Source organism: Streptomyces sp. NPDC097981 (assembly GCF_040302565.1).
Taxonomy (GTDB): Bacteria; Actinomycetota; Actinomycetes; order Streptomycetales; family Streptomycetaceae; genus Streptomyces.
Map to the genome: position 1 here is coordinate 1 of NZ_JBEORW010000010.1, position 109,453 is coordinate 109,453.

Consider the following 109,453-nt stretch of genomic DNA (forward strand, 5'->3'; position numbering starts at 1 on the left):
GCCGTTCCTCATGCCCGTCGAGGACGTCTTCACGATCACCGGTCGCGGTACGGTCGTCACCGGCCGTATCGAGCGTGGGGATCAGTGCACGACGCTGAAGCTGCGCCACGGCAGGCTGACGGGGGCCGTCACGTTCGAGAGCGTGGTGGCGACGTAGATGCCCTCGGCCCCCTCGGGCTTCTGACAGTCCGGCGTCCGGTACAGGATGATGTCGACGAGGGTGTTGTTGTAGACGTTCGTGGCGCCCCTCGGGAGGGCGATCCTGTGACAGCCCTGCACCGGGGTGTTCGAGTAGTTCAGCAGGACCGGTGAGTCCTTGTGGCGGAAGCTGAGCTGCCCGACGGTGCTCCGGCCCAGGCCCGAGCAGGCGGTGGCGGTGAGCAGGAGTGCTGCGGCCGCGATGATGACACCGATACGCCGGCTGTGCGACATGGCGCGGTCCTCGTCTGTGCGGTGATGGCTGTCCTTGCCGACAGCCTGCCCCGCAGGGAGGCGGGCGGCATCCCGTACTCGGCCGGGCGGATGAACGCGGCGGCGACGGGTAAGGAAGCCGACCATGACGGACCTTCGCATCGGCGTCCTCGGATACGGGCTGCGCGGCAGCCTCGCGCGCACGGCACACCGGCCCGGCCGCGGCTCGGCCGTCGTCGCGGTCGCGGACCCCGATCCACGGGCCCGCGCCGAGGCCGCCGAGGCGTTCCCGGGCGGGTTCGTCACCGCCGACCACCGGGCGGTGACCGGTCATCCCGAGGTCGACGCCGTCCTGGTGCTGACCCCCGACCACACCCACGCCGACCTCGCCTGCCAGACCCTCGTGGCCGGCAAACCCGTCTTCGTCGAGAAGCCGCTCGACATCTCCGTGGAACGCTGCGACGAGATCCTGCGCACCGCCCACGCGACGGGCACCCGCCTGTACGTCGGGCACAACATGCGGCACATGCCCGTGGTGCGGACGATGCGCGACCTGATCGCGGCCGGTGCGATCGGCCGGGTCAGGACGGTCTGGGTGCGGCATTTCGTGGGATACGGAGGCGACTGGTACTTCAAGGACTGGCACGCCGAGCGCCGGTACACCACGAGTCTGCTGCTCCAGAAGGCTGCACACGACATCGACGTCCTGCACTGGCTGGCCGGCGCCTACACCGACGACGTCCAGGCGATGGGCGACCTGATGGTCTACGGGGACAACCCCCACCGCCGCGCCCCCGGCGAACCCAAGGGCGACGACTGGTACACCCCGGACGGCCACTGGCCCCCGCACACCCAGCGCGGCCTCAACCCGGTCATCGACGTCGAGGACGTCTCGCTGCTCAACCTCCGCCTCGCCAACGGGGTGCTCGCCGCCTACCAGCAGTGCCACTTCACCCCCGACTACTGGCGCAACTACACCGTCATCGGGGACGCCGGCCGCCTGGAGAACTTCGGCGACGGCCCGGGCGCCGAAGTCAGGGTCTGGAACAGCCGGCGCTCCGGATACCGGGCCGGGCCGGACGCGACCCACACCGTGCCGGACGGGGCGGCCGAGGGCGGACACGGCGGCGCCGACCCGCTGCTGATCGACGAGTTCCTGCGCTTCGTACGCCACGGAGGAGCGACGGACACCTCCCCGGTCGCCGCCCGGATGGCGGTCGCGGTGGGCTGCATGGCGACGCAGTCCCTACGCGCCGGGGGCACGCCCCGCCGGGTACCGCCGCTGGATCCGGCCCTGGCGGCGTACTTCGACCGGGGCCAGACGTCCGCCGGGAACCGCTGAACGACGCCTCTGTCACAGGGCCTTGTCACCGATATGGACCGGCCCCTGCCGAAGGCCGCCCGGCTCGGCCGCCGCCTGCCGTACCGTGCGGCCCAGCTGCCGAGCCGGAACCCGCAGTGCCCGCCGGACACCGTAGTGGTGCTCCGCACCGGCCGGCCCGCCCGGGCGAGCCGCCCCGCTGCTCCGGGACTTCGACGGCTCGCTGCCGGAACTCCTCGGCTCGCTGCCCCACCCATCCGCCGGCCGCCGCGGACGAAGCTGCCGCCGAGGACTCCTGACGGCCCTGTGCGGCATATTCTTCATATTCGGCTGTCCAAGAATCTCCCAAGGGCGGGCATGCCTCCGGCTCCGCGCCCCGCAGGGCCCTACCTTGGGCCCGCATGAGCCTCCTTGCCGAGCGTCACCGGGCCGACCGGGCCGACGGAACCCCCGGGCGGCGCGGCCTGGTGCGGGGCGCCCTCACCGCCGGTGTGGCCCTGTGCGCCGGACTGGCGTCCGGAGCCGGCTCCGTCCCGGACGGCCCCCGGTCCGGCCCGTACGGCCCGCGGCCCAGCACGCCCGCGGCGGCGCTGCGGGAGCTGTCGGCCGGCAACGCCCGCTGGCGGACCTTCCACGAGCGGCATCCCGATGCCACCCGGACCGTACGGCAGGAGCTGGTCGGGGGACAGCACCCGTTCGCCGTCATCCTGGGCTGCGTCGACTCCCGCGTGCCTCCGGAGCTGGTCTTCGACCAGGGGCTCGGCGATCTGATGACCGTACGCTCGGCCGGCGAGGTGCTGGACGAGGCGGTGCTCGGAAGCATCGCGTTCGGGGTCGTGGAACTGGAGATCCCGCTGGTCGTGGTCCTGGGGCACCAGTCCTGCGGGGCCGTGACCGCTGCGGTCCGCGCCGCCGAGGGGCTGGACCGGCTGCCCGGACACCTGCGCTACCTGGCCCAGCAGATCCGTCCGGCCGTCGACCGCAGCCTGCGCAGGGACGCGCGCGTCGATGCGGCGGTCACCGAGAACGTACGGCTCGTCCGCTCCCGGCTGGCGGCCGAGCCCGATCTGGCCGCCCGGATCGCGGCCGGCAAGCTGGCCGTGATCGGCGCACGGTACGAACTCACCAGCCAGCGGGTGCGCCGGATCCGCTGAGCGGCACGGATCCGGCGGCTTCCGGCAGCGGCTTCCCCGGCCTCGCCCTCGCCCGCGTCCGGGACCTCGGGACGTCAGGACTCCTCGGGTTCCGGGAGCGGCTGCTCGGACCAGATGACCTTGCCCTCCGGCGTGTACCGGGCTCCCCAGCGGCGGCTGAGCTGGGCCACCAGGAAGAGGCCGCGGCCCCCTTCGTCTGTGGTGGTGGCGTAGTGCAGTCGCGGCGAGCTGCTGCTCCCGTCGAAGACCTCGCAGGTCAGCACGCGGTCGTGCAGGAGCCGTACGTGGACCGGTGCGGCACCGTGCCGGATCGCGTTGGTGATGAGCTCGCTCAGCACCAGCTCCGTGCCGAAGGCGAGCTCCCCGAGGCCCCACTCCTCCAGCTTCTCCACGGCGAGGGCCCGCATGGGGCCGACCGCGCTCGGTTCGAACGGGACCTCCCACTCGGCGATGCGGTCCGCGGGCAGCGCCGTCGTCCGCGCGATCAGCAGGGCCACGTCGTCGCGCGGGCGCACCGGCAGCAGCTCCGCGAGGACCGCCCGGCAGGTCTCCTCGGGCCTGCGGTCCGCGTGGGCCAGGGCCGAGCGGAGCAGTGCGAGCCCCTCGTCGATGTCGCGGGAGCGGTCCTCGATCAGCCCGTCGGTGTAGAGCACCAGCTGGCTGCCCTCGCTCAGTTCCAGCTCCGCCGATTCGAAGGGAAGCCCGCCGAGCCCCAGCGGTGCCCCTGCGGGCAGGTCGGGGATTTCCACCGTGCCGTCCGGGCGGACCAGCGCCGGCGGCATGTGGCCCGCCCGTGCCACCGTGCAGCGCTGGGCCACCGCGTCGTACACGGCGTACAGGCAGGTGGCTCCGATCAGGCCGCCTTCGCCGCCGCCGCCCTCCACGCTCTGGTCGATGTACTGGACGAGGTCGTCGAGACGGGCGAGGAGCTCGTCGGGGGGCAGGTCCAGGGACGAGAAGTTCAGTACGGCCGTACGCAGCCGGCCCATGGCGGCGGCGGCGTGCAGACCGTGCCCGACGACGTCGCCGACGACGAGGGCGACGCGGCTGCCCGGGAGCGGGATCACGTCGAACCAGTCGCCGCCCACCCCGGACTGCGCGGGCAGGTAGTAGTGCGCGACCTCCACGGCGCTCTGCTCGGGCAGATCGCGCGGCAGGAGGCTGCGCTGGAGGGTCACGGCCAGGGCGTGCTCGCGGGTGTAGCGGCGCGCGTTGTCGATGCTGACCCCGGCGCGGGCCACGAGTTCCTCCGCCAGCGACAGGTCCTCCTCGTCGAAGGGCTCCGGCTTCTCCGCGCGCCAGAAGTTGACCACGCCGAGGACCACGCCGCGGGCCTTGAGGGGCGCCGTGATCAGCGAGTGGACGCCGTAGTTGATGATGGCCTGCGCCCGGGGCGGGTCCTGGGCGTGCCAGCCCTGCGCGTTGGCGAGATCGGTCACCAGTTCGGCCCGGCCGCTGTTCAGGCCGCGCGCCTGCGGTGTGGAGGGCAGGAAGTCGATCACTTTGCCCAGGGGGTAGAGCGGGATGTCGTCCCGGATGCCGCTGATCCCGGTGCGGCGCAGGTCGGCGATGGCGGTGGGCTCGTCGCCCAGGAGTACGGGCTCGGCCAGGTCGACGGTGGCGAAGTCCGCGAACCGGGGTACGGCGACGTCCGCGAGCTCCTGGGCCGTCTGCTGGACGTCCAGTGTGGTGCCGACGCCGACGCCCGCGTCGTACAGCAGCCTGAGCCGTTTGCGGGCCGCCTCGGCCCGGGTGCTGAGCACCTGCATCTCGGTGGAGTCCCGGATGGTGACCGCCGTGCCTTCGGGCCTGCCGCGGGGCCGGGTCGGGCGCTGGTTGATGACCAGCAGCCGGTCCCCGGCCTCGTGCACCTCGTCGGTGGCCACCCGGCCGGACAGCAGGAGGTCGGCCATCTGGCGGTCGAGCCCGGACAGCTGCCGGATGTGCTGGCCCTCGGCGTCGGGCGGCAGTCTGAGGAGTCGTTTCGCCTCGTCGTTGGCGAGCAGGAGCCGGCCGCCTCCGTCGGTGATCAGCACCCCCTCGCGTACCGAATGCAGCACCGCGTCGTGGTGCTCGTACATCCGGGTCATCTCTTGGGGGCCGAGCCCGCGGGTCTGGCGGCGCAGGCGCTGGCTGATCAGCGCCGAGCCGGCGGTGGCCAGGGCGAGGGTCGCCGCGCTGGTGCCGAGGATGACGGGGAGCTGCCGTTCGAACGCACCGGTGACGTTCTTCACCGTGAGGCCGGCCGACACCAGTGCCACGACCTCCCCGCTGTCGGCGGTGGGGCTGGCGAAGACGGGCACCACGGCCTGGATCTCCTGGCCCAGTGGCCCCTTCACGCTCTCGGTGTAGACGTGGCCGGCCAGTGAGGGCTCGATGGTGCCGACGAACCGCTTGCCGATGCGGTCGGGGAGCGGATGGGTGTAGCGGATCCCGTGGGTGTCCATCACGACGATGAAGTCGACCCCTGCCGCCTTGCGCGTCGCCTCGGTGACGGGCTGGAGGATCTTGGAGGGATCGGGGGTCGCGAGGGCCGGGCGCAGTCCGAGCGAATGGGCGAAGGTCTGCGCGACCGCCACCGAGCGGGTGCGTGCTTGCCGGTCGACGTCGTGCCGGGACTGGAGTACGAGCGCCAGGACCGCCCCGGCGGTGAGCAGCACCACGATCGCCACCTGGAGGACGAATACCTGTCGGGCGACGCTGCGCGGGCGCTTTTTGCTCAGTGACCGCACCGACGTCCCCGGCACGGGTTGCAAGGATGGGCCACGAACCATTTGTAGCACTGTCGGTGGTCCGAAGCCGGGAGAGCCGCGACCGCCGGGCGGGCGCGCCGTCAGTCGGTGCGGCTCTCCCGCCAGGTCCTGAGCACGGCGTCGACGTCGAATTCGGTGAGGTGGAGGGGCGGACCCGGCGGCGGCATCCGCAGCGCCGCGCGGATCTTCTCGTTGATCTCGGTGAGGACGGTTCTCGCCTCGCGCTCCGAGCGGGCCGTACGGACCGCTTCGAGGGCGTCCTCGGCCTCCTTGCGCAGGGCGAGGGCCGGCGGCAGGGCGGCGAAGCCCTCGCGGTGCATCTTGTCCCTGATCCACCACAGCTCGTCGTACGGGGCGTCGATCGAGGCCAGCGGTTTGCCGTAGCCCGGCAGCTTCTCGAAGTCGCCGCGCTCGGCGGCCTCCCTGATCTGCCGGTCCACCCAGGACTCGAAGCTGACGCCCGGTGGCTTGCGCTCGGTCACGGCTCCTCCTCGACGGCCCCTGCGATCAGCGTATCGCCGGGTCCGCCACCGCAGAAATTATCTTGACGTCAAGATTAATCTCGTGCAGGCTACCGACAGGTATCTTGATATCGAGATACCTCGGCGGGGGAGCGGAGGCCCGGAATGATCTGGCGGCGCGGTGCGGGGAACGGGAGAGAACGGCGGGACGGAGCCGGACTGCTGGCGCAGTTGCGCCGTCCGCCGGGCGGCCGCGACGCCCGGATCATGCTGTTCGCCCAACTGCTGGACCGCACCGGCACCGGAGTGTGGGCCGCCTCGTGCGTCCTGTACTTCACCTTCGTGACCGGCCTCGACGCCCGACAGCTCGGCCTGCTGCTGGGCGCGGCCGGAGTGGCGGGCATCGCCGGCTCGCCGCTGGCAGGCCACCTGGCCCACCGCTTCCCCGTACGCACCCTGCTGATCGGCTGCCACCTGCTGCGCCTCGGCACGATCTGCGCACTGCTCGTGTTCACCCGGTTCGAGGCACTGCTGCCCCTGGTCGCCGTCACCCACCTCGGCGACCGCGCGGCCAAGACGCTGGAGATGCTCTTCGCCACGCGGGCCGCGGGCGAGCAGCGCGCCACGTACCAGGCGCTGTCGCGCAGCGCGGCGAACGCGGGCTACGCGCTCGGTGCGGGCATCGCCGCTCTCGGACTCGCCGTGGGCACCCGCGAGGCCTACCAGGTCCTGATCCTGGGCAACGCGCTGTCGTTCCTCGCAGCCGCCGCTCTGGTGTGGCGCACGCGCGAGCAGCCCGGACACGACCGCGGGCGCCGGAGCGCGCAGGTGCCCACGGAGGCCGCCGACCCGGCCGCGGCGAGCCGGCCGGCCGGCCCGAACCCGTGGCGGGACCGTGGCTACCTCCGTTTCGTCCTCCTGGACATCCCGATGTGCCTGGACGACTCGGTCCTGGGGGTCGGGCTGCCGCTGTGGCTGGTCGAGCACACCGATGCGCCGCACGCCGTGGTCCCGGCCTTCCTCTTCATCAACACCGTGCTCGTCGTGGCCCTGCAGTTGACCGTGTCGGCGAGGTTCGAGACGCCGCGCCGGGCAGCCGGGGCGGTCCGGCTGTACGGGCTGACGCTGCTCGCGTGCTGCGCGCTCCTGGCCCTGACCCCGGAACACGGGGCCTGGGCCGCCTCGATCACCCTGGTGGCCGCGGCCGTGCTGGTCACCGCGGCGGAGCTGATGCGTTCGGTGAGCTCCTGGGAGCTGGCCGTCTCCCTGGCACCCCGGGAGGCGAGGGCCTCGTACCTGGGGGTGGCGGGCATGTCCCAGTCCGTGCAGAAGTCCGCCGGGCCGCTGCTGCTGACCGGCGCGGTGATGGCGGCCGGGCCGGCGGGATGGCTGGCGCTCGGAGCGGCGGTCGCGGGACTGTCCGTCCTCCAACGGCGGGCCGGCCTGCGGCGGCTGGACGCGATGGAGGCCATGGACGCCGAGGCTGCCGTGGACGCCGATGCCGTTGTGCGGGCCGGCTCCCGGGCCGCGACGGGAAGCGACCCCGCGCCCGCGTCCTGACGGTCCGATTTCCGGTACGCCCCTTCATCGACCCGGACCTGCCGGACTGGCGCAGCCTCCGGCGGTCGCCCGTACCGGAGGTGGCCGGGCGCACCACGCGCATCTTCTCCCACGGCCTGGGTAGACGGCTCGCATGAGCGAGGAGACCCGCACGCTGGTCCTCGGCGGCGGGACGAGGGGAACCGTCACCCGCTGCCGGGACTTCACCCGCAGTGCACTCGACGACTGGGGCTGGACCGCCGGTGCGGCCGGCACGGAACACCCGTACGACCCGGAGCGGCAGGAGGCCGCCGAAGACGTCCTCCTGCTGGTCTCCGAACTGGTCGGCAACGCCTGCATCCACGCCGGCGGCCCCCGCGAACTGGTGCTGCGCCACGGCCCGGGGCGGCTGCGGATGGAGGTCGGCGACGGGAGCCCCGAGCACCCCCGTCGCCTGGAGGCCGCCGCCGCTCCCGCCCGTCCGGGCGGCAACGGCCTGCTCATACTGGACCGGCTGGCCCGGAGCTGGGGCTGGGAACCCTACGCCGACGGACGGACCGGCAAGACGGTGTGGGCGGAGGTCCCGGTCCCGGGATCCGCTCCGGAGCCGGACCCGGACCTGCTCAGGGCTCCGGCTGCGCATCGTCCAGAAGGCTCGACCTCAGCGCGGTCAGCGTCCGGTTGAGCAGCCGCGAGACGTGCATCTGCGACAGCCCCAGCCGCTCGCCGATCTCGGACTGCGTCAGCCCGTGGCCGAAGCGCAGCGAGAGCAGGGTGCGCTCCCGAGCGGGCAGTCCGGCCAGGACCGGCTTGAGCGACTCCAGACACTCGATCTTGTCGTACGCCGCCTCCTCTTCGCCGAGCGAGGGCTGTTCGGCGTACGCGTCCCGGTCGCCGTCCTCCTGCGCCGGTGCGTCCAGGGAGCGCGCGGAGTACGCGTGCGCCGCCTTCTGGCCCTCCACGAGCTCCTCGGGCGTGACCCGCAGGCGCCCCGCCAGCTCGGCGTCCGTGGGCTCGCGGCCGAGGTCCTGTTCCAGCGCGTCGTGCGCCTTGGCGGCGTCGATCCGCAGCTCCTGGAGCCGGCGCGGCACCTTGACGGCCCAGCTGGTGTCGCGGAAGAACCGCTTGACCTCGCCGACGATGGTCGGCATCGCGAAGGTCGTGAACTCCACCCCGCGCTCCGGGTCGAACCGGTTGATGGCCTTGATCAGGCCGATCGTGCCGACCTGGACGATGTCCTCCATCGGCTCGCTCCGGCCGCGGAACCGGCGGGCGGCGTATTTCACCAGGCTGAGGTTGAGCTCGACGAGGGTGTTGCGCACGTAGGAGTACTCGGCGCTCCCCTCGTCGAGGGACCGCAGCCGGTGGAACAGCGCCCCCGACAGCGTCCTGGCCTCGCCGGTGCTCACACTCAGCGTGTCCTGCGGAATGCCTTCGGTGACGTCCGGGTACAGCATCTCGGCTCCTCCGACGGGAGGTCGCGCAGCAGACCTTGCGGCACGGCCGTCTCGTGAGCTGTCCCGGGGGATATACCCCCGTCCGGGTGACATGAAGCGGCTCATGCGGGAAATCGCAGCTCAGAGGCCTGCTTCCAGGGACCGCAGGGACTGGCGGACCGCCCAGACGACCGAGACCAGCGGCACGGCGACCACCGCGCCGAGCACGCCCGCGGCGATGGCCCCCGCCACGACCGACAGGGCCACGACCACCGGATGCAGCTGCACCGCCCAGCTCATCAGCATCGGGTGCAGCACGTGCCCCTCGATCTGCCCGATGATCACGATCAGGGCGACCACGAGGGCCGCGACCAGCGGCCCCTTGGCGGCCAGCGCCACGACCACGGCCACGGCGAGGGCCACCGGAGAGCCGATCAGCGGGACGAACGCGGCGAAGAACTCCAGCAGGGCGAGCGGCACCGCCAGCGGGACGCCCAGGACGTACAGCGCGACACCCACCAGAACGGCGTTGGTCGCGGCGACGAGCACGATGCCGTGGGTGTACCCGGTGAACGTCCGCCACGCGGCGCGCCCGGCGACGGAGACGCGCCCCTGCACGGTCTGCGGGAACTGGGAGCACAGCCAGCGCCAGTGCCGGTCACCCGAATGGATGAAGAAGACCGAGCAGAACAGGGACAGCGCCACCACGGTCAGGGCCTCCACCAGCCGCCCGGCGCCGCTGACGGCCGTGCTGAGCAGGGTCGCGCGATGGCTGGAGAGGTACGAGCCGATCCGGTCCCGCAGGTCGGTCAGCGCATGCGGGCTCAGCCGCAGGGGCGGCCGCTCCAGCAGGGGTTCGAGCCGGTCCAGCCCCGCCCGGAACTCCGCCACCAGCGAGCTCCACTCCGCCGCCACCGTCTCGCCGACGAAGGCGAGGGCCCCCAGGCCGAGCACGATGCTGCCGACGAGGGCGCAGGCCACGGCGAGGGAGCGGGGGATCCACCGGGCGAGCAGATCGGCCACCGGGCGCAGCAGGGCCGTGGCGACCAGACCGAGGAAGACGGCCACGCCGACCTCGTGGAACCGGCCCAGCACCATGAACACCGTGTAGACGACCGCGCCCACCACCAGCAGCCGCCAGGCGTACTCGGAGGCCGTGCGCAGCACGGGCGACACCGAGGAGGTGTACGGCCGCAGGACCGGCCTCCCGCCCGGGTGGCGGCCGCGGGCGCGGGCCCGGCGGGCGGCCACCCGGGTGCGCGGGTCCCCCGTACCCGCCCCGGCCGGGCGGGACGCCGGCTGCCCTGCGGATCGCCTGGTCATGTACCGCCTCTGCCGGTGGCCCGATGGGTGGATTTCCCTGTGAACTGCCACGCTGGATCCGGTACCCCACGCACCCGGAGCCAGATTCGCCCGAAGGAACCGCCGAATGCCCGTGCTCCGGCAGGGCCGCCTCGCTTGCATGAGGCGTTCCCCGCCGGGCAGGCGCAGGGCCCGCGGGGCCCCCGGACGGACCGGCGCCGGCCGTGCGCCGAAGCCCCCCCGGACCGGAGGAGGTGGACCGGATGCGCATCGCCTTTCTGACGGCGCCCGAGGGCGTTGAGGAGATCGAGCTCACCGAGCCCTGGAAGGCCGTCGTCGAGGCCGGATGGAATCCGCAATTGGTCTCGACCAAGGCGGGACAGGTCCGCGCGTACCGCCATCTGGAGAAGGCGGGTCGTTTTACCGTCGACCACGTCCTCGCCGGTGACACGGCAGAGGCCTTCGACGCGCTCGTTCTGCCCGGCGGCGTCGCCAACCCGGACGCGCTCCGGATGAACAGCAGGGCCGTCGGGTTCGTCCGCAGCTTCTTCGACGCCGGCAAACCCGTCGCCGCGATCTGCCATGCCGCCTGGATGCTGGTCGAGGCCGACGTCGTACGGGGCCGGACGCTGACCTCGTGGCCGAGCGTGGCCACCGACGTCCGCAACGCGGGCGGCACCTGGGTGGACGAGGAGGTCCGGGTCTGCCACGCCGCGCCGGCCACCTTGGTCACCAGCCGCAAACCGGCCGATCTGGACGCGTTCTGCAGGGCCACCGTCAAGGAGTTCGGCGCGACATGATCACGGTCGGGGTAGAGGAAGAGTACGTGCTGCTGGACCCCGTCACCCACCTGCCCGTGGCCCGGGCGGAAGAGGTGCGGGCGGCCGCGGGCCACGTGTCGTGGGTGGACGCGGGAGAGGTGCAGAACGAGCTGCTGCAGGCCCAGGTGGAGGTCGCCACGCCCATCTGCACGGACCTGGAGGAGGTCGGAGGCCACCTCCTGCGGCTGAGGCACGCGCTCGGAACCGCGGCCGAGGAGAACGGCTGCCGCATCGCCACGACCGCCACGGCGCCGCTGCGCGACGCGGTGCCGGTTCCGGTCACCCAGAAACCGCGGTACGTCAAGATGCGCGAGGAAGCCCGCCGGCTGGTCGACGAGCAGCTGATCAACGGCATGCACGTGCACGTGGCGGTGCCCGACCGGGAAATGGGCGTGGCGGCCCTGAACCGGCTGCGTGTGTGGCTGCCCACCCTGCTCGCCATGTCCGTGAACTCGCCGCTCTGGGACGGGCGCGACACCGGGTTCGCCAGCTGGCGCACCATCGTCTTCAGCCGCTGGCCGGTCAGCGGCCCGCCGCCGCACTTCCGCACGCTCGCGGACTACGAACAGCGCGCCGACGCGCTCATGGAGGCCGGGCTGATCGCCGACCGGGGACAGCTGTACTGGCACGCACGGCTGTCCGAGCGCTACCCCACGATCGAGGTGCGGTGCCTGGACGTGCAGCTGGAGGCCACCGGCGCGGTACTGCTCACCGGGATCGTCCGTGCGCTGGTCAGCACCGCGATCGCCGAGGAGAAGGCGGGAGCCGCCCCGGTGGAGTGTGCCCAGGAGCTGCTGCAGGCCGCGATCTGGCATGCAGCCCGGCACGGCCTGGACGGCACGCTGATGGACCCGCAGGGGCGCAAGCGCAGCGCCGGCGACGTGCTGTGCCTGCTGATGCAGCACGTCTCACCCGCCCTGGAGGAGGCGGGGGACCTGCGCGAGGTGAGCGCCCTGCTGCACCGGCTCCTCCAGCAGGGCACGCCCTCGGACCGGCAGCGCCGGGCCCTCGCGGACGGGGGCATGGCGGGCCTCACCGATCTGATCACCGGGCAGGGCGCGGGGTCCGCCGACTGATCGGGCCGCGCAGGCGTGCGCCGAGGTGCGGGCGAGCGGTCCGGACGCGAGGATGGGCGGGACGAAGGACGGAGCGTGCGTGGTGGAGATTCCGGCGAGAGAGGTATTCGGCGCCCCGTGCTGGGTCAGCCTGATGGCCCGCGATCTCCAGGGAACCCAGCAGTTCTACGGCGAGGTCCTCGGCTGGAAGTTCCGGCCCGCCCGGCTGGGCGAAGGCTGGACGGTCGCCGAGCTGGACGGGGTGCCGGTGGCCGGCATCGGGGCACTGACCGCGGACCTGCCGGCCGCTGCTGCATGGACCCCGTACTTCGCCGTCGACGACGCCGACGTCGCGGCGGCCCGGATCCGCGAGCGGAGCGGAACCATCGCGGTCGGCCCGGTCTCCTTCCCCTCCGGCGGCCGCGGCGCGCTGGTCGCCGACCGGGACGGTGCGGTCTTCGGAATCTGGGCCGGCGGGGTGTCGGCCGACTGGCGGGTGGGCCACGGACCGGCGCCGGCCTGGCTGGAGCTGCGGACGAGGGACGCCTTCGAGGCGGCGATTTTCTACGGGGAAGTACTGGAGTGGGCCACCGGCCGCCCCGGATGCTGCGAGGTCTCCTACGAGAACGACCAGGTCGTGCTCCGGCAGGCGGGCGATCCCGTCGCCCGCCTGAGCGGCGGGATCGCCGGGGCAGCGGCCCAGGCCCCGCAGACCAGGCCCCGCTGGCACGTCTACTTCCGGGTCCCGGACCTCGACGAGGCCATCGCGGCGGCCACCGCCGCCGGCGGGACCACGCTGTCCACCATCGTGTCGAGCACCACCGACCGCTGGGTCACCCTGCACGACCCCGGGGGAGCCATGTTCACCCTCACGGCCGCCCGCCCGGACACCGCGGCTCCCTGACCACGCGGGCTCCCTGACCACGCGGGCTCCACGACCGCGCGGCTCCCCGACCACGCGGGTCAGACCTGGGCGACCCCGCCGTCCACGAACAGCTCGATGCCGGTGATGTAGCTGCTCTCCTCCGAGGCGAGGAACAGCGCCGCCGCGGCGACTTCCTCCGGGCGGCCGGTCCGCCCCAGCGGAATCCCCGAGGTGACCTCCTCCAGGAGGGCGGCGGGCGCACGCGCCAGCGCGGGGGTGTCGATCGGGCCGGGGCTGAGCGCGTTCACCCGGATCCCGCGCCCCGCGAGCTCCAGCGCCAGGCTGCGCGCCATCGACCGTACGGCCGCCTTCGTGGCGGCGTAGACCCCGAAACGGGTGGACCCCGCCGATCCTGCGGTCGAGCCGAGCAGGATGACCGAGCCGCCGCCCCCGAACAGGGGGAGCGCCCGCTGCACCGTGAAGAAGGTCCCGCGGAAGTTCAGGTCCGAGACGGTGTCGAACTGCTCCTCCGTGAACTCGGCGACGCCGCCCGCCTTGCCGCCGCCCGCGTTGGTCACCAGGACGTCGATCGCCCTGCCCTCGGCCGCGACCGCCGCGTACAGCCGGTCGAGGTCCGCCGCCTTGGTGACATCGCCCGGCACCCCGACGGCGCCGCTCCCCAACTCATGCACCGCCGAGGCGAGTTCGGCCTCGCGGCGCCCGGTGACGAACACCCGGGCGCCCTCCCGTACGAACCGGTGTGCCGTCGCCAGTCCGATGCCGGACGACCCGCCCGTGATCACCGCGACCTTGCCGTCGAGCTGTCCCATGAGCGCCGAGGGTCGGGCAGCGGACCGGGGAAGTCAAGGGCCGCGCGGACCCTCCCGGACGTCTGCCGGCGGCGGGGCTCCGGCCACGGTCCGGGCCCCGTCACCGGGCGGCTCCTTGGCCCCAATGGCCCACCGCGCTCGCGGCCCGCGGCCGGGCGGTGTCCGCTGGCAGGGTGATGCAGGTGTCCCCCCTGCCCGGCCGCCGATGGTGGGCGGGGCTCTCCCCGGCCGCGGGCGCCGCCGTCATGGCCGCGGGCATCCTCTCCGTCGGCTTGCACCTGGTCGGGGCCGACTGGCTGTCCCTGGCCGCACTGGTCGTCGCCGGCGGGCTGTGGCTCGTGCTCGCCGCCGGCTTCACCGCCCGGCTCGTGGGCGACCGGGGCCGCTTCCGGGCCGAGGCCTACACCCCGGCCGCCCTGACCGCCGTCGCCGCCACCACCGTGCTCGGCACACGGCTCTCCCTGCTGGGCCTGCAGCCGGTCGCCGCCGCCCTGCTGGTGCTGGCGGCGGTCCTGTGGCCCGTACTGCTGCTCGCCGCCATACGGCACTGGAAACACCGGATGCCCGGAGCCGCGTTCCTCGTCTGCGTGGCCACCCAGGGGCTCGCCGTCCTGGCCGCTGTCCTGTCCGCCGCCGTCCACGTCGACTGGCTCGCCTGGGCGGCACTGGCCGCCTTCTGCTTCGGGCTGCTGCTGTACGCGGCAGCCCTCGTACGCTTCGACTTCCGCGAGGTGCTGCAGGGCGCGGGCGACCACTGGGTGGCCGGCGGCGCGCTGGCCATCTCGGCGCTCGCGGGATCGAAGCTCACGGCGTCACCCGTATGGACCGGCTCCGCGCACACGGCCCTGCGGATCGCCACGCTGGTGACGCTCGCCCTGTCCCTCGGCTGGTACGTGCTCCTCCTCGGCGCCGAACTGCGCCGGTGGCGGCCGCGCTACGACACCCGGCGCTGGGCGACCGTCTTCCCCCTCGGGATGACGGCCACCGCCTGCCTCTCGGCGGCCGGCCCCGTCGGGGTGGGATGGCTGCTCCCGCTGGGCGAGGTGCTGCTCTGGATCGCGGTGGGCGCATGGCTGCTGACTTTCGCCGCACTCGTCGCCACCCGCCAGAGCACCCCGCAGACCTAAGGCGCCTCGGGGCCGCGTCGGCCGGCCGCCGCCGGGGCACCCGCCAGGGCGATCCAGAGCAGCAGCGCCACCGCCAGCGCCAGGGCCCACCGGGATCCGTGGTGCAGCGTCAGCAGACCGCCCGCCAGGGCCCCGCAGAACAGCACCGCCACCGACACGAGGCGCCGCACGGCGGCCGGATCCCACGGGCCGGCGGCCAGGCCCGTCAGGGTGCGGGTGACAACGGTCGTGGTCAGATCGGGCACGGCCAGCCGGAAGACGACGGCGTTCTGGACGCCCATGCCGAGCGCGAGCAGTCCCACGACCGGCAGCGGCCCGGCCCCGACCGCCGTCAGGGCGAGCGCCCCGGCCACCAGTACGGCCTGCACCGCCACCAGGGGTGCGAACATACCGGCCGGCTCCCGGCCGCGGCCCGCCCGCCCGGCGGCCGTCGCACCGGCCAGGAAGGCGCCGAGCGCCAGCACGGCGGCCGCGGCCGACAGTTCGCGGTCCCCGGCGAGCGCAAAGCCGAGGAAGACCACGTTGCCGGTCATGTTGGCGACGAAGACGTGGTCGAGCCCGAGGAAGCTCACCGCGTCGACCACCCCGCTCACGAAGGTCAGCGCGATCAGCAGCGCAGGCAGCACCCCGTGCGGCCCGCTCCCGCCCTCCGGCCCCGGCGGGAAGAGCAGCGCGGCCAGCGGCCGCAGGATCCCGCGCCGGGCGGCCGCCGTCACCGCGGCGGACCCTGCGCCCCGGAGCCGGCGGCACGGGCCAGGAGCGCGAGCTGCACACGGCTGGCGGCGCCCAGCTCGGCCAGCATCCGGCCGACCCGGCCCTGCACCGAGGCCTCCGCCAGGTGCAGCCGCTCGCCGATCTCCCGGTTCGACAGCCCCTCGGCGACCAGGCCCAGTACCTCGGCGTCCCGCGGCGACAGGACACCGAGCCGCTCCCTCGCCTCCCGGCGCTGCGCCCCGCCCGGGGCGGCGAAGGCGCCCAGGACGTGCCGCAGCGCCTGCGGGGACATCGCGGCATCCCCGTCCCGCACCGCACGCAGGACGGCGAGCAGCTCCTGGCGCGGGGTGTCCTTGGGAAGGAAGCCGTCCGCTCCGAGCGCCAGGGCCTGTTCCACGTCCGAGTCGAGCCCGAAGCCGGTCGTGACGACGATGTGCGCGTCCGCACCGGCAACCGCTTCGTCGTCCGCCTCGGCTGCGGATTGCGGTGTGCGCAGCGCCGCCGTCACCTCCAGACCGTTCATCCGCGGCATGCGGAGGTCCAGCAGCAGGATGTCCGGCAGGTGGGTCCGTACGGCCTCGACCGCCTCGCGCCCGTCGGCGGCCTCGGCCACCACATGGAACTCACCGGTCGACTCGACGGACGTCCGCAGCCCCCTGCGGAGGACGGGCTCGTCGTCGGCGATGACCACCCGTGCCACGTGGCCGAATTCCATGCGCCAACCCCGTTCCGAAAAGGGAAATCCAGGAGGAACCGTACCCGCCGAAAGAGCGGCATCGGCCGAACGACCCGGAATCGAGGACGCCTTCCCCGGCGACTGTCGGTGGTCCTCAGTAGGGTCCCCCCATGGCATACACGTTCCAGGTGACCATCGACTCCGCGGACCCGCACTCGCTCGCCGACTGGTGGGCCGACGCCCTCGGCTGGGAAGTGGAGCCGACCGACGAGGAGTTCATCCGCAAGATGGTGGCGGCCGGCCACGCCGGGGAAGAGGACGCCACCACCCACCGTGGAGCCCTCGTCTGGAAGGTCGGCGCCGCCATCCGCCACCCCGAAGGGGTCGAACGCGCGCCCCGCGTCCTCTTCCAGCTCGTCCCCGAGCCGAAGACGGTCAAGAACCGGGTCCACCTCGACGTCCGCACCGGCTCCGACAACCCGCAGGAAGTCGTCGAGCGCCTCATCGCCAAAGGCGCCAAGCACCTGCACGAGGGCCGCCAGGGCCCCTACACCTGGACCACACTCGCCGATCCGGAAGGCAATGAGCTCTGCGTCTCGCACTAGGACGCCTAGGCTGCGCACGTGAACGTCATCCTCTTCGGCGGAACCGGAATGCTCGGCCGGGGTGTTCTGCGCGAGTGCCTGCGCGACGACTCCGTCACGGCCGTCCTCTCCGTCGGCCGCACCCCCCTCGGCGTCTCCCACCCCAAGCTGCGCGAGCGCATCCAGGACGACCCGTCCGACCTGTCCGCCCCGGACCTCGACCTGGCCTCCTACGACGCCTGCTTCTTCTGCCTCGGCGTCTCCGCCGTCGGCATGAAGGAGCAGGACTACCGCCGCATCACCCACGACCTCACGCTCGCCGCGGCCCGTCCGCTCGCCGCCGCCAACCCCCGGCTGACCTTTGCCTACGTCTCCGGCGAGGGCACGGACAGCACCGAACAGGGCCGTTCCATGTGGGCCCGCGTCAAGGGCGAGACGGAGAACGACCTGCTCCAGCTGCCGTTCCAGGCCTACATGTTCCGCCCCGGCCTCGTGCAGCCCGTGCGGGGCCTGCCCTCCAAGACCCTCCTCTACCGTGTCGGCTACATGCTCACCGCGCCGCTCTTCCCGCTGCTGCGCCGCCTCGCGCCGAACCTCGTCACCACCACCGAGGCCCTGGGCCGCGCGATGATCGCCGTCGCGATGCCCGACGCCGGCGTCCGCACCCGGATCCTGCGGCCCCAGGACATCAACCGGCTGGCCAAGAGCCCTCCGGACCAGCGATAATTCGGTACCGGGCAGCCCCTCCCGCACGTGAGAATGAAGCATCTCAAACCGGGAGGAACCCATGGGTCAGAGCCAGGCCTATCCGATGCTGCACGACCTGTTGCCGCAGCAGGAGCTGGCAGCAGCCATCGACGCCGGGCACGTGACCCGCAAGTCGCACCCCGAACTGCCGCTGTCCATCTACACGTACACGCGGACGGCACAGTACGAGCGGGTCTGGAACCGGGTCACCATGCGCTGCCGCGGGCTCGTCGTGGACGACACCACCGGAGCGATCGTCGCGCTGCCCCTGCCGAAGTTCTTCAACGTCGGCGAGCACGAGTCCGGCCAGCCGTACGCACCGGCCCTGCCCGACGAGCCGTTCGAGGTGTACGACAAGGTCGACGGCAGCCTCGCGGTGGTCTTCCACTACGCGGGCAGCTGGCGCGTCGCGTCCAAAGGATCCTTCATCAGCACCCAGGCCACCTGGGGCCAGCGGCACCTCGACGGCCGCGACACCTCGGCACTCGTCCCCGGCGTGACCTACCTCGCGGAGATCCTCTACCCGCAGAATCGTATCGTCGTCGACTACGGCGACCGCCGGGACCTGGTGCTCCTGGCCGCGTTCGGCCTGGACGGCACCGAAGTCCCCCTCGCCGAGGCCTCCGTCCACTGGAAGGGGATCGGGTCCGTCGTCACGGTGTGGCCCGCCATGCCGCTCGCCGAGCTGCTGGCGTTGGCGGAGTCGAACACGATGCCCGGCGGCGAGAACGCCACCGGCACCGACGCCGAGGGCTTCGTGCTGCGGTTCGCCTCGGGCGTCCGCGCGAAGGCCAAGCTGTCCGAGTACGTACGCCTCCACAAGCTGGTCACCGGAGTCACCGAGCGGGACATCTGGCGCAGCCACGGCATCGAGCGGTTCGCCGGCCTGCCTGCCAAGGAGCTGGCGCAGGGCCTGAACTGCACCGCCGCGGACATCGAGGCCTCGGGCGGCAAGCCCCTGGAGGCGCTGCTGCAGCAGGTGCCGGACGAGTTCGACGCCTGGGTGCGCGAGGTGGTCGCCGGCTTGGAGGACGCCGCGGCGCAGCGCGAGCGCGCCATCGACGAGGCGTTCGCGCAGCTCGCCCATCTGACCGGCGACCGGGGCGCGTTCGCGCGCGCCGCGAAGGCCCTGCCCGACCGCTGGATCCGTGCGGCGATGTTCCTGCGTCTGGACAGCCGGTCCACCGAACTCGTCGTATGGCGGGACGTGCGGCCGGAAGCGTCCGACCCTTTCACGACCGATGAGGAGAACTGACCAGTGTCCGAAAACCCCGTACGCCCCGTCGTCCACGTCATGACGGGGTTGCCGGCCTCGGGGAAGACGACGGCCGCCCGCGCCCTGCAGGCCGAGGCCGCGGGCCGGATGCGCCGCGTCAACCTGGACGACCTGCGGGCCATGCTCGATCTGCCCGACCCGGAGCGCGGGCGCTCGTTCCGGCACGAGCAGACCGTCCTGGCCGTCCAGGACGCGGCGGTGCGCGCGGCCGTCGACGACGGCTTCGACGTGGTCGTCGACAACACGCACCTGACCTCCCGCATCCCCAAGCGGATCAAGGCGGCGGTCGCCGGGCGCGCGACCTTCGTCGTGCACGACTTCACCGACGTGCCGCTGGAGGAGTGCCTGCGCCGGGACGCGGCGCGGGAGCGGCCCGTCGGCGAAGAGGTCATCCGGATACTGAACGAGAAGCACAAGAACGCCAAGAAGGGCGGCTGGCGGCTCACCGCGGAGTGGTTCAACGACCAGCCCGGGGTGGAGCCGTACGTGGCCGATCCGGCGCTGCCGTCGGCCGTGATGTGCGACATCGACGGGACGCTCGCGCTGACCGGTGACCGCAGTCCGTACGACTTCTCGCGCTGCGAGATCGACGAGCTCAACGAGCCGGTGCGGTATGCGCTGGACGCCTTCCGGCACGCCGGCGGCGACACCGTCGTGCTGCTGTCCGGGCGCGGCGAGGAGTACCGGCCGCAGACGGAGGCGTGGCTGCGACGGCACGAGGTGCCGTACGACGAGCTGTGGATGCGCCCGCTCGGCGACACGCGCCGCGACGACGTGGTGAAGGCGGAGCTGTTCGACGCGCACGTGCGCCACCGGTACGCGGTACGGGTGTCGCTGGACGACCGGGACCGGGTGGTCGCGGTCTGGCGCCGGATGGGCCTGCCCACCTGGCAGGTCAACTACGGCGACTTCTAGGAGCCGGCGGCCGCGGGCCCTGCCCATACTGGGGTCATGAGCGTGTTGATCGTGGACGCCGCGAACGTCGTCGGTTCCGTGCCGGACGGCTGGTGGCGGGACCGGCGGGGCGCGGCCGAGCGGCTGCGTGACCGGCTCGCGGAGCGGGACCCGGCCACCGTCGTGGCCGGGGCCGGGGGGATCGAGGAGATCGTCCTCGTCGTCGAGGGCGCGGCCCGGGGCGTCGAGTCCGTACCCGGAGTACGGGTGGACTCGACGCCCGGGAGCGGTGACGACCGGATCGTGGAACTGGCCGCCTCCTTCGCGGAGCGCGGCTGTGTCGTGGTCACGGCGGACCGGGAACTACGCGAGCGGGTCCGGGCGTACGGGGCGCTGTGTGTGGGGCCGCGTGCCGTACGCCCGGCGGACTGACCGGATGTGCGTGGACCGGAAGGTCAGTCGCACCACTTCACGCGGTCCAGGTTCTTCACGTAACGTGCGGTGACCCAGGCCTTCTTCTTGTCCTTCTTGTCCTTGTGCTCCTTGCGGCCCTTCTCCTCCTTGCCGTCCCTGTCGCTCCGGCCCTGGTCCTCGGACGAGGGCTCGTCCTGGCGCTCCTGTGCGTCGTGCTCCCGGCCTTCCTCCCGGCCTTCCTCCCGGCCCTCGTGCTCCCGGCCTTCCTCCTTGCCCTCGTCCTCCCGGCCTCCCTCCCGGCTTTCCTCCCGGCCCTTGTGCTCCTCCTCCTTCTCCTCCTTGGGGCGGAGGAGGTACCAGAGGTCGTTGCCGTCGATCCGCTCGCCACGCGTCTTGCACACGATCGCGACCTTCTGGCCCGGCTTCACGTGCCCCACGGAGTCCGAGTGGGTGGTCGGCTTGCTGCGGAGCTTCACCGGGCCGCGCGAGACGACCTTGCCGACGGTGTACTCCTTGCCGTTGTGGCTGCCGGACTTGTCGTGCTCCGGTTCGAGAACGACGATCTCCCGCGACGACGTGTCGGCCCTCGGACCCTCGTCCGCGGCGGCGGCGCCCACGCCGACCGAGCCGAGCACCAGGCTTCCGGCGGCGAGAGCGAGGATGGTCCTGGTGGGCTTCTGCATGTACAGGCTCCTCTACGAAGACATCCGCCCGGCCGCGGTGTGCCGCAGGCCGGGGTGGCAGCCAGTCAGCCGCCACCGTCGACTATGGCGAGGACGGGTCGGGCAGCCCCGGTGACTCGCCGCCGTTTAGCCCGAAATGCCCAATCTGCGCCTCCGGGTCCGGAGGCGCGCCGCCGAAGCGTCGCGCAACGGCGGCACCCATTCGAGGGACTCCGGTGCCCCCTGCATCTGGCTAGCATTTCCGCCAGTGCTTGTCGTGCGGCCCCGCAGGGGATCGCACGGTCCTGCACGTCCGACGAGGAGGGATCCGATCATGCAGGTGGGCAATGGCGTGGCGGCGAGCGAGATTCCCGGCGCGGTGTGGGTCAAGAGCAGTGCCAGTGTGGGCAACGGCAACTGTGTGGAAGTCGCCGCCCTGGCGGGCGGTGGCGTGGCGATGCGGAACTCACGCTTCCCTGGCGGGCCGGCACTGGTGTTCACGGCCGCCGAGATCGAGGGGTTCATCGACGGCGTCAAACGCGCGGAATTCGATCACCTGACCGGATGACGGCGCGGATCGGCGGCGGGGCTTGAGGGGCGGACAGGGGTGGCCCACTCTGTGACAGACCACTGTCCTTGTCGAAGGGGAGTTCTCATGTCCGCCCTCCCCGAGCCGCTGCCCGGGTCCGTCGACCCCGTCCTGCCGAGGGGAGCCGATCCGGTCCGGGCAGCGGCCGACCGCCTGCTGGGCCAGGAACTGCGCCGGTGCCGTGAGGCCCGCGGCCTCACCCTGCGTCAGGTCGCGCCGGTCATCCGCGGATCGGTGTCGAAGGTCAGCCGTCTGGAGCGCGGCGAGAGTCCGCCGAAACCGCGCGACGTACGGGATCTCGCCCGGTTCTACGGTGTCGACGCCGACGGGATGCGGGTGATCGAACGGCTCCTGGGGCACCCGCAGGACTCCGAGTGGTACGAGCGGTTCAGCGATGTCACCCCCGGCTTCCTCAAGCGCCTGATCCGGCTGGAGGGCGACGCCGAAGAGATCTGCGTCTATGAGAACCTCGTCGTCCCCGGCATCCTCCAGACCCGGGACTACGCCCGGTACATGGTGCGGGCGGTCATGCCCGGCGCCGGTCCGGAGGAGGTCGAACGGGTCGTCGAGCTGCGCACCGAACGACAGCTGCGTCTGATGGACGGCCCACTGCCGCGGGTGGCCGTCCTGCTTGAGGAAGCCGTACTGCACCGCCGCTGCGGCAACGCGGCCGTGATGCACGACCAGCTGGCCCATCTGCTCCGCGCCGGCGCCACCGGCAAGGTGAGCGTCCGCATCCTCCGGATGGCCCGTGCGTACGGGGCCGCACCGCCCTACCCCGTCACCCATCTGACGTTCCGCGACGGGCAGCACGCCGAGCTGGCGTACGTGGAGCACATCAACGGCGCGAACTACGTCACCAGGCCGCGCGCCCTTGCCGACTACCGCAAAGCGCTGGGCATCCTGCGCGACGCGGCGTCGTCCCAGGACGAGAGCACCGGCCTGATCCGCACGGCGAAGCACCGGTTCGGCCCCGCCGAAGCCAGGCCCTAGCCAGGGCCGGACGGACCCAGGACGTCGTACCAGCCGTCGGCCGAGTCGATGGTCCGCTCGTCCGTGCCCCCCGGCGTCGATCCGGCGCAGCACGCAGCCGCGCACGCCCCGACGTGGCCTCCTCCGGATGCGTGGGCCCGCGGCCGCCGCCACAGTGGGTCGCATGGGTATCGATGACTACAGCGGCGGGCCCGGGCCCCAGCAGACCGGCGTACTCGTCGTGACGACGAACGACGTGCCCGGGTACCGGGTCGAGCAGGTCATCGGTGAGGTCTTCGGCCTCACCGTCCGCTCCCGCCACCTCGGCAGCCAGATCGGCGCAGGCCTGAAGTCGATGATCGGTGGCGAGCTGAAGGCTACACCCAAATGCGTTCATTGCTGCTGACCTGTGGTTTACCCTGTGGTCGGCACTCATTGCATGCGGGAAATGCCCCGCCTGCGCGTCATGGGAGAACGACGCACATACGGGGCTGCTGACGTGCTGAGCTGTCCGAGTCGGCACAGTCGACGGCTGGCGTCTACTCGGCAGGCTTCACGGTGTTCGGCGGGACCAGCCACTCACGGCCCCCGCTCTCGGGCCGTAGGAACGCCGTAGGCCGCTTACGGCGCTCGCCCGGCATGGCGGCCGGGTCCTCGTAGTCCGGGATCACGTCTCGCAGGATGCCCATGCGACCCGCCGCATCCTCCACCCGCTGACCGATGTTCGCCTGCGTGATCACTCGTGCCCCTCGGGATGCCGACGCATGTGGACGTTGCAGTCAGAGACCGTCGTCAGGTCGCCCCCAGCCCGCGCACGGTCCCGCACGTTGGCCAGTTCAGCGCAGCCCGCGCACCCCTCAACCGGGGTCGGTTCCAGGTGTAAGCGCAACGGCAGTTCGATCGGTGTGGTGCTGAATCGCGTCGGCTCCGTCATGCATTGATCGTGCTGCCGGACGGCGCGGTCCTACAGGGACGGAACGTCCCACTCTCGCGCCGTTAGTTGGCGACTCCCAGGAACTCGGCGAGCTTTCGCAGACCCGGCGGTCGTGCAGGTCCGTTCCACAAGTCGCTGACGATGGCTACAGCCAACGTGTGGTGCCGCATCCACCCTGGTGCCACCTGCCGAAGCCGTTCAAGCGCTCCCACAGCCCCGGTGGCGTCCCCCATGTCGGTGTGTGCGCGTGCCACGTCCAGCAGCAGCCACGTCCTCCATGAGGGCGGAGTGTCCTTGCTCAGCCTTATGCCCTTGGCCAGCGCCAGGGCTTCCTGGGGCCGCTCATGCTGCACAGCAAGGCGGACCCGTTCGATGCGCACCGACGACCGGCTGAACACCGACACCAACTTGCCGTCAGCCGGGGGCGGGAGGGTAGCCAAACGGCCCGCTGCCTTCTCGGCCGTCACCATCATGTCGTTGGCGGTCTCGTAGTCGTCGCTCCGTGCGTACGACGTGGCCGCAGACATCAGCAGGCCACCCCAGACACGGACCCCCTCCGACGTACCCGTGTGCTCGCGTTCCACCCCGTCCGCAGCGTGCACGGCCAAGTTCCGTGCGTCGTCCAACCGGGCCTGTCGCTGGTAGGCCCACGCCACGGAGTTCGAGACCATCGGGGCAAGCAAGGGGTCTGACGAGTCACCGGCGGCAGCGTAGGCGCGCTCCAGAGCCGAGAGTGCGAGGTCGGTCTTTCCGAGACGGATGGCCAGGTGTCCGCCGAGTTGCAGCGCCTTGCCGAGTGCCGATTGGCCGGCTGCCCGTTGGTCCGGGTTACCTACCGCAGCGAGTAGGCGAGCGTCCGCGATGATGCCCGGCAGGACGTCCATGAGACGGCCGAACTCCGCCGAGTGGTACAACGTCCACCCCTCTGCCAGTTCGGCCCGCAGAAGGCGCAGAGATAGTCTCTCAACGCCCGCAGGCTCCATGGGGGGAGCGAATAGCGGCGGCATGATCGCGCGCCGGACAGCGACGAGCTGAGGCGGGTCGGCGTCGCCGCTGGACGGGACACCTGGCGGGTCTCCCAGAAGGGCCGTCAGTTCCACGCCCAGCCCTTTGGCCAGCGAATGAAGCGCCGGCAGCCGTGCGCTGTGCTTCCGGTGCTGCTCAAGCTTCCGGATCACGTCCACGGACACGCCGGACCGTTCGGACAGTCCCTCTTGGGTGAGGTCGGCAAGACGGCGCAGCCTCGCCATGCGGTCGCCCAGGTGCTCAGTAGCCATGCCCAGAAACTACGCCCGAGCGGTGGAGCTGTGACAGTGATCCTCAAACCGTGCACACTGCGCCTCACGTTGACGTTCAGGTCTCTGATCGATGCATTCTGAGGGGACGCTCTGCCCCTTCCCGGGGCTGTTCTCCAGTGGCGCCCAGCATGTTGCCGCTGGTCAGGCGCCAAGCGTCAGCCCAAAAACGGCGCCACACTCAGGGCGCGCGGATGGAGCTTGGGCCGGGATTGCCAGCGGGCACACGTCCCGAACTTTCGAAGCGCCCTACCCTCGTGTGCGGTGTTGCGGTGGTTCCAGGGCACTTTTCGTATTGCTTATAGGTTTCTATATGTATTCCCGAAAACGCGAAGAACCACCGCAACACCGCATCTCACGCCGCTGAGGACGTCACTCTGCCTCGTTCAGCGCCCGGTACAGCGTCGCGCGGGACACCCCGAGGGCCTTGGCAATGGCGGTGACGCTCTCGCCCTTGGCCCTCCGAGCCTTAGCCGCAGCGAGCTTGTCAGCGTCCATCACAGCCGGACGACCGCCCACGCGTCCCTGAGCCCTGGCAGCGTCCAGACCGGCGCGGGTCCGATCCTTGATCAGGCTGCGCTCAAACTCCGCCATGGCACCCACCACCTGAAGCATGAGCTGTCCGTCCGGGGTGTTCGGGTCGATGCTCGCCAGCGCCCCCGTCAGTACCTTGAAGCCGATCCCCCGAGCGGCGAGAGCATCAACCATGTTCACCAGGTCGATCAGTGAGCGAGCGAACCGGTCCAGCTTCCACACGCACAGGGTGTCCCCGGGGCGCGCGTAGTCGAGTGCGGCTGTCAGCTCCGGCCGGTCCGTGTTCTTGCCGCTCGCCTTGTCCGTGAAGATCCGGGCGCATCCCGCCTGATTCAGCGCGTCGTGCTGCAACTGGGCTTCCTGGTCATCGGTCGAGACTCGGGCGTATCCGATCAGGTGTCCTGTGGTCGTCGTCATGCACAGATCGTCGCATAACCCGTCTCAAAACCTTAAGGGTTTTCGAGAGGTTCTGAGACGGGTTTTGGAACACGGATCGGCCGCCCCCGGGTCATCGTCGCAGACGTCTCACAAACCATCGTTTGATGGACGCCCCACGGCGATCACTCTCCGTACTGTCGATGGGCCGGGGGCTCACGCTGTCAACTCCTGGGCGCTCTCGTCGGCCTCGCCGGTCGCGAATCGGACCGTAAGTCGTGCCGCTACCTCATCCGGGGTCGGAACGGTCCCGCCCTTTCGGGTGGTCTTGTGGATGATCACCTTGTCCACGAACAGCCGGACCAGCATCCGCCGGTTTTCCATGGATGCGCCATGCCACCAGGACCCCTCGCCGATGGGGTCACCGTTCACTGAGCCGTCTGTCCATTGGGTGATCGGCAGTTTGGCCGTGCAGCTCTCCTCAATCTCCGCAATGGCATGCTCGGCCGCCGACATGCGGCCCTCAAGCTTCCGCTTCCGCTCGTTGAAGCGACGCTGCCCAATGGGCCCGCTGTACGTCTCCCCGTTCTCCAGGGCGTCGTAGAGCTCTTCCAGGGCCTGGATGGCGTCCGCCCTCTCTCGGACCAGTTCCGTTCGCTCTCGCGCCGTCTCAGGGTCGGCCGTGGCGATTCCAAAGCGCTTCTGCGCCTCAATGAGGATGCCGGCCGTCTCGGGGTCGTCCTCTGCAGTCGTGATCACGGCGAGGATGCGTTGTGCAACGTAGTCGTCTGCGTACTTCTGGAGAATGCGGTTCGTTCCGGTGTGAACGCCGTCGGGGCGTCCGCCGGTTGGGCGGTTGCAGCGGTACGAACTGCGGGACGGCGTGGCGTGGTCGTTGAGCACCCCGGCGTTGTACTCACACTCGCACTCAAGAATCGACATGCCACCCAGCAAGGTCACCGGCACAGGCTTGCCACTGCTGCCCCTGGTCCGTGCGGACAGCCACGTTTGCAGTTCGTGCCACTCGTCACGAGGGATGATCGGCTCAATTTCGAGATACAGCGGCTGCATCGTCTCGGGGTCGCGCTTGATGACGTAGTCGCGCATTTGGCGGGTTGGGTTACCGTCGCCATCGGTGTAATAGCGGGCCACAGCGTCGTATCCGGCAATCCGGGGGTCCCTGAGGATGCGCTTAAGGGTTGCTGCTTCCCAAAGTGCCTTTGCGCGACCTGCTCCCTTCGCGGCACCACGGGTGGGCGTGCCATCGTCGTTGAAGGTCTGGCATACGCCGTTGATGCTGCCGGGGCTGCCCACGTTCAGTGCGGCCCTCTCGCCGGACGTCTCCCTCAGATGCGCCTTGATGTACCCCCACGCGCGCCGGATCACCTCCGCTTCGTCGTCGTGCACGGCAAGCAGTTGAACAGCGATGGGCCTGCCGGTCGGGGTTATGCGCATTTCAGACCGAAGCTTGAAGCCGTATGGGGTGTTTCCGCCGATGTACCCGCCCAGCGCCTTCGCTTTCTCCTTGGCGCCCCGCACGGCAACGCTCTTGTTCTTGCTCTCCTGGTGGGCAGCGTCAAGCCGCATGATCAGGTGAATCAGGTCCATGACGTTGCCCTTGCGGAACTCGCCCTCAGTGACGCTGACGATGGTGACGCCAAGGTTCAACAGCTCCGTGACGATCGGAATCGCGTCCAGCGGGTCCATGCGAGAGAACCGACTGACGTAATAGACGATCACCATGTTGATGCGACCGGCCCGACAGTCGGTCAACAGCCGCTCGAAGTCGGGACGTTCCGCACCGCTGAACGCAGATATGCCCAGGTCCTCATAGTGGCCACACCAGACAGCATCGGGATAGGTGAGGTGCTTTGCGTGGTTGGCCTCACGCTGGTCCTCCGGGCTCGCCTCGCTCCGGTTGTCGCGCGTGCTGGACTGCCTTGTGTATCCCGCTGCATGGATCCTCATGCCGGTCACTGCCCCAGGTGCGCTCATGGTTCGGATCCTATGATCAGAACCTAGGGAAACCAAGGGGCTGACCAAGACCCTGGTGCAGACCCGCAACCAAGCCATGGAGCGGCTCATCGAGGCGGCGAAGTCCCGCGGCGCGAACGCCGTGCTGATGATGCGGTTCGACGTGACCGACGCCGCCGACGTCGGGACCGAGGTCTGCGCGTACGGGACGGCCGTCGTCCTCGCGCCCTCCTCCTGACCCGCGTCCCCGCCACCCGAGTCCAGGACGGCGCTCCGCCAACCGCCGTACGCGGGCTGCCGGACGGGACGCCGCAGTGCGGGGGCGTCGGCATCTGCGGATGGTGATCCACCGGGCCGGGACCCACAAGAGGACGCGGGCGCGCGCCTCCCGCGGACACCGGCTCAGGGGGCGCCGGGGCCGAACTTTATGCTCGGGTGCATGCACCACGCGTCCGCCCCCGACATATCCGTGATCATCGCTGTCTACAACGCGATGCCGTATCTGAACGAGTGCCTCGACTCGGCGCTGGGGCAGACCCTGGGGGCGGAGCGCCTGGAGATCATCGCCGTCGACGACGGTTCCACGGACGGCAGCGGCGCCGAGCTGGACCGCTACGCTGCGCGGCACCCGCAGCTGCGCGTACTGCACCAGCCGAACTCCGGCGGCCCGGGCGGGCCGCGCAACCGGGCCCTCGACCTGGCCCGCGGCCGGTACGTCTTCGTCCTCGACGCCGACGACCACCTCGGCCCCGAGGCACTGGAGCGGCTGCTGGACATGGCCGAGACCCAGGGCAGCGACCTCGTGCTCGCCAAGCAGGTCGGACTCGGCCGGACCGTGTCGGAGAAGGCCCACCGGCATGCCGAGGAGGCCGACCTCTACACCTCGGAGGTCTACCGCTCGCTGCACTCCGCCAAGCTGATGCGCCGGCAGGTCATCGAGGACGCGCGGCTGCGCTACCCGGAGGACCTCTGGTACGGCGAGGACCAGGTCTTCATGACGGAGGTGTTCCTGGCCGCCGGGAAGATCTCGGTCGTCGGCGACTACGACTGCTACTTCCTGCGCCGCCGCGACGACGGGCAGAACATCACCGCGCGCGTCCGGACCGCGGACGAGACGGTCGCGCACATCGAACGTGTCATGTCGCTGGTGGCCGAACGGGTGCAGGACCCGGTGGGACGGCGCCGCATGCTCGGCCGGCACTTCCGCAGCGTGCTGCGTACGGCGCTGCGGCCGGCCGTCATCGCCCGCCACGAGGACCCCGCCTTCACGGCGGAGGTGTACGAGCGGGCGCGGGCACTGGTGCAGACGTACTGGACGCCGGACACGGGCGGCGAACTGCCGCGGATCGACTGGATCCGGCTGTACGCGTTCGCCTGCGGCCCGCTGGCCGCCTTCGAGCAGTTGATGGAGTACGACCCCGCGAAGGAGCCGGCCCCGCAGGAAATCGTCGACAACGGCCGCGTGTACCGCTGCTATCCGCTCTTCCGGGACCCGGCGGCGGGACTGCCGGACGTGCTCTTCGACGTGACCGGGAGGCTCAGGACGCAGCACCGGCTGGCGTCGCTGAGCTGGCAGGGCGGGCGCGTACGGATGACCGGCCACGCGTACATCCAGACGCTGGGGACCGGCCGCATGGAGAGCGAGCTCGTGCTGCGCTCGCGGGAGACGGGCGACGAGCACCTCGTACCGGTCCAGGCCCGTCCCGCGCCGGAACTCACGGAGCAGGACCCGGAGCTGGCGATGGCCGGCTTCCTGGCGGAGCTCGACCTGGCCACGGTGGCCGGGGGCGGGCCGGTCGCGCCGGGTACCTGGGACTGTTTCCTCAACGTGCGGGCGGAGGGGGTCACGCGCACGGTCCGGCTGGGCCGCCGGCACGCGCCGGAGCTGGACCGGACGGCCCGCCGGGCCAAGGTCATCACCCGCGACCCGAGCGGCACCACGGAACTCGCGGCGGCCGCGTTCTTCACCGCCTACGGGAATCTGAGCTTCGAGGTGGTCCGCCGGATCCCGCTGCCCACGGCCTGAGAAAGTTTTTCGAAATCGGCGGCAACCTCCCGGGGGGTCGCGCGTCGTGCGGGGGTGAAGGGCGTGATTCCGCGTCCTCGACCCGACCGTGGAGAACCACTGTGATGATCCTGAAGCGCGTCCACCCGACCGTCCGCCGGGCGGCCGTCGCCGCTGCCGCCGCGGGAGCGGTCGTCGTTCTCGCCGGGCCCGCCTTCGCCGCACAGGGGGCTTCGGCCGCCCCGACGCCGGTTCCCAGCACGCCGTCGAGCGCGACGCCGAGCGCCGTGCCCACGCCGTCGCGCAGCCTCCCGCCGACCGCGGCGCCGAGTGTGCGGCCCACGCCGTCGCGCAGCCTCCCGCCGACCGCGACACCGAGCGGCGGGCCCAGCGCCCGGCCGAGCGCGGCGCCCTCCGCCACCCCTTCTGCGGCCGGGGACGAGCTCGCGCATACTGGCTCCTCCACCACCACCGCCGCCATCGGGGCCGGGGCCGCCGGGCTCATCGCCGCCGGAGCCGGGACCCTGTACGCCGTGCGGCGCCGCGCCAACGGCTGAGGAAACCCGTGCTCCAACTCGCACCACCCGCACCTTCCGCACGCCCCCTCACGCTCGGCCTCGGCCGGGCGTGGCGGGGCTTGTGGTCGTTGGTGCTGCGCGGCGAGCGCGCCACCCCGCCGCCGCCCGCGCAGCCGTACGGTCCCGGGTACGGGCACGGGCACGGGCCCGCGCCGGGGGCCGCGTACGACGACGCCCCGTGGGGTGACGCGCCGCAGCCCACCGTCACCGGGCTCTACCATGCGCACCGGCTGCGCATGGTCCGGCTGGCGGTGCTGCTCGTCGACGACCTGGCCACCGCCGAGGACGTGGTCCAAGACGCCTTCACGGCCCTGTACAGGCGCCACGGGGAGCAGATCAGCGAGGTCGACAACGCGCTGGGCTATCTGCGCACGGCCGTCGTCAACACCTCCCGGTCGGTGCTGCGCCGCAGGCGCACCGCCCGCGCCTGGACCCCGCCCGCGGCGGCCGACATCCCGTCCGCGGAGGACCACGTCGTCCTCGACGAGGCGCACCGCGAGGTCCTCGCCGCACTCGGCAGGCTGACCCCGCGCCGCCGGCAGGTCCTCGTCCTGCGCTACTGGGCCGAACTCAGCGAGGCCGAGATAGCGACCACCCTCGGGATCAGCCGGGGCGCGGTGAAGTCGAACGCGAGCCGCGCGCTGGATGCGCTGGAACGGACTCTGGAGGGACGGATATGACGCACGGCGAACGCCCCGTCGAACGCAGGCTGCGCCAGGCCCTCGACGCCCGCGCGGCCGGGGTCACCGTACGGGATCTGCGCCCCGCGGATCCCCCGGGTCCGTATGCCCGGAGGCTGCCCGCCGCGCGGCTGCGGCTGAACCTGCGCCGGCTCGCGCTGCCGCTGGCGGGACTGGCCGCGGCTGCCGCCGCCGTGGCCGGGTACCTCGTACTGGCCCCGGACCCGTCCCCGGCCCGGCCGGTTCCGCCGGCGTCGCCGCCCGAGATCACCGGACCCGGGCCGACACCGCCGTCCGGTACGAGTACCCCTACCCCTACCGGTACCGGTAGCGCCCGCCCGTCGGTGACGCCGTCCCCGGGGCCGTCCAGGAGCCCCGGGACCCGCTCGGGTCCGACGCCGGGCCTGCCCCCGAGCGCGTCGGCGCCCCCGTCGAGCTCCCGGCCCCCGACCGCCGTCCCGTCGCCCCCGCCGCAGACGTCGTCCCTGCCGAGCGCCAGTCCCAGCAGGACCTAGCTAGGACCGGGGGCGGGTGTTCTCCACGGCCGCGACCAGCGGGGCGAGTTCGGGGTTGCGCGCGGCCTCGTCCAGTGCCTCGCGCAGCGCGGTGTCGTTGGCGGGCCGGGCGGCGGCCAGCAGGGCCAGGCCGGCCTCGCTCACGTCGGTGTAGATGCCCCGCCGGTCCGTGTCGCAGATGTAGCGGCTGAGCAGCCCGCGGTCCTCAAGCCGGCTGACCAGGCGGGTGGTCGCGCTCTGGCTGAGCACCACCGAGTCGGCCACCTGGTGCATCCGCAGGTGGCCGCCCGGGCCGTCGTGCTGGCGGCTCAGGACGTCCAGCAGCGAGTACTCGCGCACGCTCAGCCCGTGCCCCGACTGGAGGGCCCGCTCGATGTGCGCCTCGATCCGTCCGTGCAGGAGGGAGAGGGCGCACCAGCCCTGGGCGAGGCCGGTGAGTGCGCTGTCCGTGGCCGTCATGGCTGCTCCTTCAAACCGTGTCCCCGCAGGTGCCCTCCCAGGATAGGCCACTGACGCAATAGCCCGCGCTTGCAAACATCCCGCGTCTGCAATTAATGTCGACGCATGTAAGCGGCGACAGCAAGTGTTGCTGCGGCGTCACCACCTCCCCCTTGAAGGACACCCCTCATGCCTCTCGCACTGCTGGCCCTCGCCATCGGGGCCTTCGGGATCGGCACCACCGAATTCGTGATCACAGGCCTGCTCCCGGAGGTCGCCGCCGACTACGGCGTCTCGATCCCCACCGCCGGCTTCCTGGTCACCGGATACGCCCTCGGCGTCGTCCTCGGCGCCCCGCTCATGACCGTCCTCGGCACCCGCGTCCCCCGCAAGCGCATGTTGATGCTGCTCATGGGCCTGTTCATCGCGGGCAACGTGCTCTCCGCACTCGCCCCCGCCTTCGGCGTCATGCTCGCCGGCCGCGTCGTCGCCTCCCTCGCCCACGGCGCCTTCTTCGGCATCGGCTCGGTGGTCGCCGCCGGGCTCGTGGCCCCCGAGCGGAAGGCGGGCGCGATCGCCATGATGTTCACGGGCCTGACCGTGGCCAACGTCGTCGGTGTCCCGCTCGGCACCCTCGTCGGCCAGACCCTCGGCTGGCGCGTCACCTTCCTGATCGTCGCCGCCCTCGGGGTACTCGGCCTGGCCGGCATCGCCAGGCTGGTTCCCGAACTGCCCCGGCCTGCGGGCGTCCGGATCCGCCACGAGCTGGCCGCCTTCCGCAACGTCCAGGTACTGCTCGCGATGGCGATGACCGTCCTCGGCTTCGGAGGCGTCTTCGCCGCGATCACCTACATCACGCCGATGACGACCCACGTCGCCGGATTCGCCGGTACCTCCGTGACCTGGCTCCTCGTCCTGTTCGGCCTCGGCATGGTCGCCGGCAACCTCATCGGCGGCCGGTTCGCCGACCGCGCGCTGATGCCGATGCTGTACGTGTCCCTGGGCGCCCTCGCCATCGTCCTGGCCGTCTTCACCCTCACCGCCCACAGCAAGGCCGGCACCGCCGTCACCGTCGTCCTCATCGGTGCCCTCGGCTTCGCGACCGTCCCGCCGCTGCAGAAGCGGGTCCTCGACCAAGCCGCCGGCGCCCCCACCCTGGCCTCCGCCGTCAACATCGGCGCCTTCAACCTCGGCAACGCGCTCGCCGCCTGGCTCGGCGGGCTCGTCATCGCCGCCGGGCTCGGCTGGACCGCCCCGAACTGGGTCGGCGCCGCAATGGCTTCCTCCGCCCTGGTCCTCGCCCTCGTCTCCGGCGCGCTGGAGCGGCGTACGGCCACCCTCCCGGGCGGCGGCGGCCGGGTCGTGGCGGCCGGAGCGCCCGCCGCAGGCGCCCCCGCCGGCCTCCCCGTCCACCACTGATCCACGCCCGGCCGACCGATTGCCCGTACGCCCGCACCACGATCCAGGAGAACCCCCATGCCCGGCCTCACCACCCCCGCCTGCACCGCCGTCGCCCCGCTGACCACCGAGGACGCCGAACTCCTCGTCTCCGCCGCCCGTACCGCTGCCGAGCGGGCCGGGGCCACGGTCAGCATCACCGTCCTCGATGCCGGAGGCCACCTGCTTGCATTCCGCCGCGACGACCGGGCCGTGCTGATCTCCGGCGAGACCAGCACCCGCAAGGCCTACACCGCCCTCCAGCTCGACGCCCCGACCGCCGACCTCGTCGAGGCCGTCCGGCCCGACGGCCCCTTCCACACCCTGCCCACCGCCCTCGACCGGCCGCTGCTGTTCATCGCGGGCGGCCTGCCCGTCCGCCGCGGCGGACGGCTCGTCGGAGCCATCGGCGTCGGCGGCGGCGCCCCCGACCAGGACCACGCCTTCGCCGCCGCCGCACTCGACGCGCTGCTCTGACGGCTCCCGCCGGGCCTCCGGGTCGCGCGCCCGGGTCCCCCGTGCCACGTTGGTACGGGGAACAGGGGTGCATGATGCGAAGTTCCGGGCAGCTCAGGAGAGGCCACGTCGTCGCGACGGCAGCCGTCGCCGCGCTGGTCTCCCTTGCCGTCCCCGGCTGCACGGCCGCCTCGGACGAGGCCCGCAGCCCCGGGGGCGGCAGCAGCACGGGCTCCGCCACCGGCGCGGCCTCCGCGCCCGCGGCCCGCACCCCCACGCCGACCCCCTCCTATCCGCTGTCCACGGCCCCGCGCACCATCCCGGCCGTACGAGAGCACGTCCCGGCCCGCGGCCCCGGCTGGAAACCGGCCGCCGCCGCGCGGGTCGTTGTACCGCCCGGGGACGCCGCGGCCCTCGCCGACGAGGGAAGGCTGCTCGCCGGTGAACTGCGCATGGGCTTCGCCGAGACCGCCGCCCCGCGCCCCGGCGACGTCGAGCTGGCCCTCGGCGTCAAGAACTCCGGACCGCCCGAGTCGTACACCCTCACCGTCCGGGGCGGCCGGGTCCGGGTCACCGGCCCCGACCAGGCCGGGGTCTTCTACGGCACCCGCACCCTCAAACAAGAGGTGAAGTCCGCCGGCTCGGCCCCCGAGGGCACCGTGCGCGACGCCCCGGCCAAACCCCAGCGCGGCCTGAACCTCGATATCGCCCGCAAGAACTTCACCGTGGGCTGGATCGAGGACCGGCTGCGCTGGATGGCCGACCTCAAGCTCAACCAGCTCGGCCTGCACTTCTCCGACGACCAGGCCTTCCGGATCCAGTCCGACACCCACCCCGAGATCGTCTCCACGCCCCACCTCACCAAGGCCCAGGTCCGGCAGATCACCGCCCTCGCCGCCCGGCTGCACATCACGGTCGTCCCCGAGCTCGACTCGCCCGGCCACCTCGGCGCGGTCCTGCGCGCCCACCCCGGCCTCCAGCTGCGCGACGTACAGGGCAGGGCCGTGAAGGGCGCCGTGGACATCTCCGACCCCGCCTCGGCCAAACTGATCGACGAACTGCTCCGCGAATACCTGCCGCTGTTCCCCGGCTCGCTCTGGCACCTGGGCGCCGACGAGTACCAGGCACTGGTCTACCGCAACCCGCAGGCATCCTTCCCGCAGCTCGCGCAGGCGGCCCGGAAGCGGTACGGGCCCGCGGCGCGGGTGCAGGACCTGGCCACGGGCTGGCTGAACGACCGTGCGAACGTGGTGCGTCCGCACGGCCGGGTGCCCAAGGCGTGGAACGACGGCTTCTTCACCGGAGGCGTGGTCCAGCCGGCCAAGGACATCCAGGTCGAGTACTGGACGGGCAAGGAGCTCGGGGCCCGGCCGCCGCTGGAGTACCTGCGGCAGGGCCGCAAGCTCGTCAACCTGAACGACGAGTACCTCTACTACGTGCTCGGCCAGCCGAACCAGTTCACCTACCCCACCGGCCGGCGGATCTACGAGCAGTGGACCCCGCTCGTGCTGCGCGGCACCACCGCGGTGCCCGCGCGGTACGCGGCGCAGATCCTCGGCGCACGGCTCGCCGTGTGGAGCGACCTGGCCGGCGCCCAGACCCAGGCCCAGGTCGCCGAGGGGATCCGGCTGCCCCTCGCGGCGCTGGCCCAGAAGGTGTGGGACCCCCGTCCGCCGCAGGCCGCCTGGGCCGACTTCAAGGCACTCGCCGACCGGCTCCAGCCGCCCGGGTGACCGATAAATCCGCTGGCCGGAGCGCCGGCCGCCTTGCTTGGATGCCGGGATGAACACCACGCTGCCGGACGGCTACGAGCTGTCCACCGACCCTGCCCGACTCGACGCCGCCCTGATCCACCGATGGTTGTCACAGGACGCCTACTGGGCCCTCGGCCGGAGCAGGGAGAAGCAGGACCAGGCCATCGCGGACTCACTGAACTTCGGCATCTACGACACCGTCTCGGGGACCCAGCACGGCTACGCCCGCGTCGTCACCGACCGGGCCACCTTCGCCTGGCTGTGCGACGTCTACATCGACCCCGCCGTCCGCGGCAAGGGCCTGGGTACGTGCCTGGCCGCCGCGGTCCGCGACCACCTGGCCCTGTACGGCCTGCGCCGGATCCTGCTCGCCACCGCCGACGCGCACGCCGTCTACGCCAAGGCCGGCTTCGCGCCCATGGCGCAGCCGGAGAAGTGGATGGTGTTCGGCGAGCAGTGAGGAACGGGCGGTGGGACGAGGGCGGCGAGCGGCGCGGAGCGCCGAGCCCTCACGGCCGGCCGGCGGGCTCCCGGCGCTGCCAGCGGCGCCGGATCCACTCGCCCGCCAGCGGCAGGGCCAGGACCACGGTCAGGGTCCAGGCAGCGGCGAAACCCCAGATCAGCGGCAATGACACGGTGACGGCGGCCGCTATCAGCAGGGCCAGCGTCACCGCACCGAGAAGGCAGGCGGCCACGGTGCGGTGACGCGGGCGTGCGTGCGCGGAGCGCAGGATCCGGTCGAGGGAGCGGTCGCCCTTGAGATCTTCCTCGATCGCGGAGAGGGCGCGCCGCTCGTGGTCGGACAGTCCGGCTCCGTCCATGACGACCTCCATCGGCTGGCGTCGCCGGGCGGCGCGCACCGCAGCCTCTGGCCTGCGAAATACCCGACCTGGCGCGGCCCAACCCTCGCGGGCGCCTCAGGCCCGGAGACGGGCGCAGGGGCGGGTCACCAGATGGAGTCGACCCACTCCGGGTGGTCGATGAACGGGTTGCGGTTGTGCTGGTAGGTGTCGAATATGACCTGGTTGCGGCGCTGCTCGAAGGCGTCCGGCGGGTCCTGCCGGCTCCACTGCTTCAGCAGGCTGATGCGGCCGAAGAGCGGGGCGGTGCCGTTGTTGACCTTGTCGTTCATTTCGAGGTCCGCGAAGCCGTCGCCGCCGTCGTAGCGCACGGCCATGTAGAGCAGCATGCGCGCGACGTCGCCCTTGACCGCGTCGCGCGGCTCGAAGGAGTCGGAGTCGGTGAAGCTTCCGGGGGCCTCGGCGACCGGGCTGCCGCCCATGTCGAAGTCCTTGTTGCCGCGGGTGCTGTTGACCGTGACGTCCTCGGGGCGCAGGTGGTGCAGGTCCGTGCCCGGGCCGGTGACGGTGCCGAAGTCGCCGTGGCTCTTGGCCCAGACGTGCTCGCGGTTCCAGTCGTTGGCGCCGCCGCCGTTGGTGGACTTGGACTGGGAGCGCCCCGAGTAGACGAGGATGACGTTGTTCGGGTTCGCCGGGTCCTGGTCGGTCACCTTCAGGGCGTTCCACACGCCGTCGTAGGTCACCGTGGACTGGTTCTTGATGATGTTGTGGAGGGCGGTCTTCAGCGCGGCGCCGGTCTTGCCCTCGGCTGCCGCGTAGTACGCGTCCACGGACGTGGCGCCGGTGGTCGCGGCCGCGTCGGCGTGGGGAGCGGCCGTCCGCTGCGGGCCGGCCGACGCGGTGGCCGGAATGAGGGCGAGGGCCGCCACGGCGAGGCCGGCGACCCAGGGCGTGCGTGGGGAGATTCTCATGGTGTGGGGGATACCTCTTCGCAGGCACCGCCCCCGCCATGGCAGTTGGCGGGGCGTCAGGTGGCAGAGCAGAGGTTCACATTGTCATGTGCCCTACAGGTAAAATCCATGTGTCGGAAGGCCGGATTCTGCCCCCGCCGCTCGCTGGGCCGAACGGGTGAGGGCCTCTTGGCAGGAAGCTCCGATGCGGGCACGGTGGCGGGGGCCCCGGCCGGGGCCGCGGACCGTGCACACCGTGAACACCCTTACCGGGAGCAGCCCATGGCAGTGAAGATCCTCATCGTGACCGGCGACGCGGCGGAGTCGCTGGAGGTGCTCTACCCGTACCAGCGCCTGCGCGAGGAGGGGTACGAGGTCCACATCGCGGCGCCGGCGGTCAAGAAGCTGCGGTTCGTGGTGCACGACTTCGAGGAGGGCTTCGACACCTACACCGAGAAGCCCGGCTACACCTGGCCGGCCGACGTGGCGTTCGCCGACGTGGTCCCGGAGGAGTACGCGGCCGTGGTCGTCCCGGGCGGCCGGGCGCCGGAGTACCTGCGCAACGACCCCGAGGTGCGGCGGATCCTGGCCGCCTTCACCGGTTCCGACAAGCCGGTCGCCCAGATCTGCCACGGCCCGCTGATCACGGCCGCGAGCGGCGGGCTGGACGGCCGCCGGGTGACCGCGTATCCGGCGCTGGAACCCGACATGAAGGCCGCCGGGGCCGCGTACGAGGACTCCGAGGCCGTGGTCGACGGCACGCTGGTCTCGGCCCGCGCCTGGCCCGACCACTCCGCCTGGATGCGGGAGTTCCTGAAGGTGCTGAGCGTCAAGGCCCCGGCGGCCTGACGCACGCGGCGGCGCCGGTGGCGGCGCAGAAGGGGAGGTTCCCCATTTCCTTGTGAAGGGTCCGGATCCGGGACTGACGTGACGGCGGTGGTGTGCTGAGGTGGCGGGGTCAACCGATGCTGCTTCAACCACCGCTGTTCGTACGGCAGTTGAAAGGACACCACCGTGACTGGACCTTTGGGCCGGCGCAGTTTCCTCGGCGCGGCCGCGGCCCTCGGCGGCGCCGCGCTCGTGGGACCGCTCGCACCGCTCGCCCAGGCCCGGCCCGCAGGGTCCCGGCCGGAGACCCTGCCCACCCCGCCCGGCTTCCAGCCCGAGGGCATCGCCGTCTCGCCGGGCGGCCTCGCCTACACGGGGTCGCTGATCGACGGTTCGATCTACCGCGTGGACCTCGCCACCGGGGCCGGGCGCATCCTGACCGGAGGGCAGGCTCCGGGCACGATGTCCGTCGGGCTCAAGCTCGACGGACACGGCAGGCTGCTCGTCGCGGGCGGGACGAGCGGGCAGATCCGCGTCGTGCACGCCGGTGACGGCCGGGTGCTGGCCACCCACCAGGCCGCCACCGGGACCGCCTTCGTCAACGACGTCGTCGTCGGCTGCGGGGGAGCCTGGTTCACCGACTCCTTCAACGACGTCCTGTACTTCCTGCCCGACGGCCCGGGCACCGGCCAGGGCCCGCGTGCCGTGGCGCTCGTCGGCGAGTGGGTCCCCACCCCGGGCGGCCAGGTCTTCGGCTCCAACGGCATCGAGCGGACCCCGGACGGCCGAGCGCTGCTCGTGGTCAACGACCACGCGCAGGCGCTCTTCCGCGTCGACCCGCGCACCGGGGCCGCCGCCGGGGTCCCGCTCGACGGCGGATCGGTGGGCAACGGCGACGGGCTCGTCGTCCACGGCCGCACGCTGTACGTCGTCCGCAACTGGAGCTATGCCGTCGACGTCTTCACGCTGAGCGCGGACGGCCGCCGGGCCCGGTTCGTCAAGCAGATCACCGACCCGCGCTTCGACGAGCCGACCACGGCGGCGGTCCACGGCGGCCGCCTCTACGTGGTCAACGCCGCCTTCGACTCCGACTGGTCGGATCCCGCCACCGTGTCGACGATCGTCAGCTGCCCGTTGTGATCACGGGGGCGGGCTCGTTCTTGTAGTTCGCCGATCCGAAGTTCTTCTTCACGGCCGCCTCCCAGGCGCCGTCCTGGACCATCTTCTTCAGGGCGGCGTTGATCTTGCCCTGGAGTTCCTTGTTGCCCTTCTTGACCCCGATGCCGTAGTTCTCGTTGCTCAGGCTCAGCCCGACCAGCTTGAACTTGCCGGTGTTGCCCTTCTGGGCGGCGTATCCGGCCAGGATGGCGTTGTCGGTGGTCAGGGCGTCGACCAGGCCGTCCTGGAGCGCGATGACGCACTCCGAGTAGCCGTCGAGCTCCAGGAGGCTGGCCTTGGGGGCCAGGTTCTTCCTGACGTTCTCGGCCGAGGTGGAGCCGGTGACCGAGCAGAGCTTCTTGTTGTTGAGGTCCTCGGCCTTGGTGATCGAGGTGTCGTCGGCACGGACCAGCAGGTCCTGGTGCGCGAGGAAGTACGGGCCGGCGAAGTCGACCTTCTCCTTGCGCTTGTCGTTGATCGAGTAGCTCGCCACGACGAACTTGACCTCGTTGTACTGGAGCAGCAGCTCGCGGTCGGAGCTGTCGACCCGCTTGAACTCGATCTGCTCCGGCTTGTAGCCGAGCTCCTTGGCGATGTACGTGGAGACGTCCACGTCGAAACCGGAGAAGGTGCCGCTCTGCTCGCGCAGTCCGACACCCGGCTGGTCGAACTTGATGCCGATGGAGAGGTTCCCCTTGGGGCCGCTGTCACCGCCGCACCCGGATGCGGTCAGGGCGAGGCCGATCACTGCGGCCAAAGCACCAGCCTTGGGAACCTTCATTTCTGCACTCTTTCCTAGGGAACGCGGGACGCGCTGCGGGATCGCCGGCAGCGGGTGGAACCGCGGGAACGTAAGAAGCGTCAAGACGCGTGTACGAGGAAGCTAGGAAGGCTGCAGCCGCGATGTCACTGGAATTGAGCAAAACTTGAGGTAACGATCCGGCGTGACCGGCGTTTCTATGGCGATTCGCTTCCTGAACGGGACAAAGGGGCCGGGCTCGGCGACAGGTGCGGCGCGGATCGCCGGAAATACGCCACTGCTGGGCGAAAGGGTGCAGGTCCGTTTTATCCGTACATTGCGCCTGCTTCGGTCGCAGCCGGGAACCCGCCGCGCTCCAGGTCGGCGTCGGCAAGGTGTGCGCCGTCCCCGGCGAGCGGTGGACGGGCCGGCCGGGCCGGGGAGCCGGCCGCGCGCCGTGGGCCGGCCACCGATGGCTTTCGGCCACACCAGGGGGTGCCGGGTCCTCCGCCGTGGCGGGGTGAGCCGTCCTTCCGGCCGCCGGGTTCGCCGCGGCACCCGCGGGTCCGCATCGGGGCGCCGACCCAACTCACCCCCACCGCAAGGGGGATGGGCCCAGGCGGCCCGGCCGGCCGAAGCCCCGGCCGGGCCGCGCCGGTCACGGACCGCAATCGGCCGAGTAAACAATCAAACTGGTGATCGAGTTCAGGCCGTTCCATGGGTATGATCTCCCGCAGCAAGGCCGTAGCGCAGAGGTCGTCGCGCCCAAGCATCGAGCTGGAGGACGTCGGTTCGAATCCGGCCGGTCTTGCGTCTTCTTCATGTCGTTGTGGACGCCGGGCACCGGCGAAGGACCGGTGGAGTGGTGATGACACAGCCGACACCCGTACGGTGCCCCGCGATCGAGCACCCGGACGTGCCGCTCGCCGACCCGGCCGCGCTCGACCCGCTGCTCGCGCGGCTCGCCGAGGCGGAGCGCGTCGAGGCCGACGAGGTCTTCCCGATCGGAACCCTGCGCGCGGACGGCCGCGTCGACCTGTGCAAGCAGGGCCTCGGACCGGCCGGCGCCGCCAGGGTGGCGGCCGTCGCCGCGGGCTCCGCCCACGCCCGGCACCTGCTGCTCGGCACCAACTCCATCGGCGACGAAGGAGTCCGCACGCTCGCGGGCGCCCTCACCGACGGACACGGGCTCCACACCCTCTACCTCGGCTGCAACCGGATCGGGCCCGACGGCGCGGCCGCACTCGCCGGCGCCCTCGCGGACGACACCACCGTCAAGGCCCTGTGGCTCAAGCGGAATCCAGTCTTCGTGGATGGCGCCCGGACCCTCGCCGGCCTGCTGCGCCGCAACCGGACCCTGCGCACCCTCGACCTGGTCAACACGGGCATCGGAAGCGAAGGGGTGCGCCTCCTCCTCGACGCCCTCCGCAGCCGTGAGACCCCGCTCGAACGGCTTTTCCTCGGCGGGAACGGCCTCACCGCCGAGGCGGCGCCGCTGCTCGCCGCCCTCATCCGGGAGACCGGGGTGCGCGAGCTGTACCTCCCGGCCAACCACCTCGGTGACGAGGGCACCGCGATCCTGGCCGCCGCGGCGGCCGCCGACCCCGCGCGGCCGGTCCGCCTCGGCCTCGGCGGCAACGGCATAGGCCCGGCCGGCGCCCGGGCCCTCGCCGACGCCCTCGGCGGGATCGAAGCACTCGACCTCGGACGGGCGATGTCCGAGCGCAGCCTCGGCTCCACCGGCAACGACACCGGCGACGAGGGCGCGTACGCCCTGGCCGCCGCACTCCCCGGCAGCCCGCTGCGCCGCCTCGAACTGCGCCACACCGGCCTCACCGGGCGCGGCGCGAAGTGCCTGCTGGCCGCCGTGCCCGAAGACTCCCCGCTGGAGTACGTCGGCCTGGGCCCCGGCCTGCCGCGCAAGGTGAAGCGCTCCTTCACCTCCCGGCTGCGGCCCACCCGGCCCGCCCACCCCGACCTCGGCGCCATCACGAGCGTGTACCGGTGAACGCCCGCGCCGAACTCCCCGACCTGACTCGCCTGCCCGGCGGATTCCTGGATCAGGACACCGCCACGTGGCAGCGGATCCGGCGCTACGCCGTGCCCCGGTGGATGATCGAGCGCGCCACCGCGCACCGGCTCGCCGGAGACTGGCGGGCCGCCTGTGCGGCCGCCGCCGTGGACATCGACTTCGACCTCACCGACCTCGCCGCCCGCCACGGGTCCGCGGTCGCCGAGGCGGTCGAGGACGACCTGCGCCACCTCGCCCCGGACCTCGTCCGCTGGCACCTGCCCCGTACCCTGGGCGGCCGCACGACCCTCCTCTCCGGCGTGCGCGTCCTGTTCGCCCGCTACGGGACCGGAGCCGCCGCACCGGTTCTGTCCGCCACCACCGGCCCCATGGCCGACGGCCCGCAGCGGCTGCGGCTGCACTGCGCCCCGGTCCCCGCGGCGGAACACGAAGACCTCTACACCTTCACGGACGGCTTCCGGGTCGAGAACTGGATCGCGACCCGCCCGCTCTGGGACGCCCGGCACACCGCAGAACTGCGTGAACGCCTGGCCGGCGGCGCCGACCGGCTGCCGTTCTTCCACCCCGACGGCACCCCTCTGGCCGCGCACGAGGTGCCCGCGGCCGACCCCGGCCCCGCCGACCCGGCCGCGCACGCCGAATGGGTCTGCCTGCTGCACGACCGCGGCGAGTACGCCGAGGCCTACGCGGCTGCCGGCATCGAGCGCAACCTGAACGTGTCCATGGGCGAGTACGGCCGGCCGCTGGAGCCGGAGCGGACCATGGCGACCCGCCTGCTCGACCTGACCCGCCTGGCGGCCGAGGTGCACCGCCTCCTGGCGGCCGGCGAGGGCGAACGCTTCTGGGTCGCCTCCCACTGGCCCGCCACCCTCGTCGTGGAAGCGGCCGGTGCCGGCGGGCTGCGGGCCCGGACCATCCCCTACAGGGAGGCGCGCGGACAGGTCCCCAGGCTGCCGCTGTTCGCCTGGACCCGGCTGCCCGACCTCGAACTCGTCCGCAACGGCCTGATCACCCCGAAGGAGCTCCACCCGCTGGTCGCCTCCGCCCTGTTCCCGCAGGCCGGACCCGCCGCCGGCCCGCCGCCAGGCCCGCCCGAGGCCCGGCCGGTACGGGTGCGCTGCCGCGGCGAGTGGCACGAGGTGCGCTCGCAGGGCGGCGTACTGGACCTGCTGCGGCACAGCGCCGATGAGCAGCAGCGCGAGCGCGCCATGCGGGCGTTCGGCGGCGCGATCTCCGGCTGCTTCGCCGTCCAGCACGACTGGACCACGGGAGAGGGGCGGCTGCCGCGCGCCCTGCAGGCCGAGCGGCGCGAGCTGTTCCTGCGCGCCCAGCACGGCGACACCCCCGGCGTCACGGCCCTGCTGGACGCGGGCACGGACCCCCGCGTCCGCGACGGCCGCGGCCAGACGCTGCTGCACGCCCTCAACCTCCTGGACCACGAGGAGCTGCTGCCCCGCCTGCTGGCGGCGGGCCTGGACCTGGAGGCCCGGTCCAATGCCGGGCAGACCCCGCTGCAGGTCGCGGTCAAGAACGTCGGCTCGACCGCCCTGGTCGAGGCGCTCCTCACGGCCGGCTCCCGCATCGACGTCATCGACGACATGGAGCTGTCGCTGGACCAGGTGATCCGCCGGTACAAGCGCACGGACCTCGCGTTCCTGCGCAGCCGGGTCCAGGAGGAGTTCCCCGGCATCGGCTCCGAGTGGTTCGACGAGTGGATGGACGAGCAGGAGGAATACGACAACGACGAGGACGACGACGCATGACCGCCCGCACGCCGAACCTCCTCGCCGCCGACGCCCTGGGCGCCCGGCTCCGCGCCACCCGTACCGAGCCCGCGGCCAACCCCCAACTCGAAGCCCTGGCACTGGCGGTGACGGCGAATCAGCCCGTCCTGCTGTGGGGTGAGCCGGGCATCGGCAAGTCCGCCGGCATGCAGCAGCTCGCCGACGCCCTCGGTGTCGGGCTGGAGACGGTGATCGCCAGCGTCCACGAGCCCTCGGATTTCGCCGGCCTGCCCATCGTCGGCGACGACCCCGCCACCACCGGCGTGCCGATGGCCCCGCCGGACTGGGCGGTACGCCTTGCCCGCACCGGCCACGGACTGCTGTTCTTCGACGAACTGTCCTCCGCCCCGCCCGCCGTGCAGGCGGCCCTGCTGCGCGTGGTCCTGGAACGCCGGATCGGCAGCCTGGTGCTGCCCGAGTCGGTACGGATCGTCGCGGCGGCCAATCCGCCGTCCAGCGCCGCGGACGGCTGGCACCTCAGCCCGCCGCTGGCCAACCGCTTCGTCCACCTCGACTGGACCCACAACCCGCGCACCGTGGCCCGCGGCCTGGCCGGAACCTGGCCCGAGGTCGCCATCCCGGCCGTCGACCCCGCTCGCGTCTCCGGGGCCGTCGCCCGCGCCCGCGGCGTGATCTCCGGCTTCCTGACCGCCCGGCCGGGCCTGGTCCACCACATGCCGAACGAGGCCGAGGGCCGTGGCCGCGCCTGGCCCTCCCCGCGCACCTGGGAGATGGCACTGCGGCTGCTGGCCACCGGGTACGCGGCCGGCGCCGGCCGGGAGGCCCTGGCCGCCGCGCTCACCGGCGCCGTCGGGGACGCGGCCGGGATCGAGCTGCTCTCGTACGTGGAACACCTCGACCTGCCCGACCCCGACCGGGTGCTGGCCGACCCGGACGCCTTCGCACTGCCCGAACGCGGCGACCGGCAGCTGGCCTTCCTCATCGCCGTGGTCGCGGCCGTCCAGGGCGAGCTCACCCGCCCCCGCTGGGAGGCCGGCTGGACGGTCCTCGCCAAGGCGGTCGACGCGGGCGTGCCCGATGTGGCCGCGCGTGCGGCCACCGACCTGGCCGCCATGCGCGACCTGGACTGGCCCGTGCCCGCCGGGATCGACGCGTTCCTCGAACTGCTCCAGCTCTCCGGCGCCCTGCCGGGCGCCGGCTGACCCGGCCGGTGACGCCGCCCGTGAACGGCCCGACGGAGGGCGGCCGGCCGACGGACGCAGTGCCCCCGGCCGCCCGCCTGGACCGGGCGAAGCTGCTGGCCGCCCGGTACAAGGCGGCCGAGGCCCGCCCCTACCTCGCCTCCGCCCTGTACGCGCTCACCGTGGTCCCCTCGGCCGGGGTCCCGACGATGGGCGTGGACCGGCACTGGCGCTGCTACGTCTCGCCCGCCTTCGTCGACGCCACGCCGGTGACGGAACTGGCCGGGGTGTGGATCCACGAGGTCGCCCACCTGCTGCGCGACCACCACGCCCGGGCGGCCCGGCTGCCGGCCGCCGACCAGCGCGACCGGGTCCGCGTCAACATCGCCCAGGACTGCGAGATCAACGACGACCTCCTCGCCGACGGGCTGGCCCTGCCCGAGGGCCGGATGGAACCCAGACTCTTCGGCCTGGCCGCCGGCGGGCTGTTCGAAACGTACCTGCCCGCGATCCCGGCCACCCCGCCGCACGCGCCGGACTGCGGCTCGGGCGCCCACGGAGCCCCGATGCCCTGGGAGCTCGGCGAGGCCGCCGGTCCCACCCGGATCGGCCGGGTCGAGGCGGAGGCGCTGCGCCGGCAGACCGCCCAGGCCATGCGCGCCCACCAGCGCATCCGGGGGAGCCTCCCGGCCGGCTGGCAGCGCTGGGCACAGGAGCTGCTGGAGCCCACCGTCGACTGGCGGCGCGCCCTGTCCGGGGCGGTACGGGAGGCCGCCGCCTGGGCGGGCGGCGCGGTGGACTACACGTACCGCCGCCCCTCGCGGCGCACTCCGGCGCTCGGCGGCCGCGTGGTGCTGCCCAGCCTGCGCCGGCCGCTGCCGCGGGTCGCGATCGTCATCGACACCTCCGGGTCGATGGGCGAGGACGAGCTCGCCGCCGCTCTCGGCGAGGTCACCGGCGTCCTGCGGGAGGTGGGGGTCCGGGGCAACCGGGTCGCCGTACTGGCCTGCGACGCGGACGTGCACACCGTGGCCCGGGTGACGAGCACCGAGCAGGTGGTCCTGGCCGGGGGCGGCGGCACGGACATGCGCGTCGGCATCCGCGCCGCGCTGGCGGCGGCGGACCGGCCGAACATCGTCGTCGTCCTGACCGACGGATACACGCCGTGGCCCGACGAGACCCCGTCCTGCCGGCTGATCGCCGCGCTGATCGGGGCCGACGCACCGCAGCCGCCGCACTGGGTGGAGACCGTACGCGTCGTGCCCGGCGCTTGAAGGCGCCGGCCCGACTGGCCGGGAACGTACGCCCGTCCGGACCGGCAGGGCCCCCGCGTGACAGCATGGACGGGGCAACACCCGGTATGCGGAGGGGGAGTTCGGTGAGCACGTCGACAAGCACGGTACGCAAGAGCCTGGCCAAGGTGGAGATCGCCCTGCGGTGGGATCCGAGCCCCGCGGGCACGCCCGCACACGACCTGGACATCATCGCGGCGGTCTACGGCGCCGCGGACCTCCACGGGGAGCCCGTCCACGTCGTGCACTTCGGCAGCCGTTCCCCCGACGGCACCATCACCCTGAACCGGGACAGCCAGACCGGCCAGGGCTTCGGGTTCGACGAGGTGATGACTCTCGAACTGAACCGGATGTCGCCCGCGTTGGGCCGGGTGGTGGTGGGCGTGGTCATCCAGGACACCGGCCCGCGCGGCGCCCGTACGAAGACCTTCGCGGCCATAGGCGGTACGGGGGTCCGCATCCGCGAGGGCTACACCGATCTCGCGGTGGCCGATTTCGCGGGTGTCCCGGCCGCCACCGCGGCCACGGTCGCGGAGTTCACGCGTGACGCGTCGGGGGCCTGGTCCCTGGACGCCGCCGTACGGGGCTTCGACGCCGGTCCGGAGGAGTTCGTCCGGGCCATGGGCACCCCGCGGTCCTGACGCGAGGGGCCGGGGGGCCGCACAGACCGGGCGGTGGTCACTCCCTCAAGCGAGTGACCACCGCCCTGTCCGGTGGCGCGCTGCCGCCGTCCCCACGAGGCAGCGCGGGCGGGTCGCCGTCCGGTCATCGGTGACGGCGGCCCGCCGGTTCAGGGGGCCTCCCGGTCCGGGTCCGGGACGGGTGCCAGTCCCAGGGCGGGCAGCAGCGCCGCGTCGACGAACCGGACCAGGTAGTCGGCGTCGGCGTACCGCCCCTCCAGCACCGGCCGGATCCGCAGTACGCCCATCAGCTGGGCCGGCAGGAACTCCACGGCCGGATGGTCCGCGGCGATCTCCCCGCGCTCCACGGCCCGCGCCACCATCGCGTCGAACGCGGCCAGTTCCGGCTCGACCAGCGCCTCGCGCAGGGCCGCCTGGAGCCCCTCGTCGCTGAGCACGGCATGCCCGAGGGCCTGGGTGAGCCGGGTGTCGCGCCCCGAGTTGCCGGCCGCGATCCGGGCCGCCTCGCGCAGGTCGCCGGCGAGCGTGCCGGTGTCCACCGCGACCAGCGTGCCCTGCCGGTTCGCGCGCAGGGCCGCCGCGACCAGCTTCGGCTTGGTCTTCCACTGCCGGTAGAGGGTCGACTTCCCGCAGCAGGCCCGGGCGGCGACGCCCTCCATGGTCAGGGCCTCGTACCCGTGCTCGCGCAACTGCTCCAGCACGGCGTCGTAGAACTCCTGCACCCGCTCCGGGGTGATCTTGGAGCGGCGCGCGGCGGGCGGCGTCGACGTCATGGTGAGCGGCTCTCCTCGGGGGCTCCGCGGCGGATGGTTCCGTGAGGGAAGTGTACGGGAACGCGAACGTATCGGTACACCGGCGTATCGATACGCGAATGTATCGATACACTTGCGTGTCGTTGTGTGCGCGGTCGAGGCCGGCCGCCGCGCAGCGGCGCACCCACCGCGTGGCCATCCGCGTACAGGCGGCGCGCGAGCACAGGAAGAGAGAGCGGGGGAATGAGCTCCCACACCACACCTGCCGGGCCGGCCGACGGCCCGGGAACCGGGCAGCGGCGCCGCCTCATACGCGAGCTGCTGCTCGTCGCGGGCCTGTTCGCCGTGTACAAGGCGGGCCGGATGCTCTCCACGGACCGTGCCGACGAGGCGCTGCGCAACGCCGGCCGGATCTGGGATGCCGAACGCACCCTGCACCTGCCCGGCGAGGGCGCGATCCAGCGGCTGCTCCTGCACGGGGCCGACGGCGGCGGGGCCGGGGACGCCCTCGTGCACACCGCGAACACCTACTACGCGGCCGTGCACTTCCCGGCCACCGTCCTCTTCCTGATCTGGCTGTACCTGCGCAGACCCGGCCACTATCAGTGGGCCCGGCGCGTGCTCGCCGTTCTGACCGGCGCCGCCCTCGCGCTGCACCTCGCCTTCCCGCTCGCCCCGCCGCGGATGCTCGACGCGGCCCACCTCGTCGACACCGGGCAGGTCTACGGGCCCTCCGTGTACCGGGCCGCGCCCGCCGCGGACACCCTGGCCAACCAGTTCGCCGCCATGCCTTCCCTGCACTTCGGGTGGGCGCTGATGCTGGCGCTCGGCATGATCGCCGCCACCCGGTCCCGCCTGCGCGTGCTGTGGCTGCTGCACCCGCTGGCGACGCTGCTCGTGATCGTCGGCACCGCCAACCACTACTGGCTCGACGCCGCCGTCGCCGCCGTGCTGCTCGGCGGGGCGCTGCTGGTCGTCCCGCGCCCGCGGGTCCGTACCGGCTCGCTGCCCGTCGTACGGCACCTGCCGGGCCCGCAGAGCGCTGCCGGGGCGCCCCGGGCGGCTCAGCGGGCCCGTACGGCACAGGAGGCCCCGGCAGAGGTCGCGGGGGCCGGCCGATGAACGCCACTGTCCTCGCCGTCGCGCTCTGCCTGGCCTCGGCCGTGGCCTACGCGGCCGCCGCAGTGGCCCAGGAGCGGCTCGCACGCGCCGCCGTGGCCCGCAGCGCCGGAGCCCTGCTCGGCAACGGGGCCTGGTGGTGGTCGGCCGGGCTGAACGCCGGCGCCGCGCTGCTGCACGCGGCCGCCCTGCGCTACGGGCCGCTGACTCTGGTCCAGCCGCTCGGCGCGCTCACCCTCGTCGCCGCCGTCCCGCTCGGAGCCCGCGGAGCCGGCCGCCGGGTCGCGGCCACCGAATGGCGGGGCACCCTGGCCACCGTCGTCGGGCTCGGCCTGCTCCTGCTCCCGGCCTCCGGACCGGCCCCGGACGACACCCTCAGCCTGGCCGAGGCGCTCGCCGTGTCCGGGGCCACCGCCGCCGTGATCGTGCTGCTGACCGTACGCAGGGACGTGCGCTCGGGGCTGCGGCACGCGACGGCGTCCGGACTGGCCTCCGCCGTGGCCTCCGCCCTGACGCAGACGGTGGCCGTCGCGGGCGGCCGCGGCGGACCCCTGCTCAGTGTGCGGGTCGTCGCCGTGGCCCTGCTCGTCGTGGTGTTCGCGGTCGGCGGGATGCTCCTGTCGCAGCGGGCCTACCGGGGCGGGCTCGGAGCGCCGCTCGCCGTGGTGAACCTGGCCAACCCGCTGGCCGCTGCCGCCATCGGCATGGTCCTGCTCGGCGAACGCCTCCAGGGCGGCGCGGTGGGGCTCCTGTTCGCCGTGGCCGGGGCGCTGGCGGCGGCGCGCGGGGTGCTGCTGCTGACGCGGACGGCCACGGGCACCGCGCCCGTGTCCACGCCCGCAGCCGGCTCCGGATCCACGCTCCCACCCGCATCTGCACCCGCATCCGCCGAGGCGCCGGACGCGGGATCCGCCGCCGGGCCGATCAGCCGTGTGGCAGCATGACGCCCATGGCTGACGGATCGTTCCTCTCGCTCTGGTCCAGGAAATCGGTGCTGTCCATCGGTTCGGTGGGTTCGGTCCTCTCCATCGGCTCCGTCGGCAGTGTGCTGTCGGTCGGGTCCGTCGGCTCCGCGTTCTCGATCGGCTCCGTGGGTTCGTGGCTGAGCACGGGCTCCCCCCTCTCCGCGCAGTCACACTGCTCCGTGCTCTCCCACCGGTCGAGCCGGGCGGTGCTCGCACGGCGGTCGCGCGGTGGCCTCGCGGCGGCCGCGGTGGTGGCCGCCGGGGTCGCGCTCGTACGGCTGCGCCGCTGCTGAGAACCGTTTCGCTGCTGTTCGCGTCCTCCCCGGTGAGAACGCGAACAGCCACGTACGAGCGAAGCGGAGTGAACGACCATGGGGATCGTCAGTTGGATCGTCCTGGGGCTGCTGGCCGGAGCCATAGCCAAGTTCCTGCTGCCCGGCCGTGATCCGGGCGGCCTCATCGGGACCACGCTCATCGGCATCGCCGGAGCCTTCACCGGCGGCTGGCTCTCCGCGAAGTTCCTGGACAAGCCGATCGGGCACGAGTTCTACGACCCCGCCACCTGGGGCTCCGCGATCGCGGGCTCGCTCGTGCTGCTCATCGGCTACCGGATCCTGTTCGGCAACTCCCGCGACTGAGCCGCGCCGCGGCCCCACCGCCTACGCTGGGGCCGCACGGCGCGACGTACGAGCTGCGAGGAGCCCCGAGCCACATGAGCGTCACCCCGGTCACCCCCGTCCCCACCAGCGACCTGTACGACGAGCACGGTGAGGGCCTGGCCATCTGCACCACGCCGTTCCGCCAGTTCGGCGGGCGCCGGCTCTTCGCGGGCCCGGTGCGGACCGTCTCGTGCCACGAGGACAACGCGCTGCTGCGCGAGCTGGTCAACACGCCGGGCGAGGGCGCGGTCCTCGTCGTGGACGGCGGCGGCTCCCTGCGCACGGCCCTGACCGGCGACCTCATCGCCGGAGCGGCGCAGCGCAACGGCTGGGCGGGACTGATCATCAACGGTGCGGTCCGCGACAGCGTCGCGCTCGGCGGACTCGACCTCGGCATCAAGGCACTGGGCACGGTCCCCCGCAAGAGCGGCAAGACGGGCGCGGGCACCGTGGACGTACCGGTCACCATCGGCGAAGCCACGTTCCGCCCGGGGGACACGGTCCACGCGGACGACGACGGCACGGTCGTCCTTCCCACCGCCTGACCCGGCAGGCGGCGGCCTTCGGGGGGGCGAGATCCGGCCACGGGCGGGGCGGGACCCCTGGTGCCGGTCCGGTGGGCCGGGATTCACTGCGGGGCCATGAGACGACACAGGATCACGGGCCTGCTCGGCGCGCTCGCGCTCGCGGCGGGCACCCTGGCCGCCGCCGCGGGACCCGCGGCCGCGGCCGGGCCGGCCGCACGCGCGAACGGGGCCCACGGCGCCCCGGATGCGGCCCGGGCGGGCCTGCCGGGCCCAGGGGCCGGCCCGGCCGCACCCCGGCCCGCTGCCGCCGCCGAGCCGCCCGCCGAGTTCGGGAGCGACTGGCACGACCCCCTCACCGCCGCCCCGCCCGTCGCGCGGCCCGCGACCCGGTCCTGCGAGGTGACCCTCGCCGAGGCGCAGTTCCGCGACTACACCCCCTATCTCGGGAGCTACACGCCCCCGGCGGCATGCGGCGGGGCCTGGGCCAAGGTCGTCCTGCGCCTCGACGGCAAGGTCAAGGGCCGCCAGTACGACCGCCTCGGCCACCTCTCCCTCGGCGGCGTCGAGATCCTGCGGACCTCCACCCCCGAGCCCTCGCCCGACGGCATCACCTGGTCCGTCGAGAAGGACGTCACCCGCTACCGCGACACCCTGAGCCGGCCACAGCCCGTGGAGATGCTGATCGGCAACGTCGTCAACGACACCTACACCGGCGTCATCGACGTCAAGGTCACCCTCACCTTCTACGCGGCCGACCGGGACCGGCACGCCCCCGCCCCCGGCACCCCCGACCGCGTCCTCCCGCTCGCCGGCCCGTCCGTCACCACCCCGCGCAACACCGAGCGGCTCCTCGCCGAGGTGTACGCCACCGGCTCCGGCGGTGGCTGCGAGGAGTACTGGTACATGACCGCCCCCGACGCCGCCCCGTACTCCTGCAAGGCCGCAGACGGCCCCTACCGCGAGGTCCGGATCTCCGTCGACGGGCAGCTCGCCGGCATCGCCGCCCCCTTCCCGACCGTGTGGACCGGCGGCTGGTCGAACCCCTTCCTCTGGTACGTCACCCCCGCGCCCCGAGCGTTCGACGTCCAGCCGATCGTCTACGACCTCACCCCGTACGCCGCGCTCCTCAACGACGGCCGCCCGCACCGGATCGAGGTGTCCGTCGCCGGCGTCCCGGCCGGGCAGAGCGGCTGGAGCACCCCGACGAACCTCCTCCTGTGGCAGGACGAGGGCCGCCCGGTCGTCACGGGTTCCCTCACCCGGCACGAGGAGGGCGAACCGGCCAACTCCGCCCGCTGGACGCCCGGTACCCAGCACCGCCTGGACACCGAGGGCGGCCACCGTCTCACCGTCGCCGGCCGGCTCGACACCTCCCACGGCCGGGTCACCACCACCGTCACCCGCGCCGTGCACAACACCTCCGTGCACCGCTGGACGGAGGGCGAGAACCAGGACGCCCTGACCGCCGCCTGGACCGACGAGGAGGACGTGACCCGCGGGGCCACCACCGTCCGCACCGCGCGCACGTACACGATGGACGGCGAGACCACCCTCGGCGCCGCGGACCGGATGCGCACCGTCATCGCCCTCGGCGACCGCGCCGAGACGGCCACCCTGCGCGGCGGCCGGACCGTGGACCGGACCCGGCTCGACGACCGGTACACGGGCGACGCCGCCTACACGGCGAACGTCCCGCGCGAGCAGCGGCACGCGGTCGGCACCAGCTCCGAGCACTACCAGCTGTACGGGTCGCAAACGGTCGGCGGCTGTTACGACCGCACCCTCGGCACCGTCCAGGGCACCGTGACGGTGGACCGCCGACGCTGCTGACAGTGGCGGCGCCTACGATGTCCGGCCATGGACATGAGTGAGGCCGAAAGACAGCTGGTCGACGGCCGCTTCGAACTGATCGCCCCCCTGGGCGCCGGCGGCATGGGCACGGTGTGGCGCGCCCGTGACATCGCACTGCACCGCGACGTCGCGCTCAAGGAGGTGCGCCCGCCGGACCCGGCGACCGCCGCGGCAACGCCCGGGCTCACGGTCCAGCTGCGCGAACGCGCCATCCGCGAGGCCCGGGCACTCGCCCGGCTCGCGCACCCGCACGTGGTGACGATCCACCACATCGTCGAGCCCGCCGACGCCGCGGTCGGACATCCGTGGATCGTGATGGAGCTGGTCAAGGGCGGCTCCCTGCACGACAAGCTGGAGTCGGGGCCGATGCCCGTCGCCGACGTGCTGCGGCTCGGCCTCGACGTGCTGTCCGCCCTGCGGGCCGCGCACGCCGAGGGCGTGCTCCACCGCGATGTGAAGCCGGCCAACGTGCTGCTGCGCCCCGACGGCTCGGCCGTGCTGACCGACTTCGGCATCGCCGCCCTGCACGGCTCGACGGCCCTCACCTCCACCGGCGTGCTCATCGGCTCGCCGGAGTACATCGCGCCGGAGCGCGCACGCGGCGAGGAGGGGCTGGCGGCCTCCGACCTGTGGTCGCTCGGCATGCTGCTCTACGTGGCCGCGGAGGGCGTCCATCCGCTGCGCCGGGCCACCAGCCTGGCCACCGTCGTCGCCGTGCTCGACGACCCGATCCCGGCCCCGGTGCGCTCCGGCCCGCTGGGCCCCGTACTGGAGCGGCTGCTCGTACGGGACCTGGCCGTGCGGCCCGACGCGGCGCAGCTGGAACAAATGCTCCGTGACGCGAGCACTGCTCTCGGCGGCGCCACTCCGGTCACGCCCCCGGTGATCCTGGGCCAGTACGGGCCGCCGAGCACACAGGCCGCGATACCGCAGCCTCAGCCCCACCAACCCCAGCTTCACCAGACCCCGATCCCGCAGCCCTACTCCCCGCCGCCGTTCACCCCCGGTGGCGGCTCCCCGTACTCGACCACCACGCCCGTCCCGGCCGTGCGCACCCCGCGCCGACGCCCGGCGCTGATCGTAGGCATCCTCGCGGTGGCCCTGGCCGGCGGTGCGATCGGCATCGTCAACTTGCTCCCCGACGGCCACTCCGGCGGCGGCAACGGCGAGGCGAAGGGCGGCGGCACCGCCGCGAGTGCGGCCTCCTCCACGGCCCCCAGCACCAAGGCGAGCACCCCCAAGGCGAACGGCAGCCCCGTGGCCGCCCCCAAGGGCACCCTGCTCACCCCCGCCAATGTGCGGACCGCGCTCGACGCCCTCAAGCAGAAGTCCGGCACCACCGAGTTCGTGGAGATGACGGTCTACGAGGAGTACGTGCTCGCCTCCATCCCCACCGGCCCCGGAGCCAAGACCTACGACCGCTACGAGTACCGCGACGGCGAGGCGAAGCGCACCGGCCCCGGCGGCACCGTCAAACCGGACGAGCCGCTGATCGACATGGCGGGCGTCAACTGGGACGCGCTGCCCGGCCTCCTCGACCAGGCCAAGCAGGAGCTCGGCGTGGCCAACCCGACCTCGCGCTACGTCATCGTCGAGCCCTGGCTCTTCGACCAGACCCCGTCCATGCGGCCCTACCTCAGCGACGAGTACGGCCAGGGCGGCTACCTCTACGCCGACACCCAGGGCAAGGTGAAGAAGGTCTACCGCTCCTGACATCGTGTACCCGTACGCACATCGAACCCGCGTACGGTCCTTCACGGTTCGAGGAGCACCCCCACCATGCCCAGCTGGCGCACCACCCTGACACGGGCCGGTATCCGCAGCCCCCGGCTGCGCGACGACTACACGCACGTCGCCCGCCGGGTCCTGCGGCGCGAGCCGGCCCCGTACGTGACGCTGCGCCTGCTCGCCGCGCCGCCGCTGGTGCCCTGGCTGACGGCGGGGGTGGCCTTCATGAACCTCGTCGACGACGTGGCCGAGACCGGTACGCCGCAGGAGCGCTCCGCCGGTCTGGCCGCGCTCTCCGCACAGGTGGAGACGGCCCTGGAGACCGGCGACAGCCCCGACCCGCTGCTGCGCGCATACGCCCACGCCGTCGCCTCCCGCGGGCTGCCCGTGCACTGGGTCTCCCGGTTCCTGGACGGCGCCGCCACCGCCGAGGCCCGCTTCGACGGCTTCGACACCGAGGAGGACTTCCAGTTCTACCTGGACGCCTACGCCTGGCCCGGGGTGCTCGTCTTCACCGGACTCCAGTACCAGGGCGGCCCCGACGAGGAACAGGCCTCCGGGTGGCGGCGGTTCGTGGACGCCGCCCAGCGGGTCGACTTCCTCGCCGACCTCGCCGGAGACCTGGCACAGGGCCGGCTCTGCCTCCCGCGCGCCCGCCTCGCCGAGCACTCCGTCACTCGGGCCGACCTCGAACAGGCCCGCGACACCCCGGCCGTACGTGCTCTCCTCGCCGCCGAAACCCGGCGCGCCCGCACCGCCCTCGACGCCACCGACGGCATCCTCGACCTGGTCGAGCCGGGCCTGCGCCCCGTGATCGCCACCATGTCGGAGCTCATGGGACACCAGCTGACCGCCGTGGAGCGGGCCGGCGTCCAGGCCCTGCGCAAGGACGTCGGCTACGGTCTGGCGGCCCCCCTGCGCACCCTGGCCCGCGCCCGCGCCCGCTCCCGTCGGCCGGTTACGGCCGACTAGCCTGATCACCATGCCTTCGCCGTCCCTGCCCCCCGAGGTCCGCCGCTCGGCCGGTGCCTACCTGGAAGCCGCCGACCGGGCGGTACCCGGACTCGTCGAGGGGCTGTACCTGCACGGCTCGCTCACCTACGGGGACTACCGCCCGGGACGCAGCGACATCGACTTCGTCGCGGTGCTGAGCGGGCGTCCGGCCGACCACGTCGTCCGGCGCCTCGGCGAGGCCCTCACCGAGCTCGGCCGCCACCACCCGCGCCCGTACTTCGACGGACTCCACGTCACCCGCGCCGATCTGGCCGGTCCGCCGGCCGACTGCCCGGACGTGCCGTGCATCGGGGAATGGGAGTTCCAGCCCGCCGGCCGCTTCGGCGTCAACCCCGTGACCTGGCACGAACTCGCCCGGGGCGCGATCACCCTGCGCGGTCCCCGGCTCGGGCCCGGCGACGTGTGGGCCGACGAAACGGCGCTGCGCACGTACTCCCACGGCAACCTCCGCGACTACTGGCTGCCGTCGCTCGCGAAACTGCGCGCCGGAGAAGGGGCCGTCGCGTCCGGGCCGGCGGAGCGGGCGCAAGGGCTGACGGAGTGGTTCGTGCTGGGCGTCGCCCGGCTGCACCACCTGCTGGCCACCGGCCGCCTCACGTCCAAGGGGGGCGCCGGCCGGCACGCCCTGACCGCCTTCGGCACGGAGTGGCACCCGATCGTGAACGAAGCCCTCCGCATCCGGAACGGAGCCGGCATCCCCTCACCCGGCTACGACTCCGACCCGGCCGCACGGGTGCGCGACACCATCGCGTTCGTCGAGCCCGCCATCGAGGCCGGCCTCCGGCTGGGCCCGTAGGCCCCCGGCTCGCGGACCGCCGGGCCAGGACATTTGTACCGGTGGGGTCCGTACATGCGGATCTGCCGGGGAGCCGCCGCGGTCCATAGCGTGGTGGGCATGACACAGACGACGAAGGCGACACGGACGCCGCGGCCGACGCGCACGACGGACACACCACACGACGAGCCCGCGATCCGGTTCCGGGCGGCCGCCAAGGCCTTCGGCCCCGTCCACGCCGTCGCCGGCATCGACCTCGACGTCCGGCGCGGCGAGACGGTCGCCCTGCTCGGCCGCAACGGTGCCGGGAAGTCCACCACCATCGCGCTGCTGCTCGGCCTGGACGAGCCCGACGCGGGCAGCGTACGGCTCTTCGGCCAGGCCCCCGGGCAGGTGGTCGGGGCCGGCCGGGTGGGCGCCATGCTCCAGGAGGGGCGCGCCGTACCGCGGATCACCGTGCGCGAGCTCGTCGGCTTCGTGGCCCGGACCTACCCGGCCCCCATGCCGGTCGCCGAGGCGCTGGAGCTCGCCGGGCTCACGGAACTCGCCGGCCGGCGCATCGACCGGCTCTCCGGCGGCCAGGCCCAGCGCGTCCGCTTCGCCGTCGCCCTCGCAGGCAACCCGGAGCTCATCGTGCTCGACGAGCCGACCGCCGCCCTCGACGTGGAGGCCCGCCGCGCCTTCTGGGAGTCGATGCGCGGCTACGCCCGGCGTGGCAACACGGTCCTGTTCTCCACGCACTACCTGGAGGAGGCCGACGCCCACGCCGACCGGATCGTGGTCGTCGACCGCGGGCGGATCGTCGCCGACGGCACGGCGGAGCAGCTGCGCCGCGTCGCCGGCGGGTCGCTGGTCTGCGTCGACCTGGCCGGGCGCCCCACCGAGGGCCTCGCCGAACTGCCCGGGGTGGTCTCCGTGGAGGTGCGGGGCGACCGGGCGCGGCTGCGGACGCAGGACCCGGACGCGACGGTCCTCGCCCTCGCCGCACTGGGCGCCGTCCGCGGGATCGAGGTCACCGCGCCCTCGCTCGACGAGGCCTTCCTCGCCCTCACCGACACCGCCGAAACCGCTTCCACCGCTTCCACGGGGAGTGCCCGATGATCAACGCCTACGTCCGCCTCGAAGTCCGCCGTGCCCTGCGCGACACCGGATTCGTCGTCTTCGGCATCGGCATGCCGGTGCTGATGTACCTGCTCTTCACCAACCTCGGCACCGACGAGGCCGAATGGAAGACGGCCTCCATGGTGGCCATGGCCGCCTACGGGGCCCTGGGCGCGGCCCTGTCGACGGGGACCGGCGTCGCCGAGGACAAGGGCGTCGGCTGGCTGCGGCAGCTGCGGGTCACGCCGATGACCCCGCGGCAGGTGGTGGTGGGCCGGGCCCTGACCGGCTCGGTGATCGTGCTGCCCGCCATCGCCGCCGTGCTCGCGGCGGGCGCGCTCGTCAACGGAGTCCGGCTGGGGGCCTGGCAGTGGGCGGCCGTCACCCTCGTCCTCTGGCTCGGCGCCCTCCCCTTCACCCTGCTCGGCATCGGCAACGGCTACCGGCTCACCGCCCAGACCACCGGCCTGGTCAACGTCGGCTGCAGCCTCGCGCTCTCCATCGCCGGCGGACTCTGGTTCCCGGTCGAGCTGTTCCCGCAGTGGCTGCGCTCCCTCTCCGGCTTCACCCCGGCGCGGCGGTTCGCCGAGATGGGCCAGTCCCTCGCCGCCGGGGCGGCCCCCGGCCTGGGCGCGGTCGCCGTACTGGCGGTCTGGGGCCTGGCGTTCGGCTCGTACGCGATGCTCTCGTACCGTCGGTCCGCGAGGACGGTGTGACGCATGAAGCGGGGAACGGGAGCGAAGATGCAGGGCGGGCAGGCGATCACGAGGGAGCGGAAGGCCGACTGGGAGGCCCGCAAAGCCGGATGGCGGACACGGGCGAAGCGCCGCAAGGCCCGCGGTGAGGCCCCCGGCCCCGGCCACGACCACGGCCCGATGGGCCCGACCAATGCCTTCGCGCTGCTGCCGTGGCTGCTGCTGGGCATGGGAGCCATCTCCAACGTGATCAAGGGGGAGACCCCCAACCCCTGGATCGGCGTCCTCGGCCTGCTGCTCTTCAACTCCCTCTACATCACCCTGGTGTTCCGCGCCTTCGACCGGCGGGCGCGGGAGGCGGCGAGCACCCGCTGGTGCCTCGCCGCGCTGGGCGCGGTCACCTGCGCCCTCGCGCTCGCCTACGGGGGCAACTGGCTGCTGTTCTTCCCGCTGTGGGGCCTGGCCACCGGCGCGGTGGTCCGGGGCCGCCACCTCGCCCCGGTGATGTTCGCCGTCACCGCTCTGGCCGGGGTGGTCGCGGGCCGCGAGGAGGGCCGGGACGTCCTCGGCATCGTCTACGGGACGCTCGTGTCCGGGCTGGTCACCGCGGCCATCCTCGCCCTGTCCGAGACGGTGAAGGAACTGCGGGAGACACGGCAGGAGCTGGCCCGGGCCGCCGTGGACCAGGAGCGGCTGCGGTTCTCCCGCGATCTGCACGACCTGCTGGGCCATACCCTTTCGGTGATCGTCGTGAAGTCGGAGGCGGCCCGCCGGATCGCCCCCCGGGACATGGACGCGGCCCTCGCCCAGGTCGCCGACATCGAATCCGTCGGCCGCCAGGCGCTCACCGAGATCCGGGAGGCCGTCACCGGCTACCGCGAAGCCAGCCTCGTGGCCGAACTCGACCGGGCCCGCAGCGCGCTGACCGCCGCCGGGATCGAGCCCGTCGTACGGCAGTCCGGGCCCCCGCTGCCCCCTCAGGCGGCGGCGCTGCTCGGCTGGGTGGTGCGCGAGGCCGCGACCAACGCCATCCGGCACAGCGGCGCGACCACCTGCGAGATCGAGGTACGCAGCTCTGCGGAACGGGTCACCCTGGTGATCACCGACGACGGGGGCGGCGTAGGCTCGACCCCGCCGGGCAGCGGACTGACCGGCCTGGCCGAACGCCTGGCCGCGGCGGGCGGCACCCTCGCCGGCGGCCCGGCTCCCGGCCCGGGCCGCGGCTTCCGGGTCACCGCCGAACTCCCGGTGGAGCCGGCCGGACCGGAGGGGGCGCAGAGCCCGGAGAACCCGGCGGGTCCGGAGAACAAGGAGTGCCGATGATCAAGGTCCTGCTCGCGGAGGACCAGGGCATGATGCGCGGCGCTCTGGCCCTGCTGCTCGGGCTGGAGGAGGACATCGAGGTCGTGGCGCAGGTCGGCGCCGGGGACGAGATCGTGCCCGCCGCGATCGAGGCGCGGCCCGATGTGGCCCTGCTCGACATCGAACTCCCGGGCCGCAGCGGGCTCGACGCGGCCGCCGAGCTGCGCACGCGCTGCCCCGGCTGCCGGGTGCTGATCCTGACGACCTTCGGGCGCCCCGGCTACCTGCGCCGGGCGATGGAGGCCGGGGCCGCCGGGTTCCTGGTCAAGGACGGGCCGGTGGAGGAACTGGCCGCCGCGATACGCCGGGTGCTCGCCGGGGAGACGGTGATCGACCCCTCGCTCGCGGCTGCCGCGCTCAGCGCCGGTCCGAATCCGCTGACCGCGCGCGAGGCCGACGTACTGAACGCGGCGGCCGACGGGGCGACCGTGGCCGACATCGCGGCCAGGGTCCACCTGTCGGAGTCGACGGTACGGAACCACCTGTCCTCGGTCATCGGCAAGACGGGAACCCGCAACCGCATGGAGGCCGTCCGCGCGGCCCGCCGCCAGGGCTGGCTCTGAGGGCTCGGACGGAGTGGGGCAGACTGGCGCGTACGCCGGAACCCGAAGAAGGAGCGCCTGATGCCGCAGATCACCGTGGACTACTCCGCATCCCTGTCCGACGCCTTCGACCGGCGGGGGTTCGCGGGCGCCCTGCACCCGCTGACCGAGAAGATCGTCAGCACCCCCGTCGGCACCTGCAAGACCCGCTTCCGGCGCGCCGAGGAGACCTTCGTCGCCGATGGAGCGCCGGAGCACGCCGTCGTCCATGTCGAGCTGGCTCTGCTGCCCGGCCGTACGGATGAGGTGAAGGCCGAACTGAGCCGTGCCGTACTCGATCTGGTCCGCACGTACACGGGCTCCGCGCCGGGAGCGGTCGTGCACTGGTCCGTGGACGTGACCGAGTTGGGAACGGCGTACTGCAAGTACGTGGGAGACGCGGGGGCGGGGGTCTGAGCGGGACGGCCCCTGCCCGCTGCCGGGTCAGTACGCGCCGTTGACGTTGTCGATCGAGCCGTAGCGGGCCGCCGCGTAGTTGCAGGCGGCCGTGATGTTGGCGACCGGGTCGTACGAGTCCATGGCGGTGCCCGGTACGTGGTAGGCCCGGAAGGTCGGGTCGATGACCTGGAGCAGGCCCTTCGAGGGAATGCCGGCCGCGGCGTTGGAGTCCCAGTTGTTGATGGCCCGAGGGTTGCCCGAGGACTCCCGCATCACATTGCGGTGAATTCCGTTGTAGGAGCCGGGGATTCCGTGCTTGGCCATGATGGCCAGCGACTCGCGGATCCAGCCGTCGAGGTTGTTCGCGTACGAGGTGGCCGGCTTGGACACCGCAGTCGCCTTCGCGGCAGCCGCCTTCGCCGCCGCGCCGAGGCTCAGCTTGAGCCCGGGGCGAATCACCGAGGGATTGCTTCCGATGGCGTTCCGGTTGGTCTCGTAGAGGGCCTGCCAGCCGCCGTTCACCGCATGCTCTGCGGCGATCTTCGAAAGGGTGTCGCCGACGGCCACGGAATAGGTCAGGGGAGCGGTCGCCTTTGCCGCCGCCACCTTGACCGCGGGCAGCGCGGCGGTCTTCACGGCGGGCACCGCGGCCGGCTGTGTGACGGCCGCCCCGGCCGTGGTCGCGCTGATCAGCGGCAGGGCGAGTGCGGCGCCGCCGGTGCCGGCGAAGGCCAGCTTGCGGATGAGCGGGCGCTGCTTCGACCGACGGTGCTTACCGGGTCCGGGCATGGCGGAATTCCTCACGTGCGGGTGCGGGGGGTCCCTGGCGGCGGCCGGATCCGGCAGCTGCCCGCTGGGAACGACGTGACCGTAAGCGAGCCCGCCGGACCGGAACAAGGCGTGAATTCCACCCGGTGATCGACTTCCCGGTTCCGGGGTGGTAAATGACCTTGGGGGTGCGTTCCGGGAATGGCGAAATTCCTTTCCTGGAAAAGGGAATCTCGCCTTCCGTTTAAATGATGTTGAGCCTATTCGGGTGACTCACATCACGAGCTCCCGGAGCCTCTCCGAGAAACGGACAAGTCGCCCATACCCCTATCTGATTCGGGCATCCCGCCCGTTGTTTGTGAATCGCCCATGGAGGGCGTTTCCCGGCAAGTTGCCGGTCCCGAAGGAGGGGCCTGGAGTTCCGCCAGCCGCTCCAGCGCCGCCGACACCGCCGCCTCGCCCGCCGGCAGCAGCGGGAGCCGTACGTCCGGCGTCGGGATCCGGCCCTGGGCGTGGAGCACCGCCTTGACCACCACCGGATTGGGCTCGGCGAAGACCGCCGCCGACAGCCGGGCCAGGCCGTGGCCCAGAGCCCGCGCCCGCGGGACGTCACCGGCCCGCCAGGCCGCCGCCAGCTCCGCGTACCGCGCCGTCGCGAGGTGCGCCGAGGCGAGGATCCCGCCCGACGCGCCCAGCGCCAGCAGCGGCGACAGGTACGTGTCGTCGCCCGCCAGCACCGCGAACCCGTCCGGCAGCTCCCCGAGCAGTGCCACCGCCTCCTCGCCGACGCCGCCGCCCGCGTACTTCAGCCCGGCCACCCCGGGCAGCTCCCCGAGGGCCCGCAGTGCGGCCGCGTCCAGGGGCTGCCCGGTCCGGTACGGGATGTGGTAGATGACCAGCGGTACGGGGCTCACCCCGGCCAGGTGCGCGAAGTGCGCCAGCACCCCCGCCGCCCCGGGCCGCACGAACGGCGGCACCGTCACCAGCGCCGCCCGCGCCTCGGGCCACCTCGCCAGCCGGGCGAGCGAAGCCTCGGCAGCCCGGGTGCCGCTCGCCCCGGCGCTCACGGTCAGCATCGCGCCCCGCTCCCGGCAGACCCGGGCGCAGACGTCGGTGACGAGATCTCGCTCCGCCTCGTCGAGGGCGGCGGGCTCGGCCGTGGTGCCGAGGGCGACGATCCCGGCGGCGCCCTCGTCGAGGAGCTGGTGGGCGAGTGCCTCCAGGGCGTCGGCGGCGACGTCCCCGGCGCGTGTGAAAGGGGTGACGAGCGGTACGTGAATCCCGTGCAGGGAGAGGTTCTGCGTCATGCCCACGATCTTCATCCGCCCGGAACGTCAAATCCAGTTCGCGTTTCTTACCTGAACCGTAAGCTGAGCCGATGCTCGACGTACGACGCCTGCGCCTGCTGCGCGAACTCGCCCGCCGCGGGACCATCGCCGCCGTGGCAGAGGCCCTCGCCTTCAGCCCTTCGGCGGTGTCCCAGCAACTCGCCGTCCTCGAACGCGAGGCGGGCCTGCCCCTGCTCGAACGCACCGGCCGCCGGGTCCGGCTCACCCCTGCCGGGCAGAACCTGGTCCGGCATGCCGAGGCCGTGCTGGAGCGGCTGGAACAGGCCGAAGCCGATCTCGCCGAGGCGCGCGGCGGACTGGCCGGCGCCCTGCGCATCGGAGCCTTCCCCACCGCCATCCGCGCCATCGTCCCGGCCGCCCTGGCCACGCTGGCCCGGCGCCACCCGGGGCTGGAGCCGATGGTGTCGGAGACCGACCCGGCGGCGGTCGCGCACGCACTGCGCGCAGGAGACCTGGACGTCGCCCTGATCCACGAGTACGATTTCGTGCCCGCGCCGCGGGAGCCGGGGCTCGCCACGGACCCGCTCTACCGGGAGGCGATGTACCTGGCCGCCCCGGCCGGAGCGGCGGCGCAGGCCCCGCCGGCCGCGGCCGACGGGGCACCCGATGCCGATGCCGCATGCGCAGCCGCAGCCGCAGCCGCAGCCGGTGCCCCGGGCGCCGATCAGGGCGCCGTCCTGCGGGCCCATGCCGATGCCTCCTGGATCACCGCCACTCCCGGCACCCTCTGCCACGCCATGGCGCTGCGGGCCTGCCAGGCCGCCGGTTTCACCCCACGGATCCGCCACCGCGTCGACGAGTTCCCCACCGTGCTCGCCCTGGTCGCGGCCGGCCAGGGCGTCGCGGTCGTCCCGCAGCTCGGGGTCATGGGGCCCGTGGACCCGGCCGTCTCCCTCACGCGTCTGCTCATGGAGCGCCGTACCAAGGTCGCCTTCCGCAGCGGCGCCGCCGCCCACCCTGCCGTGGCCGCCTTCGCGTCGGCACTTCGCGCCGCCGTACCACCGGAACTCGCCACTCCGAGTTCCGTGGTGTGACACAACTCCCCTCGGCCGCCGCGCCCGTGTACGTTCGTTGATCCAGACAGATCCGATCAGAGCGGGGTACGACGTGACGCATCGCGTACGAGGGGTCATCGCCCGGAGCAAGGGCGCACCGGTGGAGACGACGACGATCCTCGTGCCCGACCCGGGACCCGGCGAGGCCCTGGTCAAGGTGCAGGCCTGCGGGGTCTGCCACACCGACCTCCACTACCGCGAGGGCGGCATCAACGACGAATTCCCCTTCCTGCTCGGACACGAGGCCGCCGGGATCGTCGAATCCGTCGGCCCGGACGTCACGTCCGTCGCACCCGGCGACTTCGTGGTCCTCAACTGGCGTGCGGTGTGCGGCACCTGCCGGGCCTGCAAGCGCGGCCGTCCCTGGTACTGCTTCAACACGCACAACGCCACGCAGCCCATGACCCTGGAGGACGGCACCCCGCTCTCCCCGGCGCTCGGCATCGGCGCGTTCGCCGAGAAGACCCTGGTCGCGGCAGGGCAGTGCACCAAGGTCGACCCGGCCGCCGCGCCGGCCGCCGCCGGACTCCTCGGCTGCGGCGTGATGGCCGGCCTCGGCGCCGCCCTGAACACCGGCAACGTGGGACGGGGCGACTCCGTCGCCGTCATCGGCTGCGGGGGAGTGGGCAACGCGGCCGTCGCCGGCGCCCGCCTCGCCGGCGCGGCCCGGATCATCGCCGTAGACCTGGACGACCGGAAGCTGGAATGGGCGCGGGGCCTCGGGGCCACCCACACCGTCAACGGCCGCACGGAGGACGTGGTCAAGGCCATCCAGGGGCTGACCGGCGGAAACGGAGCGGACGTCGTCATCGACGCCGTCGGCCGCCCGGAGACCTACCAGCAGGCCTTCTACGCCCGCGACCTCGCCGGCACCGTGGTCCTGGTCGGCGTGCCGACACCGGAGATGAAGCTCGAACTCCCGCTCCTCGACGTCTTCGGACGCGGCGGCGCCCTCAAGTCCTCCTGGTACGGGGACTGCCTGCCCGAGCGTGACTTCCCCCTCCTCATCGACCTCTACCTCCAGGGCCGCCTCGACCTCGACGCCTTCGTGTCCGAGACCATCCGGCTCGACGGGGTCGAAGCCGCGTTCGCGCGGATGGAGCGCGGCGAGGTCCTCCGCTCGGTCGTCGAGTTCTGACGGCCCGCCGTCCTCGCCTGTTCCCCGTGCGCCCGCGCCGGCCGGCTCCGGCCGCCGCGGGCCCACGGCCTCCCTGCCGGTCGTGAGGATCCGTAGACTCGGCCGGGCCGCCACCCTGGCCGAGACCCGGCCGGGGTGCGGGAATCCGTACCCGCCTCGCACCCCAAGGGCCGTCCGTGACCATCGACCGCAGCTACCGCCAGCCCGGTGTCGTCCTCACCGACCACCGCTTCAGCGTTCCGCTCGACCACGCGCGCCCGGACGGGGAGCACATCGAGCTGTACGCCCGCGAGGCCGTCGCCACCGGCAAGGCCCCGGAGACCCTGCCCTGGCTGCTCTACCTGGAAGGCGGCCCCGGCTTCGGCGCGCGCCGCCTCGTCGGCCGGCAGGCCTGGCTGGAGCGGGCCCTCACCGAATACCGCGTCCTCCTGCTCGACCAGCGCGGCACCGGCCGCTCCACCCCCGCCAACCGGCAGACCCTGCCGCTGCGCGGCACCCCCCGTCAACAGGCGCAGTACCTCGCCCACTTCCGCGCCGACTCCATCGTGCGCGACGCCGAGGCCATCCGCCCCGGCCTGACCGGCGGCGCGCCCTGGACGGTGCTCGGGCAGAGCTTCGGCGGCTTCTGCACCACCCACTACCTCTCCACCGCCCCCGAAGGCCTGACCGCCGCCCTGATCACCGGCGGCCTCCCGTCCCTCGACGCCACCGCCGACGAGGTGTACGAGGCCGCGTACCCCCGCATCGAGCGGAAGAACCTGGCCCACTACGCCCGCTACCCGATGGACGCCGAGCGCGCCCGCCGCATCGCCGCCCACCTCGCGGAGCGCCCCGCCGAACTCCCGGGCGGCTACCGCCTCACCACAGAGGCCTTCCAGTCGCTCGGCATCCTGCTCGGCACCGGCGACGGAAGCCACCGGATGCACCACCTGCTGGAGGACGCCTTCGTCCCCACCCCGGCGGGACCGGCTCTCTCCGACGCCTTCCTGGAGAGCGTCCAGGGGCTGCTCTCCTTCGCCGCCCACCCCCTCTACGCCGTGCTCCACGAGCCGATCTACGCCCAGGACCCGGCCGCGCCCACCGCCTGGGCCGCCGAGCGGGTTCGCGCGGGCCACCCCGGCTTCGACGCCGGGAAGACCCTCGCGGGCAACGGACTGCTGCTGTTCACCGGCGAGACCATCCACCCCTGGCACTTCACCGCCGACCCCGCTCTGGCCCCGCTGCGCGAGACCGCCGAACTGCTGGCCGCCCGTACCGGCTGGGAGCCCCTGTACGACCCGGCCCGGCTCGCCGCCAACGAGGTGCCGGTGGCCGCCGCGGTCTACCACGACGACATGTACGTGGACACCGCCCACTCGCTGGACACCGCCCGGGCGATCCGGGGCCTGCGCACCTGGGTGACGGACGAGTTCGAACACGACGGCATCCGCGCCGACGGCCCCCGCGTCCTCGACCGCCTGCTGGCCCTCGTCCGCGACGAGGCCTAGGAACATCAGGCATCGCGACTCCCCCTTCCTCGTCCGCCCCTTCGCCTATTGTTCGAGGCATGACCGAACAACTCGATCAGCCAGCGCCCTTGGAGCCGATGCCCACCGACTGGCAGCGCGCCCTCGCGGTGGTCGCCCACCCCGACGATCTGGAATACGGCGGAGCCGCGGCGATCGCCGACTGGACGGACGGCGGCCGCGAGGTCGTCTACCTGCTGGCCACGCGCGGCGAGGCCGGCATCGACACGATCCCGCCCGAGGAGTGCGCCCCGCTGCGCGAGGCCGAGCAGCGCGCGAGCGCCGCCGTCGTCGGGGTGTCCGCGGTGGAGTTCCTCGACTACCGCGACGGCGTCATCGAGTACGGTCTGGACCTGCGCCGGGACATCGCGGCGGCCATCCGCCGGCACCGCCCCGAACTGGTCATCACCCTCAACCACCGCGACACCTGGGGCGGGCAGGGCGGCGGGGGATTCTGGAACACCCCCGACCACAAGGCCGTCGGCCGGGCCACCCTGGACGCCGCTTCCGACGCGGGCAACCGGTGGATCTTCCCGGAGCTCCTGGCCGAGCAGGGCTTGGAGCCCTGGAACGGGGTGCGCTGGGTCGCGGTGGCCGGGTCCCCGAAGCCGACGCACGCCGCGGACGCCGGCCCCGGCCTGGAGCGTTCGATCAAGTCGCTGATGGAGCACAAGGCGTACATAGAGGTGCTCACCGACCAGGACCCGGAGGAGTACTGCCGGGGCTTCCTCACCGGCTTCGCCCAGCAGGCGTCCGTCCGCTTCGGCGGGCGCCCGGCGGTGACGTTCGAGGTGTTCCCGCGCTGAGCCCCGCCCCTGACGGCGGCCCTCTTCAGCGGAGGCTGATGACGGGCCGGGTGGAGAACGCCTCGTGCATGCCTTCGCCGTCCGGTCCGTACGCGAACTCGGCCATGGACGGGTTGCGGTTGGCGGTGGCCAGCGGCAGCCACGCGAGCAGGCTGCCGTATCCGCCGCAGACGGCTTCGCCGCCGTCGCCGCCGTGGGCCGCCGTCGGGTCGCCGCTGAGCTCCGTACGGTAGCCGTCGTACGCGATGTGCAGCCCGAAGGCGTTCGGTTCGTGGCGTATGCCGCCGGTGCCCCCGTACGGCGGCTCGTCCAGGGGGCACTCGTTCCCCCACCGGAACAGGGTGCCCGACCCGGCCCCGCACGCGTGCTCCCACTCGTCGGCGCTCGGCATCCGCAGGCCCCGGGCCGCGAGCGCGTCAGGCGTCAGGGCCGGAGGGCCGGTCAGCGCCTCGTCCTCCACGGCCATGAGGACGGCCGCCTGTGTCGCGGTGCGCACCGGGCTGAGCACCTCGGCGAGGTACGGCTTCAGATCGAGCCCGTACCCGTACCCCTCGGCCAGGCTCTCCGCGTAGTCGGCAACCTGCTCGGGCGTCGGTATCCAGGCGTCCACGTCGAACCCGAGCCGCACCGTCCCGCCGGGTATCAGGGCGAACTGCCGCCCCTCGCGCTCGATGCGTGCGCGGTGCAGCGGACCGCCCAGGTGCTCGACGGTGTCGAGCAGCACCACCCGGCCGCCCGCCTGCGCGGCGGCCTCGTGGGCGATGCGCCCGGCTGCGGCCGGGTCGAGCGAACGCCAGTGGTCAAGGGTCAGATCGGCGAGTGACATGACCGGATCCTCGCATCCGCCTGTGACAACCGGCGCTCGGGAGGTGAACGGGCCGCGGCCCGGCCCGCGATCACCGATCACCAGATCGGTTTACCGAGCCGCGCGAACTCGGCGGCGATGGCCTTGCCCGGCCCGGTGCCGCCGCCGGTCACGAGGACCACCTGCCCGGCGTACGTACCGGGAGGAAGGACGGCGGCGCGGGCAGGCCGGGGCTGCTGCGAGGGGTGCTCCGTGCGCCCGTGGACGGCGTGCGGGCGCCCGGATCGATGGTGGGGCGGAAGTGGCCGGAATGACGCCTGTCGGTCCGGCCCCGACGGTTGTCCGCCGCCCCGACGGTTCACAGAGGGGCAAGCGACCGCTTAGTATGCCCGCGAAGCGTGGTTCCTCGACGGCGGCTGGAGGCCCCGGATGCAGGCATGGCGAGTACATACCCCCGGCGAACCCCGTGAGGCCATGCGCCTCGAAGAGGTTCCCGAACCGGTGCCCGGCGAGGGCGAGGTGAGGCTCAGGGTGCTCGCGGCGAACGTCAACTTCCCCGACGCGCTGCTCGTCCGGGGCCAGTACCAGATCCGCCCGCCGCTGCCCTTCACCCCCGGCGTGGAGATCTGCGGCGAGACCGAGGACGGCCGCCGCGTCATCGCCAACCCGAGCCTGCCGCACGGCGGCTTCGCCGAGTACGTCACCGCGTCCGCCCGCGCCCTGCTGCCGGCCCCCGAGGCCCTCGACGACGCCGAGGCCGCCGCCCTGCACATCGGCTACCAGACCGGCTGGTTCGGCCTGCACCGCCGGGCCCGCCTCCAGGCCGGCGAAACCCTGCTCGTGCACGCCGCCGCCGGCGGGGTCGGCAGCGCCGCCGTCCAGCTCGGCAAGGCCGCCGGAGCCACCGTCATCGGCGTCGTCGGAGGCAAGGCCAAGGCGCGCACCGCCGAGGAGCTCGGCTGCGACCTGGTGATCGACCGGACGAGCGAGGAAACGGCCGGGATCGCAGCCCGGGTCAAGGAGTTCACCGGCGGACGCGGGGCCGACGTGGTCTATGACCCCGTCGGCGGTGACGCGTACACCGCCTCCGCCAAATGCGTGGCCTTCGAGGGCCGGATCGTCGTCGTCGGCTTCGCGGGCGGCACCGTCCCCGCCCCCGCCCTCAACCACGCCCTCGTGAAGAACTACGCCATCCTCGGCCTGCACTGGGGCCTGTACGCCGCCAAGGACCCCGCCGCCATCGCTGCCTGCCACACCGAGCTGACCCGGCTCGCCGCCGAGGGCGCGATCCGGCCGCTGGTCAGCGAACGCGTCCCGCTCGCCGAAGCCGCCGACGCCGTGCAGCGCCTCGCCGACGGCACCACCACCGGCCGGCTGGTCGTCGTACCGGCCCTGAACGGAGGCGGCCCGCGGTGATCACCTCCGAAGAACTGGCGGGGCGCGTACGGGACCTGCTCCTCGCCCACCCGCCGGGGGAAACCGAGCGCACCGAGTTCCTGCACGCCCGCTTCGACGCCGGCCTCGCCTGGGTCCACTACCCCGAGGGCCTCGGCGGGCTCGCCGCGCCCCGCTCCCTCCAGGCCGCCGTCGACGCCGCACTCGAAGCCGCCGGAGCCCCCGACAACGACCCGCGCCGGATCGGCATCGGCCTCGGCATGGCCGCGCCCACGATCCTCGCGTACGGAACCGACGAGCAGAAGCGGCGCTTCCTGCGTCCCCTGTGGGCCGGGGAGGAGGTCTGGTGCCAGCTCTTCAGCGAGCCCGGCGCCGGCTCCGACCTCGCCGCGCTCGGCACCCGCGCCGTCCGCGAGGCAGCCACCGGCGACTGGATCGTGGACGGACAGAAGGTGTGGACCTCCAGCGCCCACACCGCCCGCTGGGCCATCCTGATCGCCCGCACCGACCCGGCGCTGCCCAAGCACCAGGGCATCACCTACTTCCTCTGCGACATGCACGCCCCCGGCGTCGAGGTCCGGCCGCTGCGCCAGATCACCGGCGAGGCCGAGTTCAACGAGGTCTTCCTGACCGGCGTCCGCATCCCCGACAGCCACCGGCTCGGCGCCGAGGGCCAGGGCTGGGACGTCGCCCGCACCACCCTGATGAACGAGCGCGTCTCCATCGGCGGCATGCGCATCCCCCGCGAGGGCGGCATGATCGCGCCCGTCGCCGCCGCCTGGCGCGAGCGGCCCGCACTGCGGACCCACGCCCTGCACCAGTCCCTGCTCCGGCTGTGGGTCCAGGCCGAGGTCGCCCGGCTCACCGCCGAGCGGCTGCGCCAGCAGCTCGCGGCCGGGCAGCCCGGCCCCGAAGGGTCCGGGATGAAGCTCACCTTCGCCCGCCTCAACCAGGAGATCAGCGGCCTGGAGGTGGAACTCCTCGGCGAGGAGGGCCTGCTGTACGAGGACTGGACGATGCGCCGGCCCGAACTGGTCGACTTCACCGGCCGCGACGCCGGCTACCGCTACCTGCGCGCCAAGGGCAACAGCATCGAGGGCGGCACCAGCGAAATCCTCCTCAACATCGTCGCCGAACGCGTCCTCGGCCTGCCCGCCGAACCGCGCGACGACAAGGACCTCGCCTGGAAGGACCTGGCCCGATGAGCGCTGCCTTCGACCTGCTGTACTCGGACACGGAGGAAGAGCTCCGGTCCGCCGTACGGGCGCTGCTCGCCGACCGGTGCACACCGGCGGACGTACTCGCCCGGGCGGAGACCGGCCGGCCGCACGACCCGGAGCTGTGGCACACCCTCGCCGCGGAGATCGGCACCGCCGGGCTGCTCGTACCGGAGAAGCTCGGCGGCCAGGGCGCCGGCCACCGGGAGGCGGCCGTGGTCCTGGAGGAACTGGGGCGGGCCGTGGCGCCGGTGCCGTACCTGACGAGCGCGGTGCTCGCGACGGAGATCCTGTTGGGCTGCGACACGCCGGAAGTCATGGGGCTGCTCGGGGAGCTGGCCGCGGGCCGGCAGGTGTGCGCACCGGCGCTGCCGCTGACGCAGGCCCCGGGCGCGCCGCTGCCGGCGGCGGTACGGGACGCCGGGGGCGGGGTTCTGACCGGCACCGTCACCTCGGTGGCGGACGCGGTGAGCGCCGATGTGCTGCTGGTCCTCGCGGACACGGGGCTGTACGCAGTTCCGGCGGCGGAGGTGTCCCTGACCCCGCGGGTCCCGCTGGACCTGACCCGCCCGCTCGCCACGGTGACGCTGGACGGCGCCGCGGGGAGGCGGCTCGCCGACCCGGCGACGGCCCGCGCGGCGGTCGCCGGAGCACTGCTCTCGGGGGCCGGGCTGCTGGCCTCCGAGCAGCTCGGGCTCGCCGAGTGGTGTCTGACGGAGACGGTGCGGCACGTGCGCGGCCGCCACCAGTTCAACCGGCCGGTCGGCTCCTTCCAGGCGCTGAAGCACCGCCTGGCGCAGCTCTGGCTGGACGTCGCCTCGGCCCGCGCGGCGGCCCGCGCCGCGGCGGACGCACTGGCCACCGGGGCTCCCGACGCCCCGCTCACGGTCGCGGTGGCCCAGGCGTACTGCTCCGGGGTCGCGGTCCGCGCGGCGGAGGAGTGCGTGCAGCTGCACGGGGGCATCGGCATGACGTGGGAGCACCCGGCGCACCTGTACCTGAAGCGGGCCAAGGCCGACTCCCTGGCCCTGGGCACCGCGGGCCACCACCACGCCCTGGTGGCGGACTTCGCGGAACTCCCGTCCCCGTAGCGGTGTCCGGCCGGGGCCGGCGTGGGCCCCGGCCGGTGCCGGCGGGGGCCATCACTCCTTGTACGCGGGGATGCTCCGCATCGAGCCGGCCGACAGGACCGTCTCGCGTCTGGCGAGCTTCCCGTCGTGTCGGCCGCCGAGGCAGCGCAGGGTCGTCTCCGGCAGCCCGCCCTTGCCGGGATCGACGACCAGGAGGGTGCGCGTCCCGGCCCGGGTCGGGCCCCGCCGCCGAGGACGGCTCCCTCGCACTCACCACCGACCCGGCCGGCCGGCCGCCTGCATCCCGCCACCCTGTTCCACAAGCACCCCCGGCAGCCGATGTGACCTCGCCCGCCGCGCCGCGTTAGACCCCGTAGCGCGGACCACCGAGCGAGGGAGAGACCGCATGTACGCCACACCCGCCTCCGCAGCACTCACCCGCCGCACCGTCCTTCGTGCGGCCTTCACCGCCGCGGTGCTCGCCGGCACCGCGGCGGCCCTGGCTCCGGTACTTCGCGCCTGCCGCCCGCGGCAGAACCTCACCCCGGCCCCCCTCACCGAAGAGACGTACCGCGGGCGGCACATCGCGGTGGACCTTGCCGGGGTGCGCATCGACGGCCGTCCCCTGCACGTCATGCGCCGCGCCGACGGCAGCTACCTGAGCGGGATCAACCACTTCCAGTCCTTCGCGACCCGGCTGGAACTCGCCCGCGCCGCCGTCGACGAACTCGGCACCACCCAGCTGTTGTTCGCGGCCCCGCACCACGGCTGAGGAGCCCCGCATGTACACCCGGCAGAACCAGAAGAACCTGACCAGCGCCCAGAAGAGGCGGTTCACGGCGGCCGTGCTGGAGCTCAAGCGCAACGGGTCGTACGACGACCTGGTGCGCACCCACGGCAAGTACTTCGTGCCCGACCGGGACAGCAAGCGCCGCGTCGGGCACATGTCCCCGTCCTTCTTCCCCTGGCACCGGCGCTACCTGCTCCAGTTCGAGCGGCTGCTCCAGGCCGTCGACCCGGGTGTCTCGGTCCCGTACTGGGACTGGACCGCGGACAACAGCCCGGTCTCCTCCCTCTGGGCCGAGGACTTCCTCGGCGGCACCGGCCGCGAGAGCGACCGCCGGGTGACGACCGGCCCCTTCGCCTACGAGAAGGGCAACTGGGAGATCACGGTGGGCAACTCGGAGGCCCGCTTCCTCACCCGCAACCTCGGCCGCCCGCAGAACCCGATCGCCCTGCCCACCGCGGCCGAGCTGCAGTGGGCGCTCGACGACCCGACGTACGACACCTCGCCGTGGGACTCCACGGCGCAGGGCGGCGGGTTCCGCAACAAGCTGGAGGGGTGGGCCGCGCCGAAGAGCGAGCGCTGGCGCAACCACAACAAGGTCCACCAGTGGATCGGCGGCCACATGACGGGCGGCACGGCCCCCAACGACCCGGCGTTCTGGCTGCACCACGCCTTCGTGGACCTGCTCTGGGACAGCTGGCAGCTGAAGCACCCCGACTCCGGCTACCTGCCCGCGGCCCCGCTCGCACCGGGCGACCCCCAGCGCGGCCGGGTGATCGCCCTCGACGAGCCGATGCCGCCGTGGGACGTCACTCCGCGCGACATGCTCAGCCACCAGGGCCTCTACCGCTACGAATGACCCGGCGGACGAAGCGGAGGGAACAGAAGGGAAAAGAAGGGCCCCCGCCGTGCGGCGGGGGCCCTCGGTCCTCGGTCCAGCCGGGTCGGCCGGTCAAGCCGGCCGACAGGTGCAGGCGGTCAGCCGCCGTAGCCCTCGGTGTGGTAGACCTCGTCGCCCGACGCGTTGCTGCAAGTGTTGCCGAACGCCGGGTTCAGCAGAGCGATCACGTTCACGGTGTTGCCGCAGACGTTGACCGGGACGTGCACCGGGACCTGGAGCACGTTGCCCGACAGGACGCCGGGGGAGCCGACCGCCGCACCGTCCGCTCCGGCATCGGCGGCCGCCAGACCGGCACCGGCGGCCAGGGCGCTACCGGCCACAGCGGTGACGGCGATTGCCTTCGCGATACGCGACATCATTATCTCCTCCTGAGACGTGGGGTGCCGCAGGGACTTGCGGCATTTGACATGTCATACAACGCAGCGGGAGCCCGGGGGTCACGGCTGCTGGGCCCTCGTGATGGAGGGAAACCGCACGGACGCGAAGTACGGCTTGATCTGGCTCACGGACCCCGGCCCCAGCACCGCCGCCGGGCTGCCCGCGCAGCCCGGCTCCCGGTAGAAGGTCGCCGTCCCGCGCGTCGAGTTGGTGACCGCCCGGGAACCGCCGCCCTTCGCCTCCACACAGCCCTGCGGGGCGGTCAGCCCGTGCACCCGGTCGTCCCGGCCGACGTACTGGAAGTCGGGCCCGGCGGCCTGCGCCGTGCCCGCCGTGCCCGAGGCCACGAGCAGGAGCAGGGGGACCGAACCGGCCCGGACGAAGCCGCGGATGCCGGGGTGGATACGCATGGATCGCATGCCCGGTCCAACCCGGGCCGCCCCGGGACGGGTCACGCCTTGTCACCCGTCGGAGGGCTGTGCGACCGTGCCCGGGAGGCGGAACGCCCGATTCGGCGTTTCAGTGGATGCACGGGTTCGGCAGGGTGCCGCTCCGGCGCGGTTCTACGGAGGAGTCGATGAGCACAGCGGGCGGCAGCGGCCGGCCCCGGGTCCGGACCGGGTACGGCGTCGTCGAGGGCCGGACCGGGCCGGACGGCACCGCCTCCTTCCGGGGCATCCCGTACGCCGCCCCGCCCGTCGGCGCCCTCCGCTTCGCCGCGCCCGCGCCCCCGGCCGCCTGGGACGGCGTACGCGACGCGGGTGCCTTCGGGCCCACCGCGCCCAAGGTGCCCTACCCGGCGAAGTTCGCCGCCCTGCTGCCCGACCCGGAGATCCCCGGGGACGACTGCCTGAACCTCAACGTGTGGACCCCGGCCCCGGCCCCCGGCGCCCGGCTGCCCGTCATGGTGTGGCTGCACGGCGGGGCGCTCACCCGTGGCTCCTCGGCCGTCCCCGTCTACGACGGCTCCGCCTTCGCCCGCGACGGGGTGGTGTTCGTCTCCGTCAACTACCGCCTGGGCGTGCTGGGCTACGGACTCTTCCCCGACGCCCCCGCCAACCGCGGGCTCCTCGACCAGATCGCCGCCCTGACCTGGGTCCGCGAGAACATCGAGGCCTTCGGCGGGGACCCCGGCCGCGTCACCGTCTTCGGCGAGTCCGCCGGAGCCATCAGCGTCGGCGCCCTGCTCGGCGCCCCGCGTGCCACCGGGCTCTTCGCCGGGGCGGCGCTGCAGAGCGGTGCCCCCGAGGTGCTGCCGCGCGAGAAGGTGCGCGCCATGGTCCGGCGGATGGCCTCCCTGCTCAAAGTGCCCGCGACAGCCGGGGCCTTCGCCGCCACCGCCCTGCCCGACCTGCTCGCGGCCCAGGGCGCCGCCATGCGCCGCTCCGGCCCGCTCGTCGCCGGGCCCGCCTTCGGCCTGGTCGCCGACCCGGACACGCTGCCCGCGGACCCGCTGGAGGCCGCGGCGGCATCGGACGTCCCGCTGCTGCTGGGCTGGACCACCGAGGAGTACCGGCTCTGGCTCGCCCCCACCGGCGCGATGAAGCCGATGGACCGGCTCGGTCCGCTCACCGTCGCCCTGGCCCGCGCCCGCACCGGCAAGGACCGGGCTGCCGTACGGGCGCTGCGCGCCGCACTGCCCGGGGCGGGCCCTGCCGAGCTCGCGGGACAGCTGTTCACCGACCGGCTGCTGCGCGACCCGCTGCGCCGGCTCGCCGGGGCGCGGCGGGCCGCGCCGAGCTTCCTGTACGAGTTCGGCTGGCGCTCCGGAGTCCCGGGCCTGGGCGCCTGCCACGCCCTGGAACTGGGCTTCGTGTTCGACACGCTCCACGTGCCGGAGTCCGCGTGGCTGGCCGGGCCGGACGCCCCGCAGGAGCTGGCCGACCGGATGCACGCGGCCTGGGTGCGCTTCGCCGTGACCGGGCAGCCGGGCTGGACGGCCTGGGACGGCAACGGCCCGCCGATGGTGTTCGGCGGGCCGTTGCGCGAGGAGTCGTTCGAACCGGCGGTTACTCCACCGGTCCTTCCAGGACCTTGCTGATGAACTGGATCGGGCCCTCGCCCATGTTCGGGACGTAGGTCTTGGCGTTGTGCTGGCCGCCGGGGATGACCCTCAGGCTGGTGTGGATCGGGCCCTTGGTGTACGTCGCGACGAACTTCTGCACGTCGGGCAGGGTCTTCTTGTTGTTCTCGTTGTCGCCGACCTGGAAGGCGAGGTAGACGTCCGGAGCGCCCTTCTTGTCGATCATGGCCTTCGCCAGCAACTCCGGGTTGTTCTCCGCCTTCTCCTTGTCGTGGCCCTTCCACAGCGAGGAGTCGGGCACGATGTCGGGGCCGGAGCAGATGGCCGCCTTGAACTTGTCCGGGTGCTGGAGCACGGCCTTCAGGCTCGCGAAGCCGCCGGTGGAGGAGCCCATGTAGGCCCAGCCGTCACGGGACTTGATGGTGCGGAAGTTCGCCTTCATCAGGTCCGGGACGTCCTCGGTCAGCCAGGTGCCCATCTTGGGCTGGCCGGGGATGTCGGAGCCGTCCCAGTAGATGCCCTTCTCGTCCCCGGCCGGGTTCAGCACCGGCATCGCGAGGATGAACGGCTTGCTCTTGCCCTCGGAGTACCACTTGCTGATGCTGGTCTGGAGCCCCAGGTCGGTGCCCATCCAGTAGTTGCTGGGATAGCCGGCGCCGCCCGGCAGGGCGATCATGACCGGGAAGCCGCTCTTGGCGTACTTCGGGTCGTTGTACTCCTTGGGCGCCCAGACCCACACCTTGCCCTTGAAGCCCGACTTCTTGCCGTCCAAGGTGGTGACGGATACGTGCGTGCCGTCGCCCAGGGTCATGGAGTTCTTGAATTCGGCCTGGGGGCCGGTCGGCATCAGTGCCTTGGAGTTGGCCGACTGCTCGACGGCGCCCGCGCCGCCCTTCTTGCCGCCCGCCGAGGGCTGGCCGTAGGAGACGCTCGATCCCTTGTCGGTGAAGGGGGGTATCTCGAAGTGCCACATCACCCCCGCGGCTATGCCGGCGAGCGCGAGGACGGTGACGCCCGCGATCAGCCAGCGCTTGCCCCGGCGCGGCCGCTGCTCCTCGTACTCGGGCTCCTCGGGCCCGCCGTACGGTGGCTGCGGTGGCCCGTACGGGGGCTCCTGGTACTGCGGTTCGTACGGCTGCGCGTACGACGTGCCGTAGGGCTGCTGCTGGTACTGCCCTTCCGAGCGGTACGGCTGGTGCTGTCCGTCGGGTGAGTACGACATGTGCGGTTGCTCTCCGGCTGGTGCTGCCCCGTCGGGGGGTGGTCTCTTCTGTTCGAAGGATGAGCCTACGTGCTCCGTGGTTCCCCTTTTTCCCTGCTCTTGGGTTGACCTAGGGCAGGCCGTTGCCGAACACCCGGATGGTCACCGGAGTTCCCGGTCTGTTAGCCGTCTGTCCCTGGCCCATGCACATGCCCCTGGGTATGGTGCGTCCGCGCCGCCCCCAGACCCCCCTCGCCCGGAGGTATTTCCCGTGTTTGGCATGCCCTCATCACGGCCTCGCCGCAAGACCGCCCTCGCCACCGCCTTCGGCCTCACCGTCGCCGGCGCGGCCCTGTGGGCCGGCATCGGCGCCGCCCAGCCCGCGCACGCGGCGGGCTTGCCGGCCCCCGACCACGTCGTCGTCGTGGTCTTCGAGAACCACGCCTACAACCAGGTCATCGGCAGCTCCAGCGCCCCGTACATCAACTCCCTCAAGACCGGGGGAGCCAACCTCACCCAGTCGTACGGCATCACCCACCCCAGCCAGCCCAACTACCTCCAGCTGTTCTCGGGCTCCAACCAGAGCGTCACCGACGACAGCTGCTACACCCCCGGCTTCAGCTCCGCACCCAACCTCGCCTCCGAGCTCATCGCCGCGGGCAAGAGCTGGGGCAGCTACAACGAGACGCTCCCCAGCCAGGGCTCCACCACCTGCAGCAGCGGAAAGTACGCGCGGAAGCACAACCCCTGGTTCGCCTTCTCCAACGTGCCCACCAGCACGGCGAAGACGATGACCCAGTTCCCGACGGACTACACCACCCTCCCCAAGGTGTCCTTCGTCGTCCCGAACCTGTGCAGCGACATGCACGACTGCTCCGTCGGCACGGGCGACACCTGGCTCAAGAACAACCTCAAGGCCTACGCGGACTGGGCCAAGACCCACAACAGCCTGCTCGTCGTCACCTTCGACGAGGACAACCGGCTCTCCGGCAACAAGATCCCGACCGTGCTCTACGGCCAGCCCGTCACCCCGGGCAGTACGTCCGGCACCACCTACAACCACTACGACATGCTGCGCACCCTGGAAGGCCTGGCCGGCCTGACCACCCACGCCGGGAACGCGGCCACCGCTCAGGACATCACGGGGATCTGGGCTTCCTGACCATGTACGTTGCGGACAGTCGCGGAACCCCCGCGCCCGCCGTGACCCCCGAGCCGCAGGCCGCCGCCCCGGGCACCAGCCCGGGGCGGCGCGCCGCCCTCGCCCCCACGGTGCTCGCCCTCGGCACGGTCAGCCTGATCACCGACGTCTCCTCCGAGATGGTCACGGCCGTGCTCCCGCTCTACCTCGTCGCAGGCCTCGGCCTCTCCCCGCTCGGCTTCGGGCTGCTCGACGGGCTCTACAACGGCATCAGCGCCCTGGTCCGGCTCACCGGAGGCCACCTCGGCGACCGCTTCGGCCGCCACAAGGCCCTCGCCGGCCTCGGCTACGGCCTCTCGGCCCTGTGCAAGCCGCTGCTCCTGCTCGCCCACACCCTGCCCGCCATCGGTGCGGTACTCGCCCTCGACCGCACCGGCAAGGGCCTGCGCACCGCCCCGCGCGACGCGCTGATCTCCCTGGCCGCCGCCCCCGAGGACCGCGGCCGGGCCTTCGGTGTGCACCGCGCCATGGACACCGCCGGCGCCCTGATCGGTCCGCTCCTCGCCTTCCTGATCCTGCGCGGCGCCGCCGACGGCTACGACGCCGTCTTCACGGTCAGCGCCTGCGTCGCCGCCCTCGGCGTGCTCGTGCTCGTGCTCTTCGTCCCCGGCCGCCGCACCGAACCCGCCCCCGGCGCCGAGCCCGTCTCCCTGCGCGCGGCCCTCGGACTCCTGGGCCGCCGCGACCTGCGCCGGATCAGCCTGTGCGCGCTGCTGCTCGGGCTGTGCACCGTCAGCGACGCCTTCGTCTTCCTGCTGCTCCAGCACGCCACCGGGATCGCCGACCGCTGGTTCGCGCTGCTCCCGCTGGGCACAGCCGCCGCGTTCTTCCTGCTCGCACTGCCGCTCGGCCGGCTCGCGGACCGGATCGGCCGCTGGCGCGTCTTCCTCGGCGGCCACCTCGCACTGCTCCTCGCGTACGGCCTCCTGCTGGCCGGCGGGCGACCGCACGGGCAGGAAACAGTCCTGCCCTACGCCGTGCTCCTGCTGCACGGCGGCTTCTACGCCGCCACCGACGGCGTCCTGATGGCCGCGGCCGCCGGAGCCGTGCCCGAGGAGCACCGCGGCGGAGGCCTCGCCCTCGTCCAGACCGGCCAGGCCCTCGCCCGCTTCGCCGCCTCGCTGGGATTCGGCGCCGCCTGGACCGTCTGGGGCGCCCGCCCCGCCCTCGCGGCCGCAGCCGTGCTGCTGGCCGCCGCGGCCGCCGTGTGCGCCCTGCTGCGCCCCGCGGACGGGGAAACCGGCCGGGCGCGCGCAGCCGCCACCTGAGACGGCGCCGGCCGTCCGAAGTCCCCCACATCCCCGAAAGGCCCCCATGACCCTCCAACGCCGGATCCTGATCCTCGTCTGCGCCGCCGTCCTGCTCGCCGCGGTGGGGGTGCTCGCCGTCGTACGGGCCTCATCGCGGGCCGAGGAGAAGAACCAGCCCCAGACCGGCGGCCCGCAGACCAGCCGGGGCCAGGTGTCCCTCGCCCCGGGTGAGGGCAAGCGGCGGATCGTCTTCCGGAACATGGCGTGGGGCCCGCACCGCGATGAGCTCGCCACCGTCCCCGCCGATGCACCCCAGGGCCCCCGGACCACCTCCGGCGTGAGCTGCCTGCGCTTCCACGCGGCGGCCGGCACCGGGATCTGCCTCCAGGCCGACAAGGGCGGGGTCCAGGAGAGCTACCGGGCCGTCGTCCTCGACGCCCGTCTCCAAGAGGTCTCCGCGCACCCGCTGGCCGGCATCCCCACCCGTGCCCGGGTCTCGCCCGGCGGACACCTCGTCGCCTGGACGGTCTTCGTCGGCGGTGATTCGTACGCCGGGACGGACTTCTCCACCCGGACCTCGCTGCTCGACCTGCACACCGGCACGTTCGACGCCTCGCTGGAGGACTTCACGATCCGCAAGGACGGCAAGGCGTACCGCAACGCAGACGTCAACTTCTGGGGTGTGACCTTCGCCGCCGACGAGCGGACCTTCTACGCGACGCTCGCCACCGGCGGCCGGACCTACCTGGTCCGCGGTGACCTCGCCGAGCGCACCGTGACCACCCTCCGCGAGAACCTGGAGTGCCCGTCGCTGTCGCCCGACGGGACACGGCTGGTGTTCAAGAAGCGGGTGCCCGGCCTGTCGCCGGACGCTCCGTGGCGGCTGTACGTCCTGGACCTGGCCTCGATGCAGGAGACCCCGCTCGCCGAGGAGCGCAGCGTGGACGACCAGGTGGTGTGGACGGACGACAAGACCGTCGTCTACTCCCTGCCCGGCGACTTCGGCGCCGATCTCTACGCCCTGCCGGCCGACGGCAGCGGCGCTCCCGCCCCGCTGATGGCATCGGCCCTCGCCCCGGCCTTCCTCGGCTGACGCCGGGAGGAAGGACCGGGGCGGGGGCTGCGGGCCGGGCATGCGGCCGGAGGCAGGACCGTTACGCCGGGATCAGTGCCTTGCGCCGCCGCTTGCGCTGGGCCCCTGCGGCCAGCTTCAGCTCGATGATCGACCGCACGGCCGGCCACTCCTCGTCGAGGATCGAGTAGAAGGCGGTACTGCGCACGGCACCGTCGAGGCCCCGCGAATGGGCCCGGCGGACCCCCTCGCAGGTGAACCCGAGCCGCTCCATCGCCGCCCGCGAGCGCCCGTTGCGGGCGTCGGCGCGCAGTGAGATGCGGCGCACGCCCCAGGTCTCGAAGGCATGGCGGAGCATGAGCAGCTTCGCCTCGGTGTTGATGCCCGTTCCCTGGGCGCCTGGGGACAGCCAGGTATTGCCGATTTCGGCGGCGTCGGGGATCGCCGTGACCGGATCACCGAACGGGATGCCGGGCACGGCGGGCCACACCAGCGGCCCCTGCCAGTAGTCGAGTTCCAGGAACCGGGTCGAACCGACGACCCGGCCGTCGGTGGCTCTGACCACCGCGAAGGGGAGCGATCGACCCGCCGCCTGATCTGCGAGGGCGCGGTCGATGTACTCGTGGGACGCCTGCACCCCATGGGGTACGGGGGTGAAGGCGTAAGTCGTACGATCCTCGGCCCCGGCCACGGCCAAGGCCTCGGTGTGGTGGGGGGCGAGGGGCTCGAGCCGCACGGTGCGGCCGGCGAGGAGTACGGGTACGGGCACGGAGCCTTCGGTCCTTCTGGGCGGTGGGGTGGTTGCACAGTGTGCGCTCCTGACGTCGCCCCCCGTGCAAAACACGGGTGAAAGGCAACGGGCTGTCAGGTGAACGCGAGTGGCTCAATGTAGCCCCTAAATGTGCTCTCATGAACCCCCAAATTGGCAACGCCGCGGCCATGTTTTTCGATGACTTTGGTCCCCGGCCCGGAGCACCCGTAATCCTGATCCGCGGACATCCGTTCCACCGCACGGCCCGGGCCCCCCGGACGGCGGCCCCGACGGCCTTCGGCGGATGTGAAAAATACCTCTGACCTGCACGGATACCGGGAAGCCCGGGCGGCTCCGGGGAAGGCCCCGGCCGTCGGCCCCGCGGATGGCCACGGGCCCCTCCCCGACCGCCCGGACGTCGGACAGACGGTCGCCGCAGCCCATGTGAAAGAGCGGGTTCCGGGGCATCGCGCGGCGGAGCCGGGCGGACCCGTCCGAATGGCCCACTCGACCGGGGTCGGATTGGACCGGTCCGCCGGGCCACCCGACTGATCCAATGGACCGGTGACGCTACGTATCCTGCCCCCGCCGGGGCCGCCCCGCCGGCTGGCCGCCGCACAGCTGAGCAACTCCGTCGGAGACGGGGCCTACTACGTGTGTTCGGCCCTCTACTTCACCCGGGTGGCCGGTCTCTCACCCGCCCAGATCGGCCTCGGGCTGACGCTCGCGTGGGCGGTCGGCTCGGTCGCGGGCGTTCCGCTGGGGGCGCTCGCCGACCGGCGGGGCCCGCGCGGCACTGCGGTGCTGCTGGCGCTGGCCACCGCCGCCTCCGTGTCCTCGTTCCTCTTCATCCGCTCGTTCTGGGCCTTCCTGCCCGCCGTCGTCCTCTACGCCACCGCCCAGTGCGGGCTGGCGGCCGCCCGGCAGGCCCTGCTCGCGGCGCTGGTGGCCCCGCAGCAGCGGACGGGCGTGCTCGCCCACCTCCAGGCCGTGCTGAACGCCGGGCTGGCCCTCGGCGCGGCGCTCGGCGGGCTCGCCCTGAGTGCCGGCACGGAGCGGGCCTACCTCGCGGTGTTCGTGCTCGACGCGGTGAGCTTCCTGACCTGCGCCGCCGTACTGCTGCGGCTGCCCGCGGTGGCCCCGGTACCGCAGCGGGCGGCGGGGGAGCCGCGGCTGGCGGTGCTCCGCGACCGCCCGTACGCGCTGGTCACGCTGCTGAACGCGGTCCTGCTGCTGCGGATGCCGCTGCTGAGCCTCGCGATCCCGCTGTGGATCGTGGAGCGCACCAGCGCCCCGGGCTGGCTGGTGTCGGCGCTGTTCGTCCTCAACACCGCGGCCGTGATGCTGTTCCAGGTGCGCACGGCCCGTCCGGTGACCGATCTGGACAGCGCCCGGCGGGCGGTCCGGGTGTCCGGAGTGGTCATGGCCGCCTCGTGCGCGGTGTTCGCCCTCTCGGCGCTTCCCGGGTCGGGCCTGGCGGCCGCGGCCCTGCTCGTGGCGGGGGCGGCGCTCCAGGTGGACGCGGAGATGCGGCAGTCCGCCGGGTCCTGGCAGATCGGCTTCTCGTTGGCGCCGGCCGAGCGGATCGGCCAGTACCAGGGCTTCTTCGGCACCGGGGTGCCGATCGCGCGGACCCTGGGGCCACTGGTGCTGACCTCGCTGCTCCTGCTCTGGGGGATCCCCGGCTGGCTGCTGCTCGGCGCGGTTCTGCTGGCCGCCTCGTACGGGATGGGTCCGGCGGTCCGCCGGGCCGGGGCGGTTCGGGGCACCGGGCCCGCGGGGAATGCGGGGACCGCCGCGCCGGCTGCCCCGTACGAGATCGACTGCCAGGGGAGCCCGGCATGACCGGCGCCCTCACCCTCACCTTCAGCGGCGACTACGCGTACGGCCCCGACGAGTCCCGGCCAGCCTCGTTGCGCACGGCCGTGCCCGGGGCGGTCGCCCCCCTCGCCGTGATCCGCGAGTCCGCCGCCTGAGATCATCCGTGCATGGACTTCGTCAGGGAACTGGTCCGCTTCGCGGCCACGGGGCGGCTCGGCGCCTTCCACGTCGGCGCGCACCTGCACGACCTGGTCGCCGCGCACGGCGAGCCGGACTGCTCATGGCCCGTGGACCGGGGGCGGCGCTGGCCGCACGCCTTCCACCACGGGAGCCTGGAGAACGTCTACTGCCGGTGCCGGCTGCTGCACTCGATGAGCGTGGACACCTGGCGTGACGAGGTGGTGATCCCGGGCCCCTGCAAGGGGGAGCCGTACCGCGGACCGGTGCCCGTCACCGAGTCGCAGCTCACCGGGGCGCTCGCCGCCGCCGGGGTCGACCGGCGCACCGAGTGGTCCGAGCGGCTGCCCGAACAGCGGACCCTGTACGCGGAGCCCGTGCCGCGGACCCTCGTGGCCTTCGTCTTCGTGGCCCGCCTCCGGGACACGGAGCCGATGGCGCGGGACTGGCCGCTCCACACGGTCTCCTCGTACACCCTGGGCCACCGGGAGTGCCCGCCGACGGACCCCGCGCTGCCCGACGACGGATACGGAGCCTGAGGTGGAGGACGTACTGCGCCGACTGGCGGCCGTCGGGCCCTTCTTCAGCGTGCCGTGCGGGCAGGAACCGCCCGGGGACGGCTACCGGCCCCTGAACGAGCTGTACGGGGCGCGACTCGAACCGTACGTCGCCGAGGTGGGGCGGCGGATCGGGACCGGGCCGGGGCGGGTCGCGGCGTCGACCGCGCAGTTCGGGATCGCCTCGCGGCTGTGGTCGCTGGCGCTCGGCTGTGCCGCACTGGGCGGGCGGGTGCCGGACCTGGGAGCCGACCGGGTGTGGTGGCGGCTGCCCGCGGCGGGGTCGCTGGAGCTGTGGCTGCCCCGGCCCGGGCAGGGCGACCTGCCCGCCGGCGCGCTCGGGGAGACCGTGCTCGGCAACCTCGGGTCCCTTGACGCCCGGCTGCGGGAGCGGTATGGCGTCTCGCCCAAGGTGCTGCGCGGTAACACCGCGTCGGGGCTGGTCGGGGCGCTCCGGGTGCTGACCGACCGGGTCCCGGGCGGCCCGGCGGTGTCTCTCGTCGCGGAGCTGCTGGCCGAGGGCGGGGCGCTCGGCGGGACCGGCACCTTCATCCACGAGGAGGGCCTCGGGGTGGCGTTCGCACGGCGCAGCTGCTGCCTCTACTACCAGGTGCCCGGCGGCGGCCTCTGCGGCGACTGCGTGCTGCGGACCAGGTAGCCCGGCAGGGCCGTTCGCAGCAGCCGAGGGTGTGGCGGGCGCCGACCCACCGGGGCCGCCCCCTACGGTCCCTGCCATGACGCACGCCCGCACACCGCAGCCGGAGCCCCCGCCGGAGTCCCGGCCGCAGACCCCGCCCGGGCTGTCCCGTCGCTCCGCCCTCACCGCACTCGCCGCGGGCGCCGGGGTGCTCGCCGTCGGCGGGACCGCCGCCTGTGAGGCCGCCGTGCCCCGGGCGGGCGCGGCGGCCCCCGATCCCTCACCCGGAGCCATGAAGCTGTTCGCCGACCCCGGATTCGACTTCGCCGGGCTCCTCGCGCTCGGTGCGGCCGGCATGCGCGCCTCCGAGGTCGGCGAGGTGCTCACCGCCGTCAACGCCATCAACACCGCCGGCCTGTCCGCGCAGACCTTCACCGACACCTTCCGTTCCTGGGGTGACCGGCTCGCCGCGCCCCCGGCGGCCGGGCGGCCCGGCGGCGGAGCCCCCTCGCAGACCCGCCGGTTCCGCTCGCTGAGGGCCGCGCAGTACTACGCCCAGGCGCTGTTCTACGTCCTCGGCACCAGCAGCCCCGGCGACGAGGAGGCGCTCTACCTGGCCGGCCGCAAGGCCTGGGACACCTTCACCAGGCTCTGCTCCCCGCCCGCCGTCCAGGCGCAGGTCCCTTACGGGAAGACCCGCCTGCCGGTCTGGTTCTTCCGGCCCGACGGCCCGGACGAGCCCCGCCCCACCGTCATCCTGACCAACGGCAGCGACGGGCAGAACGTCGACATGTGGACGTACGGCGTCGCGGCCGCCCTCGGCCGGGGCTGGAACGCCCTCGTCTACGACGGACCGGGACAGGGCCGGCTGCTGTTCGTCGAGGAGATCCCCTTCACCACCCGGTGGGAGCAGGTGGTCACCCCACTCGTCGACTGGCTCGATGCCCGCGAAGACGTCGACAGCGGCCGGATCGCGATCACCGGCCTCAGCATGGGCGGCAACCTGGTCGCCCGCGCCGCCGCGTTCGAACGCCGGCTCGCGGCCGCGGTGTGCATGCCCGGCGCGCCCAGCCCCTGGCTGGGCTTCCCCAAGGAGATCCGCGACATCGTCACCGCGGACAAGGCGGAGACCAACCGGGTCTGGAACGAGGACGTCGTCCCCGGACTCACCCCGGAGCTCGCCTACACGGTCAGGAAGCGCTTCGAGATCTTCTCGAAGGAGGCCCTGCGCGAGGCGCGTGCCGGCCGGGTGTTCAAGGACCTCTGGACCCCGGCCCAGGTCGCCATCGGGCTGGACATCACGAAGGTCGTGCCGCGGATCAAGGCGCCGACGCTGGTCCTCGACTACGACTTCGAGCAGTTCTACCCCGGCCAGCCCCGGCAGATGTACGACCTGCTCCGCTCGAAGCGCGAGTACGTGAAACTGACGGAGGCCACCGGGGCGCAGTTGCACTGCTCCCCGATGGCCCCGCAGCAGCACTGCGACGTCGTCTTCGACTGGCTCGCCGACGTCCTGCAGCGTTAGTCCGGCAGCGTCAGAACGTGAGGTTCCAGGCGTCGATCTTTCCGGTGTCCGCGCTGGCGTTGTCGTTCACGCGGAGCTTCCAGACACCGTTGGCGACCTCGGAAGAGGCGTTGACGGTGAAGGTCTGGATGATGTTGTCGGTGCTGCCGCCGGCCCGGTTGCTCAGGGTGTAGACGGAGCCGTCCGGGGCCACCAGGTCGACCTTGAGGTCACCGATGTAGGTGTGCTTGATGTCCACGCCCACCTTGAGGGTGGCCGGCGCGTTGCCGGTCACTCCGCTGACGGTGATGGGGCTCTCGACGGTGGCGTTGTCGTTGATCGCGAAGTCGCCGAGGTTCTCGAAGTACTTCCCGGGCGGCGGGGTCGAGCCCACCGCCTTCAGCGCGTCGACCTGGCCCTCGCCGAAGAACGAGTTGTTGGCCGCGGTCCCGGTGCAGCGGTTGTCCGACGGGCAGGCGATGTCGTTGGCCTGGGTGGCCAGCTTGTCGCGCAGCTGCGCCGGGGTGATGCCGGGGTTGGTGCTGGCGAGCAGCGCCGCGACGCCCACGACGTGCGGAGTGGCCATCGAGGTGCCGCTCTTGGTGCCGTACTTGCCGCCCGGCAGGGTGGAGTAGACGTCGCTGCCCGGGGCCGCCACGTCGATGACGCCGGAGCCGAAGTTCGAGAACGAGGCCTTCGTCGTGCCCGTGCCGTTCGCCGCGACCGTGACCACGCCCGGGAGCTCGGTCGGGATGTCGAGGCAGGCGTTGGTGATGGTGCGGGTGACCGGCGTCGAGTCGTTCGGGCTCGCGGTGTCGGTCGTCTTGTGGGCGAGGTCGTAGTCCTCGTTGCCCGCCGCGGCGACCTGGAGGGAGCCCTTGCCCTCCGCGTACTCCTGGGCGCGCTTGACGCCCTCGATGATGGCGGCCTGGTCGATGTTGTCCGGGCAGTTGAACTGCCACGGGTCCGTGTAGTAGCTGTTGTTGGTGACCTTGAAGCCGTGGTCGCCGGCCCACACGAAGCCGCAGATGGTGTTCTCGGCGAAGAAGAACGCGTTGCCCGGCTCGGCGACGCGGACCGCGGCGATCTTCACGCCCGGGGCCACGCCGACGACGCCCTTGCCGTTCTTGGCGGCCGCGATGGTGCCCGCGACGTGGGTGCCGTGGGTGTCCACGTCCCGCCAGGCGCCCGCACGGGTGTCGGGCTTGCCGTAGGCGCAGGAGACGGAGTCGGCCGCGTTGAAGTTCGGCGCCAGGTCCTGGTGCTGGTCGTCCACACCGGTGTCCAGGATGCCGACCTTGACGGAGGCGGAGCCGGTGGTGACGGCCCAGGCCTGGTCGGCCTTGATCTGGCTCATGTCGGCGCGGACGGGCTCGCCGGCCGGGGTCGTCGACTGCGCCGGGTTGGCAGGCAGCGCCGGGTTGTAGGCGTCGGCGGGAACGTCCGAGGTACGGGTGGCCCCGACCTGCTGGACCCCGCTGACCCCGCGCATCGTCGTGGCGAAGCCGGCGGAGGCGGAGTGGGCGACGATCACGCCGATGGCGTCGAAGTTCGAGAAGACGGTGCCGCCGTTGGCGGCGATGGCCGAACGCACCGCGGAGCTGTCACCGGGGGCGGTGATCACGAGGTAGGCACGCGTGCCGGCAACCCAGGTCGCACTCTGGGAAGACGGCGCGGCGGCCTTGGCGGCCGGGGCCTTGGCGACCGGGGCGGGGGCCCCGGACGACGGGACGGGGGCGGTGCCGGCGAGCGCGGCGGGGGCCCCGAAGGCGAGTGCGGCGCCGAGCGTGGCGGCCAGCACGAGGGTGCGTCGAGGTCGGCTGGATATGTGGGGTATCAATGCGTCCTCCGAAAGACGGCCCGGTGGTGCTGGTGGCACCTACCGGGCCGTACGAAACGAGTGGTGGACGCAAGATGTCAGACACGTGCCCCGGTATGGAAGTACCTTTTACCGCACGACACTTCGCCGCCCCATGGCCGAAAATCGACCATGGGGCGGCGTACGGGCCGACCGGGCTGGGCACCGTGGGGGCGAGCCCTGCCCGGCCGGCCCGTGACGGGCGGGCCGGCTATGCCGGCACGCCCTCCCTGACGCCGTCCGGCGACTGCACCGGCACGGTGAGGGGCTCCGTGCCGTGGTCGTCGTCGACCAGCGTGGTCTCGTCGAACTCCAGTCGCCCTGCCAGGACTTCACCGGCGCGTTCGCGGTCGAACTCCTTGGTCCAGGTGCCGATCAGCACCGTCGCCACGGCGTTGCCCGCGAAGTTCGTCAGCGCCCGGGCCTCGCTCATGAAGCGGTCGATGCCCACGATCAGCCCGACGCCGTCGACGAGTTCCGGGCGGTGCGACTGGAGCCCTCCGGCCAGCGTCGCGAGCCCGGCGCCGGTCACGCCGGCGGCGCCCTTCGAGGCCACGATCATGAACAGCAGCAGCGAGATCTGCTCGCCGAGGGCGAGCGGCTTGCCCGTCGCCTCCGCGATGAACAGCGAGGACATCGTGAGGTAGATCGCGGTCCCGTCCAGGTTGAACGAGTAGCCCGTCGGCACCGTGATCCCGACCACGGGCTTGGAGACGCCCAGGTGCTCCATCTTCGCGATCAGCCGGGGCAGTGCCGACTCCGAGGAGGAGGTGGAGAGGATCAGCAGGAACTCGCGGCCGAGGTAGCGCAGCAGTGAGAACACGTTGAGCCCGGTGCACACCCTCAGCAGGGTGCCGAGGACGACGAACACGAACAGCAGGCAGGTCGTGTAGAAGCCGATCATGATGACGGCGAGCGACTTCAAGGCGTCGATCCCGGTCGCGCCGACCACCGCCGCGATCGCGCCGAACGCGCCCACCGGCGCCGCCCACATGATCATCGCCAGTACCCGGAAGACCAGCTTCTGCACGTGTCCGATCCCGCGCAGCAGCGGCTCGCCCGTCGGCCCCATGGCCTGGAGCGCGAACCCGCACAGCAGCGCCACGAGCAGCGTCTGGAGCACCTGGCCGCCGGTGAACGCGGAGACCAGGGTGGTCGGGATGATCCCCAGCAGGAACTCGGGCGTGCTCTGCGCCCCGCCCGCCTTTGCCTGCGCCTCTCCCGCGTGCTTGGCGGCCTCCGTCAGGTGCAGTCCGCTGCCCGGCTCCAGCAGGTTCCCGACGAGGAGTCCGATGGCCAGCGCCACAGTGGACATGATCATGAAATAGCCGAGGGCGAGGCCGCCCACGGCGCCGACCTTCGCGGCCTTGCGCACCGACCCGATGCCCAGAACGATGGTGCAGAAGATCACGGGCGAGATCATCATCTTGATGAGGTTCACGAAGCCGGTGCCCAGCGGCTTGAGTTCCACGGCCGTGCCGGGTGCGGCGAAGCCGACGGCGATGCCGAGGATCACCGCGGCGATCACCGCGATGTAGAGATAATGGGTCTTGTCGCGTCTGGCGGCCACGTCGCCTCCTGGTGGTGAATACGTCCCGGGAGGACCATCGCCCGACGCTGTGACCCCGGTCACCGTTGCGTTCATTGAGTTCACGTCCGGGTGCACACTGAACGCCATGCCCCGGTTCCTTCGGCCGCCGCGCAGTCTCGCCGGCCAGCTCTTCGCCATGCAGGTGCTGCTGGTCGCCGTGGTCGTGGCCGGCTGCGCGGTCTTCGCATACGCCACCGCCCGCGGGCAGGCCGAGGAGGCAGCCCGGCGCCAGGCGGGGGCCGTCGCGCGCGCGGTCGCCGACTCCCCGTCCGTCCACGAGACCGTACGCGGGGCCGGGCGCGGCGACCCCTCGGCCGCGCTCCAGCCCTACGCCGAGCGGGTCCGGGTCGACTCCGGCGTGGACTTCGTGACGATCATGGCCCCGGACGGGCGGCGCTGGACCCACCCCGACCCCCGCCGCATCGGCGAGCCCTACATGGGCAACACCGCCCGCGCCCTGCGCGGCGAGACCTTCAGCGAGACCTACACCGGCACCCTCGGACCCTCCATCCGCGTCGTCACCCCGCTCATGGACGGCGGCCGGGTGATCGGCATGGTCAGCGCCGGCATCACCGTCCGCGCGATCAGCGCCCGGCTCGCCCGGCAGCTCTCCGTCCTCGCCTGGGTCGCGGTCGGCGCGCTCGCCCTCGGCGGAGCCGGCACGTACGTCGTCAACGCCCGCCTGCGCCGGCACACCCACGGGATGAACGCCGCCGAACTCAGCCGGATGTACGACTACCACCAGGCCGCCCTGCACGGAGTCCGCGAGGGCCTGCTGATGCTCGACGGTCAGCGCCGGATCACCCTGATCAACGACGCCGGACGCGAACTGCTCGGCCTCCGGGGGGACATCAGGGGCACCGGCGCCGCCGACCTCGGGCTGCCCGCCCCGCTCACCGGAGCCCTGCTCGCCGACCGGCCCCGGGTGGACGAGGTGCACCTGACCGCGGACCGGGTGCTGGTCCTCAACAGCTCGCCCGTCGCCGGCGGCGGCCGCCGCGGCACCGTGGTCACCCTGCGCGACCACACCGAACTCCAGTCGCTGACCGGCGAGCTGGACCAGGAGCGCGGGTTCACCGAGGCGCTGCGCTCCCAGGCACACGAGGCGGCCAACCGGCTGCACACCGTGGTCTCCCTCATCGAACTCGGCCGCGCGGACGAGGCGGTGGAGTTCGCCACCGCCGAACTGGAGCTGGCCCAGGCCCTCACCGACGAGGTGGTCACCGGCGTCGGAGAACCCGTCCTCGTGGCGCTGCTGCTCGGCAAGGCCGCCCAGGCACACGAGCGGGGCGTCGCACTGGTCGTCACCCCCGACAGCCGCGCCGTCGACGGCCGGACCGGCAGTCTCCCGGCCCGGGACCTCGTCACCGTGCTCGGCAACCTGCTCGACAACGCCGTCGACGCCCTCACCGGTGTCCCCGGGGCCCGGATCGCCGTCACCGTCCGGCCCGAGGAGGACGGGCTGCTGCTCCGCGTCACCGACAACGGCCCGGGGCTGCCCACCGGAGCCGCCACCGATGTGTTCCTGCGCGGCTGGTCGGGCAAGGGAGAGGGGCGCGGCCTCGGCCTCGCCCTGGTCCGGCAGGTGGCCCACCGGCACGGCGGCAGCGCGGTGGCCGCCGAAGTGCCGGGCGGGGGAGCCGAGTTCACCGTACGACTGCCCATGCGAAGGGAGCCGACCCCATGAGCGGGGCACGTGAGGCACATGAGGCACGCGAGGCGCCCGGGGTGCGCGTGCTGGTCATCGAGGACGATCCGGTCGCCGCCGACGCGCACGCGCTGTACGTCGGCCGGGTGCCCGGGTTCACCGCCGTCGGCGCCGTCCACTCGCTCGCCGAGGCCACCCGCGTCCTGGAGCGGACCCGGGTCGACCTGCTGCTGCTCGACCTCACCCTGCCCGACGGCCACGGGCTGCGCTTCGCGCGCCGGCTGCGGGCGTCCGGGCATCCGGTGGACGTGATCGTGGTGACCTCGGCGCGGGATCTGGCCGTGGTCCGCGAGAGCGTCTCGCTCGGGGTGGTCCAGTACGTGCTCAAGCCCTTCGCCTTCCCGACGCTGCGCGAACGGCTGCTGCGCTACGCCGAGTTCCGGGCCACGGCGGGGGAGGCGGCCGGCCAGGACGACGTGGACCGGGCGCTCGCGGCCCTGCGTGCCCCCGGCCCCGCCGAGCTCCCGAAAGGGCTGAGCGCGCCGACTCTGGACCGGGTCGGCGCGCTGCTGCGGGCGGCGTCCGAGGGGCTGACCGCCGCGGGGGCGGCGGAGGCGGCCGGGATCTCGCGGATCACGGCCCGCCGCTACCTGGAGCACCTGGTGGACACCGGGCGGGCGGACCGCACCCCCCGGTACGGCCAGGTCGGCCGCCCCGAGCTGCACTACCGCTGGCTGGCGGCGGCCGGGACCGGTTCCGTGTCGAAGGTGTAGAACTTGCGGTGGTCCAGCAGGTCGGCCGGGGTCACGTCGTTCCACGGCCGCAGGGTGTCGTGCAGGTCGACGACGTTCGCGGTGCCGGCGGCCGGCAGGTACGTGGACTTCGGGTTGCGGGCCTGCCACTGCGACCACAGCTTGTCGATGTAGGCGTGGTGCATCCAGAACACCGGGTCGTTGGGGGAGACCCCGGTGGCCATCTGGCCGCCGACCCAGACGTGCACCCGGTTGTGCAGGTTGGCGCCGCGCCAGCCCTCCAGGTGGTTGCGGAAGCCGTTCGAGGAGCTGTTCCACGGGGCCATGTCGTACACCGGCATGGCGAGGACGGCGTCCACCTCGGCCTTGGTCGGCAGCTCGGCCACGCCCGAGCCGAGCGCGCGCCGCAGGTAGGCGCGCCCGTCCACCCGGACGTTCACGTTGAACTTCCCGGTGGCGTACGCGAACGGCCCGTCCATGACCTGCCCGTCGCGGTCCCGACCGGTGCCGCCGAGGAAGTCCGCCGCCCACAGGGAGGAGCGGGAGGTGCGGTCCGCGGTCCAGTCCCAGTACGGGAGTGCAACCTTCGCGTCCACTTTCTGCAGCTCGGCCTCGAACTCCAGCAGGAAGCGGCGGTGCCAGGGGAGGAAGGAGGGGGAGCGGTGGCCGACCCGGTCGCCGGAATCGGTGTCGCTCATGATGAAGCCGTTGTGCGTGGTGACGAACCGGTCGTAGACGCCCGTCCGCTTCAGTTCGAGCAGCGCGTTCGTGAAGGCCCGCTTCTCCTCAGGGGTGAGGGCGGCCTGGTTCTTGCGGACCGTCATGCCGTGCCTCCCATGGGTGCGAACGGGGCGAGGACGGCGCCCTGGAGCTCGCGCACGGCGGCGCGGGCGAGCGACGCCGGATCGGCGAAGGTCTCGTAGTGGTTGACCACGCTGATCCAGGTGCCGTCGGCGTTGCGCATGACGTGCAGTTCGCGGCCGTCTATCCGGACGGTGGGCAGACCGTCGTGGCCGCCCCCGTGGTGGCCCCCGTGGTGGCCGCCCCCGCTCTCGCCCGGGGTGATCTGGATGCGGCGGCCCTGGTACACCTCGTCGACCGTGCCGGGGGGTATGGCGGCGCGGGAGTCGGTGGCGGCTGCGTGCGCGGTGGCGCCGGCTATGCCGAGGGCGGTGAGTGCGCCGGCGGTGGTGCCGAGGGCTTGCCGGCGGGTGATCTTGTTCATGTGGCGAAGAAGTATCAGTACGGCGAGGGCCGTTGACCGCTATCCGGACATCAGTGGATAAGTTGCCGATAGAACCACTTGGCCGTTCTTCCTGTCCGGACCGGCTCCGGCGGCCCGGACGGAAAGATCTCCGGATAAAAGTCTATTCAACAGTAATTTATCCGGCTGTGCAGGGGCCCTATGAGGGGCATCACACCGTGGAGTCGGCCGGAAGCTCTCGGTGGCGACGTCTGAATCCTCCATCAAGGCGAGTGAAGCCGCATTTGCTGCGGTTGGGCACTTATAGTCCGGATATGGCTCTTCATGAGACGAAGGACGTACACGCCGGTGACGCAGACGCGGACGTGTTCACGTCCGCACTGAGCGGCCAGGTCCTCCCCAAGTACCGGATGCCCGACGACCACTCGCCCACCGAGGTGGTCTACGAGCTGCTCAGCAACGAGCTCCTCCTCGACGGCAACGCGGCCCAGAACCTGGCCACCTTCTGCACCACCTGGTCCGACGACGGCGTGCACCGCCTGATGAACCAGTGCCTCGACAAGAACATGATCGACAAGGACGAGTACCCGCAGACCGCCGAGATCGAGGCCCGCTGCGTCAACATCCTGGCCGACCTGTGGAATGCACCGGCCGGCGGCGCGGCCACCGGCTGCTCCACCACCGGATCCAGCGAGGCCGCCATGCTCGGCGGCCTCGCCCTCAAATGGCGGTGGCGCACCCGCCGCCAGGCCCAGGGCCTCCCCGTCGACCGGCCCAACCTGGTGTGCGGGCCGGTCCAGATCTGCTGGGAGAAGTTCGCCCGCTACTTCGACGTCGAACTGCGCCAGATCCCGGTCGAGGCCGACGCCACCGGCCTGCGGGCCCATCAACTCGCGGAGTACGTCGACGAGAACACCATCGGCGTCGTCGCCATCCTCGGCGTCACCTACACCTGCGACTACGAGCCCGTCGCCGAGATCGCCGCCGCGCTCGACCGGATCCAGGCCGAACAGGGCTGGGACGTCCCGATCCACGTGGACGGGGCCAGCGGCGGCTTCATCGCGCCCTTCCTCCACCAGGACGTCGTGTGGGACTTCCGGCTGCCGCGCGTCGCCTCCGTCAACACCTCCGGGCACAAGTACGGTCTCGCGCCCCTCGGCGTCGGCTGGATCGTGTGGCGCACCGCCGACCTGCTGCCCGCGGAGCTCGTCTTCGACGTGGACTACCTCGGCGGCGACATGCCGACCTTCGCCCTCAACTTCTCCCGCCCCGGCGGCGAGGTCATCGCCCAGTACTACCTGTTCCTGCGGCTCGGCCGCGGCGGCTACCAGCGCGTCCAGCAGGCCTGCGTCGACACCGCCCAGTACCTGGCCGGGGAGATCGCCGGCATGGGCCCCTTCACCCTCCTCTACGACGGCCGCGGGGGCCTCCCCGCCGTCTCCTACCGGCTCACCGACCAGGCCGCGGCCGGCTTCAGCCTCTACGACCTCTCCGACCGGCTGCGGATGCGCGGCTGGCAGGTGCCCTCGTACCCGCTGCCGGCCGACCGTGACGACACGGTCATCCAGCGCGTGCTGATCCGGCACGGCGTGACGCGCGACCAGATCGCCCTGCTCGTCGCAGACATGCGCCACGCGGTGGAGCACCTCACCACCACACCCCCGCCGGTCCCGGCCGCCGCACCGCGCTCCGGGTTCCATCACTAGGCGGCGGTGTACCCCTTGGGGAGGGCCGCCGGGCGGTTGCGGCTGCCGCCGCGGGTCCACATCGCGCGCGCCGGGATCGCGTACCGCCGCGACATGCGGAACGCGGTCAGCGGGCTGCTGCTGACGGACTCCTTGTACGCCACGGCGGCCCGCCCCGTCAGGTACCAGCGGCGCGGGGTGTCGTCGCCGTGGGTGAACTGGACGACCGCGTCCCGGCGGCCGAGGCTCACCGGCTGGTGGACGTAGCCGAACCGGAAGGGGCCGGGCTCGCGGCCGGCCAGACGCAGCGCGATGGCGTCCGCGGTGTACACGGCCGTGGGGATGCCGCTCTGGCACGTGCCGTGCACGACCCCGTACGACTGGCTGACGGCTGCGGCGTCCCCCACCGCGTAGACCGACGGATGGGAGACCGAGCGCAGGGTGGCGTCGGTGACGATCCGGCCCCGTCCGTCGGTGGTCAGGCCGGCGTCGGCGGCCAGCGCGGGCACCCGTACGCCGGTGGTCCACACGACGGCGTCGGCGCGGACCCGCTCGCCGCCGGTCAGCTCCACACCGTCCGGCAGGACCCCGGCGATCTCCGCGCCGGTGCGCACCCGGACGCCGAGCCGATCCAGCGCCCGATGCAGGTAGCCGCGGGCCCGATCGCCGAGCATGGGCGCGGGGGCCCCGCGGCTGAGCAGTTCGACCCGCAGCCCCGGCCAGGACTCGGCGAGCTCGGCGGCCGCCTCCACCCCGGTGAGCCCGCCGCCGCACACCGCGACCGTGCCGCCGGCCGCGGCGATCGCCGGGAGCCTTCCCGCCAGGTCGAGGGCCGCCGAGGCGTCGTCGAACGTGTACGCGTGGGTGTCGGCGCCGGGCACGGTGCGGGTGTCGCAGACGCTGCCGATCGCGTGGACCAGCGTGTCGTACTCCAGCACCCGGCTGCCGTCGGCGGTCTCGACCGCGACCTCGCGCAGGTCCGTGCGGATCCCGCTCGCCCGGCCCTGGACGAAGGTGATGCCGGTGCCGGCGAGCAGGTCCTCGATCCGGTGGTCGGCCAGCCGCTGCCCCGTGGCGAGCTGGTGCAGCCGCAGCCGCTCGGTGAACCGGTCGGCGGGGTTGACCAGGGTGACCCGGCCGCCGCCGCGGCGGATGCGGTGGGCCGTACGGATCGCGGCCGTCAGGCCCGCGTACCCGGCGCCGAGGACCAGTACGCGGTGGTTCGAGGGGGTGTCCATGTCGCGACCTCCGGGAGAGGATCCGCCGGGGGCCTTGCCGCCCCGGCATGTCACCCCACGGACGAGACGGCACGGCCACGGCGTGACGCGGGCCGGCTGTGACCCCCGTCACGCTGGGCTCAGGCGGGCTGCACCCCCGTCAGCTTCTCCGGGTTCGTGATCAGGTGAATGGCGTCCACGGCCCCGTCCACCAGGTGCAGCACCAGGACGCTGACCGGCGTCCCGGCCGAGTACGCGACGATGGCGGGACCGCCGTTGACGTCGACCAGCTCCGTGGTCAGCTGCTCCGGCAGACGCCGGGCGAACGTGGCGAACGCCCGCGCGACCGTCTCCGCGCCGTGGATGGTCTTGCGCGGCGCGGGCGCCAGGCCGCCGCCGTCGCTGACCAGGGTGACGCCCGGTGCCAGCACCTCCAGCATCGACGCGAGGTCGCCGCCGGCGCTGGCCTCCAGGAAGCGCAGCGTCACCCGGCGGCGTACCGCCGGGTCCGTGTCGTAGCGGGTACGCCGGTCCTCCACGTGCGCCCGGGCCCGGCGGGCGGTCTGCCGCACGGCCGCCTCGTCGCGGCCGACGATGTCGCCGATCTCCGCGTACGCGTACCCGAACGCCTCCCGCAGGACGAACACGGCCCGCTCCAGCGGCGACAGCGACTCCAGGATCAGCAGCATCGCAGTGGACACGGTGTCCGCCAGGGCCACGTCATCCGCGACGTCCGGGCCGGTCAGGAGCGGCTCGGGCAGCCACGGCCCCACGTACGACTCCCGGCGGGCCTGGGCGCTGCGCAGCCGGTCGATCGCCAGCCGGGTGGTCACCCGGACCAGGTACCCCTCGGCGTCGGCCACCTCCAGCGCGTCCACCCGGCTCCAGCGCAGCCAGGCCTCCTGGACGACGTCCTCGGCATCCGCGGCCCGGCCCAGGACGCGGTACGCCACCGCCTGGAGCAGGCCCCGGTGCTCGTGGAAGGCACGATGCGCCTCGCTCTCGACCGTCTCCACCACAGCCACCCCGTATCCGTGTTCGTGTCCGCTCCGCGCACCCGGCGCATCCCATCATGATCCACTGTGGCGCGCCGGCCCCGGCTCGGCCGACCGCCGTCGCTCAGGCGGACGCCGACCAGCGCATGCCGAGTGCGTCGAGGGCCGTGACCCGGTCCGGGGCGAGGGCCGACGCGCGCGAGCGCTGGTTGGCGATCCAGGCGCCGAGGCGCAACTCCCGGTCGCCGACCCGTTCCACGTGCGCGCGCGGGACCCGGAGGTGGTGTTCGCGGGTGTGGAACTGCCGGGCCGCGGCCAGGTGGTCCGCCCATTTCTCGGCCTGGGAGCGCCGCGGTTGCGGGCGCTCGTCCCCGGTCGCCTCGGTCACGCCCAGCGCGTGCTCCAGCAGCCAGCGCTGAGACCAGGCCAGTTGCTCCCAGGCCAGCCGTTGGGTGCGGATCCAGCGGCCCAGGTCCTCGCCCTGGACGACCACCTCGCCGGGGGCGAGCGGGAGGCGGCCGCCCGTGTCGAGGTGGACGCGGGTCAGGTGGAACGCGCGCTGCCAGGAGATCTCCCAAGCCGGGCACCAGGACGCGTCGATGGCCTCCAGGGCCTCCCGGCGCTCCTCCGGCAGGGCGCCGGGGCCCTCGCGGCGGGCGGCGGCCCGCTGGTTCTTGACCCACACCCCGACCGGGGAGCCGCGCCAGGTGGCCTCCACCGGCGGCAGCAGGTGGCCGTGGTCCGCCGCCCAGCCGCGGGCCGCTGCGAGCCCCTCCTCGAAGGCCACGTCGAAGTGGCTCCACACCATGCCGAGTTCGTCCAGCTGAGCCACCCGCTCCCGGCCGAGGGCGCCCCGGCGGTGCGTGCGCCGCACGTCCGCGATCCACTGGCCCAGCGGGAACCGGGCCAGCCCGGGCGGCCAGGCTTCGGCGGCCGGCTCCGGACCGGGCGCGGCCTGCGTACCGGGTGGGGCGGCCGGGCCCGGCGGCGCCTGCGGGGCCGGCGGTGCCTGCGGGGCCGGCGGTGCCTGCGGGGCCGGCGGTGCCTGCGGGGCCGGCGGAACGTGCGGACCCGGCACGGTGCGTGGCCCGGCCGGCACCTTGAAGGTGAACGGCACGCGCAGGTCCCCGGCCCTGGCCGCGTAGATCCGGGCGGCCTCCACCCCGCGCCGCCATTGCTCCCGCTCCGGATGCAGCACGCGCAGCCGGATGAACGCCGCCAGCAGTGCCGGATCCCGGGGGGTGGAGAAGCTCAGCAGGGCCTGCGCCCCGGCCCGCAGGCCGGCCCCGGTGCCGGCCTCGGCCCGCGGGCGGCTCGGCGCCTGCGGCTGGGCCAGCGATTCGACGAGCCGGGTGTCGTGGGCCCGCAGGGCCTCCAGCAGCCGGGCGAGGTCTCCGTACGACCGCGAGGTCAGCATCGACTCGGGTGTCTCGCCCGGCCCGAGCAGCACCGGGACCACCAGCGAGGCGACCTTGCCCTCGCCGGGCCGGATGCGCAGCGCACGGCCGACGGCCTGCACCAGGTCGGGCATGGAACCCCGTACGTCGGCCCAGAACACGGAGTCGCACTCCTTGGTGTCCACGCCTTCGCCGAGCACCCGGACACTGCCGAGGAAGGCCCTGCCGGCGGCGCGGTCCGCCGCGAAAGCGTCCAGAACCCGTCGCCGGTGAGCCGCCGTGTGCTCCCCGCACAGCCAGTCCGCCCAGACCGTACGGGGATACGCCGCCACCGGCGCGTCGCTCGCGGCCCGCAGCCGCTCCGCCACCGCCGGCAGCCCGGCCGCGAAGGCCTCGGCCTCCCTGGTCAGATGGTGGAAGACGAGGGTCCGCCGGAACCCCTGCTCGGCCGAGGCCTTCACCAGCGCCGTCTGCAGGGCCGCCAGCCGCGCTCCGCGCACCGCGTCCGAGCGGGCGTCGGCACCCAGCAGCACGGCCGCCTGGAACCCAGGATCGCTGACGTCCACGCACACCACCCGGTACGGGGCGCAGATTCCGCGGTCGACGGCCTCCGCGAGGGTCAGGGTGTGGCAGCGTGCGCCGAAGGGGCCGTCGGCGTCGTCGTCCATGGACGCGACGAGGTCGCCCCGCCCCCGGCCTTCCCCGGCCGCCGTGCCTGCCTCGCCTTCCTCCGGTCCCTCGGCGCCCTGCCAGACCCGGGGTGTGGCCGTCATGTACAGCCGCCGGACCGAGGGGATCCGGCTGTTGTCGTGCACCACGGCCCACGGCTTGCCGATCCGCCCGGACGTACGGTGCGCCTCGTCGACCACGATCAGGTCCCAGCCCGGCAGCCCGGCGAGGTGGGCCTGCTCGATCGTGCCGAGGCCCAGTGAGGCGTACGTGGCGAACACCGTCACCCGGTCCACCGGACGGCCGGCCCGGCGGGCCAGTTCGGCCGGATCGGTGGTGGTCGGCATGCCCGCGTCCGCGTCGCGCAGCGAGCACACCGCGAAGGAGCGCCCGGTCCGGCCGCCCTCCCGCCAGGCCGCCGCCGTCTGGACGAGCAGGTCCAGCGAGGGCACGAGGACCAGTACCCGTCCGGCCCGCAGCTCCTCGGCCGAGCGCACGGCGACCAGGGACTTCCCGGAGCCCGTGGCCATGATCACCTGGGTTCGCAGCCCGGCCCCGGGCACCCGCCCGTCGGCGGGCAGTACGAGCGCCCGGAGCACGGCGTCGACGGCCTCGCGCTGGTGGGGACGGAGTTCCTTCTTCGCCATGCGCTGTACCTCGTCCGCCCGTGTCTGCTCTGATCAGCCTTTTCGGCTCCAGTCTCCATCTTGCACGGAGATTGAGTCATCCGGGGCGAGTGCGGGAAGAGCATGGGGTTGCGCGTGACGCCGTTGCGCGGCCGCTCCGCCCGGCCCGGTGGAGAGCAGGCGGGCCGTGCTCACATCCGGGCGCCGAAGTTCTGTGTCCACCAGGGGCCGCCCGGGCCCGTGTGGATGCCGACGCCGATGTCCTTGAAGGAGCAGTTGAGGATGTTGGCACGGTGGCCCGGGCTGTTCATCCAGGACTCCATGACCGAGGCCGCGTTCTGCTGGCCCCTCGCGATGTTCTCCCCGTACGTGGACCAGCTGTACCCGGCGGCCGTCGTCCGCTTCCCCGGGTCGGCCCCGTCGGGGTTGGTGTGCGAGAAGAAGTCCCGGGCAGCCATGTCGTCGGAATGCCCCTGGGCGGCCGCCCGCAGCTGCGAGTCCTCCTTCAGCGGGCCGCAGCCGGCCTTCGCGCGCTCGGAGTTGACGAGTGCGATGACCTGGCCCGCGACTCCCGCCGGGGCGGGCCCCGGCGCAGGTGCCGACGGGCGCGGCGCGGGAGCTTTGGACTTGGCCGGCGTAGGGCTCGGATTCGGACTCGGGCTCTCGGCGGACGGGCTCGGCGAGGCCGAGGCCGACGGCGACGGGGAGGCCGACGCGGAGGGCGGGGCCGACTCCGATGGGGACGCGGAGCCGGATCCGGACGCCGACAGCGCGGACAGCGGGGCGGCGGGTGCGGCGTCGGTCTGCTTGTCGCCCGAGCCGGGGAGCCCGCCGAGGTAGGCGAGCCCGCCGCCCGCGACGCACGCGGCGAGCACCGCGCCGCCGACCACGCGGCGGCGGCTCTGCCTGCGCTTGCGCAGGGCGCTGCGGCCGCGACCGGGGACGGCGTCCGGTATGCCGCTCTGGCCGGAGACCGTGGGGGTGAGCTGCGTCGCGGTGTCGGAGAAGTCCGAGGCGTCGAAGCCGGCGCCCGGACCGGCGCCCATGCCCGTGCTCGCGTCGGCGGCTCCGAGGCCGCCCGCCTGGGCGCCCGCGCCGCCGTCGAAGCCGTACGCCGCGGGCGCCGGGGCGAAGCCGCCCGCCGCGGCCGACCGCACGCCGGCCAGCAGGGCCGCCGACACCGGGACCAGGGTCAGGCCCGCCAGCAGCCCCTCCGCCGGGAGGAGTCCGTTCCACAGTCCTGCGCACCGTATGCACTCGCGCGCGTGCCGGGCTATTCGCTTGCGCCACAGCGTCGAGGGCAGCCCGTCCCAGCCGGCCGTCACCGACCGCAGCCCCTCGCACGGGGGCTGGACGGCCAGGGCCCGCTCCACCACCCGCGCCGACTCCAGCTGCGCCTTCATCCGCTGCACCCGCACCGCCGTGTGCTGCGGGGACAGTTCCAGGGCCGTGGCCACCTCGGCACGGGTCAGCTCACCGGCGCACTCCAGCCACCACAGCGACAGCAGTGCCCGGTCGTCGGTCTCCAGCCAGCGGGTGGCGCGGGCCGTCTCCTGCCGCTGGCCTTCGAGCTGGAGCCGCAGCACGGTCAGGTCCACGAAGTCGGCGCCCGGGTCGGCCAGCTCCCAGGCGGCTTCGAGTCCGCTCTCGCCGGGAGCGGTGTGCCGGGCCTGCCAATGCGCCCGCACCCGGTTCATGGCGATCGCGACCAGCCAGGACCGGAAACTGTCGTCCGACCGCAGGGTGCCCAGCCCGTCGAGCGCCCGCAGCATCGTGTCCTGCACCACGTCGTCCACGTCGCAGGAGCCGTTCAGGGCGCGCCCGACGATGTTGTAGACGAGCGGCAGATAGGTGCTGACGAGCTCGTCCTGCGCGCGGGGATCGCCCGCGCGAGCCGCTGCCACCAGCGCTGCCGTGTGCTGTGTAGTCATGTGAGGTTCCCTGTCCGTACCGGCGGTCGATGATGCCCGATACCTGGGAGACCGTCGAGCGCGGGCCGGATAACGCTTATCCGGAAGAAGAACCCGGGGAATTTTCCGGAGCCTCCAAAGGCTCTGGATCCTCCGGGTCGTAGCGCCGTGCCGAGGCGTCCACCTGGGCGAGCCGCCGCATCGCCGCGAGCATCGCGTCCCCCAGCACGGTGCCCACCACCACGCGTTCGACGAGCTCCTCCGGCCGCCGCCGGCGGGCCACGAAGTCGAGGTCGGCGGCGGCGACCCGCTCCGCGGCGGCCGCGAACTCGTCCAGGTGGTCGAGGTAGTCCCCGTGCCCGACCGCCAGGAAGGAGGCCATGGCGGCGGTGAGCGCCTCCACCGCCCGGTGCCTCGTCCCGACCTTCCAGCCGCGCCGCGCGATCAGCTCGTCGGCCATGGCCGCGGCCCTGCTCCGTACGGCGCTGTCGGAGTCGACCGGGTCGGCGAGGGCGAGATCCACGGTCCGGGCGGCCGCGCCGAGGAGTTCGTGCACGGGCTGCTCGCGGTCCTCCACCGCCGCGACCACTTTCCCGACGGAGGCCAGCGGCAGTCCGCCGATGTCGGTGAGGGCCCGGACCAAGTGGAGGCGGCGCAGGTGCGCTTCGCCGTATCGGGCTTGGTTGGGGCTGGTCAACTCCCCGGCGGGGAGCAGCCCTTCACGGAGATAGAACTTGATCGTGGGCACCGGGATGCCGCTCGCACGGCTCAACTCTCCTATGCGCACAGCGATTTCTCTCTTTCGGGCGAGCCGGGGCCTTGCGGCGGGGGACCTTGTTATGGATAGTGAAGCTATCGGAAAGTGGACAGTGTGACTATCCATTACGGGGGAATCGCAGAATGCGGAGCCACATCGCAGGATGGCATCGGCCGCTGCTGCTCTTCACGGCGGCCATGGGGGTGATGACCCTGGTCTCCGGGGTCGGGCTGCTCGTGGACGACCGGATGCTCGTCGGGTCGCCGATCTGGCACAAACCCCTCAAGTTCTCCCTCTCGTTCGCGCTGTACGGGCTGACCCTGGCCTGGATGCACTCGCTGCTCACGCGGTGGCAGCGGACCAGTTGGTGGGCAGGGACCGTCGTGGTGGTGGCCGGCATGGTGGAGATGGTGATCATCGTGGGACAGGTGGTGCGCGGCAAGCGCAGCCACTTCAACACCGAGACCTCGACGGATGCCGCCCTGTACAGCCTGATGGGCAGCACGGTGGTGGTGCTGTGGCTGGCCACCCTGCTGATGGCGGTGGTGCTGTGGCGCGAGCCGCTCGCCGACCGGGCCACCCGGTGGGGGATCCGGCTCGGCTCGGTGATAGGGCTGGCGGGTCTCTCCGTCGGCATCCTGATGACCCTGCCCACCGCCGACCAGTCGTCGGGGCGGATCACCGACACGGCCGGCGCGCACGGCGTCGGGATCACGGACGGCGGACCGCACCTGCCGGTCACCGGCTGGGAGTCCACCGGCGGCGATCTGCGGGTCGCCCACTTCGTCGGCATGCACGCGCTCCAGGTGCTGCCGCTGCTGGCGCTGGCGCTCACGTCCGCGGCCCGGCGGTACGGATGGGCGGCCGACACGGGGGTGCGGCCGCGCCTCGTACTTGTGGCGGGTTTCGGGTACGCCGGGCTGGTCGGGTTGACCATGTGGCAGGCCCTGCGCGGGCAGGCGCTGACCTCGCCGGACGCGCTGACGCTGGGCGCCGCCGGGGCGTTGGCCGCGGCGGTGGCCGTGGCGGCCGGGCTGGTCCTGCTGATCGGGGCCGCCCGGGGCCGGGGCGGGTCGGCCGGCCCCGGTGCAGCCGCAGGCCCCGCCGCCCGGGCCGGGGCTCCGGCCGATGCCGGGGCCGGCGGCTGAGTGCACACCGGCCCGGCCGACGAGGGGTCCCGCGTCCGCACCCGGACGCGGGACCTTTTCGCTTCACAACAGCGGAGCCAGCGCCTCCGCGGCCGCGCGCAGGGCCGGCGCGTATGCCTCGATCTCCTCGCGGGAGACGAGGAACGTGACCGTGGTGACGCTGACCCCGCCGATCGGGCGGCCCTCAGGGTCCAGGACCGCGGCGCCGATGCACCGGATGGTCGGCTCGTTCTCCTCGTCGTCCACGGCGAAGCCCCGCGCGCGGACCGCGTCCAGCTCAGCCAGCAGCTCCTCCGGGCCGGTCAGCGTCCTCGGCGTGCGGCGCGGCAGCCCCGCGCCCGCGATCAGCGCCCGTACCTCCTCCTCGGGGAGGTGCGCCAGGATGGCCTTGCCGATCGCCGTGCTGTGCAACGGCATCCGCATCCCGACCCGCGAGGCCGTCCGGAAGGGGTGGTCGCCCTCCAGTTTCCGGATGTAGGTGAGTGTCTCCCCGCTGTGCAGGGCGAGATGGACCGTGTGGCCGGCGGCCTCGCGCAGCTCGCCGAGGATCCGCCCGATGCTCTGCGGCTCGCCCTCGCCGACCAGGGCGGACAGCGTGCGCAGCCGAGGGCCCACCCCGTACCGCGCTCCGCCTTCCAGGCGTACGAAGCCCTGCTCGATCAGTGAGGCGAGGATCCGGAAGGTGCTCGACTTCGGCACGGCCGCGGCCGCCACCACATCGGTGAGCCGGTGCGGCCCGCCGTGCGCGGCCACGGCTTCCAGGATCCGCATCGACTTCTCCAGCGCCGTACCGGCGGCAGAGGTCCGGCCGCCGCGCACCGCGCGCGCGGCCGCGTCCGTCGTGTGCCCGTGATCGGGCATGCGCTCTCCAAATGCAGGGCGGGTACGGGCGGTTACGGGTAGGGTCTCTGCGGGAGTGTTCCGGTACACGATACTGCGTGCCACTACGCGGAACACCAGGGAGGGGTCCTGTGTCCTGCCACCTGTACGACGCGATGGCCGCCCAGTGCCTGCTGCCGGTCCTGCGCAACGCCGACGCGGACGAAGCCGTCCACCGGACCACCGCCCTGCTGGCCGCCGGCTGCCGCACGGTCGAGCTGACCACCTCCACCCCCGGCTGGGCCGAGGCCGTCGCCCGGACCGCCCCGCTCGCCGACGCGTACGGGCGGGCCGCCCTGATCGGCGTCGGCACCGTCACCACCACCGCGGACGCCGAGACCGCCCTCGACGCGGGCGCGGCCTTCCTGATCTCCCCCTACCCGGCCCCCGAGGCCCGCGCGGTCGCCGCACGACGCCGCGCGGTCCTCGTCGAGGGAGGCTTCACTCCGGGCGAGATCGCCTCCGCCGTCCGGCACGCAGGGGCCGCCAAGGTCTTCCCGGCGCACGTCGGCGGCCCGCAGTTCCTCCGCTCCCTCAGGGCGGTCCTGCCCGGCGCGTTGTTCATCCCGACCGGCGGCATCCGGCCCGGCGAGATCCGGGAGTGGCTCGCCGCCGGGGCAGCCGCCGTCGGCATCGGCAGCGGCCTGCCCGACGATCCGGGCGAACTCGCCGCCCTCTTCACGGGGCTGGCCCGGCCGTGCTGCACCGGCTGCGCCGCCGCGGGTCGCTGAGTATGGCGCCCGGTGCAGGCTACGACGTACTCGTCCTCGGCGAGGTCCTCGTCGAGATCCACGCCGGCACCGCCCTGCGCGACGCCGCCGACGGCACCCCGGCCCGTATCTCCTACTCCGGCGACGCCCTGAACGCGGCTGCCGCCGCCGCGGCAGCCGGGGCCTGGACCGCCCTGCTCACCGTCGTCGGCGACGACGAGCTCAGCGTCCCGCTGCTGCACCGCGCGGCCGAGCTCGGGGTGGACGTCTCCCACGTACGCCGCGCCCCGCGCCCCAACGGCGCCTACCTGCTGGCCTCCGACACCGAGGGCGACCGGGCCTTCGTCTACTGGCGTACCCACAGCGCCGGTTCCACCCTCTCCACCCGGCACGTCGAGTCCTGGCGGTCACTGCTGACCGGCACGAAGGCCCTCATCACCAGCGGGATCACCGGGGCCCTGTCCCCGAGCAGCCGTGACGCGGTGGTGGCCGCCGCCGGGACCGTGTACGACGCCGGCGGGCACGTCTCGTACGACCCCAACTTCCGCCCCCGCCTGACCGGCCGGGCCGAGGCCCGGGAGCTGCTGGCCCGGATGGCCCCGCTGACCGGGCTGCTCAAGACCTCCTGCCCGGCCGACGCGCAAGCCCTGGTCGGCACCGGCGAACCGCGCGCCGCCGCGGCCCGCTACCGGGCCCTCGGCGCCCGGACGGTCGTCGTCACCGCGGGCGCCGGCCGGCTGCTGCTCGACGACGGAACACGGGCGGACTACCACCCGGTACCCGTCAACCCCGCCCCGGTGGACGCGACCGGCGCGGGGGACTGCTTCACCGGCACCGCCACCGCCCGGCTCGCCCTGGGCGACCGCCTCGCCGACGCCGTCGCATACGGCACGGCGGCCGCCTCCATCTCGGTGTCCGGCCGCGGCGGCACGGGCCGCGTCCCCGCGTTCCCCGAGACGGCAGCCCTGGCCGCCGCCCACGCGGCGAACAGGTGTACCGGCGGGCGCGGCTAGTCGAGCCAGTCGAGGTCCGGGTACTCCAGGCCGTCGGGGCCGAGTCCGGTGTTCTCGGCGTGCTCGCGCATCCTCGGGCCGTACTCCGGGTGGTCGGCGAGCGAGGTGTACGTGTCGTGGTCCAGGTCGAGGACCTCGGCGAGATCGGCGAGGTAGACGTCGAGGCCGGGGTACATCACGGCGACGTACGCCAGGTCATCGATGTCGGTGACCAGGACCGGGTACTCACCGGTGGAGTCCGGCGTGCCGAGGTAGAGCAGGCGGCGCGAGTCGCAGCCGCCGACGAGCGGCAGGCACACGGCCGGCAGCAGCTTCTCGAAGTCGGCGAACATCCCGGCCATGAAGTCGCCGGAGCCGTACATCCACTCCGCCGTCGCACCCAGCCCCCGGTCGCCGAACACCGGCTCCCGCGCGTCGTCGTACCAGCCGACATTGGCGAGCCAGGAGCTGTCGAACTCCAGCCAGCGGCGCAGGCTCGGCGGCAGCGCCCTGCCGCCGGGGAGCCTCAGCCGGTCGATCACCTCCGGCGCGAGCGGCACCGGTTCGTCGATGTCCGGCGCGTCCGAGGTGGGCCAGCCCTGCTGTCTGACCCGTTCGATCACCTGGTCTATCAATGCTGCTCCGTGCATGTTCTCGTTCACGTGGTGCACTGTGCCACACGGCACCGACAGCGCCGGCCCGCCTCGTTCTATGCGGCCTTGAGCAGCGCGATCTCCTCCAGGGACAGCCGTACCGCCCCCGTGGCGATGTTCTCGACGAGGTGGCCGGGGTTCCCGGTGCCCGGGATCGCGAGCACGTGCGGGCCGCGGTTCAGGGTGAAGGCGAGCCGCAGCTGCGCCGCCGACATGCCGTGGGCCTTGGCGACGGCCTGCACCTGCTCGCCGTCCTCCCCGATCACCCCGGCCTCCTTGCCGGCGCCCGCGATCGCGAAGAACGGCACGAAGGCGATGCCCTGTTCGCCGCACGCGTCGAGGAAGGCGTGGTCCTCGGCCGGGGAGCCGATCCCGTACGGGTTCTGCACGCAGACGACGGGCGCGATGGACCGGGCCTCGGCGAGGTGGTCGGGGCGCGCGTTGGAGATGCCGAGGTGGCGGATGAGCCCGGCCGTGCGCAGCTCGGCGAGCGCACCGAAGTGCTCGGCGATCGAACCGGTGCTCTCGCGGCGCGGAATGCGCAGGTTGACCACGTCCAGGTGGTCCCGGCCCAGCTGGCGCAGGTTCTCCTCGACCTGCCCGCGCAGCTGCTCCGGCGTGGCCCACCACCACTCCCCGGCACAGTCCCGGGCCGGGCCGACCTTGGTGGTGATGACGAGGTCGTCGGCGTACGGGGCCAGCGCCCGGTTGATCAGCTCGTTGGCGGAGCGCGTCGGCGAGAAGTAGAAGGAGGCGGTGTCGATGTGGTTCACACCGAGCTCGACGGCCCGCCGCAGTACGGAGATCACCCGCTCGCGGTCGCTGGGCGAGCCGTCGGCGAGGTGCGTCAGCCGCATGGCGCCGAAGCCGATGCGGCGTACGGTGAGGTCGCCGAGCCGCCAGGTACCGGACGCCTCTGCAGTGATCGTTTCTGTGGTCATGGCGTGAGGGTAGCCGGGTCCGTGACCCAGCCCGCGGCGAGCACCAGGCGGGAGGCACGGTGGACGGCGACGAAGCCGAAGGGCCGGTCGACGGAAACCCGAACCTCGCGGACGCGGTACTGCGGCCGGGGCGGTGCCCCGCTCCGTACCGCGCCGCAACGGCGGTGACCGCAGCCCCTTCGAACCCCTCGGCGTTGAAGGCGGCCACGGCCGACTGGCGGGCGGAGCCGACCGCCGGCGGTTCGGGGCTGATTCCGGGGAACTGGCCGTTATCGTCGTCGGTCGCGGGATCGAGCAGATCGTGCTCGGCCCAGCCGTCGCGGGCCTCGCCGTCGGTGACGTCGTTGCCGGTGAGGATGCACCCCTCCCGGGCGATCAGGCCTCCTCGCCTCTCGCCATGGAGGTCAACTGCCCGCCGCCCCGTACCTCCCGTCTCACCGGGTGGACGCCGACCGGATCGGGCACCACGGCGCGACTCCACAGTCCATCCCTCTGACCAGCGGAAACAAGCCCTTGACCGACTGGCTCCGGACCGTCGGCACACAGACTCGGGCCGAACTTCCACCCACTTGACCCGAGAAATCAGTGGATCTTCCCGGCGCTCCATGACAGAGTTGGCCTCACCGAAGGGGTGTAGCTCAGCTGGTCAGAGCGCTGGTCTCCAAAACCAGATGCCGCAGGTTCGAATCCTGCCGCCCCTGCAAGCATTGAGACGCCATCGGGCCCGCCCCCTCCACAGGGGGCGGGCCCGATGGCGTGTCACCCGCCCGCCCCTGCGGCGGCGTGGAGGCCGTCGCGGTGATCGTGGACGGCCTCCTGCCCCGAGGCGCCGGGGTCAGCGGCACAGGGCTGTGTCCACGACACTCTCCAAACGCCTCGTGGCAGCCAGATCGATCGGGATGCTGGTCACCGCGATGCTCGCGGCGCGGCCGTCGTCGGTGACGCCACCCCGGGTCTCGTATCCCGCGAGGTCACCGCCGTGGCCCCAGTACACGCCGCCGCACGACAGCGGCCTGCTCATGAGCCCCAGTCCGTAGCCGGCGCCGGTGTCCCCGACGGGGACGGTGGTGCGCATCTGGGCGAGCTGGGCCGCCGGGAGGAGGCGGCCCGCCAGGAGTTCGGTGAAGAACCGGTTGACATCGGAGTTGGTGGAGATCAGCTGACCTGCCGCCCAGCCCGCGGAGGGGTCCGCTTCCGTGAAGTCACGCAGAGGCGCGCCGGCGGATTCCTGGCTGTAGCTCTTGGGGTGGGGTTCTCGGATGGTCCTGTCCCCGGCGGCCGGGAAGTAGGTGTGGCGCAGCCCGATGCGCTTGATGACGCGCCTGTCCATCTCCTCGGCGAGGGGCCTGCCCGTGACCTTCTGGACGATCAGGCCCGCCACTATGTAGTTCGTGTTGCTGTACGCCCAGTTCGCGCCCGGGGCGAAGTCGGCCTTGCGCTGGAAAGCCATGTCCAGGAGGTCGCGGGGTTCGAAGTACCGCTGACGAAGGGTGCTGTCGTCGACGAGGCCTTCGTAGTCGGGAAGTCCACTGGTGTGCTGGAGGAGCTGACGGACCGTGATGTGGCGTCCGTCGATCCCCTCCCCGCGCACGAGGCCCGGCAGGTAGGTGTCGACCGTGGCGTCGAGGCCGATCTTCCCTTCGCCGACCAGCTGCAGCACGACCACGGCGGTGAACACCTTGGTGTTGCTGCCGATCCGCACCTGACCGTCGTCCGGCACCTTCGCGCCGGTGGCCAGGTCGCCGACCCCGGCCGTGTACGTACGCGTGCGGCCGGCCCGGTCCTTGACGCTCGCCAGCGCGGCGGGCAGGCCGTCGGCGCGCACCAGCGCGTTCAGGCCCTGCTGGACGGTGTCCGGCTTCGTTGCGGCGAACGCCGCGGGCGGCGCGAGGGCGCCCATCGTCATGACGGCGAGGGCCGCCGTGACCGCAGCCGCTGCGGCCAGGCCCTTCTTGGTCTTCGTGCCTTGCGGGTTCATCAG

At 73.0% G+C, this 109,453-nt stretch carries 108 protein-coding genes, 2 tRNA genes and 2 pseudogenes; 72 read left to right on the plus strand and 40 right to left on the minus strand.

What is annotated here, in order from left to right:
• Positions 1-81: 81 nt before the first annotated feature.
• A complete protein-coding gene (locus tag ABTY04_RS12030) occupies positions 82-432 on the minus strand; it encodes a hypothetical protein (RefSeq protein ID WP_352213242.1) in 351 nt (116 codons plus the stop codon).
• A gap of 124 nt (positions 433-556) precedes the next feature.
• On the opposite strand from ABTY04_RS12030, the gene ABTY04_RS12035 reads away from it, so the two are divergent.
• Positions 557-1,753: a Gfo/Idh/MocA family protein gene (locus ABTY04_RS12035; RefSeq protein WP_352213243.1), complete on the plus strand. Its 1,197-nt coding sequence runs from the start codon at positions 557-559 to the stop codon at positions 1,751-1,753.
• Between the two features lie 380 nt (positions 1,754-2,133).
• Positions 2,134-2,886, plus strand: coding sequence for a carbonic anhydrase (locus tag ABTY04_RS12040; RefSeq protein WP_352213244.1), 753 nt, complete (start codon positions 2,134-2,136; stop codon positions 2,884-2,886).
• Positions 2,887-2,960: 74 nt separating this feature from the next.
• Here the strand turns inward: ABTY04_RS12040 and ABTY04_RS12045 are convergent, their stop codons facing one another.
• Positions 2,961-5,660 carry a SpoIIE family protein phosphatase gene (locus ABTY04_RS12045; RefSeq protein WP_352213245.1) on the minus strand — a complete coding sequence of 900 codons (2,700 nt, stop codon included), beginning with the start codon at positions 5,658-5,660 and terminating at the stop codon, positions 2,961-2,963.
• Positions 5,661-5,719: 59 nt separating this feature from the next.
• Positions 5,720-6,121, minus strand: a complete 402-nt coding sequence (locus ABTY04_RS12050) for a DnaJ family domain-containing protein (protein ID WP_352213246.1) — start codon at positions 6,119-6,121, stop codon at positions 5,720-5,722.
• A 144-nt stretch (positions 6,122-6,265) separates the two neighbouring features.
• On the opposite strand from ABTY04_RS12050, the gene ABTY04_RS12055 reads away from it, so the two are divergent.
• Together ABTY04_RS12055 and ABTY04_RS12060 are read left to right on the plus strand one after the other, a co-directional pair.
• A complete protein-coding gene (locus tag ABTY04_RS12055; protein ID WP_352213247.1) occupies positions 6,266-7,660 on the plus strand; it encodes an MFS transporter in 1,395 nt (464 codons plus the stop codon).
• Between the two features lie 133 nt (positions 7,661-7,793).
• Positions 7,794-8,324, plus strand: coding sequence for an ATP-binding protein (locus ABTY04_RS12060; RefSeq protein WP_352213248.1), 531 nt, complete (start codon positions 7,794-7,796; stop codon positions 8,322-8,324).
• Here the strand turns inward: ABTY04_RS12060 and ABTY04_RS12065 are convergent.
• Positions 8,263-9,096, minus strand: coding sequence for an RNA polymerase sigma factor SigF (locus ABTY04_RS12065; RefSeq protein ID WP_352213249.1), 834 nt, complete (start codon positions 9,094-9,096; stop codon positions 8,263-8,265). The two genes, ABTY04_RS12060 and ABTY04_RS12065, sit on opposite strands and share 62 nt — an antisense overlap.
• 120 nt (positions 9,097-9,216) lie before the next feature.
• Positions 9,217-10,398 carry an AI-2E family transporter gene (locus ABTY04_RS12070; RefSeq protein ID WP_352213250.1) on the minus strand — a complete coding sequence of 394 codons (1,182 nt, stop codon included), beginning with the start codon at positions 10,396-10,398 and terminating at the stop codon, positions 9,217-9,219.
• A 242-nt stretch (positions 10,399-10,640) separates the two neighbouring features.
• Here ABTY04_RS12070 and ABTY04_RS12075 point away from each other — a divergent pair, with 242 nt between their 5' ends.
• The 3 genes from ABTY04_RS12075 (at position 10,641) to ABTY04_RS12085 (ending at position 13,157) form a co-directional block, all read left to right on the plus strand.
• Positions 10,641-11,177 carry a type 1 glutamine amidotransferase domain-containing protein gene (locus ABTY04_RS12075; protein WP_352213251.1) on the plus strand — a complete coding sequence of 179 codons (537 nt, stop codon included), beginning with the start codon at positions 10,641-10,643 and terminating at the stop codon, positions 11,175-11,177.
• Positions 11,174-12,274: a carboxylate-amine ligase gene (locus tag ABTY04_RS12080; RefSeq protein WP_352213252.1), complete on the plus strand. Its 1,101-nt coding sequence runs from the start codon at positions 11,174-11,176 to the stop codon at positions 12,272-12,274. The genes ABTY04_RS12075 and ABTY04_RS12080 overlap by 4 nt, the downstream gene beginning before the upstream one ends.
• Before the next feature lie 133 nt (positions 12,275-12,407).
• Positions 12,408-13,157 (plus strand): VOC family protein, encoded by a 750-nt coding sequence (locus ABTY04_RS12085; protein ID WP_352213416.1) that lies wholly within the window; start codon positions 12,408-12,410, stop codon positions 13,155-13,157.
• Positions 13,158-13,216: 59 nt separating this feature from the next.
• Here ABTY04_RS12085 and ABTY04_RS12090 read toward each other — a convergent pair whose 3' ends face one another.
• Positions 13,217-13,948, minus strand: a complete 732-nt coding sequence (locus tag ABTY04_RS12090) for an SDR family NAD(P)-dependent oxidoreductase (RefSeq protein ID WP_352213253.1) — start codon at positions 13,946-13,948, stop codon at positions 13,217-13,219.
• Positions 13,949-14,124: 176 nt separating this feature from the next.
• Between ABTY04_RS12090 and ABTY04_RS12095 the strand changes: the two genes are divergently transcribed.
• Positions 14,125-15,075, plus strand: coding sequence for a tellurite resistance/C4-dicarboxylate transporter family protein (locus ABTY04_RS12095; protein ID WP_502996622.1), 951 nt, complete (start codon positions 14,125-14,127; stop codon positions 15,073-15,075).
• Here the strand turns inward: ABTY04_RS12095 and ABTY04_RS12100 are convergent.
• On the minus strand, positions 15,072-15,791 hold the full coding sequence (locus ABTY04_RS12100; protein WP_352213255.1) for a YoaK family protein: 720 nt from the start codon (positions 15,789-15,791) through the stop codon (positions 15,072-15,074). The genes ABTY04_RS12095 and ABTY04_RS12100 overlap by 4 nt on opposite strands.
• Positions 15,788-16,504, minus strand: a complete 717-nt coding sequence (locus tag ABTY04_RS12105; RefSeq protein WP_352213256.1) for a response regulator — start codon at positions 16,502-16,504, stop codon at positions 15,788-15,790. Before ABTY04_RS12105 ends, ABTY04_RS12100 begins: the two co-directional genes overlap by 4 nt.
• A gap of 131 nt (positions 16,505-16,635) precedes the next feature.
• Here ABTY04_RS12105 and ABTY04_RS12110 point away from each other — a divergent pair, with 131 nt between their 5' ends.
• The 5 genes from ABTY04_RS12110 (at position 16,636) to ABTY04_RS12130 (ending at position 20,398) form a co-directional block, all read left to right on the plus strand.
• Positions 16,636-17,070 (plus strand): VOC family protein, encoded by a 435-nt coding sequence (locus ABTY04_RS12110; RefSeq protein ID WP_352213257.1) that lies wholly within the window; start codon positions 16,636-16,638, stop codon positions 17,068-17,070.
• An 18-nt stretch (positions 17,071-17,088) separates the two neighbouring features.
• Complete coding sequence (locus tag ABTY04_RS12115; protein WP_352213258.1) at positions 17,089-17,775, plus strand: Rossmann-fold NAD(P)-binding domain-containing protein; 687 nt, start codon at positions 17,089-17,091, stop codon at positions 17,773-17,775.
• Positions 17,776-17,836: 61 nt separating this feature from the next.
• Entirely contained in the window at positions 17,837-19,051 is a 1,215-nt protein-coding gene (locus tag ABTY04_RS12120; protein ID WP_352213259.1) for a T4 RnlA family RNA ligase, read from the plus strand.
• A gap of 3 nt (positions 19,052-19,054) precedes the next feature.
• A complete protein-coding gene (locus tag ABTY04_RS12125; RefSeq protein ID WP_352213260.1) occupies positions 19,055-19,987 on the plus strand; it encodes a phosphatase domain-containing protein in 933 nt (310 codons plus the stop codon).
• Positions 19,988-20,023: 36 nt separating this feature from the next.
• Positions 20,024-20,398 (plus strand): NYN domain-containing protein, encoded by a 375-nt coding sequence (locus ABTY04_RS12130; protein ID WP_352213261.1) that lies wholly within the window; start codon positions 20,024-20,026, stop codon positions 20,396-20,398.
• Between the two features lie 23 nt (positions 20,399-20,421).
• On the opposite strand, the gene ABTY04_RS12135 is transcribed toward ABTY04_RS12130, so the two are convergent.
• Positions 20,422-21,063, minus strand: coding sequence for a hypothetical protein (locus ABTY04_RS12135; RefSeq protein ID WP_352213262.1), 642 nt, complete (start codon positions 21,061-21,063; stop codon positions 20,422-20,424).
• 313 nt (positions 21,064-21,376) lie between these two features.
• Between ABTY04_RS12135 and ABTY04_RS12140 the strand changes: the two genes are divergently transcribed.
• From ABTY04_RS12140 to ABTY04_RS12150, 3 genes and pseudogenes are all read left to right on the plus strand, one after another.
• Entirely contained in the window at positions 21,377-21,610 is a 234-nt protein-coding gene (locus tag ABTY04_RS12140; protein WP_352213263.1) for a DUF397 domain-containing protein, read from the plus strand.
• Between the two features lie 87 nt (positions 21,611-21,697).
• Positions 21,698-22,624 carry a helix-turn-helix domain-containing protein gene (locus ABTY04_RS12145; protein ID WP_352213264.1) on the plus strand — a complete coding sequence of 309 codons (927 nt, stop codon included), beginning with the start codon at positions 21,698-21,700 and terminating at the stop codon, positions 22,622-22,624.
• A 163-nt stretch (positions 22,625-22,787) separates the two neighbouring features.
• A pseudogene (locus tag ABTY04_RS12150) lies at positions 22,788-22,991 on the plus strand (heavy metal-binding domain-containing protein); the annotation flags it as partial.
• Positions 22,992-23,142: 151 nt separating this feature from the next.
• Here the strand turns inward: ABTY04_RS12150 and ABTY04_RS12155 are convergent.
• The 5 genes from ABTY04_RS12155 to ABTY04_RS12175 all read right to left on the minus strand — a co-directional run bounded on the left by ABTY04_RS12155 (position 23,143) and on the right by ABTY04_RS12175 (position 27,736).
• A complete protein-coding gene (locus ABTY04_RS12155; protein ID WP_352213265.1) occupies positions 23,143-23,292 on the minus strand; it encodes a hypothetical protein in 150 nt (49 codons plus the stop codon).
• A gap of 47 nt (positions 23,293-23,339) precedes the next feature.
• Positions 23,340-23,537, minus strand: a complete 198-nt coding sequence (locus ABTY04_RS12160) for a hypothetical protein (RefSeq protein ID WP_352213266.1) — start codon at positions 23,535-23,537, stop codon at positions 23,340-23,342.
• A 62-nt stretch (positions 23,538-23,599) separates the two neighbouring features.
• Entirely contained in the window at positions 23,600-24,814 is a 1,215-nt protein-coding gene (locus tag ABTY04_RS12165) for a helix-turn-helix domain-containing protein (protein WP_352213267.1), read from the minus strand.
• A gap of 390 nt (positions 24,815-25,204) precedes the next feature.
• Positions 25,205-25,783 (minus strand): recombinase family protein, encoded by a 579-nt coding sequence (locus ABTY04_RS12170; protein ID WP_352213268.1) that lies wholly within the window; start codon positions 25,781-25,783, stop codon positions 25,205-25,207.
• 174 nt (positions 25,784-25,957) lie between these two features.
• Complete coding sequence (locus tag ABTY04_RS12175; protein ID WP_352213269.1) at positions 25,958-27,736, minus strand: recombinase family protein; 1,779 nt, start codon at positions 27,734-27,736, stop codon at positions 25,958-25,960.
• 28 nt (positions 27,737-27,764) lie between these two features.
• Here ABTY04_RS12175 and ABTY04_RS12180 point away from each other — a divergent pair.
• The 5 genes and pseudogenes from ABTY04_RS12180 to ABTY04_RS12200 all read left to right on the plus strand — a co-directional run.
• Positions 27,765-27,953, plus strand: a pseudogene (locus ABTY04_RS12180) (YbjQ family protein); the annotation flags it as partial.
• 201 nt (positions 27,954-28,154) lie between these two features.
• Positions 28,155-29,741, plus strand: coding sequence for a glycosyltransferase family 2 protein (locus tag ABTY04_RS12185; RefSeq protein ID WP_352213270.1), 1,587 nt, complete (start codon positions 28,155-28,157; stop codon positions 29,739-29,741).
• A 104-nt stretch (positions 29,742-29,845) separates the two neighbouring features.
• Positions 29,846-30,277, plus strand: coding sequence for an LAETG motif-containing sortase-dependent surface protein (locus ABTY04_RS12190; protein WP_352213271.1), 432 nt, complete (start codon positions 29,846-29,848; stop codon positions 30,275-30,277).
• Positions 30,278-30,285: 8 nt separating this feature from the next.
• Entirely contained in the window at positions 30,286-30,978 is a 693-nt protein-coding gene (locus ABTY04_RS12195) for an RNA polymerase sigma factor (RefSeq protein ID WP_352213272.1), read from the plus strand.
• Complete coding sequence (locus tag ABTY04_RS12200) at positions 30,975-31,493, plus strand: hypothetical protein (RefSeq protein WP_352213273.1); 519 nt, start codon at positions 30,975-30,977, stop codon at positions 31,491-31,493. The genes ABTY04_RS12195 and ABTY04_RS12200 overlap by 4 nt, the downstream gene beginning before the upstream one ends.
• Here the strand turns inward: ABTY04_RS12200 and ABTY04_RS12205 are convergent, their stop codons facing one another.
• Positions 31,494-31,952, minus strand: a complete 459-nt coding sequence (locus ABTY04_RS12205; RefSeq protein WP_352213274.1) for a MarR family winged helix-turn-helix transcriptional regulator — start codon at positions 31,950-31,952, stop codon at positions 31,494-31,496.
• A gap of 168 nt (positions 31,953-32,120) precedes the next feature.
• Here ABTY04_RS12205 and ABTY04_RS12210 point away from each other — a divergent pair, with 168 nt between their 5' ends.
• From ABTY04_RS12210 to ABTY04_RS12225, 4 genes are all read left to right on the plus strand, one after another.
• Positions 32,121-33,350 carry an MFS transporter gene (locus ABTY04_RS12210; RefSeq protein ID WP_352213275.1) on the plus strand — a complete coding sequence of 410 codons (1,230 nt, stop codon included), beginning with the start codon at positions 32,121-32,123 and terminating at the stop codon, positions 33,348-33,350.
• A gap of 57 nt (positions 33,351-33,407) precedes the next feature.
• Entirely contained in the window at positions 33,408-33,845 is a 438-nt protein-coding gene (locus ABTY04_RS12215) for a GlcG/HbpS family heme-binding protein (protein ID WP_352213276.1), read from the plus strand.
• A gap of 71 nt (positions 33,846-33,916) precedes the next feature.
• Positions 33,917-35,557: a beta-N-acetylhexosaminidase gene (locus ABTY04_RS12220; RefSeq protein ID WP_352213277.1), complete on the plus strand. Its 1,641-nt coding sequence runs from the start codon at positions 33,917-33,919 to the stop codon at positions 35,555-35,557.
• Positions 35,558-35,606: 49 nt separating this feature from the next.
• The gene (locus ABTY04_RS12225; RefSeq protein WP_352213278.1) at positions 35,607-36,038 is read left to right on the plus strand and encodes a GNAT family N-acetyltransferase; all 432 of its coding nucleotides are present in this window, start codon (positions 35,607-35,609) and stop codon (positions 36,036-36,038) included.
• Positions 36,039-36,087: 49 nt separating this feature from the next.
• Here ABTY04_RS12225 and ABTY04_RS12230 read toward each other — a convergent pair whose 3' ends face one another.
• Together ABTY04_RS12230 and ABTY04_RS12235 are read right to left on the minus strand one after the other, a co-directional pair.
• Positions 36,088-36,399 carry a DUF3040 domain-containing protein gene (locus ABTY04_RS12230; RefSeq protein WP_352213279.1) on the minus strand — a complete coding sequence of 104 codons (312 nt, stop codon included), beginning with the start codon at positions 36,397-36,399 and terminating at the stop codon, positions 36,088-36,090.
• Between the two features lie 125 nt (positions 36,400-36,524).
• Complete coding sequence (locus ABTY04_RS12235) at positions 36,525-37,349, minus strand: endonuclease I family protein (RefSeq protein ID WP_352213280.1); 825 nt, start codon at positions 37,347-37,349, stop codon at positions 36,525-36,527.
• A gap of 261 nt (positions 37,350-37,610) precedes the next feature.
• Here ABTY04_RS12235 and ABTY04_RS12240 point away from each other — a divergent pair, with 261 nt between their 5' ends.
• Positions 37,611-38,177, plus strand: coding sequence for a DJ-1/PfpI family protein (locus ABTY04_RS12240; RefSeq protein ID WP_352213281.1), 567 nt, complete (start codon positions 37,611-37,613; stop codon positions 38,175-38,177).
• A 165-nt stretch (positions 38,178-38,342) separates the two neighbouring features.
• Positions 38,343-39,296 carry an SMP-30/gluconolactonase/LRE family protein gene (locus tag ABTY04_RS12245; RefSeq protein WP_352213282.1) on the plus strand — a complete coding sequence of 318 codons (954 nt, stop codon included), beginning with the start codon at positions 38,343-38,345 and terminating at the stop codon, positions 39,294-39,296.
• Here ABTY04_RS12245 and ABTY04_RS12250 read toward each other — a convergent pair.
• On the minus strand, positions 39,280-40,095 hold the full coding sequence (locus ABTY04_RS12250) for a glutamate ABC transporter substrate-binding protein (RefSeq protein ID WP_352213283.1): 816 nt from the start codon (positions 40,093-40,095) through the stop codon (positions 39,280-39,282). The two genes, ABTY04_RS12245 and ABTY04_RS12250, sit on opposite strands and share 17 nt — an antisense overlap.
• Before the next feature lie 696 nt (positions 40,096-40,791).
• Between ABTY04_RS12250 and ABTY04_RS12260 the strand changes: the two genes are divergently transcribed.
• The 6 genes from ABTY04_RS12260 to ABTY04_RS12285 all read left to right on the plus strand — a co-directional run bounded on the left by ABTY04_RS12260 (position 40,792) and on the right by ABTY04_RS12285 (position 46,944).
• Positions 40,792-40,864, plus strand: a tRNA-Arg gene (locus ABTY04_RS12260).
• Positions 40,865-40,921: 57 nt separating this feature from the next.
• On the plus strand, positions 40,922-42,061 hold the full coding sequence (locus ABTY04_RS12265) for a leucine-rich repeat domain-containing protein (protein WP_352213284.1): 1,140 nt from the start codon (positions 40,922-40,924) through the stop codon (positions 42,059-42,061).
• Positions 42,058-43,848, plus strand: a complete 1,791-nt coding sequence (locus ABTY04_RS12270) for an ankyrin repeat domain-containing protein (protein WP_352213285.1) — start codon at positions 42,058-42,060, stop codon at positions 43,846-43,848. The genes ABTY04_RS12265 and ABTY04_RS12270 overlap by 4 nt, the downstream gene beginning before the upstream one ends.
• Positions 43,845-45,032 (plus strand): AAA family ATPase, encoded by a 1,188-nt coding sequence (locus ABTY04_RS12275; protein WP_352213286.1) that lies wholly within the window; start codon positions 43,845-43,847, stop codon positions 45,030-45,032. Before ABTY04_RS12270 ends, ABTY04_RS12275 begins: the two co-directional genes overlap by 4 nt.
• A gap of 20 nt (positions 45,033-45,052) precedes the next feature.
• Positions 45,053-46,285 carry a vWA domain-containing protein gene (locus tag ABTY04_RS12280; protein WP_502996618.1) on the plus strand — a complete coding sequence of 411 codons (1,233 nt, stop codon included), beginning with the start codon at positions 45,053-45,055 and terminating at the stop codon, positions 46,283-46,285.
• An 86-nt stretch (positions 46,286-46,371) separates the two neighbouring features.
• The gene (locus tag ABTY04_RS12285) at positions 46,372-46,944 is read left to right on the plus strand and encodes a TerD family protein (RefSeq protein ID WP_352213418.1); all 573 of its coding nucleotides are present in this window, start codon (positions 46,372-46,374) and stop codon (positions 46,942-46,944) included.
• Positions 46,945-47,093: 149 nt separating this feature from the next.
• On the opposite strand, the gene ABTY04_RS12290 is transcribed toward ABTY04_RS12285, so the two are convergent.
• Positions 47,094-47,717 (minus strand): TetR/AcrR family transcriptional regulator, encoded by a 624-nt coding sequence (locus ABTY04_RS12290; protein ID WP_352213287.1) that lies wholly within the window; start codon positions 47,715-47,717, stop codon positions 47,094-47,096.
• Positions 47,718-47,939: 222 nt separating this feature from the next.
• Here ABTY04_RS12290 and ABTY04_RS12295 point away from each other — a divergent pair, with 222 nt between their 5' ends.
• The 14 genes from ABTY04_RS12295 (at position 47,940) to ABTY04_RS12360 (ending at position 60,490) form a co-directional block, all read left to right on the plus strand.
• Positions 47,940-48,818 (plus strand): phosphatase PAP2 family protein, encoded by an 879-nt coding sequence (locus ABTY04_RS12295; RefSeq protein ID WP_352213288.1) that lies wholly within the window; start codon positions 47,940-47,942, stop codon positions 48,816-48,818.
• Positions 48,815-49,759 (plus strand): hypothetical protein, encoded by a 945-nt coding sequence (locus ABTY04_RS12300; RefSeq protein WP_352213289.1) that lies wholly within the window; start codon positions 48,815-48,817, stop codon positions 49,757-49,759. The genes ABTY04_RS12295 and ABTY04_RS12300 overlap by 4 nt, the downstream gene beginning before the upstream one ends.
• Positions 49,760-49,764: 5 nt before the next feature.
• A complete protein-coding gene (locus ABTY04_RS12305; protein WP_352213290.1) occupies positions 49,765-50,073 on the plus strand; it encodes a hypothetical protein in 309 nt (102 codons plus the stop codon).
• Positions 50,074-50,151: 78 nt separating this feature from the next.
• A complete protein-coding gene (locus tag ABTY04_RS12310) occupies positions 50,152-50,418 on the plus strand; it encodes a GlsB/YeaQ/YmgE family stress response membrane protein (RefSeq protein ID WP_352213291.1) in 267 nt (88 codons plus the stop codon).
• 74 nt (positions 50,419-50,492) lie between these two features.
• A complete protein-coding gene (gene rraA / locus ABTY04_RS12315) occupies positions 50,493-50,984 on the plus strand; it encodes a ribonuclease E activity regulator RraA (protein WP_352213292.1) in 492 nt (163 codons plus the stop codon).
• 243 nt (positions 50,985-51,227) lie between these two features.
• A complete protein-coding gene (locus ABTY04_RS12320; RefSeq protein ID WP_502996623.1) occupies positions 51,228-52,796 on the plus strand; it encodes a peptide-N4-asparagine amidase in 1,569 nt (522 codons plus the stop codon).
• A 27-nt stretch (positions 52,797-52,823) separates the two neighbouring features.
• Positions 52,824-54,530, plus strand: coding sequence for a serine/threonine-protein kinase (locus tag ABTY04_RS12325; RefSeq protein WP_352213293.1), 1,707 nt, complete (start codon positions 52,824-52,826; stop codon positions 54,528-54,530).
• A gap of 66 nt (positions 54,531-54,596) precedes the next feature.
• Positions 54,597-55,517, plus strand: a complete 921-nt coding sequence (locus ABTY04_RS12330) for a phytoene/squalene synthase family protein (RefSeq protein ID WP_352213294.1) — start codon at positions 54,597-54,599, stop codon at positions 55,515-55,517.
• 10 nt (positions 55,518-55,527) lie between these two features.
• The gene (locus tag ABTY04_RS12335) at positions 55,528-56,355 is read left to right on the plus strand and encodes a nucleotidyltransferase domain-containing protein (protein WP_352213295.1); all 828 of its coding nucleotides are present in this window, start codon (positions 55,528-55,530) and stop codon (positions 56,353-56,355) included.
• A 99-nt stretch (positions 56,356-56,454) separates the two neighbouring features.
• Complete coding sequence (locus tag ABTY04_RS12340) at positions 56,455-57,435, plus strand: ABC transporter ATP-binding protein (protein WP_502996619.1); 981 nt, start codon at positions 56,455-56,457, stop codon at positions 57,433-57,435.
• Positions 57,432-58,151 carry an ABC transporter permease gene (locus tag ABTY04_RS12345; RefSeq protein ID WP_352213296.1) on the plus strand — a complete coding sequence of 240 codons (720 nt, stop codon included), beginning with the start codon at positions 57,432-57,434 and terminating at the stop codon, positions 58,149-58,151. Before ABTY04_RS12340 ends, ABTY04_RS12345 begins: the two co-directional genes overlap by 4 nt.
• Before the next feature lie 3 nt (positions 58,152-58,154).
• Positions 58,155-59,453, plus strand: a complete 1,299-nt coding sequence (locus ABTY04_RS12350; protein WP_502996620.1) for a sensor histidine kinase — start codon at positions 58,155-58,157, stop codon at positions 59,451-59,453.
• Positions 59,450-60,055 carry a response regulator gene (locus tag ABTY04_RS12355; protein WP_352213297.1) on the plus strand — a complete coding sequence of 202 codons (606 nt, stop codon included), beginning with the start codon at positions 59,450-59,452 and terminating at the stop codon, positions 60,053-60,055. The genes ABTY04_RS12350 and ABTY04_RS12355 overlap by 4 nt, the downstream gene beginning before the upstream one ends.
• A gap of 60 nt (positions 60,056-60,115) precedes the next feature.
• Entirely contained in the window at positions 60,116-60,490 is a 375-nt protein-coding gene (locus tag ABTY04_RS12360) for a 5-carboxymethyl-2-hydroxymuconate Delta-isomerase (protein ID WP_352213298.1), read from the plus strand.
• Between the two features lie 27 nt (positions 60,491-60,517).
• Here the strand turns inward: ABTY04_RS12360 and ABTY04_RS12365 are convergent, their stop codons facing one another.
• Both ABTY04_RS12365 and ABTY04_RS12370 read right to left on the minus strand, forming a co-directional pair.
• Positions 60,518-61,261, minus strand: coding sequence for a transglycosylase SLT domain-containing protein (locus ABTY04_RS12365; RefSeq protein ID WP_352213299.1), 744 nt, complete (start codon positions 61,259-61,261; stop codon positions 60,518-60,520).
• Between the two features lie 257 nt (positions 61,262-61,518).
• Positions 61,519-62,547: a dihydrodipicolinate synthase family protein gene (locus ABTY04_RS12370; protein ID WP_352213300.1), complete on the minus strand. Its 1,029-nt coding sequence runs from the start codon at positions 62,545-62,547 to the stop codon at positions 61,519-61,521.
• Between the two features lie 71 nt (positions 62,548-62,618).
• On the opposite strand from ABTY04_RS12370, the gene ABTY04_RS12375 reads away from it, so the two are divergent.
• From ABTY04_RS12375 to ABTY04_RS12390, 4 genes are all read left to right on the plus strand, one after another.
• Positions 62,619-63,623 (plus strand): LysR substrate-binding domain-containing protein, encoded by a 1,005-nt coding sequence (locus tag ABTY04_RS12375; protein ID WP_352213301.1) that lies wholly within the window; start codon positions 62,619-62,621, stop codon positions 63,621-63,623.
• Between the two features lie 73 nt (positions 63,624-63,696).
• The gene (locus ABTY04_RS12380; protein WP_352213302.1) at positions 63,697-64,782 is read left to right on the plus strand and encodes an S-(hydroxymethyl)mycothiol dehydrogenase; all 1,086 of its coding nucleotides are present in this window, start codon (positions 63,697-63,699) and stop codon (positions 64,780-64,782) included.
• Positions 64,783-64,964: 182 nt separating this feature from the next.
• Positions 64,965-66,269, plus strand: coding sequence for an alpha/beta fold hydrolase (locus ABTY04_RS12385; protein WP_352213421.1), 1,305 nt, complete (start codon positions 64,965-64,967; stop codon positions 66,267-66,269).
• Positions 66,270-66,328: 59 nt separating this feature from the next.
• Positions 66,329-67,093: a PIG-L deacetylase family protein gene (locus ABTY04_RS12390; protein WP_352213303.1), complete on the plus strand. Its 765-nt coding sequence runs from the start codon at positions 66,329-66,331 to the stop codon at positions 67,091-67,093.
• A 25-nt stretch (positions 67,094-67,118) separates the two neighbouring features.
• On the opposite strand, the gene ABTY04_RS12395 is transcribed toward ABTY04_RS12390, so the two are convergent.
• The gene (locus ABTY04_RS12395; RefSeq protein ID WP_352213304.1) at positions 67,119-67,919 is read right to left on the minus strand and encodes a hypothetical protein; all 801 of its coding nucleotides are present in this window, start codon (positions 67,917-67,919) and stop codon (positions 67,119-67,121) included.
• Positions 67,920-68,327: 408 nt separating this feature from the next.
• Here ABTY04_RS12395 and ABTY04_RS12400 point away from each other — a divergent pair, with 408 nt between their 5' ends.
• The 3 genes from ABTY04_RS12400 to ABTY04_RS12410 are packed head-to-tail and all read left to right on the plus strand — an operon-like array spanning position 68,328 to position 71,601.
• The gene (locus ABTY04_RS12400; protein ID WP_352213305.1) at positions 68,328-69,314 is read left to right on the plus strand and encodes an NADPH:quinone oxidoreductase family protein; all 987 of its coding nucleotides are present in this window, start codon (positions 68,328-68,330) and stop codon (positions 69,312-69,314) included.
• Positions 69,311-70,498 carry an acyl-CoA dehydrogenase family protein gene (locus ABTY04_RS12405; protein WP_352213306.1) on the plus strand — a complete coding sequence of 396 codons (1,188 nt, stop codon included), beginning with the start codon at positions 69,311-69,313 and terminating at the stop codon, positions 70,496-70,498. The genes ABTY04_RS12400 and ABTY04_RS12405 overlap by 4 nt, the downstream gene beginning before the upstream one ends.
• Positions 70,495-71,601, plus strand: a complete 1,107-nt coding sequence (locus ABTY04_RS12410) for an acyl-CoA dehydrogenase family protein (protein WP_352213307.1) — start codon at positions 70,495-70,497, stop codon at positions 71,599-71,601. Before ABTY04_RS12405 ends, ABTY04_RS12410 begins: the two co-directional genes overlap by 4 nt.
• Before the next feature lie 51 nt (positions 71,602-71,652).
• On the opposite strand, the gene ABTY04_RS12415 is transcribed toward ABTY04_RS12410, so the two are convergent.
• Complete coding sequence (locus tag ABTY04_RS12415; RefSeq protein WP_352213308.1) at positions 71,653-71,850, minus strand: hypothetical protein; 198 nt, start codon at positions 71,848-71,850, stop codon at positions 71,653-71,655.
• 136 nt (positions 71,851-71,986) lie between these two features.
• Between ABTY04_RS12415 and ABTY04_RS12420 the strand changes: the two genes are divergently transcribed.
• On the plus strand, positions 71,987-72,352 hold the full coding sequence (locus tag ABTY04_RS12420; protein ID WP_352213309.1) for a tyrosinase family oxidase copper chaperone: 366 nt from the start codon (positions 71,987-71,989) through the stop codon (positions 72,350-72,352).
• 10 nt (positions 72,353-72,362) lie between these two features.
• Complete coding sequence (locus ABTY04_RS12425) at positions 72,363-73,226, plus strand: tyrosinase family protein (protein WP_352213310.1); 864 nt, start codon at positions 72,363-72,365, stop codon at positions 73,224-73,226.
• Between the two features lie 119 nt (positions 73,227-73,345).
• Here the strand turns inward: ABTY04_RS12425 and ABTY04_RS12430 are convergent, their stop codons facing one another.
• Positions 73,346-73,624 carry a chaplin gene (locus ABTY04_RS12430; protein WP_352213422.1) on the minus strand — a complete coding sequence of 93 codons (279 nt, stop codon included), beginning with the start codon at positions 73,622-73,624 and terminating at the stop codon, positions 73,346-73,348.
• 81 nt (positions 73,625-73,705) lie between these two features.
• Positions 73,706-74,065 carry a hypothetical protein gene (locus tag ABTY04_RS12435; protein ID WP_352213311.1) on the minus strand — a complete coding sequence of 120 codons (360 nt, stop codon included), beginning with the start codon at positions 74,063-74,065 and terminating at the stop codon, positions 73,706-73,708.
• A 158-nt stretch (positions 74,066-74,223) separates the two neighbouring features.
• Here ABTY04_RS12435 and ABTY04_RS12440 point away from each other — a divergent pair, with 158 nt between their 5' ends.
• Complete coding sequence (locus ABTY04_RS12440) at positions 74,224-75,687, plus strand: carboxylesterase/lipase family protein (RefSeq protein ID WP_352213312.1); 1,464 nt, start codon at positions 74,224-74,226, stop codon at positions 75,685-75,687.
• Here the strand turns inward: ABTY04_RS12440 and ABTY04_RS12445 are convergent.
• Positions 75,656-76,891 (minus strand): alpha/beta hydrolase, encoded by a 1,236-nt coding sequence (locus tag ABTY04_RS12445; RefSeq protein ID WP_352213313.1) that lies wholly within the window; start codon positions 76,889-76,891, stop codon positions 75,656-75,658. The genes ABTY04_RS12440 and ABTY04_RS12445 overlap by 32 nt on opposite strands.
• A 259-nt stretch (positions 76,892-77,150) precedes the next feature.
• Between ABTY04_RS12445 and ABTY04_RS12450 the strand changes: the two genes are divergently transcribed.
• From ABTY04_RS12450 to ABTY04_RS12460, 3 genes are read left to right on the plus strand one after another with little or no spacing between them, the layout of a single operon-like run.
• The gene (locus tag ABTY04_RS12450) at positions 77,151-78,032 is read left to right on the plus strand and encodes an alkaline phosphatase family protein (RefSeq protein ID WP_352213314.1); all 882 of its coding nucleotides are present in this window, start codon (positions 77,151-77,153) and stop codon (positions 78,030-78,032) included.
• Between the two features lie 2 nt (positions 78,033-78,034).
• On the plus strand, positions 78,035-79,339 hold the full coding sequence (locus ABTY04_RS12455) for an MFS transporter (RefSeq protein ID WP_352213315.1): 1,305 nt from the start codon (positions 78,035-78,037) through the stop codon (positions 79,337-79,339).
• A 46-nt stretch (positions 79,340-79,385) separates the two neighbouring features.
• A complete protein-coding gene (locus tag ABTY04_RS12460; RefSeq protein ID WP_352213316.1) occupies positions 79,386-80,414 on the plus strand; it encodes a TolB family protein in 1,029 nt (342 codons plus the stop codon).
• Positions 80,415-80,475: 61 nt separating this feature from the next.
• On the opposite strand, the gene ABTY04_RS12465 is transcribed toward ABTY04_RS12460, so the two are convergent.
• Positions 80,476-81,162, minus strand: a complete 687-nt coding sequence (locus ABTY04_RS12465) for a GNAT family N-acetyltransferase (RefSeq protein WP_352213317.1) — start codon at positions 81,160-81,162, stop codon at positions 80,476-80,478.
• A gap of 546 nt (positions 81,163-81,708) precedes the next feature.
• Between ABTY04_RS12465 and ABTY04_RS12470 the strand changes: the two genes are divergently transcribed.
• The 5 genes from ABTY04_RS12470 to ABTY04_RS12490 all read left to right on the plus strand — a co-directional run bounded on the left by ABTY04_RS12470 (position 81,709) and on the right by ABTY04_RS12490 (position 85,861).
• Positions 81,709-82,989, plus strand: a complete 1,281-nt coding sequence (locus ABTY04_RS12470; protein ID WP_352213318.1) for an MFS transporter — start codon at positions 81,709-81,711, stop codon at positions 82,987-82,989.
• A complete protein-coding gene (locus ABTY04_RS12475) occupies positions 82,986-83,120 on the plus strand; it encodes a hypothetical protein (RefSeq protein ID WP_352213319.1) in 135 nt (44 codons plus the stop codon). The genes ABTY04_RS12470 and ABTY04_RS12475 overlap by 4 nt, the downstream gene beginning before the upstream one ends.
• Positions 83,121-83,132: 12 nt before the next feature.
• The gene (locus ABTY04_RS12480; protein ID WP_352213320.1) at positions 83,133-83,681 is read left to right on the plus strand and encodes a hypothetical protein; all 549 of its coding nucleotides are present in this window, start codon (positions 83,133-83,135) and stop codon (positions 83,679-83,681) included.
• Between the two features lies 1 nt (position 83,682).
• Positions 83,683-84,357, plus strand: a complete 675-nt coding sequence (locus tag ABTY04_RS12485; RefSeq protein ID WP_352213321.1) for a (2Fe-2S)-binding protein — start codon at positions 83,683-83,685, stop codon at positions 84,355-84,357.
• A 76-nt stretch (positions 84,358-84,433) separates the two neighbouring features.
• Positions 84,434-85,861, plus strand: a complete 1,428-nt coding sequence (locus ABTY04_RS12490) for an alpha/beta hydrolase family protein (RefSeq protein WP_352213322.1) — start codon at positions 84,434-84,436, stop codon at positions 85,859-85,861.
• 10 nt (positions 85,862-85,871) lie between these two features.
• Here the strand turns inward: ABTY04_RS12490 and ABTY04_RS12495 are convergent, their stop codons facing one another.
• Positions 85,872-87,641 carry a S8 family peptidase gene (locus tag ABTY04_RS12495; RefSeq protein ID WP_352213423.1) on the minus strand — a complete coding sequence of 590 codons (1,770 nt, stop codon included), beginning with the start codon at positions 87,639-87,641 and terminating at the stop codon, positions 85,872-85,874.
• A 268-nt stretch (positions 87,642-87,909) separates the two neighbouring features.
• On the minus strand, positions 87,910-89,268 hold the full coding sequence (locus ABTY04_RS12500) for a cation:dicarboxylate symporter family transporter (protein WP_352213323.1): 1,359 nt from the start codon (positions 89,266-89,268) through the stop codon (positions 87,910-87,912).
• A gap of 106 nt (positions 89,269-89,374) precedes the next feature.
• Here ABTY04_RS12500 and ABTY04_RS12505 point away from each other — a divergent pair, with 106 nt between their 5' ends.
• The gene (locus ABTY04_RS12505) at positions 89,375-90,976 is read left to right on the plus strand and encodes a sensor histidine kinase (protein WP_352213324.1); all 1,602 of its coding nucleotides are present in this window, start codon (positions 89,375-89,377) and stop codon (positions 90,974-90,976) included.
• A complete protein-coding gene (locus ABTY04_RS12510) occupies positions 90,973-91,710 on the plus strand; it encodes a response regulator (protein WP_352213325.1) in 738 nt (245 codons plus the stop codon). Before ABTY04_RS12505 ends, ABTY04_RS12510 begins: the two co-directional genes overlap by 4 nt.
• On the opposite strand, the gene melC2 is transcribed toward ABTY04_RS12510, so the two are convergent.
• Entirely contained in the window at positions 91,662-92,513 is an 852-nt protein-coding gene (gene melC2 / locus ABTY04_RS12515; RefSeq protein WP_352213326.1) for a tyrosinase MelC2, read from the minus strand. The genes ABTY04_RS12510 and melC2 overlap by 49 nt on opposite strands.
• Positions 92,510-92,914, minus strand: coding sequence for an apotyrosinase chaperone MelC1 (melC1, locus tag ABTY04_RS12520; protein WP_352213327.1), 405 nt, complete (start codon positions 92,912-92,914; stop codon positions 92,510-92,512). Before melC1 ends, melC2 begins: the two co-directional genes overlap by 4 nt.
• Positions 92,915-93,207: 293 nt before the next feature.
• Between melC1 and gad the strand changes: the two genes are divergently transcribed.
• Complete coding sequence (gene gad / locus ABTY04_RS12525; protein ID WP_352213328.1) at positions 93,208-94,599, plus strand: glutamate decarboxylase; 1,392 nt, start codon at positions 93,208-93,210, stop codon at positions 94,597-94,599.
• Here the strand turns inward: gad and ABTY04_RS12530 are convergent.
• The 5 genes from ABTY04_RS12530 to ABTY04_RS12550 form a co-directional block, all read right to left on the minus strand.
• A complete protein-coding gene (locus ABTY04_RS12530) occupies positions 94,596-95,816 on the minus strand; it encodes an NAD(P)/FAD-dependent oxidoreductase (protein ID WP_352213329.1) in 1,221 nt (406 codons plus the stop codon). The genes gad and ABTY04_RS12530 overlap by 4 nt on opposite strands.
• A 119-nt stretch (positions 95,817-95,935) precedes the next feature.
• Positions 95,936-96,820 carry an RNA polymerase sigma factor SigJ gene (sigJ, locus tag ABTY04_RS12535; RefSeq protein WP_352213330.1) on the minus strand — a complete coding sequence of 295 codons (885 nt, stop codon included), beginning with the start codon at positions 96,818-96,820 and terminating at the stop codon, positions 95,936-95,938.
• A 94-nt stretch (positions 96,821-96,914) separates the two neighbouring features.
• Positions 96,915-99,503 (minus strand): DEAD/DEAH box helicase, encoded by a 2,589-nt coding sequence (locus ABTY04_RS12540; RefSeq protein WP_352213331.1) that lies wholly within the window; start codon positions 99,501-99,503, stop codon positions 96,915-96,917.
• Positions 99,504-99,673: 170 nt separating this feature from the next.
• Entirely contained in the window at positions 99,674-101,413 is a 1,740-nt protein-coding gene (locus ABTY04_RS12545) for a sigma-70 family RNA polymerase sigma factor (protein WP_352213332.1), read from the minus strand.
• 76 nt (positions 101,414-101,489) lie between these two features.
• Positions 101,490-102,164, minus strand: a complete 675-nt coding sequence (locus tag ABTY04_RS12550) for a MerR family transcriptional regulator (protein WP_352213333.1) — start codon at positions 102,162-102,164, stop codon at positions 101,490-101,492.
• Positions 102,165-102,292: 128 nt separating this feature from the next.
• Between ABTY04_RS12550 and ABTY04_RS12555 the strand changes: the two genes are divergently transcribed.
• Positions 102,293-103,297, plus strand: coding sequence for a hypothetical protein (locus tag ABTY04_RS12555; protein WP_352213334.1), 1,005 nt, complete (start codon positions 102,293-102,295; stop codon positions 103,295-103,297).
• A 63-nt stretch (positions 103,298-103,360) separates the two neighbouring features.
• Here ABTY04_RS12555 and ABTY04_RS12560 read toward each other — a convergent pair whose 3' ends face one another.
• Positions 103,361-104,158 carry an IclR family transcriptional regulator gene (locus ABTY04_RS12560; protein WP_352213335.1) on the minus strand — a complete coding sequence of 266 codons (798 nt, stop codon included), beginning with the start codon at positions 104,156-104,158 and terminating at the stop codon, positions 103,361-103,363.
• Positions 104,159-104,268: 110 nt separating this feature from the next.
• Here ABTY04_RS12560 and ABTY04_RS12565 point away from each other — a divergent pair, with 110 nt between their 5' ends.
• Both ABTY04_RS12565 and ABTY04_RS12570 read left to right on the plus strand, forming a co-directional pair.
• On the plus strand, positions 104,269-104,907 hold the full coding sequence (locus tag ABTY04_RS12565; protein WP_352213336.1) for a bifunctional 4-hydroxy-2-oxoglutarate aldolase/2-dehydro-3-deoxy-phosphogluconate aldolase: 639 nt from the start codon (positions 104,269-104,271) through the stop codon (positions 104,905-104,907).
• 2 nt (positions 104,908-104,909) lie between these two features.
• Positions 104,910-105,899, plus strand: a complete 990-nt coding sequence (locus ABTY04_RS12570) for a PfkB family carbohydrate kinase (protein WP_352213337.1) — start codon at positions 104,910-104,912, stop codon at positions 105,897-105,899.
• Here ABTY04_RS12570 and ABTY04_RS12575 read toward each other — a convergent pair.
• Both ABTY04_RS12575 and ABTY04_RS12580 read right to left on the minus strand, forming a co-directional pair.
• On the minus strand, positions 105,896-106,540 hold the full coding sequence (locus tag ABTY04_RS12575; protein ID WP_352213338.1) for a hypothetical protein: 645 nt from the start codon (positions 106,538-106,540) through the stop codon (positions 105,896-105,898). The two genes, ABTY04_RS12570 and ABTY04_RS12575, sit on opposite strands and share 4 nt — an antisense overlap.
• A gap of 47 nt (positions 106,541-106,587) precedes the next feature.
• Positions 106,588-107,472 carry an aldo/keto reductase gene (locus ABTY04_RS12580; protein ID WP_352213339.1) on the minus strand — a complete coding sequence of 295 codons (885 nt, stop codon included), beginning with the start codon at positions 107,470-107,472 and terminating at the stop codon, positions 106,588-106,590.
• A gap of 627 nt (positions 107,473-108,099) precedes the next feature.
• Here ABTY04_RS12580 and ABTY04_RS12585 point away from each other — a divergent pair.
• Positions 108,100-108,173: transfer RNA gene (locus ABTY04_RS12585), tRNA-Trp, on the plus strand.
• Positions 108,174-108,307: 134 nt separating this feature from the next.
• Here the strand turns inward: ABTY04_RS12585 and ABTY04_RS12590 are convergent.
• The gene (locus ABTY04_RS12590; protein WP_352213340.1) at positions 108,308-109,450 is read right to left on the minus strand and encodes a serine hydrolase domain-containing protein; all 1,143 of its coding nucleotides are present in this window, start codon (positions 109,448-109,450) and stop codon (positions 108,308-108,310) included.
• Between the last annotated feature and the right edge of the window lie 3 nt (positions 109,451-109,453).

Excerpts from the sequence above, each read along its gene's own strand:
- ABTY04_RS12450 (WP_352213314.1), top strand. The coding sequence starts at position 77,151 with ATGCCCTCATCACGGCCTCGCCGCAAGACCGCCCTCGCCACCGCCTTC.
- ABTY04_RS12340 (WP_502996619.1), top strand. The coding sequence starts at position 56,455 with ATGACACAGACGACGAAGGCGACACGGACGCCGCGGCCGACGCGCACG.
- ABTY04_RS12555 (WP_352213334.1), top strand. The coding sequence starts at position 102,293 with ATGCGGAGCCACATCGCAGGATGGCATCGGCCGCTGCTGCTCTTCACG.
- ABTY04_RS12570 (WP_352213337.1), top strand. The coding sequence starts at position 104,910 with ATGGCGCCCGGTGCAGGCTACGACGTACTCGTCCTCGGCGAGGTCCTC.
- melC2 (WP_352213326.1), bottom strand. The coding sequence starts at position 92,513 with ATGACGGTCCGCAAGAACCAGGCCGCCCTCACCCCTGAGGAGAAGCGG.
- ABTY04_RS12440 (WP_352213312.1), top strand. The coding sequence starts at position 74,224 with ATGAGCACAGCGGGCGGCAGCGGCCGGCCCCGGGTCCGGACCGGGTAC.
- ABTY04_RS12455 (WP_352213315.1), top strand. The coding sequence starts at position 78,035 with ATGTACGTTGCGGACAGTCGCGGAACCCCCGCGCCCGCCGTGACCCCC.
- ABTY04_RS12510 (WP_352213325.1), top strand. The coding sequence starts at position 90,973 with ATGAGCGGGGCACGTGAGGCACATGAGGCACGCGAGGCGCCCGGGGTG.
- ABTY04_RS12335 (WP_352213295.1), top strand. The coding sequence starts at position 55,528 with ATGCCTTCGCCGTCCCTGCCCCCCGAGGTCCGCCGCTCGGCCGGTGCC.
- ABTY04_RS12045 (WP_352213245.1), bottom strand. The coding sequence starts at position 5,660 with ATGGTTCGTGGCCCATCCTTGCAACCCGTGCCGGGGACGTCGGTGCGG.
- ABTY04_RS12580 (WP_352213339.1), bottom strand. The coding sequence starts at position 107,472 with ATGACCACAGAAACGATCACTGCAGAGGCGTCCGGTACCTGGCGGCTC.
- ABTY04_RS12445 (WP_352213313.1), bottom strand. The coding sequence starts at position 76,891 with ATGTCGTACTCACCCGACGGACAGCACCAGCCGTACCGCTCGGAAGGG.
- ABTY04_RS12325 (WP_352213293.1), top strand. The coding sequence starts at position 52,824 with ATGGACATGAGTGAGGCCGAAAGACAGCTGGTCGACGGCCGCTTCGAA.
- ABTY04_RS12070 (WP_352213250.1), bottom strand. The coding sequence starts at position 10,398 with ATGACCAGGCGATCCGCAGGGCAGCCGGCGTCCCGCCCGGCCGGGGCG.
- ABTY04_RS12175 (WP_352213269.1), bottom strand. The coding sequence starts at position 27,736 with ATGAGCGCACCTGGGGCAGTGACCGGCATGAGGATCCATGCAGCGGGA.
- ABTY04_RS12430 (WP_352213422.1), bottom strand. The coding sequence starts at position 73,624 with ATGTCGCGTATCGCGAAGGCAATCGCCGTCACCGCTGTGGCCGGTAGC.
- ABTY04_RS12200 (WP_352213273.1), top strand. The coding sequence starts at position 30,975 with ATGACGCACGGCGAACGCCCCGTCGAACGCAGGCTGCGCCAGGCCCTC.
- ABTY04_RS12085 (WP_352213416.1), top strand. The coding sequence starts at position 12,408 with ATGGCCCGCGATCTCCAGGGAACCCAGCAGTTCTACGGCGAGGTCCTC.
- ABTY04_RS12395 (WP_352213304.1), bottom strand. The coding sequence starts at position 67,919 with ATGTCACTCGCCGATCTGACCCTTGACCACTGGCGTTCGCTCGACCCG.
- ABTY04_RS12505 (WP_352213324.1), top strand. The coding sequence starts at position 89,375 with ATGCCCCGGTTCCTTCGGCCGCCGCGCAGTCTCGCCGGCCAGCTCTTC.
- ABTY04_RS12435 (WP_352213311.1), bottom strand. The coding sequence starts at position 74,065 with ATGCGATCCATGCGTATCCACCCCGGCATCCGCGGCTTCGTCCGGGCC.
- melC1 (WP_352213327.1), bottom strand. The coding sequence starts at position 92,914 with ATGAACAAGATCACCCGCCGGCAAGCCCTCGGCACCACCGCCGGCGCA.
- ABTY04_RS12105 (WP_352213256.1), bottom strand. The coding sequence starts at position 16,504 with ATGGAATTCGGCCACGTGGCACGGGTGGTCATCGCCGACGACGAGCCC.
- ABTY04_RS12215 (WP_352213276.1), top strand. The coding sequence starts at position 33,408 with ATGCCCGGCCTCACCACCCCCGCCTGCACCGCCGTCGCCCCGCTGACC.
- ABTY04_RS12350 (WP_502996620.1), top strand. The coding sequence starts at position 58,155 with ATGAAGCGGGGAACGGGAGCGAAGATGCAGGGCGGGCAGGCGATCACG.
- ABTY04_RS12145 (WP_352213264.1), top strand. The coding sequence starts at position 21,698 with ATGTCCGCCCTCCCCGAGCCGCTGCCCGGGTCCGTCGACCCCGTCCTG.
- ABTY04_RS12075 (WP_352213251.1), top strand. The coding sequence starts at position 10,641 with ATGCGCATCGCCTTTCTGACGGCGCCCGAGGGCGTTGAGGAGATCGAG.
- ABTY04_RS12165 (WP_352213267.1), bottom strand. The coding sequence starts at position 24,814 with ATGGCTACTGAGCACCTGGGCGACCGCATGGCGAGGCTGCGCCGTCTT.
- ABTY04_RS12460 (WP_352213316.1), top strand. The coding sequence starts at position 79,386 with ATGACCCTCCAACGCCGGATCCTGATCCTCGTCTGCGCCGCCGTCCTG.
- ABTY04_RS12475 (WP_352213319.1), top strand. The coding sequence starts at position 82,986 with ATGACCGGCGCCCTCACCCTCACCTTCAGCGGCGACTACGCGTACGGC.
- ABTY04_RS12090 (WP_352213253.1), bottom strand. The coding sequence starts at position 13,948 with ATGGGACAGCTCGACGGCAAGGTCGCGGTGATCACGGGCGGGTCGTCC.
- ABTY04_RS12410 (WP_352213307.1), top strand. The coding sequence starts at position 70,495 with ATGAGCGCTGCCTTCGACCTGCTGTACTCGGACACGGAGGAAGAGCTC.
- ABTY04_RS12120 (WP_352213259.1), top strand. The coding sequence starts at position 17,837 with ATGGGTCAGAGCCAGGCCTATCCGATGCTGCACGACCTGTTGCCGCAG.
- ABTY04_RS12275 (WP_352213286.1), top strand. The coding sequence starts at position 43,845 with ATGACCGCCCGCACGCCGAACCTCCTCGCCGCCGACGCCCTGGGCGCC.
- ABTY04_RS12560 (WP_352213335.1), bottom strand. The coding sequence starts at position 104,158 with ATGCCCGATCACGGGCACACGACGGACGCGGCCGCGCGCGCGGTGCGC.
- ABTY04_RS12040 (WP_352213244.1), top strand. The coding sequence starts at position 2,134 with ATGAGCCTCCTTGCCGAGCGTCACCGGGCCGACCGGGCCGACGGAACC.
- ABTY04_RS12490 (WP_352213322.1), top strand. The coding sequence starts at position 84,434 with ATGACGCACGCCCGCACACCGCAGCCGGAGCCCCCGCCGGAGTCCCGG.
- ABTY04_RS12425 (WP_352213310.1), top strand. The coding sequence starts at position 72,363 with ATGTACACCCGGCAGAACCAGAAGAACCTGACCAGCGCCCAGAAGAGG.
- ABTY04_RS12330 (WP_352213294.1), top strand. The coding sequence starts at position 54,597 with ATGCCCAGCTGGCGCACCACCCTGACACGGGCCGGTATCCGCAGCCCC.
- ABTY04_RS12375 (WP_352213301.1), top strand. The coding sequence starts at position 62,619 with ATGCTCGACGTACGACGCCTGCGCCTGCTGCGCGAACTCGCCCGCCGC.
- rraA (WP_352213292.1), top strand. The coding sequence starts at position 50,493 with ATGAGCGTCACCCCGGTCACCCCCGTCCCCACCAGCGACCTGTACGAC.
- ABTY04_RS12220 (WP_352213277.1), top strand. The coding sequence starts at position 33,917 with ATGATGCGAAGTTCCGGGCAGCTCAGGAGAGGCCACGTCGTCGCGACG.
- ABTY04_RS12230 (WP_352213279.1), bottom strand. The coding sequence starts at position 36,399 with ATGGACGGAGCCGGACTGTCCGACCACGAGCGGCGCGCCCTCTCCGCG.
- ABTY04_RS12055 (WP_352213247.1), top strand. The coding sequence starts at position 6,266 with ATGATCTGGCGGCGCGGTGCGGGGAACGGGAGAGAACGGCGGGACGGA.
- ABTY04_RS12590 (WP_352213340.1), bottom strand. The coding sequence starts at position 109,450 with ATGAACCCGCAAGGCACGAAGACCAAGAAGGGCCTGGCCGCAGCGGCT.
- ABTY04_RS12135 (WP_352213262.1), bottom strand. The coding sequence starts at position 21,063 with ATGCAGAAGCCCACCAGGACCATCCTCGCTCTCGCCGCCGGAAGCCTG.
- ABTY04_RS12480 (WP_352213320.1), top strand. The coding sequence starts at position 83,133 with ATGGACTTCGTCAGGGAACTGGTCCGCTTCGCGGCCACGGGGCGGCTC.
- ABTY04_RS12160 (WP_352213266.1), bottom strand. The coding sequence starts at position 23,537 with ATGACGGAGCCGACGCGATTCAGCACCACACCGATCGAACTGCCGTTG.
- ABTY04_RS12365 (WP_352213299.1), bottom strand. The coding sequence starts at position 61,261 with ATGCCCGGACCCGGTAAGCACCGTCGGTCGAAGCAGCGCCCGCTCATC.
- ABTY04_RS12360 (WP_352213298.1), top strand. The coding sequence starts at position 60,116 with ATGCCGCAGATCACCGTGGACTACTCCGCATCCCTGTCCGACGCCTTC.
- ABTY04_RS12185 (WP_352213270.1), top strand. The coding sequence starts at position 28,155 with ATGCACCACGCGTCCGCCCCCGACATATCCGTGATCATCGCTGTCTAC.
- ABTY04_RS12035 (WP_352213243.1), top strand. The coding sequence starts at position 557 with ATGACGGACCTTCGCATCGGCGTCCTCGGATACGGGCTGCGCGGCAGC.
- ABTY04_RS12355 (WP_352213297.1), top strand. The coding sequence starts at position 59,450 with ATGATCAAGGTCCTGCTCGCGGAGGACCAGGGCATGATGCGCGGCGCT.
- ABTY04_RS12285 (WP_352213418.1), top strand. The coding sequence starts at position 46,372 with ATGCGGAGGGGGAGTTCGGTGAGCACGTCGACAAGCACGGTACGCAAG.
- ABTY04_RS12370 (WP_352213300.1), bottom strand. The coding sequence starts at position 62,547 with ATGACGCAGAACCTCTCCCTGCACGGGATTCACGTACCGCTCGTCACC.
- ABTY04_RS12110 (WP_352213257.1), top strand. The coding sequence starts at position 16,636 with ATGGCATACACGTTCCAGGTGACCATCGACTCCGCGGACCCGCACTCG.
- ABTY04_RS12300 (WP_352213289.1), top strand. The coding sequence starts at position 48,815 with ATGAACGCCACTGTCCTCGCCGTCGCGCTCTGCCTGGCCTCGGCCGTG.
- ABTY04_RS12400 (WP_352213305.1), top strand. The coding sequence starts at position 68,328 with ATGCAGGCATGGCGAGTACATACCCCCGGCGAACCCCGTGAGGCCATG.
- ABTY04_RS12290 (WP_352213287.1), bottom strand. The coding sequence starts at position 47,717 with ATGACGTCGACGCCGCCCGCCGCGCGCCGCTCCAAGATCACCCCGGAG.
- ABTY04_RS12540 (WP_352213331.1), bottom strand. The coding sequence starts at position 99,503 with ATGGCGAAGAAGGAACTCCGTCCCCACCAGCGCGAGGCCGTCGACGCC.
- ABTY04_RS12310 (WP_352213291.1), top strand. The coding sequence starts at position 50,152 with ATGGGGATCGTCAGTTGGATCGTCCTGGGGCTGCTGGCCGGAGCCATA.
- ABTY04_RS12390 (WP_352213303.1), top strand. The coding sequence starts at position 66,329 with ATGACCGAACAACTCGATCAGCCAGCGCCCTTGGAGCCGATGCCCACC.
- ABTY04_RS12530 (WP_352213329.1), bottom strand. The coding sequence starts at position 95,816 with ATGGACACCCCCTCGAACCACCGCGTACTGGTCCTCGGCGCCGGGTAC.
- ABTY04_RS12155 (WP_352213265.1), bottom strand. The coding sequence starts at position 23,292 with ATGGGCATCCTGCGAGACGTGATCCCGGACTACGAGGACCCGGCCGCC.
- ABTY04_RS12345 (WP_352213296.1), top strand. The coding sequence starts at position 57,432 with ATGATCAACGCCTACGTCCGCCTCGAAGTCCGCCGTGCCCTGCGCGAC.
- ABTY04_RS12295 (WP_352213288.1), top strand. The coding sequence starts at position 47,940 with ATGAGCTCCCACACCACACCTGCCGGGCCGGCCGACGGCCCGGGAACC.
- ABTY04_RS12190 (WP_352213271.1), top strand. The coding sequence starts at position 29,846 with ATGATCCTGAAGCGCGTCCACCCGACCGTCCGCCGGGCGGCCGTCGCC.
- ABTY04_RS12545 (WP_352213332.1), bottom strand. The coding sequence starts at position 101,413 with ATGACTACACAGCACACGGCAGCGCTGGTGGCAGCGGCTCGCGCGGGC.
- ABTY04_RS12210 (WP_352213275.1), top strand. The coding sequence starts at position 32,121 with ATGCCTCTCGCACTGCTGGCCCTCGCCATCGGGGCCTTCGGGATCGGC.
- ABTY04_RS12060 (WP_352213248.1), top strand. The coding sequence starts at position 7,794 with ATGAGCGAGGAGACCCGCACGCTGGTCCTCGGCGGCGGGACGAGGGGA.
- ABTY04_RS12080 (WP_352213252.1), top strand. The coding sequence starts at position 11,174 with ATGATCACGGTCGGGGTAGAGGAAGAGTACGTGCTGCTGGACCCCGTC.
- ABTY04_RS12095 (WP_502996622.1), top strand. The coding sequence starts at position 14,125 with ATGCAGGTGTCCCCCCTGCCCGGCCGCCGATGGTGGGCGGGGCTCTCC.
- ABTY04_RS12265 (WP_352213284.1), top strand. The coding sequence starts at position 40,922 with ATGACACAGCCGACACCCGTACGGTGCCCCGCGATCGAGCACCCGGAC.
- ABTY04_RS12030 (WP_352213242.1), bottom strand. The coding sequence starts at position 432 with ATGTCGCACAGCCGGCGTATCGGTGTCATCATCGCGGCCGCAGCACTC.
- ABTY04_RS12130 (WP_352213261.1), top strand. The coding sequence starts at position 20,024 with ATGAGCGTGTTGATCGTGGACGCCGCGAACGTCGTCGGTTCCGTGCCG.
- ABTY04_RS12250 (WP_352213283.1), bottom strand. The coding sequence starts at position 40,095 with ATGAAGGTTCCCAAGGCTGGTGCTTTGGCCGCAGTGATCGGCCTCGCC.
- ABTY04_RS12225 (WP_352213278.1), top strand. The coding sequence starts at position 35,607 with ATGAACACCACGCTGCCGGACGGCTACGAGCTGTCCACCGACCCTGCC.
- gad (WP_352213328.1), top strand. The coding sequence starts at position 93,208 with ATGGCTCTTCATGAGACGAAGGACGTACACGCCGGTGACGCAGACGCG.
- ABTY04_RS12240 (WP_352213281.1), top strand. The coding sequence starts at position 37,611 with ATGGCAGTGAAGATCCTCATCGTGACCGGCGACGCGGCGGAGTCGCTG.
- ABTY04_RS12065 (WP_352213249.1), bottom strand. The coding sequence starts at position 9,096 with ATGCTGTACCCGGACGTCACCGAAGGCATTCCGCAGGACACGCTGAGT.
- ABTY04_RS12170 (WP_352213268.1), bottom strand. The coding sequence starts at position 25,783 with ATGACGACGACCACAGGACACCTGATCGGATACGCCCGAGTCTCGACC.
- ABTY04_RS12235 (WP_352213280.1), bottom strand. The coding sequence starts at position 37,349 with ATGAGAATCTCCCCACGCACGCCCTGGGTCGCCGGCCTCGCCGTGGCG.
- ABTY04_RS12305 (WP_352213290.1), top strand. The coding sequence starts at position 49,765 with ATGGCTGACGGATCGTTCCTCTCGCTCTGGTCCAGGAAATCGGTGCTG.
- ABTY04_RS12140 (WP_352213263.1), top strand. The coding sequence starts at position 21,377 with ATGCAGGTGGGCAATGGCGTGGCGGCGAGCGAGATTCCCGGCGCGGTG.
- ABTY04_RS12420 (WP_352213309.1), top strand. The coding sequence starts at position 71,987 with ATGTACGCCACACCCGCCTCCGCAGCACTCACCCGCCGCACCGTCCTT.
- ABTY04_RS12205 (WP_352213274.1), bottom strand. The coding sequence starts at position 31,952 with ATGACGGCCACGGACAGCGCACTCACCGGCCTCGCCCAGGGCTGGTGC.